This is a genomic window from Bifidobacterium callitrichidarum, from assembly GCF_003129905.1.
Classification (GTDB): Bacteria; Actinomycetota; Actinomycetes; order Actinomycetales; family Bifidobacteriaceae; genus Bifidobacterium; species Bifidobacterium callitrichidarum.
Window position 1 is genome coordinate 1 of sequence record NZ_QFFM01000011.1, and the last position, 105,337, is coordinate 105,337.

At 61.3% G+C, this 105,337-nt stretch carries 61 protein-coding genes, 1 tRNA gene and 2 pseudogenes; 24 read left to right on the forward strand and 40 right to left on the reverse strand.

All coding sequences use genetic code 11. The features are described from left to right. Nucleotides 1-200 precede the first annotated feature (200 nt). The 5 genes from DF196_RS06010 to DF196_RS06030 all read left to right on the forward strand — a co-directional run bounded on the left by DF196_RS06010 (nucleotide 201) and on the right by DF196_RS06030 (nucleotide 10,368). A complete protein-coding gene (locus DF196_RS06010) occupies nucleotides 201-1,445 on the forward strand; it encodes an ATP-binding protein (protein ID WP_109056974.1) in 1,245 nt (414 codons plus the stop codon). A 438-nt stretch (nucleotides 1,446-1,883) separates the two neighbouring features. After that, nucleotides 1,884-4,502, forward strand: coding sequence for an S-layer homology domain-containing protein (locus DF196_RS06015; RefSeq protein WP_109056975.1), 2,619 nt, complete (start codon nucleotides 1,884-1,886; stop codon nucleotides 4,500-4,502). Nucleotides 4,503-4,632: 130 nt separating this feature from the next. Beyond that, nucleotides 4,633-6,792, forward strand: a complete 2,160-nt coding sequence (locus DF196_RS06020; RefSeq protein ID WP_109056976.1) for a glycosyltransferase family protein — start codon at nucleotides 4,633-4,635, stop codon at nucleotides 6,790-6,792. A 146-nt stretch (nucleotides 6,793-6,938) separates the two neighbouring features. After that, nucleotides 6,939-8,315, forward strand: a complete 1,377-nt coding sequence (locus DF196_RS06025; RefSeq protein WP_109056977.1) for an S-layer homology domain-containing protein — start codon at nucleotides 6,939-6,941, stop codon at nucleotides 8,313-8,315. A gap of 328 nt (nucleotides 8,316-8,643) precedes the next feature. Further along, the gene (locus tag DF196_RS06030) at nucleotides 8,644-10,368 is read left to right on the forward strand and encodes an S-layer homology domain-containing protein (RefSeq protein WP_146194711.1); all 1,725 of its coding nucleotides are present in this window, start codon (nucleotides 8,644-8,646) and stop codon (nucleotides 10,366-10,368) included. Between the two features lie 54 nt (nucleotides 10,369-10,422). Here DF196_RS06030 and DF196_RS06035 read toward each other — a convergent pair whose 3' ends face one another. The 8 genes and pseudogenes from DF196_RS06035 to DF196_RS06070 form a co-directional block, all read right to left on the reverse strand. Continuing rightward, complete coding sequence (locus DF196_RS06035; protein ID WP_158276277.1) at nucleotides 10,423-11,967, reverse strand: sialate O-acetylesterase; 1,545 nt, start codon at nucleotides 11,965-11,967, stop codon at nucleotides 10,423-10,425. A 77-nt stretch (nucleotides 11,968-12,044) separates the two neighbouring features. Beyond that, complete coding sequence (locus DF196_RS06040; protein WP_109056980.1) at nucleotides 12,045-13,313, reverse strand: ABC transporter ATP-binding protein; 1,269 nt, start codon at nucleotides 13,311-13,313, stop codon at nucleotides 12,045-12,047. Further along, nucleotides 13,313-14,149: an ABC transporter permease gene (locus DF196_RS06045; protein ID WP_170114999.1), complete on the reverse strand. Its 837-nt coding sequence runs from the start codon at nucleotides 14,147-14,149 to the stop codon at nucleotides 13,313-13,315. The genes DF196_RS06040 and DF196_RS06045 overlap by 1 nt, the downstream gene beginning before the upstream one ends. A gap of 24 nt (nucleotides 14,150-14,173) precedes the next feature. Beyond that, entirely contained in the window at nucleotides 14,174-16,042 is a 1,869-nt protein-coding gene (locus DF196_RS06050) for a glycosyltransferase family 2 protein (protein ID WP_109056981.1), read from the reverse strand. 729 nt (nucleotides 16,043-16,771) lie between these two features. Continuing rightward, nucleotides 16,772-18,706, reverse strand: a pseudogene (phoA, locus tag DF196_RS06055) (alkaline phosphatase); the annotation flags it as partial. Between the two features lie 126 nt (nucleotides 18,707-18,832). After that, a complete protein-coding gene (locus DF196_RS06060) occupies nucleotides 18,833-20,596 on the reverse strand; it encodes a hypothetical protein (protein ID WP_146194713.1) in 1,764 nt (587 codons plus the stop codon). A 5-nt stretch (nucleotides 20,597-20,601) separates the two neighbouring features. Next, nucleotides 20,602-21,834 (reverse strand): polysaccharide pyruvyl transferase family protein, encoded by a 1,233-nt coding sequence (locus tag DF196_RS06065; protein ID WP_109056984.1) that lies wholly within the window; start codon nucleotides 21,832-21,834, stop codon nucleotides 20,602-20,604. Between the two features lie 2 nt (nucleotides 21,835-21,836). Next, nucleotides 21,837-23,768 carry a glycosyltransferase gene (locus DF196_RS06070; protein ID WP_109056985.1) on the reverse strand — a complete coding sequence of 644 codons (1,932 nt, stop codon included), beginning with the start codon at nucleotides 23,766-23,768 and terminating at the stop codon, nucleotides 21,837-21,839. Between the two features lie 153 nt (nucleotides 23,769-23,921). Here DF196_RS06070 and DF196_RS06075 point away from each other — a divergent pair, with 153 nt between their 5' ends. Beyond that, on the forward strand, nucleotides 23,922-25,313 hold the full coding sequence (locus DF196_RS06075) for a DUF2142 domain-containing protein (protein ID WP_158276278.1): 1,392 nt from the start codon (nucleotides 23,922-23,924) through the stop codon (nucleotides 25,311-25,313). Nucleotides 25,314-25,397: 84 nt separating this feature from the next. Here DF196_RS06075 and DF196_RS13570 read toward each other — a convergent pair whose 3' ends face one another. Then, entirely contained in the window at nucleotides 25,398-26,324 is a 927-nt protein-coding gene (locus DF196_RS13570; protein ID WP_421728451.1) for an excalibur calcium-binding domain-containing protein, read from the reverse strand. 120 nt (nucleotides 26,325-26,444) lie between these two features. On the opposite strand from DF196_RS13570, the gene DF196_RS06085 reads away from it, so the two are divergent. Then, entirely contained in the window at nucleotides 26,445-29,015 is a 2,571-nt protein-coding gene (locus DF196_RS06085; RefSeq protein WP_109056987.1) for an S-layer homology domain-containing protein, read from the forward strand. 390 nt (nucleotides 29,016-29,405) lie between these two features. On the opposite strand, the gene DF196_RS06090 is transcribed toward DF196_RS06085, so the two are convergent. Next, complete coding sequence (locus DF196_RS06090; RefSeq protein ID WP_109056988.1) at nucleotides 29,406-31,946, reverse strand: S-layer homology domain-containing protein; 2,541 nt, start codon at nucleotides 31,944-31,946, stop codon at nucleotides 29,406-29,408. A 777-nt stretch (nucleotides 31,947-32,723) separates the two neighbouring features. Here DF196_RS06090 and DF196_RS06095 point away from each other — a divergent pair. Then, the gene (locus tag DF196_RS06095; protein ID WP_109056989.1) at nucleotides 32,724-34,655 is read left to right on the forward strand and encodes an N-acetylmuramoyl-L-alanine amidase family protein; all 1,932 of its coding nucleotides are present in this window, start codon (nucleotides 32,724-32,726) and stop codon (nucleotides 34,653-34,655) included. 140 nt (nucleotides 34,656-34,795) lie between these two features. After that, a complete protein-coding gene (locus tag DF196_RS06100; RefSeq protein ID WP_109056990.1) occupies nucleotides 34,796-36,559 on the forward strand; it encodes a glycosyltransferase family 39 protein in 1,764 nt (587 codons plus the stop codon). Here DF196_RS06100 and DF196_RS06105 read toward each other — a convergent pair. The 6 genes from DF196_RS06105 to DF196_RS06130 form a co-directional block, all read right to left on the reverse strand. Next, on the reverse strand, nucleotides 36,468-37,553 hold the full coding sequence (locus tag DF196_RS06105) for an acyltransferase family protein (RefSeq protein WP_109056991.1): 1,086 nt from the start codon (nucleotides 37,551-37,553) through the stop codon (nucleotides 36,468-36,470). The genes DF196_RS06100 and DF196_RS06105 overlap by 92 nt on opposite strands. 66 nt (nucleotides 37,554-37,619) lie before the next feature. Further along, nucleotides 37,620-39,116 carry an SGNH/GDSL hydrolase family protein gene (locus DF196_RS06110; protein ID WP_146194714.1) on the reverse strand — a complete coding sequence of 499 codons (1,497 nt, stop codon included), beginning with the start codon at nucleotides 39,114-39,116 and terminating at the stop codon, nucleotides 37,620-37,622. Between the two features lie 144 nt (nucleotides 39,117-39,260). Further along, complete coding sequence (locus DF196_RS06115; protein ID WP_109056993.1) at nucleotides 39,261-40,217, reverse strand: glycosyltransferase family 2 protein; 957 nt, start codon at nucleotides 40,215-40,217, stop codon at nucleotides 39,261-39,263. Between the two features lie 243 nt (nucleotides 40,218-40,460). Then, complete coding sequence (locus tag DF196_RS06120) at nucleotides 40,461-42,584, reverse strand: GH25 family lysozyme (protein WP_421728449.1); 2,124 nt, start codon at nucleotides 42,582-42,584, stop codon at nucleotides 40,461-40,463. Nucleotides 42,585-42,908: 324 nt separating this feature from the next. Next, nucleotides 42,909-44,168 carry an acyltransferase gene (locus DF196_RS06125; protein WP_109056995.1) on the reverse strand — a complete coding sequence of 420 codons (1,260 nt, stop codon included), beginning with the start codon at nucleotides 44,166-44,168 and terminating at the stop codon, nucleotides 42,909-42,911. A gap of 158 nt (nucleotides 44,169-44,326) precedes the next feature. Then, nucleotides 44,327-46,963 (reverse strand): DUF4012 domain-containing protein, encoded by a 2,637-nt coding sequence (locus tag DF196_RS06130; protein ID WP_421728450.1) that lies wholly within the window; start codon nucleotides 46,961-46,963, stop codon nucleotides 44,327-44,329. Nucleotides 46,964-47,348: 385 nt separating this feature from the next. Between DF196_RS06130 and DF196_RS06135 the strand changes: the two genes are divergently transcribed. The 3 genes from DF196_RS06135 (at nucleotide 47,349) to DF196_RS06145 (ending at nucleotide 51,658) form a co-directional block, all read left to right on the forward strand. Further along, on the forward strand, nucleotides 47,349-48,836 hold the full coding sequence (locus DF196_RS06135) for an ABC transporter permease (protein ID WP_109056997.1): 1,488 nt from the start codon (nucleotides 47,349-47,351) through the stop codon (nucleotides 48,834-48,836). A gap of 128 nt (nucleotides 48,837-48,964) precedes the next feature. Further along, on the forward strand, nucleotides 48,965-50,395 hold the full coding sequence (locus tag DF196_RS06140) for an ATP-binding cassette domain-containing protein (protein ID WP_421728452.1): 1,431 nt from the start codon (nucleotides 48,965-48,967) through the stop codon (nucleotides 50,393-50,395). 393 nt (nucleotides 50,396-50,788) lie between these two features. Next, complete coding sequence (locus DF196_RS06145) at nucleotides 50,789-51,658, forward strand: HD domain-containing protein (protein WP_109056998.1); 870 nt, start codon at nucleotides 50,789-50,791, stop codon at nucleotides 51,656-51,658. Nucleotides 51,659-51,669: 11 nt separating this feature from the next. On the opposite strand, the gene DF196_RS06150 is transcribed toward DF196_RS06145, so the two are convergent. The 8 genes from DF196_RS06150 to DF196_RS14055 all read right to left on the reverse strand — a co-directional run bounded on the left by DF196_RS06150 (nucleotide 51,670) and on the right by DF196_RS14055 (nucleotide 65,439). Then, on the reverse strand, nucleotides 51,670-52,530 hold the full coding sequence (locus DF196_RS06150; RefSeq protein ID WP_109056999.1) for a class II glutamine amidotransferase: 861 nt from the start codon (nucleotides 52,528-52,530) through the stop codon (nucleotides 51,670-51,672). 68 nt (nucleotides 52,531-52,598) lie between these two features. Next, nucleotides 52,599-55,043: a KUP/HAK/KT family potassium transporter gene (locus DF196_RS06155; protein WP_170115000.1), complete on the reverse strand. Its 2,445-nt coding sequence runs from the start codon at nucleotides 55,041-55,043 to the stop codon at nucleotides 52,599-52,601. Nucleotides 55,044-55,236: 193 nt separating this feature from the next. Next, nucleotides 55,237-56,193 carry a TatD family hydrolase gene (locus DF196_RS06160; protein WP_109057000.1) on the reverse strand — a complete coding sequence of 319 codons (957 nt, stop codon included), beginning with the start codon at nucleotides 56,191-56,193 and terminating at the stop codon, nucleotides 55,237-55,239. A gap of 39 nt (nucleotides 56,194-56,232) precedes the next feature. Beyond that, nucleotides 56,233-57,786, reverse strand: a complete 1,554-nt coding sequence (locus DF196_RS06170; protein WP_170115001.1) for an MFS transporter — start codon at nucleotides 57,784-57,786, stop codon at nucleotides 56,233-56,235. 159 nt (nucleotides 57,787-57,945) lie between these two features. Continuing rightward, the gene (locus tag DF196_RS13445) at nucleotides 57,946-58,110 is read right to left on the reverse strand and encodes a hypothetical protein (protein WP_158276279.1); all 165 of its coding nucleotides are present in this window, start codon (nucleotides 58,108-58,110) and stop codon (nucleotides 57,946-57,948) included. 129 nt (nucleotides 58,111-58,239) lie between these two features. Then, complete coding sequence (locus DF196_RS06175) at nucleotides 58,240-59,502, reverse strand: LacI family DNA-binding transcriptional regulator (RefSeq protein WP_109057002.1); 1,263 nt, start codon at nucleotides 59,500-59,502, stop codon at nucleotides 58,240-58,242. 272 nt (nucleotides 59,503-59,774) lie between these two features. After that, nucleotides 59,775-61,190: an MFS transporter gene (locus DF196_RS06180; RefSeq protein ID WP_158276280.1), complete on the reverse strand. Its 1,416-nt coding sequence runs from the start codon at nucleotides 61,188-61,190 to the stop codon at nucleotides 59,775-59,777. Between the two features lie 187 nt (nucleotides 61,191-61,377). Further along, entirely contained in the window at nucleotides 61,378-65,439 is a 4,062-nt protein-coding gene (locus DF196_RS14055) for a fibronectin type III domain-containing protein (RefSeq protein WP_109057004.1), read from the reverse strand. A gap of 316 nt (nucleotides 65,440-65,755) precedes the next feature. Here DF196_RS14055 and DF196_RS06190 point away from each other — a divergent pair, with 316 nt between their 5' ends. After that, nucleotides 65,756-67,084, forward strand: a complete 1,329-nt coding sequence (locus DF196_RS06190) for an ABC transporter substrate-binding protein (protein WP_109057005.1) — start codon at nucleotides 65,756-65,758, stop codon at nucleotides 67,082-67,084. A 697-nt stretch (nucleotides 67,085-67,781) separates the two neighbouring features. Here the strand turns inward: DF196_RS06190 and metG are convergent. Next, a complete protein-coding gene (gene metG, locus DF196_RS06195) occupies nucleotides 67,782-69,656 on the reverse strand; it encodes a methionine--tRNA ligase (protein WP_109057006.1) in 1,875 nt (624 codons plus the stop codon). A 431-nt stretch (nucleotides 69,657-70,087) separates the two neighbouring features. On the opposite strand from metG, the pseudogene DF196_RS06200 reads away from it, so the two are divergent. Continuing rightward, a pseudogene (locus DF196_RS06200) lies at nucleotides 70,088-70,759 on the forward strand (hypothetical protein); the annotation flags it as partial. A gap of 134 nt (nucleotides 70,760-70,893) precedes the next feature. Next, a complete protein-coding gene (locus DF196_RS06205; RefSeq protein ID WP_109057007.1) occupies nucleotides 70,894-71,235 on the forward strand; it encodes a variant leucine-rich repeat-containing protein in 342 nt (113 codons plus the stop codon). On the opposite strand, the gene rsmI is transcribed toward DF196_RS06205, so the two are convergent. Continuing rightward, on the reverse strand, nucleotides 71,236-72,360 hold the full coding sequence (rsmI, locus tag DF196_RS06210) for a 16S rRNA (cytidine(1402)-2'-O)-methyltransferase (protein WP_109057031.1): 1,125 nt from the start codon (nucleotides 72,358-72,360) through the stop codon (nucleotides 71,236-71,238). It abuts the gene before it with no gap. A gap of 279 nt (nucleotides 72,361-72,639) precedes the next feature. Here rsmI and DF196_RS06215 point away from each other — a divergent pair, with 279 nt between their 5' ends. Together DF196_RS06215 and DF196_RS06220 are read left to right on the forward strand one after the other, a co-directional pair. Continuing rightward, nucleotides 72,640-72,912, forward strand: a complete 273-nt coding sequence (locus DF196_RS06215; RefSeq protein ID WP_109057032.1) for a type II toxin-antitoxin system TacA family antitoxin — start codon at nucleotides 72,640-72,642, stop codon at nucleotides 72,910-72,912. Next, nucleotides 72,903-73,400 (forward strand): GNAT family N-acetyltransferase, encoded by a 498-nt coding sequence (locus DF196_RS06220; RefSeq protein ID WP_109057008.1) that lies wholly within the window; start codon nucleotides 72,903-72,905, stop codon nucleotides 73,398-73,400. Before DF196_RS06215 ends, DF196_RS06220 begins: the two co-directional genes overlap by 10 nt. 173 nt (nucleotides 73,401-73,573) lie before the next feature. On the opposite strand, the gene DF196_RS06225 is transcribed toward DF196_RS06220, so the two are convergent. Continuing rightward, nucleotides 73,574-73,646: transfer RNA gene (locus DF196_RS06225), tRNA-Ala, on the reverse strand. 193 nt (nucleotides 73,647-73,839) lie between these two features. Beyond that, the gene (locus DF196_RS06230; protein WP_109057009.1) at nucleotides 73,840-75,258 is read right to left on the reverse strand and encodes an MFS transporter; all 1,419 of its coding nucleotides are present in this window, start codon (nucleotides 75,256-75,258) and stop codon (nucleotides 73,840-73,842) included. 280 nt (nucleotides 75,259-75,538) lie between these two features. Here DF196_RS06230 and DF196_RS06235 point away from each other — a divergent pair, with 280 nt between their 5' ends. Then, nucleotides 75,539-76,783: an FAD:protein FMN transferase gene (locus DF196_RS06235; protein WP_241519617.1), complete on the forward strand. Its 1,245-nt coding sequence runs from the start codon at nucleotides 75,539-75,541 to the stop codon at nucleotides 76,781-76,783. Between the two features lie 365 nt (nucleotides 76,784-77,148). Here the strand turns inward: DF196_RS06235 and DF196_RS06240 are convergent, their stop codons facing one another. The 6 genes from DF196_RS06240 to DF196_RS06265 form a co-directional block, all read right to left on the reverse strand. Continuing rightward, on the reverse strand, nucleotides 77,149-79,080 hold the full coding sequence (locus DF196_RS06240) for an ABC transporter ATP-binding protein (protein ID WP_109057010.1): 1,932 nt from the start codon (nucleotides 79,078-79,080) through the stop codon (nucleotides 77,149-77,151). 34 nt (nucleotides 79,081-79,114) lie between these two features. Beyond that, entirely contained in the window at nucleotides 79,115-80,986 is a 1,872-nt protein-coding gene (locus DF196_RS06245) for an ABC transporter ATP-binding protein (RefSeq protein ID WP_109057011.1), read from the reverse strand. Nucleotides 80,987-81,186: 200 nt separating this feature from the next. Beyond that, nucleotides 81,187-81,672 carry a MarR family winged helix-turn-helix transcriptional regulator gene (locus DF196_RS06250; protein ID WP_109057012.1) on the reverse strand — a complete coding sequence of 162 codons (486 nt, stop codon included), beginning with the start codon at nucleotides 81,670-81,672 and terminating at the stop codon, nucleotides 81,187-81,189. 718 nt (nucleotides 81,673-82,390) lie between these two features. Next, the gene (locus tag DF196_RS06255; RefSeq protein ID WP_109057013.1) at nucleotides 82,391-83,926 is read right to left on the reverse strand and encodes an amino acid permease; all 1,536 of its coding nucleotides are present in this window, start codon (nucleotides 83,924-83,926) and stop codon (nucleotides 82,391-82,393) included. Between the two features lie 416 nt (nucleotides 83,927-84,342). Further along, nucleotides 84,343-87,471, reverse strand: a complete 3,129-nt coding sequence (locus DF196_RS06260; RefSeq protein ID WP_241519622.1) for an FtsX-like permease family protein — start codon at nucleotides 87,469-87,471, stop codon at nucleotides 84,343-84,345. Nucleotides 87,472-87,637: 166 nt separating this feature from the next. Further along, complete coding sequence (locus tag DF196_RS06265) at nucleotides 87,638-88,339, reverse strand: ABC transporter ATP-binding protein (RefSeq protein ID WP_109057015.1); 702 nt, start codon at nucleotides 88,337-88,339, stop codon at nucleotides 87,638-87,640. A gap of 306 nt (nucleotides 88,340-88,645) precedes the next feature. Here DF196_RS06265 and DF196_RS06270 point away from each other — a divergent pair, with 306 nt between their 5' ends. Next, on the forward strand, nucleotides 88,646-90,118 hold the full coding sequence (locus DF196_RS06270) for an amino acid permease (RefSeq protein ID WP_109057016.1): 1,473 nt from the start codon (nucleotides 88,646-88,648) through the stop codon (nucleotides 90,116-90,118). Between the two features lie 438 nt (nucleotides 90,119-90,556). On the opposite strand, the gene DF196_RS06275 is transcribed toward DF196_RS06270, so the two are convergent. The 3 genes from DF196_RS06275 to DF196_RS06285 all read right to left on the reverse strand — a co-directional run bounded on the left by DF196_RS06275 (nucleotide 90,557) and on the right by DF196_RS06285 (nucleotide 93,153). Further along, the gene (locus tag DF196_RS06275) at nucleotides 90,557-91,159 is read right to left on the reverse strand and encodes a DUF624 domain-containing protein (RefSeq protein WP_109057017.1); all 603 of its coding nucleotides are present in this window, start codon (nucleotides 91,157-91,159) and stop codon (nucleotides 90,557-90,559) included. A gap of 297 nt (nucleotides 91,160-91,456) precedes the next feature. Beyond that, a complete protein-coding gene (locus DF196_RS06280) occupies nucleotides 91,457-92,299 on the reverse strand; it encodes a carbohydrate ABC transporter permease (RefSeq protein ID WP_109057018.1) in 843 nt (280 codons plus the stop codon). Beyond that, a complete protein-coding gene (locus DF196_RS06285) occupies nucleotides 92,299-93,153 on the reverse strand; it encodes a carbohydrate ABC transporter permease (protein ID WP_109057019.1) in 855 nt (284 codons plus the stop codon). The genes DF196_RS06280 and DF196_RS06285 overlap by 1 nt, the downstream gene beginning before the upstream one ends. Nucleotides 93,154-93,520: 367 nt before the next feature. Here DF196_RS06285 and DF196_RS06290 point away from each other — a divergent pair, with 367 nt between their 5' ends. Continuing rightward, nucleotides 93,521-94,537, forward strand: a complete 1,017-nt coding sequence (locus DF196_RS06290; RefSeq protein WP_109057020.1) for a LacI family DNA-binding transcriptional regulator — start codon at nucleotides 93,521-93,523, stop codon at nucleotides 94,535-94,537. A gap of 328 nt (nucleotides 94,538-94,865) precedes the next feature. Here DF196_RS06290 and DF196_RS06295 read toward each other — a convergent pair whose 3' ends face one another. Both DF196_RS06295 and DF196_RS06300 read right to left on the reverse strand, forming a co-directional pair. Further along, nucleotides 94,866-96,197, reverse strand: coding sequence for an ABC transporter substrate-binding protein (locus DF196_RS06295; protein ID WP_109057021.1), 1,332 nt, complete (start codon nucleotides 96,195-96,197; stop codon nucleotides 94,866-94,868). Nucleotides 96,198-96,708: 511 nt separating this feature from the next. After that, nucleotides 96,709-97,422, reverse strand: coding sequence for a histidine phosphatase family protein (locus DF196_RS06300; protein WP_170115002.1), 714 nt, complete (start codon nucleotides 97,420-97,422; stop codon nucleotides 96,709-96,711). Nucleotides 97,423-97,693: 271 nt separating this feature from the next. On the opposite strand from DF196_RS06300, the gene DF196_RS13870 reads away from it, so the two are divergent. The 4 genes from DF196_RS13870 to DF196_RS06320 all read left to right on the forward strand — a co-directional run bounded on the left by DF196_RS13870 (nucleotide 97,694) and on the right by DF196_RS06320 (nucleotide 104,198). Beyond that, a complete protein-coding gene (locus DF196_RS13870) occupies nucleotides 97,694-98,014 on the forward strand; it encodes a DUF4235 domain-containing protein (protein WP_241519623.1) in 321 nt (106 codons plus the stop codon). Between the two features lie 131 nt (nucleotides 98,015-98,145). Next, on the forward strand, nucleotides 98,146-98,919 hold the full coding sequence (locus tag DF196_RS06310; protein WP_109057023.1) for a nitroreductase family protein: 774 nt from the start codon (nucleotides 98,146-98,148) through the stop codon (nucleotides 98,917-98,919). Between the two features lie 180 nt (nucleotides 98,920-99,099). Next, on the forward strand, nucleotides 99,100-101,877 hold the full coding sequence (locus DF196_RS06315; protein WP_109057024.1) for a YhgE/Pip domain-containing protein: 2,778 nt from the start codon (nucleotides 99,100-99,102) through the stop codon (nucleotides 101,875-101,877). Further along, nucleotides 101,874-104,198, forward strand: coding sequence for a YhgE/Pip domain-containing protein (locus tag DF196_RS06320; protein WP_109057025.1), 2,325 nt, complete (start codon nucleotides 101,874-101,876; stop codon nucleotides 104,196-104,198). Before DF196_RS06315 ends, DF196_RS06320 begins: the two co-directional genes overlap by 4 nt. A gap of 447 nt (nucleotides 104,199-104,645) precedes the next feature. On the opposite strand, the gene DF196_RS06325 is transcribed toward DF196_RS06320, so the two are convergent. Beyond that, complete coding sequence (locus tag DF196_RS06325) at nucleotides 104,646-104,897, reverse strand: hypothetical protein (RefSeq protein WP_109057026.1); 252 nt, start codon at nucleotides 104,895-104,897, stop codon at nucleotides 104,646-104,648. Between the last annotated feature and the right edge of the window lie 440 nt (nucleotides 104,898-105,337).

The window sequence follows — 105,337 nt, forward strand, 5'->3', positions numbered from 1 at the left end:
GCGAGGCCCGCGAGCGGCGCGCGCCAAACCTTAGTGTTTCCAGTCATGTTCTGGAACCTTTCTTCTAGGGACACGGGGACGAGGAAGGGGCGGCCGCCGCTGTTTCGCGGACGGCGTCAGTTGTGGGGGCTATTGTCATTGTTTCCTGCGAGAATGACCCCCATAACCTGCGGTTTTATTGCTATGGAATGAGGGCGGTCATGGCTGGTCTGAAGACGTATCGGCGCGAGTACTACCTGTCGCAGTTGCGCCCGTTTTATGAAGCGGACGACTTGATCAAGGTGGTCACGGGCATCCGTCGTTGCGGCAAGTCGTGCCTGCTGTTGTCCGTCATGGACGAGCTGCGGGAACGTGGCGTACCGGAGTCGAACATCGTGTACCTGAACCTCGATCGCAGCGAGTACCGGAAGATACGAGACGCCGACCGGCTCGAACGGACCATCCATGAGGCCATGGCGGGCTGCGGCGCGGGCCTGAGGTACCTGTTCGTGGACGAGGTGCAGAACGTGCGGGATTTCGAGCCCGTGATCAACGCGGTCCGCGAGGACGGTGGCACGTCGATTTTCCTGACGGGTTCGAACTCGTATTTGCTGTCGGGCGATCTGGTCACGAAACTGACCGGCCGGTACGTGGAGGTGGAGATGTTCACGCTCTCCTACGCGGAATGGCTGGGCATGCGCCGTTTCCTGGGATTGCCCGGCGAGAGCGCGCCCGTGCTGTTCCGCGAGTATCTGACGCAGGGCGGGTTCCCTCGCGCCGTGTCCATCGGGGATGAGCGGGCGCGGGCCATGTACATCCGGGACGTGGTCGCCCAGATCTTCGACAAGGACGTGCGCACCCGCCGCAAGGTAAAGGACGTGGCCCTGTTCGACCGGGTGCAGTCCTATTTCGTCAACAACTACGCCGCGCCCACGAACCTGGCCAACGTGATCGAATACCTGGACCATACCGAGCACGTGCGCATCAAACGCGAGACCCTCTCCAAGTACCTGAGACTCCTGGAGGATGCGAAAATCCTGTACCGGTGCCCTCGCTTCGACCTGAAATCCAAGCGCATGCTGCGCGGCGGCGACAAGTTCTACCTCGCGGACACCGGCATCTACACCGCGCGCAACACCGACGCGCGCCTGGGCTACGGGCCCGCCCTGGAGAACGTGCTCTACACGCATCTGCGGGCCAAGGGCTATCAGGTCAGCGTGGGCAGGATCGGGCGTCTCGAATGCGATTTCATCGCCCGCAGGGACAGCATGTACTGGTACATCCAGGTGTCCATGAGCGTTCTGGACCCGGCCGTGGAGGAACGCGAGTACCGGCCGTTCCGCTACATCCGCGACAACTACCCGCGCTACCTGTTCACCCTCGATCCCCTGCCCGAGCAACGAGACGGCATACGGCACGTGAACCTCATGGAATTCCTCGCCGCCGACGGCGAGCTTAGGCCCTGAACCCATGAGGACCGGAACGCAACCGGATTCTCAGAGGACTCGGCTATGCTGTTCCGCCTAGCTGAACAGCGGGACGTCGTCGAGAAGAAACTCCTTTAATGGTGTCTCATGCGAGCTGGGACCTAGGGCGCAGAATGCGTCAAGCCCGTTGAGCCGGCGTATGCGCCCCTCTCGGCCTCGATGGCCGTGCGGCTCGCGCCGCTGCCGATGACGAAGTCGGCCTCACGGTTGTTCGTGCCGCGCCACCAGTCGGCATCGAACCTCTCGCGCGCCGATTGTGCTCGCTCCTACCCATCCAGATTCTTCCGCCTTATGCCCGACCGGCCTGCATTGAGTGTTTCCCAGTCATTGAGCAAAACGCTCACACCGTATAGCACTGTTTGAGCCGATGCCGTCGTCTCCGCGTTTCCCGTGTCCCTAGAAGAAAGGTTCCAGAACATGACTGGAAACACTAAGGTTTGGCGCGCGCCGCTCGCGGGCCTCGCCTCCGTCGCGATGATCGCGACCATGGGCGTCGCCGCCTCCACGGCCAACGCCGCGCCGGCCCCGGGCTATGACGGGGTCACCGTCACTCTTAACCCTAACGGCGGTAAGTTCACTTTCACTCCCGCTGCTTCGTCCGGCGCCTCTCTGCAGTCGGACGGCACGATGAAGGTCGAGGACAGCAAGACCTCTGACTATCAGTACGCCGATGGTGTGATTACAGGTCTGTACAGCACGTACGGCACTGACGCGAACCTCAAGTGGGGTGCGAACAGCACGTCCAACCGCTACTTCTCCGGCTGGTACACCAGCCCGGACGCCGGTGGTCAGGCCGTGGATCCGAACGAGCCGCTGCAGGACGGCACCACGCTGTACGCCCACTGGTCCACCGACGCAGTCGACACCGACGAGTCCGAGGCTGCCGTCACCCTCGACACCAAGGGTCTCGTACGTTATGGCAAGCAGGGAACTGTGGACCTTGATGCGACTGATGGTCCTGACGGTGGTTCCGGTGTCGTGTCGAAGACCGTTTACGTCAAGGGCGTGCCCGCATCCGCTCCGGCAAACACTTGGTTCGTGCGTCTGCAGGACGGCGATCAGCTCGCTTCTTGGCAGGTCCCGTCCGCGGATGTTCAGGATGGTCAGTACTTCACCGGTTCTTGGAGCTCTGACATCGCTTCTCTGCAGGGTGGCCAGTCCGCTACCCCGGTGACCGAAGAGGGTACAGTCGTCACCTTCGATACCGGCACGTACGCCCTGTTCAAGGATGGCGTGCAGACCTCCGAGAAGAAGTTCGACGTCAAGCGCGGCGACACCCTGACCTCCAATGAGTTCCAGGCCGTCACCCTCGGCGCCGACCACAACCTCGCCACCAAGTGGAGCGTTACCTACGGCACCGGTTCCCAGTCCGAGAACTTCGTGTTCGGCACCACCGCCCTGGATGCCACCTCGAACGCCGCGACCCTGAAGGTCCTCAACGGCGAGAAGTCCACTCAGTACGCCCTGCATGAGACTGGCAAGTCCACTGCGCCTACGCGTAGCTACTTCGTCAAGCGCGGTAGCTCCTTCAAGGACACTTTCGCCAAGGACGCGCCCGACGCGCCGACCCGCCACAACGCCACGTTCAAGGGTTGGTACGATCTTAACGCGACTGTCCAGAACGCCGGCTACATCGGCACCAATGACAAGTTCTTCGACTCGTCCATGATCTCCACTGAGAACGTCCCCGGTTCCGACTGGGAGAAGGCTGACGCCGTCGCCTACGACTTCTCCGAGAAGACGACCGAGTCCAGCCCGGCCGTGGTCGATATCTACGCCGGTTACACTGCGAATGCGAAGTATGTGACGATTGAGCTCGATCCGAACTACGCCGGTTCCCAGATTCAGACCGTGAAGATCTACGAGGGCAAGACCATCGGCTCCCAGCTGCCGTCCATCACCCGCGCCGGCTACACGCTCAAGGAGTGGAAGTCCAACCAGGGCTCTGTGCTCCCGCTGGACTGGACCGTCAACTTCGACGACCCGTCCTACACTACTAAGATTCACAACACCCGCTACGTGGCCCAGTGGACCGCCGACTCCAAGTACGGCGTCAACGGCCTGCTGTCCTACCTGTCCCGTGGTTACGCGACCGGTGAGACCTCCGGTAAGCTGGACTTCTCCACCCCGTACGGTGAGCCCGTGAAGGTTAGCGAGACCTCCACTCTGCGCAAGCACTCCGGTTACAAGAACCTGGTCAAGACGTCCGACGGCTTCACCGAGGACAACTCCAGCTCCCAGGTCTTCGTCCTCGCCCAGCCGGCTGGCTACAACGAGGCCTCCTGGAAGTCTTTCCTGACCACCCGTGAGAAGGTCGTCAAGGAGCTGATTTCCGAGCTCAAGCTTGCTAAGACTGCCAGCATTAAGGATGTGTACGACGCCGTGGCTAACCGTCTGTCTGCTGAGAAGGCTGACCAGTACGCTCAGGAGTTCGCGGGCAAGCTCGTGACCAACACTTCCTACCCGGATGTGAACTACGACGACTACGGCACCCACAGCCCTGAGATCACCTACCTGACCAACCTCGGCGTGGTCAAGGGTTACCCGGACGGCACGTTCGGTTACGGCGCCCCGCTGGCCCGTGTGGACTACATCGTGTGGCTGTACCGCGCCGCCGGCTCCCCGGCTGCCGACGAGTCCGCCGCCGGCTTCTCGGACGTGAACTCCACGACCGTGCCGAACGCGGAGTTCCGCAAGGCCATCGCCTGGGCCAAGAGCACGGGCGTGACCACTGGCTACCCGGATGGCACGTTCGCCCCGTACGCGACTCTGGCCCGCCAGGACGCCGCCGCGTTCCTGTACCGCGCCGCCGGCTCGCCGAAGTTCAACGAGTCCTACGCGGACGTGAAGTTCGCTGATGTGACCCCGGGCGACTCCGCGAACCACTCTCAGGCTGTCCTGTGGGCCGCCTCGAACGGCATCGCCAAGGGCTACTCCGGCACGGTGAACAAGTTCGCCGGCATGAGCACCTTGGTCCGTCAGGATGCGGCCGCCTTCCTGGCTCGCACCCTGCAGAAGGGCTACATCGCCAAGTGAGACCGGATGGCCAGTCTAAAACGGCCATAGGTTGATCTGATACATGGAGGGCCGTCCCCATCTAACGGTGGGACAGCCCTCTTTTCATATTCTTCTTCATCCACGGGAATCGAACGACAGGGATTATTACATGGCGAACGGTACAAGTGCCGTGCACAAGCACAGCCGGGCCTGGCTCCGCTACGTCATCGCCGTGGTGGTCGCGCTATTATGCGAGGTCGTTGTCTTCAATATGCCTCATTGGAAGTCCGTGCAGGCGTCCGAACCGTTCGCGCCCGCCGTGACGGCCGGCACGGGTCTGCGGAGAATGCCGGACACCGGCTTCGCGCGTTACGAGGTCCTTCATGCCGGTGCCCCAAACGCATCCGACGTCTCTCGCGGTGCGGACAACTACCTGCAATTGGATACGCGTGGGAGTCATGTGGATTTCCTTACGCTCAATCTGACGTTGTTGCAAGGAGGCTCGGGGTCCCGGGTCGGCGAGGTCAACGTAAGATTAATCGCGGCGGATTCGCGTTTTCGCGCGGGCATGGCATTGCCGTCCACAACGGTCTCCTCAGTGACGGCTCCCACTTCCAGATTGAGCGTTGAACTTACTGGCTCATCGCCATGGGTGAAGGTGCTTATCGAAGAGCCCGCCGGAACGGTGGTGCAGGTCAACCGAATCATCGTCAACGAAAGGGTGCCGTTCCGTGTCAGCATGGGTCGTCTGGCCGTGCTAACGGTCGTGGCGCTTGCCGTGGCGTTGGCGTTGCCGGGCTCGTGGATATGGCGTCGTCATATGGATGACATGTCGATGTCTACGTGGGCAGTCGTCGTCGGTATTGCCGGCATACAGGTCGCGGCGATTCTCGCGATCCTGTGGCTGCAAAGCCCCTGGCTCGTGCTCGACCAGTTGCAGGGCCCGCACGTCCTGACCATTTATCAGGACCAGTTCCAATCGCTGCTTAACGGACACGCTTGGTTGCAGGAGCAGCCTCCCGAAGAGCTCGTCGGCATACGGTATCCCTACGACACTTCGATGAGGATGGCGATGGGAGCCAACTCCTTGGAGAACAAGGCCGTGATTGTGGATTATGCATACCGGGACGGCAGGTACTGGTGTTATTTCGGGATTCTGCCCGTGGCCTTGTTCATGTATCCCTGTTACTGGCTGACCGGCATCGTGCCGGACACGTGGATGATGGTTCTGGCCTGCTCTTTGGCCATGGTTCCGGCGTCATACTGGTTGGTCCGCGCTCTGCTGAAACGTTACGCGTCCTATGCCTCGTTCGGTATGCTCGCGGCATGCTTCCTAGCATTTCCGGCGTTCACCTTCATGCCGCTGCTCATCGGCGATCCCGGCACGTACACGTTGCCCAACAGCCTCGGTCTGCTGCTGTGCGTGTGCGCCTTCGCGAGCTGGCTGTCCGCGTGCAAGAACGACCATGCATTGCGTACCCCGCTTCTCGCCGTGGGGTCTCTGCTGATGGGCATGACGCTGGGGACTCGCCCCACACTGTCCTGCAGCGCGCTTCTTGCGCTGCCACTGTTCTGGCCGTACCTGCGTCAAAGGAGAACGCGGCCGCGCCACTGGATCGCGATGATTATCCCGGCGGTGACGGCCGCAGCCCCGATACTCTGGTGGAACCAGATCCGTTTCGGTTCTCCTCTTGACTTCGGTTCGGCGTACAACATCACGGTCGTGAATATGACAAGCCATCCGTGGAACCCGGACATGCTGCCGATGATCATATTCGAGAACCTCTTGCGGCCGATATCCGCCAAATGGCGCTGGCCATTCATCTTCCCCGACACGGGGACGTACTATGCCTACCAAAGCAGAATCAGCGCCTACAGCATGGCCGGCGGCTATTTCTCGTTCGTGCCCCTGACGGTCATAGGCCTGGCCGCGGCATGGTGTTGCATGCGCGCCGACGGGCCTGACGACGAACGGCTGGGCGTGGAGGAAATCGGCGGCGCGTCCCCCGTTCCCATGATCGTCGCCTCGACCATGGGGGCCCTGCTACTATGTGTACTCGTGATGGTGGTGGGCGGATTCAATGCACGTTACATCACGGACTGGGCCTGGCTGTTCGCCATCGCATCCATCATCGGACTTGGGCTGCTGGATCAGAGTGTGCGTCATTTCGGCAATGGCATCCGAACCATGGCCCGGACGTCCATCGGCCTGATTGCAATCGTCTCCCTTCTTCTGGTGTACTGGCTTGCAGTCTGCGACTACGGTCCCTCAGTCGCCCACGGCGCCGAAACGTTGCTCCGCCTGCGCTCCTTAGCCCTACCTTCATGACGCCGCTTGACCGACGTTTACGGCAAAACCGCAATACGGCATGCCGGCTCCTCGTTTGTCAGATTGTCGCCCATGCCATGGCAAGAAAAGCCGAACAAGATTAGCATGGGAATTGCATGCACGACCAGTAGAGAAGAAGGTACATCATGGTCACACAGCATTCACAATCGGCATATTCCCTGTCAACAACGATGAAACGCTTATTCGCGTTTGCCACGACTGCGGCTATGGCTCTGGCATCTGGCGCGTTATTCGCCAATCAGGCAGTTGCGGATGACCCCGCCGAGGCTTTCCGAGCCAACACGCAACTTGCCTCCGCCGTGGATTACTACCGTGCCACGGCAGGCGATTATCAGAACGTGATTTATACGCCCAATATTGCGGAACGCCCGGTACGCACCGCTGTCAATGGCACCTCAGACAACCTGACGTTGGACGACGCCGGCGGGCCATACAACACCGACACCCGTTATTACGTGACCTATCAGTACACTTTGCAGCCGGGCAAGGCGCTTTCCGTCACTGTTTCGAATGCCGATGATGACGACATCTCACTCTGGCGCATGTTCACCCTTGCCGTGCATCAGAGCGGAGTTCCTGCGGATCAGGCTGATTCGCTGATTATTCACGACAAAAGCAACGGCGGCGTTGGCGGAGACGCGCCGGTCCACTCATTCTCCGGCGGATTCCGTTGGGATGCCAGTCACCACGGCCAGACCGCAGTCAATTGGATTCAAAACGGCAATGGCGGCACTGTCAACTCCATCTACAATCGTATCTGCGCGCTGACCGGGGCTCCGCAGAATGTGGGCGGCGTATACCCTGTGTACAACATTCCGCGTGGTTCCGATTTGGAAACGCTTGGGGTGCGCAATTCCACCAATAGCGCTCAGACCATCACAGTTTCCGTGCTGCCTGGAGCTTTGGACCGCCGTTCCGGCGGCAATGGCACGTGGAACGTGCGCTTCAGTGAAGGCACATTCACTGATGTCAGTGATTCCACCGCCCACGCCGAGGATATTGCGTGGCTGGCCTCGACCGGCATCTCCACCGGTTATAACGATGGTTCTTTCGGTGTCGGCCAGCCGGTGCAGCGTCAGGACATGGCCGCATTCCTCTATCGTCTGGCCGGCAGCCCGTCTTTCAACCCCTCCGACAAGGACAAGGCCCGCTTCACCGATGTGAACGATGGCACTTCGCACGCCAAGGAAATCTGGTGGCTGGCCTCGACCGGCATCTCCGCCGGTTATGAGGACGGCTCCTTCGGTGTCGGCAAGCTAGTGCAGCGTCAGGATATGGCCGCATTCCTGCACCGGTTCGCAGGCAAGTTCGGCGGCCCATCCGATGCAGGCGCAAACCTTGCCTTCACCGATGTGAACGGGTCAACGGCACATGCGGAGGATATTGTGTGGCTGGCGAAGGCTGGCGTGTCCAAAGGTTACACCGACGGTACGTTCGGTGTCGGCAAACCAGTGCAGCGTCAGGATATGGCCGCATTCCTGCACCGCATGAATGTCAGATAACCACGACGAGCCGCGCATACGGTCCTAGCGGCACTTGATGCACGGGCATGATGAAGTTCAGGAGAAACGTCTGTCTTCTTCATGCCCGTTTCTCATCTCTTCATGGCCTTCCGACCACAGAAGCCTCGTATGGGTGATGAGTAAGGGTGAACTACCGGTGAACAGTATGCTCAAATATGATTCATCACTTGCCATTCCGTCCTTTTCCGACATATTTTTCCGTTTGTTAGGCGGTTGTTTACGAGCAAGGCAGTAAGTCTACGGACATCCGCCTCAGGAAGGTTAGAGGATGATGGAACGATTCAGTCATTCTAAGGCACTGGCCGCCATGATGGCCACAATCGCGATGATGGGCACGGCGGCATTGGCCGCACCCGCAGCCAATGCCGCAGATGAGAACGCCAACCCCGATGTGGAGCTTGCGGCATTCTGGAGCAGCGATGACGACCTATCCGATACGGTGTATATGTCCACCAACGGATCCGACTTTAAGCGACTGTCCACCGCGTATCAAGCAGACGGCAACAAAAGCCAGCATGTGAGCGGCGCTCCGAGCTATGTCAACGCGTTGCATGATCCGGGCCTGTTCTACACCAACGGCAACTTCTGGATGATTTCCGGCTACGTGCAGAACCAGCCTGGTCTTGGAAACCGCTTCACCCCGATGCTGGGCTCCTCCAAGGATCTCATTCATTGGAGCTATCCGAATTCTGGCAGCCCGACCAACATCGCCATTCCGGCCGGAACGCCTCGCAACAGCTTCAATACTGCTGGCACCGACGCCATGGCCGACGGTGACGGAACCGCATGGATTGTGACCACGATTGGATACTACGGCACCAAGAATCATGACAGCGCCCAAAACGATGAAATGAAGCCATACATCGTCAAGGCCACCGGCCTGCAGCCGGGTGCCGATCAACAGTCCGACCCGGGCGCACAGCCCAAAGTGTCGTATGGCGAGCTTGTCCCGATTAATCTCCCGGACAGCAGCACGAACTGGCTCGACCCCTCCCTGTACAAGGAAGACGGCACCTACTATCTGAGCATCAAGAGGAACGGCATTACCAACCAGATCTACAGCATCAACGATCTGAACCGTGCCTCCGACGCTTCGGCATGGACCCCGGTCAACTCCGATGTGATCACCGGATATGAAGGACCGTCTCTGACCAAGTTCAAGGGCAAGTACTTCATGTACGCGGACAAGCTTAAGGATTACCCGCCACAGAATGCTGACGGCAAGGCCGGAGTACATGTCATCGAGTCCACCAGCCTCACCTCTGGCTGGAACAACACGCATGCGATTACCACTACGGATGAGAACGGCAACGCCATTCCGAACCGCCACGGCAGCGTGATCACCGTCACCGATGAGGCCGCCAAGTCCGTCATCTGGAACCTTGCCAAGAAGTATGGGTACAAGGACGACTCCAGCACGGACAACGGCAATAACGGTAATGGCAATAACGGTAGCGGCGACAACGGCGGCTTCATCGACGTGAATGCGGCCACCCCGCATGTCGACGACATCGCGTGGCTCAAGGAAAGCGGTATCACCGTAGGCTATTCCGACGGCACGTTCTCTCCGGCTGGCGTGGTGAACCGTCAGGATATGGCTGCCTTCCTGTACCGCTTGGCTGGCAGCCCCAAGTTCACCCCCGACTGGTCGCAGAACAAGTTTGCCGATGTGAACTCTTCATCGCCGCACGCCAAGGAAGTGCTGTGGCTTGCGCAGACGGGCATTTCCACCGGCTATGTTGCCGCTAATGGCACCGTCACGTTCCAAGGTACGGTTCCGGTCTTCCGTCAGGATATGGCTGCATTCCTTAAGCGCCTGGCCGATTATGAGGGGGCTGCCGCCCCCTCGGGCAATGGCCGGTCCTTCATTGACGTGAATGCAGACACCCCGCATGCCGATGACATCGCTTGGCTGTCGAAATCCGGTGTGGCCTCCGGCTATGGCAATGGCACTTTCGGCGTGGGCGGCACCGTGCTCCGTCAGGACATGGCCGCATTCCTGCACCGCATGAAGACCAATGTGTTGAGCTGAGTGCTTCACTGATCAATGTGCCCTCCGTATCGTGATACGGAGGGCACATTGATGCTAATCGTCATTCGGACCGAGTAGGTGACGTTCCACACTCAGGGTGAAGGGACTGGCGGGAAGCCCGAGATTGTTATAGAGGAACGGTTTCTCACTGGGAACGCCGGTCCACTGGTATCGCACCTGTCGAATATCGTCGATTCCCTCAGCGCTGATGGTCAAGGATTGCTCATCAGGATTGATGACCGCCTTGGCTTTGACGAATTTACCATCGGAACCAGCTGCCTCGAATCCCTGCAGGGAATCCTTCGTCATGGAAGCAACACTGTCCGAGTTCGCGTCTTTGCTGAAGTTTGGGTTCATCGCGATGAGGCCTTTGCCGGTATCGCCTGTGAATGACACGACTATTCGGCTTTTATCATCGTTCTTTGCCGCAGCTTTGATTGCTATCGGGCTTTCAGGTGTAGCCTCTCCCTGCTGCATCGCCTGCCATTGTTCGGCCATGCGCGCGGCGAGAATGTCCTTCCCAAGCGGGTGAATGACCTCGGACGTGCCTTTGTCCGTATCGATGGAGACCGTCATGGCTAGATTCTTGGTCGTTTCCGCCATAATCAGCGCATCCGATTGAGCCTGCCGTACCACTGGCGTGTACGGCGCCCCACCGTTCCGAGCCAGTTGCACATAGAGGAAAGGAAGATCCTTCTCATCGAAAACGGCACGATACTGAGTGATGAGCGCGGTGAATCGGGAAAGATAGGCCAATGCGCGGTCGTTCGTTTGGGCGTCGTCTTCGCCTTGATACCAGAGGATGCCGCCTATATGCAGTCCGGTCAAAGGTTTGATATGGTGCTCGAAAATCGCTCCGTCTTGCATGTGGGGCTGAATGTCCGTGCCGCCCCACGCGGTTTGGATGATGCCTATGGGCACGTTGGGAGACGCCTCTCGCAAGTGTTCGGCAAAGAGTTGTGGCAAATAGCCGAGATACTCTGAATCGGAGCCCGTCGCGGAAAGCCAGCCCGAAGATGAGTAGTTTCGCAACGGCAGATCCATGTCATTGGCAACGAGACTGTTGCTGGTGCGTGCTGCGGTAACGATGAAATGCACCTGGGTATCCGATATGGTGCGAGGCAAGTCCTTGCGGGTGAGCGCAGAGCCCATATTGGCTTTTGCATAGGCATCATCGCGGTAATACTTGTCGTAGCTGGCTTCCATATTGGATTGTCCAGCGGCAAGGAACACATCTCCCACATATACCTTGTCTATGTGGGAGATGGTTCTCCCGTTACTGGAGATTTTCAGCGAATACGGTTGCAGCTGCGCCGGAAGAGCCTTCAACTCGGCGGCGAAGGACCCATCTCGTGCAGTGCGTACGGTCCGTGATGAAGTTCGCTTGCCGTCGGAGATGGCAATGGTGAGCGAACTCTGTTCCGATGCCTTTCCTTTGACTGCCAGCGGTTTGCCACGCTGCAGGACCATGCCCGGAGTGTAGTAGTTGGGCAAGGTGACAGCGATGTTGTCGCTATTCGGTTTAATCTGCGGAACCGAAGTCCGCACCATATCCGACTGGCTCCAGGGGATATAGAACAGCATGGTGACAACGGCCATGGCACACGCCGCAAGCATACATATGCCCAGTAGCAGATATTTCAGACGATTCCGCACGAATATGAATCCAGTTCGTGTCAGTCGTTCAACTGCGTGATCTGCATGGCACGATCGCTCAGCAACGCGTAGTTCTTCGTATTGCGCGGATCGCGGATTACGAACTCGCAAGCGTTATCATCCAATGCCACGGCCACTGCATCGGTGATTTCGTCATTGTTCGGATTCGGTGTGCGCAGGGAGGTCAGCAACCTGAACTCGCCGTTGTTGAACAGGTCCAGCGGCAGTTCGAAATGCGCCACCTGATGCCCGCGCTTGGTCATTTTGAAGGTCTTGGAGCCCGTATCGTACGGAATGCCGCCGCGGCGGATGTCGTGCACGGCCACGGCCAGATAGAAGTCCGTGTCCTCGTCGAACTGGTACTCCACGTCGAACTTGAACGGCTCGGAGGAGACGCACACCTGCGGGGAGACCGCGATGGTCTTGAGGATCGGACAACGCTCATTGAGACCGTTCGGGTACTTCTGCTCGGCCTTCTTGGCCAGACGCTCGCGTTCCCGTTCGGCGTCCTTCTTCTCCTGGGCCAGGTTGTCGAGCGTGTACTGCTCGGAGACGGTGCCGCTGTCGCCGCTGGCGGCGATTTCGCCGTCGCGGATGAGGATGGCGCGGTTGCAGTACTTCTTCACGGCAGCCATGTCATGGGTCACCAGAATCACGGTCTTGGTGGGATCCTCGCGCACTTCGGAGAAGTACGCATCGCACTTGCGCTGGAACGCCTCGTCGCCCACGGCCAGTACCTCGTCGAGCACCAGGATGTCGCCTTGGGCCTTGATGGCCACGGAGAACGCCAGACGCACCTGCATGCCGGAGGAGTAGTTCTTGAGCTTCTGATCCATGAACTCCTCAAGCTCGGCGAATGCGACGATATCGTCGTACATCGCCTCCACTTCCTCATGGGTGAAGCCCAGCAGCGCGCCGTTGAGGTACACGTTCTCACGGCCGGTGAGCTCCGGGTTGAACCCCACGCCAAGCTCGATGAACGGCACAAGCTTGCCGTTGGTGGCGATGGAGCCCTTGTCCGGCACGTAGATGCCGGAGATAAGCTTCAGCAGCGTGGATTTTCCACCGCCGTTACGGCCCACGATGCCGAAGAACTCGCCCTGGTGGACCTCGAAGGAGATATCGCGCAGCACGCGCTGTTCCTTATATCCCTTGATGCCTTTGGTCCAGTTGATGAAGGCCTGCTTGAGGCCGGTGGCCTGTTCGGTGGGCAGTTTGAAGGATTTGGCGACATGCTCCACCGAGAGCACCACGGGAGCCTGATCGAAACTGTTGGTTTTGGTGTTCATCACATGACCTCCGCGAACTTACGGCTGTTGCGGCGGAAGAAGTGCACGCCGAGCCAAAGCAGGATAACGGTCAGCAGCAGCGGGATGGCCTTGACCCACCACTGGTCGAACTGGTTCCAGATGGTCGGCTGGGTTTCGGGGGCGATGAGGTTGTGCCGGATGTCCTGAATCGCCTGGGCGATGGGGTTGATGAGTTCCAGCCGGGCCAGCACGGCCAGGATGCCGCCTCGGCTCGTCACATAGGACAGTGGGTAGATGATCGGCATGCCGTAGAACAGCACCTGCTGCAGCACGTCCCAGATATGCGCCACGTCACGGAAGTACACGTACATGGTGGCGAACAGGAGCGTGACTCCCAGCGCCAATGCGTACAGCTGGATGATGCTCAACGGCACCAGCAGCACGCGCCAAGTGAACTGCACGCGGGCGAACAGCGCGAAAATCAGCACGACCACCAGATTGATGGCGTAGCTGATCATCGAACCGACCGTGGCGGAGACCACCACGATGTAATTCGGGAAGTGGATCTTGCGCAGCAGATCGCCGCGGTCCACCACTGAACGCAGGCCCACGGACGTGGCTTCCTGGAAGAACTGCCAGGAGCTGATGCCGAGCAGCAGCACCACCGGGTAGGTGGGGGTGCCGTCGGACATGCGCAGGAACTTGCCGAACACCACGTACATCACGCAGAACAGCATCAGCGGCTTCAGGACCGACCAGGCCACGCCAAGGAACGAACCCTGATAGCGCAGCTTGAAATCGGTCTTCACCAGTCCACGAAGCACCACCAGCGAGTAGCCATAGCGCTCACGAATCGATTCGATGAGTTTGTTCACGGGACCAATACCTTACCGTATGCCTCAGTCCATCTTCAGGTAGTGCTTCCAGTACGCCACAGATGTAAGAGTGGCGCGCGCCGCCGCATATTCCTTGCGAAGACGTTCGATATTGGACTTGTAGTACCGCAGATCCTTGGCATAGCGTGCCTTGATTTCGGCGTAACGCTTGACATCCTTGGTGCGGATGGTGCCTTTGCGGTTGTACCAGTCGATGACCACAAGCTTCTTCTTGCCATGGATGGCGCCGGCCGGGTACGCCCAACCCACCAGCGGGATGACGGCATAGCCGCTACCCGGCTTCTTGAGGTATCGCTGGCCGTTGTCCGTGGCCAAATCCTCAAGGCGCTGGGTAATGGAGCGGGGCTTGTCTCCCTCGATGAGCTGTCGGTCGATGTCATGCAGGTTGAAGCCTTTGAGATCGGGGTCGGCATCCGCCTGACGCTGCAGCTCGTCGAAGTTCACCAGCTGTTCCTTGTTGCGGTTGGCCTGCATGAAACAGCCCTCTGCGACCGGCTTGCTGATGAAGCCGGGACCCTTGAGGAAGTCCTCGAACGCATCCAGGCACAGCTCGGCGTTTTCGTAACCGAACTTCTTGAGCTCAAGGCGGATGTTGTTATGCAGCTCCTTGAGGAAGTCGGACTTGGGAGCCATGCCGGTGGTGGCCTGGGCGATCATGGTGTTGCGGGTGGTCTGGTAGCGTTCCACGGCCGCGTTGTAGCGCTCGTGGAAGGACATGTGCCACACGCACAGGCTGTTCATGGTGATGAACGTCGGATGGCAGCGGATACCGTATTCGGCGTCATCGCAGCGCACGAACACCGGCAGGGGCAGGCCGTTGCGCTTGATCGCGGAGATCGGGATGCAGCAGTACCACCAGGCGGCGTACATCTGCTCGCGCTGCACGCCGCTGGGCTTGAACTCCTCGTTGTAGATGAGGTCGGCGTACTGGGTCATGCGCAGCATCGGCTTGCACGGGGCGAACGTGCCCTGCGGAGTCATGTAGCCGACATCCTCCCACTGGTCCTCGCCGATCTCGTAGTTGAGCATGGCGCCGCTGATGAAGGCCTCGCGATGCTCGTCCTTGAGGATACGCAGCAGGTTGTAGGTGCGCTTGATGCTCTCGGGGGAGACGGCCACGTCATCGTCCATGAGCAGGATATGGCTGGCTTCGGGGGTCTGCTCCATGGCTTCGATCATGCCGCGGGTGAAGCCGCCGGCACCGCCCACGTTGTCGTTCGGACGAACGATGATGCGCTCGGAGGACAGGGCCTTGGCGTCCAGCGTGCGGCCGTTGTCCATCACGTACATGTGGAAGTGGGAGGCGATGTCCTCGCCGGACTCGACGATCTGGTCGCGTACGAGGCCGATGTTGCGCTCGATGAACGCTTCCTTCTTGAAGGTGGTGGTGGCCACCACGAGTTCGATGTCGCGTGGTTCCTGAGCCAAGTCAAGCGAATAGTAACTGTTGCGAATCGCCAGTCGGCCTTCGGATTCAATCTTGAAGCCGACCAGCACCATGGTGTCGTCCACGTCGAGCTCGAAGTCCACAGTCTGCCAGTCGTCGGATTGGGACAGCACTGCCTTGGGAGCGGAAACGACCTGCGGGTGCGCGTCGAAGGAACCGCCGAAGGTCTGGTACACCTTGCAGGCGGCGCCCTTGAGCTCGAGGTGCAGGAAGAAACGCCGGGCCGTGGTGAACTTCAGCAACTTGGCTACGGACAGACCGTTGAAATAGGTGCTGAAATCGTAGGTGCCGTGGTTGAACATCAGCCATTCACCGCTCGGCTCGTCATACACGACAGGGCTGTCGGCCACGCAGTACAAGGAGGGATAACTCAAAGACCTCGGATTCGTTTCCAGCAGAATGTTGGCGAATTTGAACATCGACATGTGTGTAATACCTCAAGCATCGTACGGAAATATAAAGAGAGTATATGCCATCACAATGATAAGCGTCTGGACATGTGACGATTCGGAATACGACAATCCCCACCTGATATTCGCATTCCGAACGAATATCAGGTGGGGATTGGACAAATCAGGTTAGGACTGGCTTCACTTCTTCAGCGTTGCGTAGCGGTGGAGGAAGGCTGCCATATCCTGACGGATGATGTTGGTTCCGACGCCGAAGACGCCGTCGGTGCCGGTGGAGATCTTGGAGGCCTTGGCCCACTTCAGGGCATCCTGGAAGTCGGTTCCAGCCAGCGAGGCATCCGTAAAGGTGTCCTGGGCGGTGGGGGCCGGCTTGCCGGCCACACGCCAGAGCATGAGCATGGCGTCCTGACGCTGGATGTTGGCGGCGCCATCGAAGGTCACCGTGCCGTCAGCCGCCGTGTAACCGTTGATGTAACCGTTCTTGGCCGCCCACAGAATCTCCTTGTAGTGCGGGGTCTGCTCGTTGACGTCCGCGAACTTGTTGTCCGCGGAGGCTGGAGCGTAGTCGGGACTGCCGGCCACGCGGTAAAGGAACGCGGCGTAATCCTGACGGTTCACGTTCGCCGCCGGAGCGTAGGTGCGTACGCCGGAGACAGGGTCGGTGTAGCCTTCGGAGATTTTGTTCTCGTAGGTCCACAGAATGTCCTCATAGTGCGGGGTCTGCTCGTTAACGTCCGCGAACGGGCCGGCGGACGGATTCGTCGGGGTCGTGGAGGTCTTGTCGACGGTCACGGTCACGGTCTTACCGGACTGACGGCCGGTGATGGTGAGCTTGTCGCCTTCCTTTGCGTTCTTCAGTTCGATTTCGGTGGTGCCGGCGGTCTGCACGCGAACGCCGGAGAGCGGGGTGCTGGAGACGGACTGGTCGACAATCTTGCCGCTGGCGTTGGTCAGCTGGTAGGCGAGAACCGCATCGCCATTGAAACCGGTGGCCTGCGCAACGATCTTGCCATCCTTGGAGGCGGTGGCGACTTGTGCGTTGTTGGAAAGCTGCTTTTGTGCGTCGGTGCTGGTCGCAAGGCCAAGCGCGTTGCCGATGGTGTAGAAGTTATCGGTCTGGTCCGTCAGGCCATCGACGCGGGAGGCGTTCGGTCCGGAGGCGGCGATGCGCAGCTGGGTACCGGTGTGGCTCATGTTGCCCTGGGCCTTGCTCGGATCGGCCTTGCCTTCGACGTCGGCGCTGGTGTCCTTGCCGTTGCCATACAGGTCGTCCTCGGAGGTGCCGTAGGAGATGACGGTCTTGGAACCGTCACGGTTCTTCAGCACTGTGCTCAGCGCGTAAATCGGCTGGGATTCGACGATCTGGGAGGTATGGGCGTGGTCGGCGGTGACGATGACGAGCGTGTTGCTCAGGTCGACCTTGGCGAGGGCCGCGGAGATGGCCTTGTCGAGGTCATCGGTCTCGCCGATTTGGCCGCAGGCGTTACCGTTGTGGTCCTGCTTGTCGATCGAGGCGCCCTCGACCTGCAGGAAGTAGCCGTTCTGCTGGCCGTTCTTGTTGTTCTGCAGCAGATCGATGGCCTTGTTGGTGAAATCGGCAAGCGATGCGCCGCTGTTGCCGAGCCACTTCGGGTTCACACTGCAGGTGGTCGGGTTGGCGTCCTTGGCCGGATCCTGCTTGGTGGCGACGGACGGGTTGAACTCTGTCGGCAGATTGCCGTCGCCAAGCAGGGCAAGAACCGGCTTGGTCTGGTCGGCGGAGGACAGGCTCTTGAAGCCGTTCACGTCACCGGACTTGACGGTCTGGAAGCCACGGGCCGCGGCCTGATCCCACAGGGTCTTGCCGTCGAGTCCGAGCTGGTTGAAGTACTTGGCGCCGCCGCCGATGGTTACATCGGCGCGGGTGTCGAGCAACTGCTCGGAGATGGAGCCGATGCCGCCATTGACCTTGAGCTGGTCGGCGAGGCAGTTCTTGGCCTGATTGCCGTCGGCAGCGTCGAGCTTGCCGTCCTTGTTGGTATCGGTCTTGCCGTCCCACTTGCCCTGCGGTCCGTAGCAGGCACGCTCGGAAGAGTGGGATTCGAGGACGGCCGGGGTGGCGTCCTGGATTTCGGCGGTGGTCACGTTGCCAGTGGCCTTGCCGGCGGCCTTCGCAAGCTCGATGAGGTTGAGCTGCGGGTTACCCTTGACGTCGATGTCGACGGCATTGTTGTAGGTCTTGGTGCCCGTAGCCCAGCTGGAGCCGGACGCGGAGGAATCGGTGACCGGAGTGAGCACGCCTGCCGTCCTGGAGCCGGCAAGCTTGCCGTTCTTGTCCTTGGCCATCAGGCTGTCGTTAGAGCTGTTGCCCAGCGAGAAGGTGGTGTACTGGCCCACGCCAGTCTCGACACCCTGTGTGGGCTGACCGAGGCGATCGATGCCCTCGAACTTGCCGTTCAGGCCATGCAGGTAGTTGCGGGCCACGGTGATTTCGGAATCACCCATGCCGTCGCCGATAAACAGAATCACGTTCTTGGCGTTTCTGGAGCCGACCGCGGCGATGCGCTGCGCGCCACCATGAACGGACAGAGCGGAGACATCCTTGCCATCTGCGGCATACGCGGTGCCCGCGACAGATGCAAGCGTGGCCACCGCAGCCAAAGCGGCCACTACCGCTTTGAACCCATTACTCTTCTCCATTGCTAATCCTTTCGTACCTCTGATGCAGTACGAAATTCAACGTAGAATCCGCAATCGTCTCATCGGCGACACCTGCATGCTTCCTGGGAGACATTTAGGTGAATTCTGGGAATGCGGCAAATCTGGTCAATCTGTCGCATTTGTTCGGTGTCGATTCAGACATCGCGCTACCGGCTTACGCATACAATCGAAAAGCATCGAAAACCCCTGCGCAGCGAATGGCAACAGGAGCGCATAGAACGGCAACGTGTAGATGCTTTTCGCCTCCCAAAGCAGGTAACAGCAGAATCCGCCAAGGAATCCGACCGCGAGGAACAGCATCGTCGCTTTTCGTGCGAGGATTTCACCGTTTACCGAATCCCGTTCTTTGCTCGTATGCAGGACGGATACAGCAACCATCGCAACGACGGCAATCAAGGCGCACAGATATACGGCGGATTGCATGACATCGCCATACGCGTTCACCACGCTGCGTCCCGGTTCGGAGAGCAGCCAGTGGGCCAAACCGTTACCGGCATGCATACGGATACCGAGGCCGGAATACAACACGGTTTCAAAGGTCGGTTCGGCCCATTCCGTGGATAGTTTTTGGCCGAAAAACACCAACGCAGATAAGGGGTCGTTGACGGACGAAGACCAAGCGGCGCGAATCGTGTCGACAGCGTGCCGGTACTGTGCCGCATAATCCCCGCCGGTGCTGAGATACACGTTCAATGCATCGCTTTGCCACCATCCCGGCAGGACACCGGTTTTATGCTGCACTCCCATCGCAATCCACGACAATGCGGGCATCCCTGGCCCGAATGACTGCCCGGTGACGTGCTCCATCACAAGAACCGGCACGACTGTAGACTTAAGCACCAACGAGTAGCCGACGATTCCGCCGGCCAGCAGCCACCAGCGACGTGATTGGAAAGTCGCCAACACCAACACGATAAGCATCGCCAGCACGAGGATGTTGAACGTGTTTTTAACCATCACCCCAAGTGCGGCTGCCACGCATGACCCGACAAGCAGGAAGATCCGCGCATGGACGTGCTCAACGCGCAGACACTCTATGAGCAGCAAAGCGGCCAACAGCGTCAGCAGTAGACCTACCGCGTTGGTATAGACGAACGCGGAGAACATGAGCAGTGGAAAGCACAGCGCGATAAGCAGCTCCAAGATGACCTTGGCCTTGCGCCCCAATCCCAGAAGCTGCGCAAACCGGCAGAGCACGACGACCACACCAGTGACCGATAATGCGTTGATGAACTGGAAAGCCATGAAGTTCTGTGTGCCGAATAGCCGGTATATCAGCGCGAACCACAACATGGCGCCGGACTGGAACGGATACCAAGCCAGATAGTTGAACAGATTGCCCTTCATCAGTTGATCTTGGCCGGCACATGTGGCCTGATAGCCGAGAGCACCTTCAGGGGCGCAATAATCAGGACTGAATGCCGCAATGTTCCCCCTGACGAGCTCCGTCGCCCCGCGAGACAGCATGACCGAATCCGGATATTGCGGATTCGCGAAATTCAGTGCGCCAATCCACGTCACCTGCATAATAAGCACGTAGGCAATCAGAACGACAAACCGGCCCCGATCGCTGAAACGGGCCATAAGCCGACTGGCATAGGCGATTGCCGCCACGAATATCGGCACTCCGGCAATCAGCAATGCCGATGATCCCCTAAAAGTCATCTGCTCGGCAAGCACGGTATCGGATGAAGCACCTTGCGCAGGCTGGAAGATTGAGGTGGTGAACAATGACACAAGCGCGATAACGGTGAGAGCGATAACGGTGAGAGCATAGGCAATTGTTTCAGCTAGCGCGGATATCTTCGTCCTCACGTCATCCTCCCAACCCGGCGGGTTTGCCGACAATCCAGACCCGCCGGTAGACAAGGCTTTCAGTATAATATGTCGGCAATCCGGCGAATCTGCTTTGAGTATCGTTCCGGCAAGTTCGGGTCGGCGAACCCCTCTCCCGGCAAAGGCGCGGGTTGCCCCAATGCGGCTTTGGTCCAATGCGACCCCATCCGTAGCACAGCCGCATGTTTGACATCGTAATACCCGGCATCCACGGAGATGAACGAACCGGTGCAGCCTTTGGCGGCAGCAAGAATATGCGGATGATACCGCGTGGACACCCACCGTTGCCCCTCGCGGGCCGGGAATCCGCGTTCCAGAATCTCCGCCAAGGGGAAGAACCTCACATGGTCGTAGCCATAAGCAATCAGATAATCATAAATCGGGCGGTCAATCAGCGGATTGCACTCCACAACGCCAATAGGATCGTGCAGGCCGATGCCCCACGTTTCCAGTATCGATACGGCATAGGTATGAAGGCGCTCGCTGTCTGCCACGAAATCGGACTGCACGCATAACATCACCGCCGGAAGGGATTCATCCTCCATATAGCATCCCTTCAAGGCGTTCACAAAGCAGTCGTCCGGCGCAAGTTCGGCGATGGCTTTCCCCGATCCGCCATTGTTCAACGTTTCCAGTGTACGTTCGTCACGCACGGTAAAACCATCGAACGCCGCAGCGGAGTGCCGGGCGAATGCCAACGATTCACCGTCCAACGGCATCAGGCCAAGCCCTGTAGCGATTACCGGAATGCCATGCTGCCGCGCGAATGGACCTATGGCAAGACGGGACAGATTGCATGTCCAATCACCCCGCATGTAACCTCCGCCGAGTATATGAATGCTTCGTGTTCTATGCTGCAGCAGGCGGATGCCCATGGCGTAGCGTGGTGAGAGGCCGTCGTTTTCCAAAGCCTCCCCAACGAATCCTGCGATATCCTTGATGGGGCCGTCATAGGGGAAGGGATTCTCCGTTCCCAACCGGCGCAACGTATCCGTGAACGATGCGCGCGGGTGAATACCCTGCAGAATCGCCGCCGCCGGCCCGGGCCGGGCACAATCCATGACGACCGGGGATTCCGGATGTCGCTGTGCCAGATATTTGAGCCATTCAGCGGCGATAAGCTCATCCCCGTAGTTCGGGTAGCCGGGTTCGGCAATCAGATAGAGCACATCGCGACCAGGCTGTTCAACCGGCCTGCGGCCGCGTTCACCGGGCTTGTCGCCTCGTACGATTCTGTCCGCCACGGATCGCAGGGAATTACGGATGCCCATGGTTACCTTTTCGCTTCGTCGAGATACTGCTTCCAAAACGCCAATGACGTCATGTCATCACGCTGCTCGCGGTACCGGCGGGCAACCGAATCGTCACGCATCAGTTGTTCCGCGAGCGCCTCGAATCGTATCATTATTCCATCTCGTTTACTGTCATCGCGCACTCGCATCACGCCACGCTGGCCGGACGGCTCCACCGCCAGAGCGCGGTTGGCGTCGTACAGCACTCGCCATGGCCTGCATAGACCATCCACCGGAATGATGGCCAGACCGCCTTTGGGCTTATGTGTTGAGGTGGGATGATTCTTGCGTTCATCCTCATTCCCATGAGGCAGAATGCCGCGTACGAGTCGTCCTAGAATACGTGCCGCTCTTCTGGACAAACGCGCATCCGGGCGAGGAGCAGGTGGAACCGGTACGTTCTCATCGTTAGCGGTTTCCTCCACGCGCCACATGTTGACAACGTCCGGCGCCCCCTCGATTTCGGAAATCGGTCGGAGTTTTTCGGCTTTGGCGGCTGCCTGCTTCAGCAGGCGCTCGCCCACTGGGTGACGGTAGTATTCCGGACCACGCAGGTAGTCGGTGATCGCATCGCATACCAGTTCCATCGACGGATAATCGAAATGCTTCCCCGCGTTGACAATGGTCTCCCTTAGACGTGCCACGTTAGCCGTCATGTCGTTGTTGGGATCGGGGGTGAACGCCTCCTGAATGAGCAGGTTACGGGCCGCCAAATATATTTCCACAGCCGGATTCCAGCGCAAATCGAACGGATCGTGCCATACGCACACACCGTTCAGCGTAATAAACTTCAACTGCTCCTTTTCCTGGATGCGAGTGGAATATTCCACGTCGTCACGCCGGTAGAACAGCGGAATCGGCAACCCATGCTCACGGATGCGACTCACAGGGAAGCACGAGTACCACCATGCCGAATACAGGCCCTGCTCCTTCGAAGAAGGAATCAGCTCCTCATTGAACGTAATGTCATATTCACGATCCATGATGAGCCGCGGCTTGAACGGCTGCAAATGCCGTTGGGCCTGAATCTGACCGATGTCCTCCTGCTGCAGCTCGAAATTGGCGGTTGACAACATAGCTCCAGCCACCGTAGCGGAGGCGTATTCGTCGCTCGCGCATTCCAACAGACGCAATGTTCGTTTGAACGACTCGGGACATACCGTCACATCGTCATCCATAAGCAGCACATGAGTGGCCCAACCCTCTTCCACGGCATGAATCATGCCAGCTGCGAAACCACCGGCGCCGCCCACATTGCCGTTCGGAATCACGGTAATAGACGAATTACCCGAAGTGACATCATCGGGGAGAGACCGGCCGTTGTCCACCACGGTCAAATGGAAGTATTGCCCCCAGAGGGAATCCTCGAGTAGCGATGTGCGAATCAAATCGATATTGCCCGTCACCTGCCGTTCCTTGCGGAACGTGGTGGTGATGATTTCGATGCGCACGTCGCGACGTCGCTTGACATTTGCGCCATAGTAGACAGAGCGCAATGTGGCAGGCTGATCACCTGTCGTCACGGTGAAGGCCACCAACTGTGCATCCACATCGGCCGGATACGGTATTACGTATCGGAACCATCCATCCGACGTGAGCGAAGTCGGATCCGTCACGTCTACGATGGGGCGTTTCTCCAAACGACGATACACCATCTGGGTCAGCGTCACGTGCACAGGTGCGTTCGTCTCCAGCACCAGCGTAGGAGCCAAATCGCTGTCGCCTGTGTACAGCCGCCACTTCTTCATTGAAAACGAGCCAAAATACGTCATGAAATCGGCATAGGAATGCGCGCCTATGGTCAGTTCCTTAGGACCTACTCCACTGTAGGACGGTGATTTCACATACAACGGCAGAATCGAACACGAGGAAAGCGATGGCGTCCAAATCGGTCGACTCAAATCAATGAACATGGGACTTTGGAACCTTTCACTGCTTCTCACCCAGTTATTCTCTTAGGCTATCACCTAGCTCATTCACGGCCCAATATCTGTGGACTGTTTCGTAGCTGTTTATCATCGTGATGTCCTATACTGCATATGCCCAGCGCGCGGAGAGGACTTGACATGCGGGAACAGTCGCAGGCGATGCATAGAAAACGAGATAAGCTCAGTGCCGGCCACGATCTTGGAGGGACGGCTAACGGTCGGTTCCTGATCAGGAAGGTATTCCGCTATCTTCAAGGCTGGAAACTTGAGGGGCTGTATGCCTCGGTAACCATAATATGCGGACTGATTTTAATCTATTGGGACCGTCGTCCCGCCCGTAACGATGACCGCGCACATTTGGGACGTCTTCGCCAGTTGGCGTCAGGCACCCTGCTGCCCGTACAGAGTCCCGATGGCAGCGACCTGTATGGATACTGGAGAGATGGCATTTTCCGGCCCTTTAACAATACGGCCGTGAATTCGCCGGTTGCATATTATCCATCGATTCTGGCATTCAGGATTCATTGGAACGACTATCTGCTCGCGTGCATCTTCACGCTTGTCTGCTCCACGCTGACGGCGACCATCGCGATTCACGTGGCTATGCGGTATCGATACGTTATTTGCGCAGCGGCATTGTTGCCGGCTGTGTTTTTCTCGTTCCTGTATGTGACCACGGATGCCGTGATTAATTCGTTGTCCTTGCTGTTCGTAGCAATCGCGCTTCGATTGCATCAGCGAGCTGAAGTTACATGGCCGCAAACCATACTGATTACGGTGCTCGCCCCATTGGTGGCACTGACGAAAACAACATCCGTGGTATTGCTCGCCATGCTCTTCCTGCCTGTGATTGCCGTGTGGAGGGAACGTCATATCATCCGCTGGCGCATGCTGCTTCCTCTTGCCTCAGGTTCGGCCGCCTGTCTGGTCTGGCAGCGTATGACCAGTCATATTCCGCCCATTCTTGGCACTGATTTCACGTTGGAACGTTATCAGGATGCGCAGCAGCTACTGGTATCCCATCCGCTGGAGTTTCTGCAGAGCCTACTGATTACGCTCGTGCAACCGCTCGATTTCAACAAGAAATTCGATAAATACAACTCCGTGCGTAATCTCCAGTTCTTTGCGGGCAGTGAAAAAGCACAGTTGCCCACCGGGATAATGTTGCTGATTTTTGTGGCTATCGTGCTGCTGTTGGTGAAGAACAATATCAATCAGCATGAAATCCACTGGCAGGAACGAACCATCATGGGTTTTATGATTGCGGGATTCTATGTGCTGACATGCGCCGCTATGCTGCTTGTCGGCAGTGGTCTGCTGACTACCGATAAGTTGGGGGCATACGCGGACGGTATGCAGAACCGGTACTTCATCCCGGTGCTCGCTCCAATGGCGCTGATGCTGCCAGACTTTGGTCTTACCGTCAAGAGAAGCCATGTCATCAATGCGACCATCGCGTCATGTCTGGTGCTGGGATATGCCGGTATCGTGTGTGCACACGTCATTGCGTTCCCAAAAGTGGTTGCATGACCGTGCCGCAGCAGCGCCACACAACCACTTTGCGAGTGAGATGAATGGGGGCTTCCATAAATATTATGGAAGCCCCCATTCATCTCACTCGCAAGCTATGCCATCATTATCCCTATCAAGTTCAGGTCGATAACCGGGCTGCCCTCGGTACAGAGGCGCTTTCCCCGCGGCGCGTACGGCGGCGCAATTCTTGTAATACACGCCCCCGTTATTATTTCCGCTATCTGGCTGACTCGGTTCTGGATTCGGTGCTGGAGACGGCTGCGAAGCATCGCCGGTATAGCGCCCAGTCACCTCATCGAAGTGTGCCCACTTGTTCCATTCGGGAACCCAAGCATTTCCGTGTGCCATAGCACCAGTAGCCTGATCAAAGTAGTACCAAGCGCCATCCTGCGCTTGAAGGCCTTTGACCATCTTGCCGGTGTATCGGTCGTACCTCACCCATTTGCCACCGCTCGACGGCACATAGGTATCACCATGGAACATGGCTCCGGTATTCACGTCAAATAGATACCACCCGGTATGTTCGGCGTCGTAATCGACGTATTGCTCGCCATGAGCCATTTTGCCGGTGATCCAGTCGTAGTACACCCATTTGCCGTCATTGGAAGGCACGAACCGCATGCCCTTGGCCATGGCTCCTGTGATGGGGTCGAAGTAGTACCATCCGCCGTAACGATAGTCCTCGCCCTTGCGCATGTGGCCGTTCTCGTCATAGCGGACCCACTTGCCGCCACTGGAGGGGAGATACACGTCCTTGTTTCTGGCCATAGTGCCATCGGCATCCAGCCAATACCACGCGTTGGAACCGGGATCGTAAATTTCCTTGGAACGCGCCGGTGAACCGTGCTCATACCAGTAATTTTGCCCATTCATCTGGTACCAGCCAGTGTAATCGGCGGATGGCCCGGATTCGGAATCAGCGTAGGCGCTTGAGACGGACATGCCCAACAACGACACGATGCTTAAACCTGCTGCAATGACTGTTCGCACTATATGACGATGATTCATCGTTTCTTCTCTCCTCTCTGAAAGCAATCGGATTCTCATCCACTCAGTTTCATCATAGAACCGTATCGTCGCAAAAATCGTGCCCATCCCCCATGTCCCTAGAAGAAAGGTTCCTGAATCATGACAGGAAACACCAAGGTTTGGCGCGCGCCGCTCGCGGGCCTCGCCTCCGTCGCGATGATCGCGACCATGGGCGTCGCCGCCTCCACGGCCAACGCCGCGCCTTCGTATCAGTACCCTGATGTGAAGGTCACTCTTGATCCGAATGGCGGCGAGTTCGCTCCTTCCGTTAGCGGCTTGCAGTCCGACGGCACGGTCAAGTTGACCGATGCCCGTGACAATGTCACCGACGGCTACTACTACGCCGACGGTGTTTTCGAGGATCTGTACTCCACGTACGGTTTCGATGGCACTAACGGCAGCACTTCCGACGCGAACATCCTGTGGGATGGTCAGGGCGCTCGTCGCTTCTCCGGTTGGTATACGGAGAAGACCGGCGGCCAGGCCGTCGACCCGACTGCCGCGCTCACGGATGGTACTACCCTGTACGCTCACTGGAGCCAGGGCGCCTCCAGCACGGACGAATCCGAAGATGCTGTGCACTTCGACACTGATGGCAAGGTCACTTCAACCAATCCTGACGGTATTTCCAATGTCGTGACCGTCGACAATACCGGCCGTAACGTGTATGTGTTCTTGGCTGATGGTGATACCCTCGCTGACTGGGAGGTCCCGTCCACCGATGTGACCGACTATCAGGTGTTCGATCACTGGGATGGCGGCACTGTCGCGACCGCCAAGGCCGGTGATACTCTGAAGGCTGTGACTGTGGCCGGCACGAAGCTGACTATCAATCGTACTGCGTCCAACGATCCTTCTGTCCAGTTTGATCTGTACAAGGATGGCGTGAAGGCCACCACCGCCGGTTCTATCAGCTTCGATGTGCCCCGTCAGAGCACGCTGGCTGGCTGGCAGGCTATCACCCCGTCCAGCAAGAAGCTGGCCACCGGTTGGTCCGTCGACGCTGGCGACGGCTTCAAGGACTACGCCGTCACCGATCAGCTTCCCGACGTGAATGATGTGACCGTCGCCCCGAAGGGCCCGGGTATCCAGGCCACCGTCGTGCGTGTCCACAAGTGGAACAAGACTGACGTTAACGAGCGCTACTTCATCGCCAGCGGCCAGACCTTCACCCAGTCCGTGGGCAAGGCCCTCGACGACGTGAAGCGCGCGAACACCACGTTCCTTGGCTGGTACGATAAGGCGCAGCCTGTCACTTACAACGACGTCTCCGGTCAGGTCACTGTCTACAACGATGACTTCTTCGAGGGTAACCTGATTCGCGTTTACCTTCTCGACAAGGCCGATCCGGTCCAGTTCAGCTTCGACAAGGCCATCAACCAGGACAACGCTGGCATCGACCTGTATGCGGGCTACGATACCGAAGCTCCGTTCACCACGATCACCTTCGACCCGAACTACTCCGGCGCCGACAAGATTTCCCAGAAGATCTACTGGGGCAAGAAGCTCGCCGATCAGGTTCCGTCCGTGACCCGTTCCGGCTACACGCTCGTGGGCTGGTACGAGGTTCCGAACCCGGCTGATCTGACCAAGCAGAAGCTTGACACGTCCGTCGCCGCGGACGCCACCACGCCCGCTGCTACCACTTACTACGCCGTCTGGTCTGCTGATTCGAAGTATGGTGTGAATGGCCTGCTGTTCAACCTGGCCCGTGGCTACGCGACCGGTATCTCCGACAACAAGGTTGAGGGCAAGGGCTACTACGCGTCCTTCACGAACTCCCCGTCCAAGCCGGTCGCCCTCGAGGCCAACGGCCGCAAGGACGACAACGGCGTCGCGCTGTACACCAACGCGACCAAGGAGCACGAGACCTCCACCTTCAAGTTCGTGGTCAGGAACCCGGGCTACGTGCAGACCACGTGGAACGCGTTCGTCAAGTCCCGTGACGAGGTCGTGGTCCCGGCCCTGATCAAGGAGCTCAAGCTCGCCAAGGACGCCGACATCGCCACCGTGTACGAGGCCGTCGCCACGAAGCTTTCCGCCGAGAAGGCCGACGAGATCAACCAGCAGTTCGCCAAGGTCGCTTCTGACAAGGCATCGTTCCCGGATGTGAACTACGACGACTACGGCACCCACTCCGACGAGATCACCTCCCTGTACAAGAAGGGTATTGTCAAGGGCTACGCCGACGGCACGTTCGGCTACGGCGCGAAGCTGGCCCGTGTGGACTACATCGTGTGGCTGTACCGCGCCGCCGGCTCCCCGGCCGTGTCCTCCGAGGCTTCCTTCTCCGACGTGAACGCCACGACCGTCCCGAACAAGGACTTCCGTGACGCCATCGCCTGGGCCGCTTCCGAGGGCATCACCAAGGGCTACGCCGATGGCACGTTCGCCCCGTACGCAACCCTGAACCGCCAGGACGCGATGGCGTTCCTGTACCGCGCTGCCGGCAGCCCGAAGTTCAACGAGTCCTACGCGGACGTGAAGTTCTCCGACGTGACCCCGGGCGATACCGCGAACCACTCTCAGGCTGTCCTGTGGGCCGCCTCGAACGACATCGCCAAGGGCTACTCCGGCACGGTGAACTACTTCGGTGGCTACAACACTCTGGTCCGTCAGGATGCGGCCGCCTTCCTGGCCCGCACCCTGGATCATGGCTACATCGACTGAGCCATGCCGATGATTCGGGTCGCAAGGCCTAGATAACGGAAGAAGGCCGGAACCCTTTACGGGGTTCCGGCCTTCCTACATGCTGATGCCGGGTATTGCGGCGCGGTCGGTCGTGTGGCAACGGCCAATCCGTGTGCGAGGGCTGCATGCCAAAAAGACGTGGAAGGGTCCTTCACCCAGTCGGGTGGAGGACCCTTCGTCGTTCGGCCGATCCGTCAGGCCAAAACCCGGCGAATGAACGTCACTTAATCTTGCCAGCCCGGGCATTGTCCGCCGCCTTGACGATCCCCGCCGGCAGAAGCGCGGAAGGGGCCGGCTTCCATCCGAATCAAGGATGGAAGCCGGCCCCTGTATCGTTCGGGCGAACGTGTCTAGCCTAGGCTAGTCGGTTCACTTGGCGATGTAACCGGCCTTGAGGGTGCGGGCCAGGAAGGCGGCCGCGTCCTGACGGACCAGGGTGTTGTAGCCACCGAAGTAGGTGACGGTGCCGTAGTAGCCCTTGGCGATGCCCTCGGAAGCGGCCCACAGGACCTCCTTCGCGTGGTTCGCGGTGTCACCCGGGGTCACGTCGGAGAACTTGGCGTTCACGCCGTTCTCCTGGAACTTCGGGGAACCGGCAGCGCGGTACAGGAACGCGGCGGCGTCCTGGCGGTTCAGGGTCGCGTACGGGGCGAACGTGCCGTCCGGGTAGCCGGTGGTCACGCCCTCGGCCTTGGCCCAGGCGATGGCCTTGCGGAACTCCTCGTTCGGGACCGTGGTCGCGGTCACGTCGGAGAAGCCGGCCGCGTCGGCGTCAACCGACGGGCTGCCGGCGGCGCGGTACAGCCACACGATGTAGTCCACACGGGCCAGCGGGGCGCCGTAGCCGAACGTGCCGTCGGCGTAGCCCTTGACGATGCCCTTGGTGGTCAGGTACTGGATGTCGTCGGAGTGGGTGCCGTAGTCGTCGTAGTTCACATCCGGGTAGTCGGTCTCCGGGGCGAGCACGCCACCGAACGCGGCGTTGAACTCGTTGGCCTTCTCCTCGGACAGGCGGGCGGCGACCGCGTTGTACACGGTCTCGATGCTGGAGTCCTTGGCGAGCTTCAGGTAGGAGATGATCTCGGCCTTCACGTTGTCACGCGTGGTCTGGAACTGCTTCCAGGAAGCGTCCGTGAAGCCCTCCGGCTTGGCCAGCTGCAGCTTGTAGCCGCTGGTGGCGGTGTACACGTCCCACTTGCCGTCGTTGTCCTTGTCGACGTCGACGGAGGAGACCTTGCCGTGGGTCTTCTTCACGAAGGAGTAGCCGCGCTTGAGGTTGAACAGCAGGCCGTACTTGCCGTACTTGGAATCGGCCGTGTAGTTCACGTACAGGACGTTACCATCCGTGGCCTCCGGGTGGGTGTCATCGACCTTGGAGTCGAGGTTCACCTTGAAGCCGGCCAGGGCCTTGCCGCCGGAGATGCGGGTGTAGTAGCCCTCGATGGAGTAGCCGGAACGCTCCCACTGGGACTCAACGGCCTTCAGCTGCTCGCCGATGGTCTTGTCCTCGTAGAGCTTGACGGTCACGGACTTGGCCTGATCGTACAGCGGCTTAACGGTGAAGGTACGGTAACGGGCGGCGATGTCGAACAAGGCCCACACGTTGACCTGGCCCTGGCCGTAGGCCACGGAGAAGTCGAACTTGACCGGGTCGGCGTTGTCCCAAGCGCCGGTGACGTTGGAGGCGGTCAGGTTGTAGAAGTTGAAGAACGCGCTGTTCTTGACGGTCTTCTTGTTGCCGGCGGCATCGTAGTAGGTGACGGTCGCTTCCGGATCGTACCAGCCATCGAAGGCCTTCGTGTTCACGCGGGTGACGTCCTCGAGGGTCTTGCCGTAGGCCTCCTCGAACGTGGACGTAGACGGGGTGAAGTAGGACTTCTTGTTGTACGCGTCGGACACGCTCACGTTGTACTGGGTGGCGGGCTGGAAGTTGTAGGCCAGCAGCCAAATCTCGCTCAGGCCAGCGGGGATGTTCAGGGTGTTGCCCTCGATGGCGGTCGGGTGGGAGCTGTCGCTGCCCACGTAGTACTGCCAACCGTTGGCGAGCTGCACGGAGGAGGTGTCGGCGCCCTTGACGGCCTGGTACGGGGTCAGGGTAGCGCCGCGCAGGACATCGGACTTGCCGCCGGTGACCTTCTCGCCGTCCTTGTAGTAATCGTAGCCGGAGGTCGCCGGGAAGTTCACGATGACGCCCTTGTCGGCCTTGGCGTTCAGCATGGTGCCGCGCTTGGCGGAGTCGACGCCGTCGAAGCCGCCGAACACGAAGCCGTCGCCAGCGACATCCTCGGACGGGACCTGCCAGTCGGCGACCTGGTCGCCGTCGGCGAGACGCACGAACACGGAGTTGCCGTCGTAGGACGGGTTCACGACCTTGGCCGTACCGTCGGGGTTGATGGCCTCGGCGACCTTGGTGGTGTGGCCGGCCTGGCCGTACAGCAGGTTGAAGGTCACGCCCTCCTCGGACTCGTCCGAGTAGTCCACGGCCCAGTGGGCGTACAGCGTGGTGCCGTCCTCGAGGGCGGCCTCCGGGTCGACGGCCTGGCCGCCGGCGTCCGGGCTCGTGTACCAGCCGGTGAACACGTAGCCGGAGTTCTTGACGAAGCCGTCGGTGCCGTACCAGTCGTAAAGGTGCTCGAACACGCCGTCGGCGTAGTTCACGCCCTGCGCGTCGGTCTGCTTGCTGTCGGTCAGCTGCAGCTTGGTCTTGGCGGTATCGACGAACTTGGCGGCGCTCGGGTCGGACGGGGAGCCAACGAACTTGCCACCGTTGGTATCCAGCGTGACCTGCACATCAGGCGTCTGCAGCGGCGCGGCGTTGGCCGTGGAGGCGGCGACGCCCATGGTCGCGATCATCGCGACGGAGGCGAGGCCCGCGAGCGGCGCGCGCCAAACCTTGGTGTTTCCTGTCATGATTCAGGAACCTTTCTTCTAGGGACATCGGGTTTTTCTTATATGGGGACTTTCCCCATCCCGACTGACATTATTTCTACCTCTCACCCCTAGACATTGTCAAATCTCTATTTGCCTAGAGTGAGCATCTAGAGGTCTTCGTATTACCTATGATTCTGCTGGCCACACTGCTCGTCTCATAGGCCGCCCGCATTGTGGATTATTGTGGATATCCCGAATCATCGTTGATATTCCAATCATACGGAGCTTCAAAACAACGCCGAAACCTAGGTAACTACAAGCATGTAATTTACAGCATATGTTAAGACTTCATTACAGCTCCCCATAGAAAAGACTTATGACACACCTCCGGCATTTCGGAAAATCCGAATGGCTTCGGCGTTTCGCCCCCCCCCGATTCGACATTGTCAATAAATAACGCTATTGTCTTTCGGTAGGCGTGGAGTTTGTGTGGACACAAATTGTGCACCTACTTTCAGTAATACTTTATTCGCATAAAGTGTTGCATCGGGACATCGCGGTGTTGTGAGCCCGCCGGAAGACCTCTCTTCCGGCGGGCTCACAACATCTTGTAGGCCTGTCTTGGCAGAAGTACAGGCGGCAAGCCCCTTATATACCGCAACATCACGATGTTCGTTCCCTCACCGATTCCGAACGCCCCATCTCCCGGGACATGCGCCCGTATTATGCTGTTCCCGTCTAGAAGTTTGCGAAAGAGGGATTATGCATAATCACGCTTACCGACGTCTGCCTATACCTGTCGCCGTAATGACCGTGATGCTGTTCATTATGGGATTGTTCGCGCCGGCAGCCCAAGCGGTCGTATACCCGGATATCATGCTTGCGGCATTCTGGAACAGTGACGAAGATCTTTCGGATACGGTCTACATGTCATATAACGGCAAGGACTTCCAGAAGCTTTCCACTGCATACCAAGCCGTGGGACACGGAGACGACACCGTGGCAGGCGTGCCTAGCTATGTTCACGCACTACACGATCCTGGTCTGTTCTACCGGAACGGTACGTTCTGGATGCTTTCCGGCTTCGTTCAGAAGCAGGCCGGTATCGGCTGGCGCTATACGCCGATGTTCGGTTCATCCAAGGATCTTGTGCACTGGAGCTACCCGAACAGCGGTAGCGCCACGAATCTCAAGCCCACGGTCATGCCTGCAGGAGCGAGCAAGCTCACGGACGGGCAGTACGACACCGCAGGCACCGATGGTTTCGTTGATGACAATGGCGACGTGTATGTAGTCACCACACTGGGGTACTTCGGTTCCAAACATGGACATCCACAGAAGGACCAGATGTCGCCGTATATCGTCAAGGTCAAGAACCTCGAGCCCGGCGCCGACCCGGCCGTGGACCCCGGCAAACAGCCAAACCTCACTTACGGCGATCTGGTACCCATCAACCTCCCAATCAAGGCGAATGACTGGCTGGATCCTTCTTTATATAAGGAAAACGGACGCTACTACCTCAGCATCAAGAAAGAGGGCGTGACCAATCAGATCTTCTCCATTCGCAATCTCAAGGATGCGCAGAACCCTAGCGCATGGACCGTTGTCAACACCGATGTAATCACCGGCTATGAAGGCCCCTATCTGGCCAAGTACAAGGGCTCCTATTACTACTATGTGGATAAACTCAAGGACTGGCCGCCTCACAACTACGACGGCACAGCAGGCGTGTTCGTCATGCAGTCGGACAAGCTTTCCTCCGGTTGGAGCACTCCTCAGCGAATCACCACCGTGGATGTGAACGGCAATATCATTCCCAATCGTCACGGCAGCGTGTTCACGGTGACCAGTCCTAATGCGAAAAACGTCATTTGGAACCTGCGTGAGCAGCTCGGGTACGGGCAATATCGGCCGGGAGTCAAGGGTTGGGTCACCGAAGACGGCGAGAAGTACTGGTACGACGACGGTATCCGCGCCGTCTCCAAGGAAGTGTACGACCCCACCTCCAATGCTTGGTATTGGATTGACGCCAACGGCACGATGGCTCACGATAAGGACGTATACATCGCCACCGCAGGCAAGTGGGTGCGTTATGATTCCAACGGCCACATGGTCAAGGGAGAGGACTACCGATATGGCGGTTGGTACTATTTCGACCCCGCCACCGGCGCCATGCGCAAAGGCATCATGACCATCCCCTCGAACACCCCTGTCAACGATCCCGCCGATGATGGTACCGGCAAATACAAGCCGGCCAAGCCCGTCAGCGGCAAGACCTACACCAAGACGGTCTACTACGACCGTAACACCGGACAGATGGTCCACGGCGAAGCGTTCATTACGGACCCCGGATACTTCGGATGGCATTTGTTCGACTACAGCACAGGGGCCATGCGCACCGGACTGCAGTACATCGCCGGAGCGAACAAGTGGGTGTATTACGACCCGCAGGACGGCGGTGCCATGCACTACGGCGAGCAGTACATCGATGATGGAGTGCATAAGGCAGGCTGGTACCTATTCGCCATGAACACTGGCGCCATGTTCCACGGCGACATTCACCTTTCGGTCGGCAACAAATGGGTGCGTTATGACCGCGAAACCGGCGTCATGGTCAAGGGCCTGCAACGTCAGGATGGCGCCTGGTTCTACTTCGATCCGGACACCGGAGCTATGGCCCATGGCAAGACATGGGTTCCCGAATGGAAGGATTGGCACGAGTTCGATAAGGTGACCGGACGAGGCTGATTCCACCTCCGAATATCACCGACGATTGGATTGCCCTAGTGCTGCCTGCCTTCTGCCGTGGAAGGCAGGCAGTACTGTAATGTGATGCGTGGTATTACAAGACTGTTTGCGCGGTTTTGAGGGCAGGGAGAAGGACTTTCATGACGCATCAACGTCCTTACAGTGGTGGAGCAGTTCGCAACAAAAAGACAAACTGGCCAATGCGGCTGTCCGTATGGCTTGAAATCCTGGCAATCTCCGGTCAGTGCGCCATTCTATTCCTCCTTTTGCTCCTCTCTCTGGTATTCACACCGACCTTCATTTCCCGTACTGCGCATCCGGGACCGGACTCAATTACCGAAGTGATGAATTTCAATACAGGGGTACCTTCCATCGCCTTTCTTGGTGGTCTGCTGGTATTTTTGGCGCTTTTGCTGGTCATCTCGTCGTTGCTGACACGTATACCCCAACATGGGGCATTGCTGTTCCTGCTGGCATTCGTGACCATAGTGCAATTCGGTTGGATCTTCGCACTGTCACTCACTGATTATCAATACCCCGATTCGGCCAGTCTCATGGACGCTGCGGCATCCGTACTTCAAAACCATCCCGAAAAATTCGACCCGACTTATTGCACGCCAGACAACATGCCTGACGGCTGTACTGCATTGCCGGCCCCTTATGCTTATTTTTCGTGGTACCCCTTCCAGAGCGGTCCTTTATTCTGGTTCATCGGCGTATTCGCCATTTTCGGCATTGGCAACATCACCGCATTCCAAATCATCAATGCATTGATGATTACCGCGCTCACCGCCATCCTGTGGCGCTTCGGCACATTCATGGGACTGACCCGGCAAGGGCATGCAGCATTCACAGCACTTTGCTGCACCTGCATGCCACTGCTCATGTACTGCGCATTCGTGTATACGAACATCGTGGGGTTGTGCTTCATGCTCGCTGGCGCACTGTTGGTAGCCAAATCACTATCCGCTCGCAACACCCTGACAAGTGCTCTATTACTGACGGCCGCCTTTGTGGTATTCGGCCTGGGCATACTGTTCAAAACGACATATATTATCGTACTTCTCGCGGCAATCATCGCCATTATATTGGCAACATTGCGCAGCGGCGCACGCTATTGGCAAATCCTCGTATCTCTTCCCCTGGCATGGCTGGCTAAGACCATCTCCGGACTGCCCATACGCTTTCTGGAATCCTGGTCAGGACAATCATTCAGCAAGACCATGCCGATGTTGTCTTGGATCGCCATCGGCCTGAACCAGCCTAAGGGCGGCGTTCCCGGATGGTGGGGACCGGATGCCGTCAACATTTGGACCGCGTCGAACGGTGACTACCAGGTCCAGCTGGATGCTGCTCGCAACACCATTCACTCCACCCTATCAGGGTTCGCCGTCTCTCCCCTGAGCGGTCTGAAGTTTTTCCAAGCCAAACTCACCTCGGAATGGAGCGAGCCCACTTTCATGACCTCCCTTTATTCCCAGATGGGGCATTCAACGCACAATTTCTCCGGTATCTCGGGCATGGTATTGAATCCGCGGGGAGGGCTGGCTATGTCATATCAGAACGTTGCGATGAGCGGCCTGTATCTTTTCGCGTTCATCGGAGTACTGGCCATGATTCATGGCCTCGTTACAGGCCGCCATACCGTTTGCGATGCCGCTACGGTATACGCACGGTCGTTGCTGAGTATCGCCTTCCTGGGTGGCTTCCTATGCTATGTGGTATGGGAAGCCAAAGGCATCTATACCCTGCCCTTCTATCTCATGCTCATTCCGATATCAGCGTACGGCATCCAGACAATGCTTACCGGCATCATTCATTTGCGTGAGAAGTCTGCGCAACGGACAAAGCATGCTGCTTGGCCTTCATTGGGTAGAACCAGAGGCTCGCATAGGGCAGCTTAGACAGACACCATGCCAGGAAGAAGTCCAATGGCAGTCTGACTACGAACAGGACGATCCATAGCGGCATATGAGGCAGAACCGTCTGTATTTTCGTGAGGAAGAGCGCCCAAGGCAGAACGTCGTCCTCGATGAGATGAGCGCAGAGCAGGGCCAACGAAGTCTGTCCAATCCAAGCCAAGATGCCGCCGATGCGCTGGACTCGATCCACCAGTACTGAGATGCCGATAATGCACACCGTTCCGGCTACACCGCCCAATGCGGCCAGCACCGGTGTCTTGCCATAATCGTTCAGGGCAAGGCTGAAGCCGGAGAACAAAACAATATCAGCAAGCCATACCACGGCCATCAATACCCATACGGCCGGATACTTCTTGAGCCAAGCCAATACATCATATTGCTTCATGAGATATCCGACGTATACGAATGCCAACGTACACATGCCAGACTGGATATCCCAAGGCAACCAAATCCAGCGGGCAGAGGCATACCCAATCACAAATGAAACAACCACCCACACCGGGGTACAGGGGAGCTTGGCAAAAACATGCATCAGCAGATGCGCCCAAAACAGGGACAGTAGGAACCAAATAGCACCGATACGCGCGGACTGCGGCCACAACGCATGCTGTGATATGTCGCCAGCGGCATATACCGCAGCTGATCCCCAAATCTTCAGTGATTCTCGTACGCTTACACGTAGCCCCTTGGCAGCGATCGCGATACCTGCCAGAACAATGCATGCAGTCACGGCGTATGTTCCCACCAATTCGCGCAGTTCCTTGCCCCACCGGAATTTACGTTCCGGGTGCATGAAATATCCGGACAGGATGAAGAACAACGGCATATGGAACGAAAAACACGCGGCATAAATCGTATGGGACAACGTATGCAAAGGTGTAACCGTGCCTGCCATCAGTACACTGTGGGACAAGATCACACACAGGATGGCAATGCCACGAGCGATGTCGAAGAAACGGATTCTGGTCTGCGTCACTTGAGACAGTGTAGGGATGCAAGCCGACGAATACCGCGACTCACCCCATGAGGACCGATGTGGGCGCTAAAGGCCAAGCAGCTGACGCAACGCATCCCACATGGCTTCCTGACCAAGATGATTCGGATGGACTCCATCTTGCATCAGTCCCTCAATCGGCACGCCATATGCCACACTCATCTGGTTGAAGGCTTCGTACATCGATGCGAACTGCCAACCATGGCGCGTGCATATATCACGCAGCACCGCATTGACGTCCGACATGGAGAACGCTTCATGTTCATCGACAACCGGAGGTCCGGCCACGACTACCATATTGCCGTGGTAACGGTCCGCAACCGACTGCAAGTAGGCTTCCGCATTGGTTTGGAATTCAGACAACGTGGAAACCAGTCGATCATTGGTGCCGAGCATCACGATGGCCGCATCCTCATTGCCTAGCGTTTCTTGGCCCAAACTTAGGTAGGCCTTCATACTGCCTTTACGAGGAACGCTGGCGTTGAACATCGTGGCGCCGTTTTTCGAGAGCTCGGCACGCAATTGGTTGAACGCGGAATCAATGTCATGCGCTGGCTCGTAATACTGCACACCTTCATATGAGAAGAGCGGCGTGGTTGTGGTCCAGTAATCAGCCTGAGCCCCCATACCGGCAGCGAGACTGTCGCCGAGCACACGTACCGAACGATATGACCTCGCACGTAGATGCTGCCCGAACTCCGCGGCGCTGGACGGCACCACGCTCGACGGTCGCGGGTTTGCGGAGCGGGATGAGTCAAATGCTCCTGTCACCGGATCGAAGTAGTAGAATTGACCCGTTACAATCTGATTGCCATAGAGCATACGGCCGGTTGGCCAATCGTATACCACCCATTTCTTACCGTGCTGAAGGTATTGCCATCCATAATGTACGGCCCCCGTCACCGGATCAAGGTAATACCAACCACCGTTGATATGCTGTTCACCATACTGCATACGACCTGTCGTAGTGTTGTAATACACCCACTTACGTGAAGGTAAGTAGACAAAGCCGTATTGCATGGCACCAGTAATTGGGTCAAAGTAGTACCAGCCGCCGTATCTGTGATCTTCACCTTTGATCATATGGCCGGAGGAATCATAACGAACCCATTTACGACTTGATGAAAGGTACACGTCCTTGTCATGAGCCATGACTCCATCCGCATCGAACCAGTACCAAGCATCGCTTGCCGGATCGTAGACTTCCTTGGACCGTGCCATCACTCCGTTGTCATACCAGTATGATTGCCCATTCCGCCTAATCCAGCCGTTGCTGATGGGACTCTTCGACCGTACAGACTGATTGTCTTGAGCATCCTGCGGATTCCCTTGGGAGAGGGGCTCGGACTGGCTTTGACTTGACTGCGGAGACCGGGCGGAATCTTCCGAATCCGATACACCATTCCGCTCGGAAGAGTGTGCCTGAGAGGTCGAATCCTCCGGCTGATAAGGATTTACTTCAACCGCTCCGGCAGGCATCGTCTGCATGAACAGAGCCACGGCCAGGCAAATACCAATCCAAACAGATAAACGATTCTTTTTCATCTCATCATCATCCCTCTCGGCACACATCATAAGCAGGACAATTCCCGCGTCACGCTTCGGGCATTAACAGGTTGAAAAGCCTGACGCATCAGCAGACTCCGATACATAGGCAATCGCAAATGGACCCAAATAACACGGTACGGCTCACACCGTCTTTTCGATGATGAAGCGCGGACGGTGCTTGACCTCCATGTAGATCTTGCCGATGTACTCACCGACCACGCCCAACGCTACGAGAATCATACCGCCGAGCAGCCACAGCGAGCACATCACCGAGCCCCAACCGGCCACAGCATGGCCCGAGAACACCGAAACGAACGTGTAGATCAGCATGGCGATGCCCACGATGACCGAAAGCACACCCAAGCCGGTGATCATGGACAGGGGTTTCACGGAAAACGACGTGATGCCCTCGATGGCGAAAGAAATCATCTTCTTCAGCGGGTACTTGGATTCGCCGGCGACTCGGACACCGCGCTTGTAATACACCTTGTCCGTGTTGAAGCCCAGGGAAGGCACTATGCCACGCAGGAACAGATTCGTTTCGCCGTACTCTGCGAGGGCCTGCAGCGCAGAGGCACCCATCAGACGGTAATCCGCGTGATCCGGAATGGTTTCCGTGCCCATCCACCGCATGACCGAGTAGAACGCATGGGCGGTGTTGCGCTTGAACGCAGTATCCGTCTCACGGCTGTCACGCACGCCGTATACGATTTCGGCGCCTTGACGGAATCGCTCGATCATCTCGTCCGCAGCATTGGGGTCGTCCTGCAAATCGGCGTCCATGGAGATGGCCGCATCCACATGGATATCCAGCGCATGCATCAGTCCGGCGAACAGGGCGTTCTGATGGCCCCGGTTGTGGGCGAGCTTGACACCGTGGAACAGACCAGGTTCCCGCTGATGCAACTGTTCGATTTCACGCCAAGTGGCATCCGCGGATCCATCATCCACGAAGATGACCGAGCTTTCCTCGCTGATGGTTTTTTTGGCAACCAGCGTCTGCACTTTCTCACGCAATACGCCGGCGGTCACATGAAGTGCCTCCTCCTCGTTGTAACAAGGAATCACAAACGCAATACGCGGTGCTGATGTGCTCATTCGAGATTCACTTTCATTGAGGATGATAGGCTGATTCATCGTCACGAGGTTAGAACTAGTCCTCTACATCAGGAGTGGGAGGTGGTGGTGGCTCAAACCGAGGTGGCCGCCCCCCCCCACAGTCGCCTTTGGCGACAGCTCCCCTCAGAGAGGGGAGCCGAGACCGACATCGCCAGGTCTTTGTCACGCCCCCGTCAGCACATTGTTCCTTCAACAAGGACCAACGGAGCCGGGCCAATGGATTCAGGCGATATGCACCGGAGTGTTGGCAGGCAGCTGCTCGAACAGCCACTGGGCATCCGGCACGGTCAAGTAGACGGAGCCGGAGGTCACGGCCTGGCCGAGCTGCTTGGCTTCAGATTCGATGTAGTTGCCCTTGCTGTCCGTAGGCACGGTCTGGAACCGGTAATCGCCCTTGAACTGCAGCCAGTAGTTGCCTCCGCGCTTGGCGGTCTTGTCGTAGAACGACTTGCCGCGAGTGCCGATGGTAAAATCGCCCTTGGGCGTGCTGCTGTTCTTGCCGGTGGATGCGGTCATCGCGTAGATCACCTTGCTGCCGCTACGGACCAGCACCACCTGATCATTGAGGCGAATCTGAAGATTCAGATTCGAGTAGCTGGACAGCTTCGGATACGTGCCACTGGAAGCGGACTTCCAGTCCTGGTATTCGCCGGTGCCGGCGTGACGGCCGGTGATCGGGCCGAAGTAAATCCAAGCGTCCTGGTCGGCCACCCAGGCCACTCCATGGGCCATCTTGCCGGTGGTCTTATCGAAGTAATACCAAGCTCCGTTCACCTTCACATAGCCTTTGGCCATGATGCCGGTGGTGGCATCATAGTAGACCCATTTATCGCCCTTGGCGAAGTAGGTGAAGCCGTGGAACATCGCGCCAGTCACGGAATCGAAGAGGTACCAGCCGGTGTGTTCCTTATCGTAATTAACATACGTTTCCCCGTGGTGCATCTGACCGGTAGTCCAGTCATAGTAGACCCACTTGCCGCCGCTGGACTTCACATACCGCATGCCCTTGGCCATCGCACCGGTAATCGGGTCAAAGTAGTACCAGCCGCCATAACGGTAGTCCTCGCCCTTGATCATGTGGCCGTCCGAATCGTAACGAACCCACTTCTTGCCAGCGGTCATGTAGACGTCTTTGTTACGGGCCATGGTGCCATCGGCATCCAGCCAGTACCAAGCGCCGCTTTCGGGATCGTAGATTTCCTTGGAGCGGACCATGGCACCGTTCTCATACCAGTACTTCTTGCCGTTTTTCTCCACCCACTTGCCGTTCACGGTGCTGGTACCCGTGGTACCCGTACCGAAGGCGTTCAAATCCACAGTTCCATCGATACCGTTGATTGAACCGCTGGCCGTATACTGCCAACCACGGTCAGCGGCAGGCCAGTCGGCATAGCTCATGTAGCCGGAGTACTGGGCCACCCAACGGGTCTTCGCATGAATGTTGCCGCTATTCAACGGACCGTTGAGATAGGTCGTATACGAGTACACAGAAAGATTGGTGTATCCAGCGTTGCGGAGCTGCCTATACCAGGCATTGACGATATCGTCATAGACAGAGGGGTCAGTGGGCGGTACATGTCCAGTCCAGGACCACTGCTCAAGGTCGTAGTAAACCGGGTAGGAAAGGTCGTTAGGGCTCACGCCGGCCTGGCGCAAGAGATCAACCGTTCCCTGGCCTTCACCGGCAGCACCATCGGCATCGTAGGCATACGAATACAGATATACGCCAAACGGGATGCCTAAACGCTTGCATTCACTGATGTTGCGCAACGCCTGCTTATCGAATCCATTGCCCCAGCCATAGCTTAAGCGAATGATGGCGCCTTCCACGCCAGCTGCTTTCGCTGCAGCCCAATCGATAGTGTGCTGCCACTCCGAAACGTCGATGACACCCTTCGCGTTGCTGACGAAGACATTATTGCTTGCATCGAAGAACGCCGCAGAACCCTTGTACGTACCCCAATGAGCGCCGTATTCATTGTTGCCGAGGGCAACAGTACGTACCGTACCAGTAGCGTTGACACTGTTGGACTCAGTTTTTGCAACGTTTTCGGCATCAGCGTTTGAGTCGCGTTCCTTGACCTTCTCCTTCACCTCTTCAGCTTGAACGGGGATGAATGATGAGCCATCCGTCTTGGCCAGCGGATCGGGCTGCTCATCCTTGGTGCCGACCAATTCGGGGTCGGTGACCGTCTTACCGGTGGTGAGGTCCTTCAGTTTGCCGTTGGCGGTAATGGCGTGGTTCTCAGATACCACGGTGGCATCATCGGGGATGCTGCTGGCGACTTTGTCCGGAAGGGCGGCGTCCGGGTTGCCCGGCATGGTGTCGGATTCATCGGCTGACACCTGTTGCGTCTGCAGAAGGGTCTGGGACGTTTCGGAAGATTGGATCTCCGCGTCAAGATTGGTATCTACAAGAGGTTCCGCGAATGCCGGAGTGACAAATACGAACGATAATGCGACAGCAGACGCGGCGGCGGCAAGCTTGAACGGTCTGGACATGGTATCCCCTTAGCGGATTGAACAGAACTGGAACTTCGACAGCTTTCTTCTGCGAACCACTCTAAGTGATGAACCTTATATTGCACGGTCCGTTTCATATTTCTCTGCCCAAAACGTGAACAAATAGGGTGTGGCGCTGTCTTTTGCTCGCCGACAAGGAATCTCAAATCAAATACGAACCTTGCGCAGGAAGCGCTGGAGGGGCTTGAGGAGGAGGTTGTCGGCGATTATGGCGAAGAGGAGGGCAGCGAGGAAGGTGGCGGCGAACATGGCTACGCTGATGACGGCGTACTGGATGCCGTTCGTGGGCGTGGGCAGGAAACGGCCGATCGCCACTTTGGAGAGGGGCGAGTGGACCAGATAGATGGTGTAGGAGTAGCCGGCGAGCCAGATGATGGCCTTGCGGGCGCGGTCCGAGCGGACATGCACGTCGTAGCGGAAGAACAGGAAAATCGCGGCGACCACTACGGCGTAGGCCACGGTGAGGGTGCGGTTGACCTGGGCGGGATGACCGGGGAACAGGACCGGCGTGGCGACCGTCCAGGCGAGCGCGAACGGGGCGATTATGTACGTCGCACGGCGGGCTCGTACGGATGGCGGGTAGAACTCCAGCACATAGCCCAGCAGGTAGTAGAACAGCAGACCGCGCCACGGGAACGAGCTCAGGAAGGTGAGCGGGTAGCCGAACAGGCTGCAGATCTGCTCGGCGGCGGCCACCGCGGCGGCGAGGCCGATGAGCAGCCATGCGCCGGCGCGGCCGATCGCGCGCAGCATCGGGGCCATGAACGGGGTGGCCAGCACGAAACCGGCAAGCATGAAGACGAACCAGTAGACGGAATCGTCGTAGCCGGAGAAGAGGTCGTAGAGGGTACCGGTTGCGGCGCTGGCGAGCGAGCGGTGGTCCATCACGAGGTATGCAGTGAAACCAAGGGCGCCGGCGTAGAAGAGGTACGGGAAGATCAGGGAGACGAAACGCTTGTAGTAGTAGCGGAGATACGGTCTGAAGGATGCGAACGAAGACGCCGTGGCGGAGTCCATAGACACGCTGGAATCTGAAATCGCGGCGCTGTCCGACTGGTTCGGCTGCCGTGATCCATCCGATGCTTTCGAATTTGTATCGGATGCGGACGTCTCGCTCCGGAGAGGAAGCATCTTCTGATGAGTCCGACCAGTTCCTGCGTCAAACGTCAGGTTGAAGCGGCCGGAGACCATGATGAACAGCGGGTTGCATGTCATGAAGATGACGAACAGCGTGAACCGCACGGTTTCAGCCGAGCCGGTGAGGGTCATTTTGACCGGCATGTAGTTGTTGACCACGTGGACGCCGATGACCAGGCACATCGCCACGCAGCGCAAGAGGTCGTAGTTGACGTTGCGGGGTGGCTTGAGTTGGGGGGATTGCTGATGGGGATTGGAGGTCTCTGTCATAAGCATCTCCTTTCACCCATTTACATTACATTCCGTAAGGCCGATTCGTCCCCGCGGCTCCCCTCAGTCGGCTTCGCCGACAGCTCCCCTCAGGGAGGGGAGCCTAATAGGGAGCCACCCTCGCTAGGTCTATGCCGTCAAGCCACGACTCTATCGCATCACACGGCACCAGCGAGGGACTTGATGTCGACCGGGCAGGAGAGCTGGCTCTTGATCTTGTCCAACGCGCTCAGGCCGGAGGACGGGTCCTTCTTGGTGTTACCGGTGTTGCTACCAGTGCCGCTGCCGCTGGCGTTCTGCGAGCCGTTCGTCTGACCGTTTGCGGTCGCGTCCGAACCGTTGGTCGAACCGTTCACGTCCGAACCTTCAGTAGAGCCATTCGCGGAACCATCGGCCGAACCATTGCCAGACGTATCGGTCGACCCATCGGAACCGGTACCCGCTGCGTCGCCGGAGTCGGCAGTGCCGGCCTTCACCTCGCCGGGCGAGAGCTCGGCCGGGCACTCGTCGGTGACCTTGCCGTTCGAGCCGGTTTCGATGCCGTCCGCGTTGACCACCGGGGTGGTCACCACGTCGAGCGGCTGGGTGGCGGTGTTCTTCACGCGCACGGTGAACGCGATCGTACGCTCCTCCCCCGGCTCGATCCACTGCTGGTCGAACGTGACGTACTGACGGTCGTACATGGTGGCCGTGTTCGCGCCCCACTTGACGGTGTCCGCCTGAACCACGTTGATCTCGCCGCCGTAGGGCGCGGTGAGCACCACGCGGTACAGCAGGCCGCCCGGCACCTCGGTCTCGGTGCCGCCGGTGATGAACTCGGGCAGGGTCTTGGCCTCCGCCTTGGTCATCGTATTCTTCATAGTGAAGGTCACAGTGTACTCGGCACCCGCCTGATCCGCCGGAACCAGTCCAAGCTGTGTGCCGGCCGCGGCGGAGGTGATGCGGCCATCCAGCGAGCCGGTCACACCGGCCGTATCCGTGGCGGAGACGTCTCCGCAGGTCTTGGTCACGGTGGTGGTGGTCCGCAGGTACCAGTCCTGCTTGCCCTGCTGCAGCTCGGACAGGTAGATGCCGGCCTGCGGCACGGTCTCGTCCGCGGACAGCTCGCCGCCGGCCTTGTCGTCGATGAGACCTGTGGAAATCAGCGCGGTCTGCTCCAGCTCATTGGCCATCCACAGCTTCAGGTGGCCGCCGGCCGAAGTCTGGCGAACCGCCTTGAGGAGGCCGGAGGCCGAGGAACCGTTGATGTTGCCGAGCACGTGCGTCATGATCTCCTGCGCGGCCTCGGACACATATTTGTTCTGCTCCTCGAACTTCGGATGCTCGAGGTACAGGTCATGCAGCAAGAACGGAACGGTGGTCGAGCCGTCGAGCACCTTGCCGTCGGAAAGCTTCACCTGGCCGGTGGCGTCCAGCAGGGATTCGAGGAACACCGGGTCGAGGCCGATCACACCGGCCACGTTCTTGTCCTTATTATCCTTCTGGTTAAGCCACAGGTACTTGTTGTACTGGGCCACGCGCTGGAATTCCGGGTTGATGGTGGTGGTGGCCGGGTACTCGTCAAACGTGTCGCCGAACGCCGGGCGCTCCTCCAGCACCTTGTCGTCCAACGGCTGCTCCGGGATGTCCCATCCGGAGGTGGAGCTGAAGTCGCCGATGGTCACCTTGCCCTTGTTCGCGGTTACGGCGGCGATCGTACCAACCATGCCACCGGATGAACGAAGCTCGGCCGGATTCTGCACCAGTACCAGATACGTGCGTTCACCGTCTTCGCCGAGCAGCTGCGGCATAAGGTTGATCAGGTCGTCATACTCGGAAAGCATCGAATCGACGGTCTGCAACGCGGTCTTCTCCATATTGAGCATGGAGGCCATCTTGGCGATGCTGGGCGTGGGGATCGAGTCGAGCTTGGCGATCTGCGTCTTCAGGTCCTTGTGCGTCTCGGACACGATTTCGGGCATGTCCATGAGCGCGCTCACGTCCACGGTGCCGTTCTTCATCGAGAAGCCCTGAAGATTCTGGGCGAGCCCCAGCAGATCCGTAAAGGGACCGTTGACAAGCGTGTCCACGGAGGAGAGCATCTCACGGGCCGCGGTGATGTCGCTGCTGAATCGGGTGTGGTCGCGGATGAGGTCCCACTGCGGACCGTTGAGTTCCTTGTTGAGGTCGTTGGTGGATTTGACGAGGTTCTGCGCGACCTCGGACAAGCTTTCGTCGCTGCCGCAGCCGAGTGCGGTGTTGGCCAGGCTCTCGGCGGAGGACAGCACGCGCTGAGCGTTGGTGACCATGCGGGTCACGGACGCGGCGTATAGCGCGGCCACGCATGTGACGGCGGCGAACATCGTCACCAGCACCACCACGACTGCGCGAACCCAGCCCGGTGCGATGGCGAGCAGCGAGCGCCCCTTGCGGCCGCCCACGTGCTGCGGTGTGTTGAGTTTCAGGTCGTCCTTGTTGCGCGCGGCGGCACGGATGGAGCGGTGGACGCGATGGGAATGGCGGTGCGTGTCGCGGTGCGGTGTGTGGCGGGCGACGTGGGAATCGGCGGAATCCGAGTGCTTGGCGCCGGACTCGTCGCCCTGCTTGTCGTAGTCGGCGACGGCTGCGGAACCAGCGTAATCGTAATCATTGCGGACGTTACCGGCAGCGGCGTAATCGTCGTGATCGTTACCGTTGATGCCGGCGACGTCGCCGTTCGAATCGGCACCCGACGTTCCGGACAGGCCGTCCATCTGGCTGTCGTCTGCGCGGAAGCTGCTGGCGCGACGCCCGTGACGTCCTGAACTGGAACGCATACTCACCTGCCTCAAGTCAAACGGAGCATAGTCTCATGGTGCTGCGGCCGGAGTCGGCGTGAATCCCATAAGGATCACTAAGGACTACCCCTCAGTCTCGCTTCGCGAGCCAGCTCCCCTCACAAGGGGAGCCAAGAGAGGAGACCACGCCGACCTAGCCACAACAGAGTTGTCTAACTTGCCAGTGTACCCAGCACGGGAAACAGACGGGAAAAATCCCGCGGAAACTCGCGTAAATCCGTGCATGACCGCCACATCGCGTTCAGCATCTTCTCAGGGTTCGTTGAGGGGTATAACAGTAATGCGCAAGAAAACGGTCACGATGCGCAGCAATAGTAAGAGCCGTATTGATTTGTTCGGCTTAGGAGAACGGGAGAAGTAACGCATGTTCGTCCTCGGCAACGCCTGGCGGGCCCTGACGCGCTCGAAGGGGCGCACGGCTCTCACCGCGTTCATCACTCTGGCGGTAACGTTCGGCACGGTTGCCGGACTCGCCATCGTTCAGGAAAACACCACGGCACACACCACCACCTACGATTCGCAGAAGGCCACGATGGCCATCCGTCCGAGCGCGGCGGCATGGAAGAAGGTCTCGGCCACCGACTCGTCCACCACCAAGCAGTACATGACGTGGACCGCCTACACCGAGTACGCCACGGCCATCCAGTCGGCCACCAACACGCTTGACTTCACGGTGACCGAAACCGTGCCGGCCCGCGTCTCCGGCAATCTGAAGGCCCTCGACGGCGATTCGCTGAACGGCGCCTCCGACGACAAAACCGGCGGCCAGCTCCTGTGGCGCGCGTTCTGGACCCGTGACGCCGCCAAGGCCAACAACCTGGGCACCTACACCATCGTGGACGGCAAGGGCCTGAGCTTCAACAACCAGTCCTCCAACCCGGACACCACGGGCGCGCTGGTCTCCTCCGCGTTCGCCAAGGCCAACAACCTCAAGGTGGGCGACACGTTCAAGGTGGCCACCGCGGCCGACAAGTCCAAGACCGCCGAACTCAAGGTGCGCGGCATCTACGAGTACACCTCCGAGGCCGACGCCGACAACCCGGTGGTGACCGCCCGCAACCGCGAGAACGCCATCTACACGAACTATCAGACCTTCGCCTCGGCCGATCTGGACCCGCAGTCTTCCGACTCCTCCGCCAAGGGCTGGCAGGTGCCGGACCTCGACATCGTGTTCAACCTGTCCGACGCCGCCACGTACAAGTCCGTGGTTGCCTCGCTCAAGAAGTCCAAGCTGCCGGCCAAGGGCTACACCATCTCCTCCCCCTCGCTCGATGAATACACCAAGTCGCTGGCCCCGCTGGAGACCCTGGCCTCCCGCGCCCAGACCGGCGTGATTCTGCTGCTTTCGGTGGGCGGCGTGCTGCTGCTCGCCCTGGTGCTGCTTGGCGTGTGGGCGCCGAAGCGCGATGACGAGATCGGCATGGCGCTGGTTTCCGGCGTGACCCGTGGCCGTCTGGGCTGGCAGTTCATGCTGGAGGTCTTCATCGTGACGCTACCGTTCTACGCGATCGGCCTGGTGGGTGGCGCGTTCGCCGCCAAGCCCATCGGTGCGGCGCTGGCTTCCGGCCATGCCACGGCCGTGACTTCTGATTTGGTGTGGAAGATGGTCTGGTATGGTCTCGGCACGATTCTGGTGCTGGCGATTCTGGCCGCCCTGCGTCTCGCCTTCTACGGCTCGGACAAGCTGTTCGCAGCCGACGGCGATTGGGGCACGGTCAGCGAGACCGAGGTAATCGAGGCCGAGTCCGGTGCCGTCGATGGCGCCGGCGACGATGCGGCTGCGACCGCGGCTGTTGCGACCACTACCACGACGACCGGCAAGTCCGGCAATGATGCGGAGGCGAAGGCATGAGCGACAAGGACATCGAGAAGAACGAGCAGGCCGCGGACGTGACTGCGGACGCCGTCAAGGAGACGGCCGGCAGCGCGGATACCGCCACCGAGCAGCGCGACGCGGACGCGAAGGGTGCAACTGCCGCCGTGTCCGGCGAGGCCACTACGGATAAGTCCGCTGAGACCGCGGATTCCGGCAACGCCGAGGCCGACACGGCGACCGACGCGGACGATGGCACCGAGGAATCCCCCGCCGACTCCGTGCAGTTCAGCGTGGTGTTCGACGAGGATGACGACGATACCGACATTGACGCAGCCTCCGAAAGCGCATCCGGGAGCATCTACGACAGCCTGGCCGCCGCGGAGCAGTCGGCTGGCGCATCCGCCACTGACGTCGCGGACGAATCGGACGATTCCGGTGACGCCGTCATCGACAAGGACGACGTGACTGCAGCGCTCATCGCCTCCGCCACCGGTGCCGACCCGACCCGTGTCAAGGAGGCGGCCGGACTGAAGAAGGCCGCCGATAATGGCGCGAAGAACGCCGACGCATCGGCCGAGAACAAGACGGACGAGACTACGGCCGACGCAACGACGGACGCAGTAGCCCCGGCAGACGCCGCATCGGTGCCGAGCCCGGCGCTTCCGCCGCGGCCGACTGCCACCGTCGGCGACGAGCCGAGCGAGGCCGAAGCGGACGCCCTGGCCTCCGCCAACGCCTCCGCCGAAGTCACCGCACGTAATGCGCAGAAGGTCAACGAGACACTGGCCCTCGCCAAGTCGGACGAGAAGAACCCGCTGGCGGGCCACAAGGAGGCCAGAGCCAAGTCCGAGCCGACCATGACCCTGGCCTCGCGCATCGATCGCGTGCTGGTGGGCGGCGGTGCTGATGACGTGCTGCTCAAGACCTACCCCACGTACGCGCTCAACAAGGTCACCATGCATGGCCCCAAGGGCAAGCTGCTGCTGGATAACGTGGGATTCTCCTGCTACGCCGGCCATTCCTACGCGCTGCTCATCCAGGACGACCCTGATTCCGGTCTGACCGCCGATGCGAAGCGCCGCACGCTGATGGGTGTGATGACTGGCCTGATTCATCCGGGCGCGGGCGCGGTGATGAACAAGAGTGCGAACATCGCGGAATTGGACCCGATTGAACTGCGAGGCCATCGTCTGGGCATCGTGCCGCAGCGCCACGCCCTGCAGCCGTATCTGGACGCCGAGAAGAACGTGCTGTACGCGATGAACGCCTCGAACCGCAACTTCCTCAAGCCCAAGCCGGTAATCGCACGCGAGCTGTTGGCCAAGGTGGGCTTCACGGAGGCCACGAGCGGCGTGGCTGTCGGCAAGCTGCCCGAGGTGCAGCAACGTCTGGTGGCCATCGCGCGCGCCATCAGCACCGAGGCCGAGGTGCTCATCCTTGACGAGCCGACGCACGGGTTGAACGAGGACGACACGGTGACGGTGTTCGCCGCGCTGGCCAAGCTGGCCCATAGCGGCGATCCGAAGCGCTGCGTGATCGTGCTCACCGCGTCCCGCGAGATCGCCGAGGCGGCGGATACGCTGTTCGAGATCTGAGGTTTCGCGCGCGGCCGCACGTTTCCAGATGGCCGGGAGGGTCGGATTCCACCGATTCTCCCGGCCATCTGCGTTATCTGCGTCATACGGGGACGATTCCCATCGTTCCCGTATGGCTATCTCCGTTACAAGGGGCTAATCCCCGGTTCCAGGAAGACCTATCTGCGTTACAAGGGGCTTTACCTGAAGTAGGGATGTGCGAAAACTGGCGAAATGCCGGTTCCATAAAGCCGTCTATACATCAGGCCTCATGCTCCGGCAGCCCCTCGTAACGCAGATAGACCTCCCAAAAGTCGGGAATCAGCCCCTCGTAACGGAGATAGCCGCCGCCCCGCGCTAACCTAGCGGTGGAGATGCTGAAACCAGCGGCACGATTACGGAAAGTGGGCGGCAATGAGCGGATATATCCCAACGGTCCAGCAGATCGACGAGCTGCATAGGAAGATCGCGCCGTCCGAGGAGGCCTATGAGCTGGTGCACACGCATTGCGTGATCGTGGCCACCATCGCATGCCAGATCGTACGCCGGCAGAACGCGCTGTTCACGCGCCGCTGCACGTTGCCGAAGGACGCGCCGGAGTGGGGCGATCGGGCGGTCACGGCAGCCGGAACGGCCGATGGCCACGCTGCCGGCGCCGATATGACGCATATCACAGCCGCAGTCGTCTCGGCCGGAGACGCAGCCGGCCAAAGTAGCACCGATACGGCTATATCCTTCTCCCCCAGCGCGCCCGCTTATCTGGTGCCACCCACCGCGGGCGTGACCGGCGGACATGTGCCGCCGCGGCTGCTGGACGAGCATCTGGTGCTCATCGGCGGACTGCTGCACGACATCGGCACCTACAAGGTCTTCAAGCACGATGGCACAGACGGCGAACCGCTGAAATTCAGCGGCAAGAAGTACATCCTGCATGGTCTCAAGGGCTATAAGTACCTGCTCAAGGAGGGCGTGGACGAGTCCATCGCGCAGTTCTGCCGCAACCACACCGGCGTGGGGCTCACGCGCGAGGACGTGATCCGGCAGGATTTGCCGCTGCCACCGGACGACTACGTGCCGATGAACCTGGAGCAGGAGGTGGTGATGTACGCCGACAAGTTCCATAGCAAGTCGGTGCCGCCGAAGTTCCTGACCGTGGACGCCTATACGAAGCGCGCCGAACAGTATGGCGAAGAGAATACGCAGCGTTGGCTGGATCTGGTGGCCAAGTATGGCGTGCCGGATATCCCGGCGCTGGCCGAAAAGTATCAGATGCGGCTTATCTGAGGCACTACCGATCAGATGGAACGCAGGCGGAAGGTGCCGTTGCGGTTGGAGGCCACGATCATCTGGTCGTTCTCCAGCACGTCCCAATCCTCCTGGTCGTAACCGGAGGAGGAGACCACCACGCCTGCGGGGTCGCCGTTCTCGTCCTGCAGGGCGCGGTAACGCATCACACGGTAGTCGGCGGCCTGCTCGCCACGGCCGTATTCGTCGTAGATCTCCACGATGCGCGGGCTGGTGACCTCGCGGCCGGAGGCGCGCAGGGCCACAAGCTGGTCCTCGGACTGGATCATGCAGTTGTAGCTGGACTTCGGGTAGGCCTGGCGCAGTTCGCGCACGGCCTGGGCCACGGCCTCGTCAAGCGGGAAGCCGAAGCCGATGTACTCGAGAATCACAGCGAAGAAGATGGCGGAATCGGAGCGGCCGCCGGTGGACAGAAGAATGCTGTGGTCGACCGGGTAGGAGCGGTTGGTCACGATGTTGCGACCGTTGGCATCCGAGATGTCGCCGTTGTGGATGAAGCTCAGGCCGTTGGCGTAGAACGGGTGCTGGTTCTCCATGATGAGCGGCAGGTTGGAGCTGGCCAGACGCAGGTGCCACAGGGCGCCGCGGGCAGGCTCGTTGGCGAGCGCGTCGAACGTGGAGTCGTAGCGGGCGGCGATGGTGGACTTGTAGATCTTGGTGCCGGTTTCCGGAGTGGGGGCACCGCCGTCGCGGATGTACGGGGCTTCGGCGGGGTCGGAGAGCTGCGCGACACCCCAACCGTCATTGTGGATCTCGGAGAGGTCGCGGAAGTCCGCTGCGTTCTCCGAGCCCAGAATGGCGTTGAGGCTCACGTTGAAGCCGGCCGTGGCGTATCCCAGTAATCTGCACATGGTATTTCAAGATACTGGAGTTCTTCGGGGACTTGCGGCGGACGTTATAGGTGTTGTTTATAGGCCGCTTATAAGCGGGATTTGCGGGCGGCGGGACGTGGCGGACGGACGGCGTTTTTGTCGCCTTTTCCGGCAACTGGCCGGCCCGTCGGCACCGAAGCCTCGGGCGCGTGGACCAGTCGGCCCAGACCGGATGTGGTGTCCATCGGGTCGGGCACGGCGGCCGGATCGGCCTTGTCGATGCGCATGGACTCCGCGGTCGGGCGCCCCGCCATGCTCGGCTCGATGCGCTTGAGTCGCGGCGGCCGGCGCGTGGACACGAACAGCGGCTGCACCTCCACCAGCGGGTTGTACGGCGCCAGACCGAACCATTTGACCGGCGAGCCGGCCACGCGGCGGATGGTGTACTTGGCCTGCAGCGAGAGCGCGCCCCACGCGGAGACCTTGGATTCGGGCATGAGGGCCTTGTGGATGAGCACGTAGCGGATGGTGCCGATGTCCGGATCAGCGTCGACCTTCGGGTAGATGGACTTCTGCTTGGGCAGCTCGCCGGACTTGGACAGGTCGTGCATGATCTGGTGGATGTAGGCCGGGATGGATTGCGAGACCTTGAATCCCAGCCGCATGCGCACGCGGTAGATGTAGTTGGTCTCGAAACGCTCCACCGAGTATTCGCGCGTGAACGGCTCGTCGGTCGTCTCCACGCTCACTGCCCACCAGGCGCGGGCACGCTTGGGATGGTCGGCGAAGATGGAGAAGAAGATGTCCGTGTCGAGACGTTTGGTCTCGGGATCGGAGGTCAAGTAGACGATGTTGTCCGCGAAATAAGGGATGCGGAAGTCGCCGTGCAGCTTATCGAGCGCGGGAAGGAAGTCCTTGGGCTGCATGTGGCTGCGTTGCGCACGCTCCAGTTTGGTGCCCTGGTCCCAGGTGACCATGACGAACAGGATGGCGCAGGTCAGCAGGCAGGTGAACCAGCCGCCGTGCAGGAACTTGGCCATGGACGCCACGAAGAACATGGTCTGGATGGCCAGGAACAGCACCACGAACACGGCCGCCCAGAACCGGCGCCCGGAGTACCAGATGTAGACGCCGAGCAGCACGGTGGTGGTGATCATCGTGACGGTGAGCGCCAGGCCGTATGCGGCGGAGATGTGTTCGGAGTCCTTGAAGATGGCGAGTACGAGCAGCGTGGAGACGCACAGCACGCCGTTGACCACCGGGATGTAGAGCTGGCCGCGCGTGCGGGCCGGGTAGCGTACCTGCAGGTGCGGCATCCAGTTGAGGCGCGTGGCTTCGGAGACCATGGTGAACGCGCCGGTGATGAGGGCCTGGGAGGCGATCACGCCGGCCGTGACCGAGAGGATCACGGCGAGGTAGCGCACGTTCGGGGTCATCATCTGGAAGAACGGGTTGAGCGTGCGCATGGTGGTGTAGTCAGGATTGCGATCGTTGGCAAGCATCCACGCGCCCTGACCGAAGTAGTTGAGCACCAGCGCCACCTTGATGAACGGCCAGGTGAAGTAGATGTTGCCGCGGCCCACGTGGCCCATGTCCGAGTACAGCGCCTCGGCGCCGGTGGTGGAGAGGAACACGGTGCCCATGAGCGCGATGCCGGCTGCGTTGTGCGGGCTGAACAGGAACTGGATGCCGTAGACCGGGTTCAGGGCCTCGAACACGGACCAGTCGTTGGAGAGATTCGTCAAGCCCACGATGGCCAGGAAACTGAACCAGATGAGCACGATGGAGCCGAACACGCGGCCGATGCTTTCAGTGCCGCGCGACTGCACGGCGAAGAGGACGACGATGATCACCACGGTAATCATGAGGGTCAGGCTCGGATTGTCGTCGAAGAGCTGTTCCAGCGGCGGCAACGTTTGCAGGCCCTCGACGGCGGAGCTGATGGAGACGGCCGGGGTGAGCACCGAATCGGCCAGGAACGCCGCACCGCCAAGCATGGCGGGGATGGCAAGCCACGCGCCATGGCGGCGAATCAGGGAGTAGAGCGCGAAGATGCCGCCCTCGCCATTGTTGTCGATGCGCATGGCGATGAGCACGTATTTGACGGTGGTGATCAGCGTGATGGACCAGAACACCAGCGAGAGCATGCCGAGCACGGCCTCGCGGTCCACGCTGCCGATGCCACCCTGGCCGGACAGGAACGTCTGCGCGGTGTACAGGGGCGAGGTGCCGATGTCGCCGTAGACCACGCCGAGCGCCACGATGGCCATGCCCCATGTGATCTTGTCCGGCCCGGACTGCAGGCGGGCCCACCACCGGCCGAGACGGCCCTTGGATGATGCGGAGGCGAGTTTTTCGGCCTCCTTGTTCCTGGCTTCCTTGAGTTTGGCGAGCGCCTCGCGCTCCTCGCGGGTCAGTGTGCGGCGGGAGACCTTGGGCGCGTTGGTGAAGGTGTCCGCCCTGAGCAGGGCCTCTTCCTCCTGTTTGGCTTTGCTGATTGCCTTGGTCGCGGCTTTCGGGGCGCGCGAGGTTCGTTTATTCGACTCGGCCATACGTTCAGTCCTTTGCGCGGGACCAACCCCCACCCGCGACTTCCTCTGTCTAACTCAACACATCCTGTCACGCTTGTTGCCGAATGTCATGGTAGCGCCGTAACGAAACCGTCACAACTTACAGAAATGAGGCGGACTGTCTGGTTATCTTCTTTTTGGTTCCCCCACTCAGAGAGGGGAGCCAAGATAAAAGCTAAATCCCGTACACCGTGCGGGTGGTGCGGCGGGTGCCGCGCGCGACCTCGGCTACGGGCAGGTCGAGCGTATCGGCCATGGCGCGCAGCGTGTAGGGGATCATGTAGGGCGCGTTGGTGCGGCCGCGGTAGGGCATGGGCGTCAGGTACGGCGCGTCGGTCTCCACCATCGCATGGTCGAGACCCACGATGCGCAGGGATTCGCGGATGCCGTCGTTGCCCTTGTAGCTCACCGTGCCGGAGAAGCTCAGGTACCAGCCCTGTTCGCGCGCGATTTCGGCCATTTCGCGGTCGCCGGAGTAGGAGTGGAACACCGTGCGTTCGGGGGCGCCATCCGCCAGCAGGGTCTCGATGACCTCCTTGTGCGAGTCGCGGTCGTGGATCTGCATGGGCAGGTTCAGTTCCTTGGCGAGCGCGATGTGCGCGCGGAAGGCCTCGCGCTGCAGCTCCATGGCTCCAGCGCCGGTGCGGAACAGGTCCATGCCGGTCTCGCCGATGGCCACCACCTGGTCGGGGTATTGCGTGGCGAGGCGGTGCACTTCGGCGAGCGCGTCCTCGAAGCTCACGTCGTGGTAGGGCTTGTATTTGATATCCAGACCGTCCGGACCGGGCACGCCGCGGTGTCCGTGGAGCACGGCCTCATTGGGATGAATTGCGAGCGCCGCGTGCACATTACCTGGATGATCGAGGGCCATCTGCACGGCGGTCATCAGGTGCGGCAACTCGCAACCGCAGTCGATGATACCCCCAATGCCGACACTTCGCGCCTGGGAGAGCAGTTGGTCCACGTCATACACCGGCACGGCGGGCTGGCCTTTGGCCTGCGCCTCATGGTCCATCGCCCGGGCGAAGGGGATCACGGAGGCCACGTGGGTGTGGTTGTCGATGGTGTGGGCGTCTTCGGGCAGCGGCTCGGGGGCCGGCGCCCAGCTACGGTCGCGATGGTGCTTGCTCATGGCTTCCCAGTGTATGCCGCCGGGTGCCGCGGGTGGTTTTTATCGCCAGCACTGGTCGTAGGACAGGCCGGTGAGGCGTTCGACGACGTGACGCACTTCGGGATCCACGTCCGCCTTGGCGCCGCCGTTGCGCAGTCGCGTGATTTCGGCCAGCACGATGGAGTCGGTGCGTTTGTTGATCACCAGATGGGCAGATACTATCCAGCAGATGACCATCGCGAAGGCGAACCAGCCGAGCAGCACCGCGCCCAAGCCGACGCGGGCGCCGAACGACTGCTCAGGCAGCGTGGCATCGAATCCCACGGCCCCCAGAATCACGCCGACGGCGATGGTGCCGAGACCCGAGCCGAGCTGACGGAAGGACGCCTGGATGCCGGAGAACGTGGCCGACCGGTAGCGGCGTGTGACGATCTGGTCGATGTCCGCGATGTACGGGAACACGGCCCACGGCAAGTAGCCGCACAGCGATTTGAACGCGAAGAACCACAGCGCGCCGGCCACCGCGAACGCGGTCCAGACCACACCCGGCAGCACACCGACGAGCAGCCACGCGGCGAACAGCCAGCCCACGCCCACCAGACAGCCAAAGAAGTTGATGGCATACAGGCGTTTGGGGCCGATTTTCGTCATGGCCCAGCCGAACACGGGCATGAGCGGCAGGGAGACCACCGCGCAGCCGAGCAGCAGCGAGGCGAACGCGGCCGTGTGGTTCCAGTTGTAGATCACGAAGAACACGAAGGTCTGGCCGAACACGTCCATCGAGACCTGCACGAGCAGGTAGATGGACAGGTGCTTGCGGAATTCCTTGATCCGCAGGGTGCTGGCATACTCGCGCAACACCTTGCCGGCCCGTCTGAGCCAGCCGGCCGCGCCGATATGGCCCTCGCGCACCTCGCCGCGCGCGTAGGCCCCGAATCCCGCGGCCTCCGGGGTCATCTCCCATGTGCTGCGCCAGCAGGCGAACACGGCGAGCGCGAACAGCACGGTGGTGGTGATGGTGAACGTCATGTATCCGGTGGGCGTGGTTTCGCCGAACGTGGCGAGCACCGCGCTGCCGATCACGGGAATGGCCGTGCCCGCGCAGGTGGAAATGAACAATCGCACGGTGGAGAGTTTGGTGCGACTGTTGAAATCGGGCGTCATCTCGCCGGGCAGCGGGTTGTAGGCGGTCTGGAAGGCCTGCGCGACCACCACCCAGAACACGTAGGCGGCCGCGTATCCGGCCACCGGCAGGCCCGGAACCCACAGGAAGATACCGAGGAGGATGAGCGGCCCGATAAGCATGAGCAGGAAACGGCGGCGGCCGAACCTGCGGCCGATGTCGTAGCGGTAGAGATTGTCGTCCAGCACGCCGAACAGGAGGGCGGCCACGGCACTGATGAGCGCGCTCAGGCCAATCACGGTCTGGGCGGTGGCGATGGACATGCCGCAGAACCGCGTCCAGAACAGGGACAGGTAGGTGGCGACGATGGTGAGCTGGCCACCACCGTAGAAGTCGCCGATGCCGAAGCCGATGGCCTGGCGCAGGGTGACCTTGCGCGGCTGGTCGCCGGTCAGCGCCTCGCGCAGCGCCCGACTGGTGTCGTCTGACATGATTGCCTCCCGGCCCTGCGTGCGGGCTTGATAACGCCTCGGTCCCGTTGCTTCAAGTGTAGTGAGCCGGTATGTCCTTGCGCCGGCCGTGTCAGCCATGTCAGCCGAGTCGGTTGCGGCGATTGCGGCGATTGCAACGGCCGGGCAACGGTCGCGCGGTCACTTCATGCGCGTGCCGATGAACTTGGCCACGGTGTCGATGAGGAAGCCACCGATGGCGACGACGACCATCACCACCACCGCCTTGCCGAAGGCACCGCCAAGCGACTGCAGGGCGCCTGTCCAGTCGGCCGCGAGCGTTGTGGCAGCCACGATGTGTTCCATGATGATGCTCCTTTGCTTTGCTGAGCAATTTTCTGGCTCCCCTGACCGAGAAGCCGTCAACAAAATCGACTGAGTGGTAGTCCGATGAAGCTGATCGGGCCACCGCAAAACATTCCCGAAGAATCTCCGCTAATCGACGACGGCGCGCCGCTCCCCTACCGACCGCCGCACGATGATGGAGGTGTCCACCAGCGTGACCGTGTCCGACTGTTCGTCTTCGTTGCGCACGCCGAGTTCCATCAGCTTTTCCATGAGCTGGGCGTCCGCGGGGTTGCGCAACGCGCCCGAATCACGGCCGAGCAACAGACGGACCGCCGTCTGGCCGAGTTGCGCGCGCGGGATGCGGATGGAGGTGATGGGTGGGGTGACGACCGGTGCGATGAGTGTGTTGTCGAAACCGATCACGGAGACGTCCTCCGGTACCCGCACGCCGTCGGCGGTCAGTCGCAGCACGATGCCGGCCGCGATGAGGTCGTTGTACGTGATCACCGCGGTGGGTTGGGAACCTTCCAGCGCCAGAGCCGCCTGGTAGCCGCCCTCCACGGTGGCGTGCACCGGGCCGATCTGGTTCATGCGGAAGCCCATGCGCTGGCCGATGTCGTGCAGGCATGACCAGCGCGACTGGTTGGCCCAGGACGCGCCCGGACCGGCCACGTAGGTCACGGCCGTGTGATGGTTGCGTCGCAGCAGGCTCAGCGCACGCACCACGCCGATACGCGGATCCGGCACCACGCTGGGCACGCCGTCCACGGGCCGGTTGAGCACCACGAGCGGCACCTGCTTGGCGTAGTTGCGGATGAAGTCGATGCCGGGCGCGTCCGAGGCGAGGATGATGCCGTTCACCTTGCCTTTGAGATGGTTGAGCATCTGCTGGGTGCGCGGCTGGGATTGGCCGGTTTCGATGATGCCGACGGCGCTGTCCGATTCCATGGCCGTGACCTGCGCGCCCTTCAGGATCTGCGAGGAGACGCCGTCGGCGGTGTCCTTGACCACGAGCGCGATGATGCCGCCGCCCGCGGCCGCACGTTTGCCGTTGCCCTGCGGGGTTGCAGTAGCGTGCGATTGCTGAGGCTGGGACGATTGGATTGCGGTGGAATCGTTGGCGGAGAGGGTTTCGCCGGCGGTGCCCGATCCGGGCCGTTGCGAGGAACCGCCGCCGTTGGCCTCGAGGTTGGCAACGTTTGCGGCTTCGGCCTCGCCGGCGCCGGCGTTCCGATGCCGGGGGTTGGGACGGTAGCCGAGCTCGGCGGCCACGGCGCGCACATGTTCCACGGTCTGGAAGTTCACGCGGCCGGGATTGCTGAATACGCGGGAGACGGTGGAGATGGCCACGCCGGCCGCATCCGCCACGTCGCTCAGACGCACCCGGTCCGTAGCCTTGCGCTGTACCATCGCCACCTCTTTCCCCCTACATGCGCTCGGATTCCATACTATAGCGGTCTGAAAAGGCTCCCCTCTCTGAGGGGACATTGCCGTGAAGCGAACAGCAGAGCTGTTCGTAGGCAATGTGCGAGACGACAGTCGAGCCAACAAAACGCGAACGACAGTTCGTCCTTAATTGCAGGACGAGCTGTCAGCGAAGCTGACTGAGGGGAGTTTCGTCCGGAATACTCCCCTCAGCCGCCTACGGCGACAGCTCCCCTCAGGGAGGGGAGCCAGAATAATCAGGCCTGCTGAGCTTCGGCGGCGGAGCGACGCTCGGCAAGTTCGGCCTTGATCTGCTTGAACTTCGCCTCGGTGACCGGGTAGAAGAACATGATCGCGGCGGAGATCACGAAGCCGATCAGCGGCACGAGGCCGGCGGCCAGGCGCAGGTTCTCGGCGACGGTCGGATCCTGGGCCACATTCATGCCGGACTTGTAACCGGTGAAGGCGAGGATGGCCGGGCCAAGCCAGGAGGTCAGGGCGCCGAACATCTGGCGGAAGAAGCTCAGGCCAGCCATGGCGGCACCATCGGTGCGCTTGCCGGTCTTCCACTCGTAGTACTCGACGGTGTCGCCTTCCATGCCCCAGACGTAGTTGCCGCAGAACTGGGCGCCGATGGCGTTGAGGGCGAGGCCCACGAGGGACAGCCACACGTTGGTGACGAAGATGAACATCACACCACCGATGATGCCGAGCGCGCAGCCGAGGTACCAGCCGCCCTTCTTGCCGAGGTGACGGGCGATGACCGGGCCGAACGGGGAGGCGATCACGCCGATGGAGGCGTTGATCAGGGTGACGAGGGTGGTGATGAGGGCCAGGGTGCCGGCATCGGCGCCGTTGGCGAGGACTTCCTTGGCGATGATCGGTCCGATGGAGCCCACGCAGGTGGCGATCAGGTAGAAGCCGGTGGCGAAGCACAGGATGAGCAGGGCCGGGTTGGTGAAGATGGCCTTCAGGGTATCGACGAAGGAGACCTTCGGCTGGGTCGGCACGTCGATCTGCTCGATGGTGGTCTTGTACAGGAAGACGTAGATCAGGGCGCCGACGAGGCAGAAGATGCACACGATCGGCAGCATGAGCTTGGCGAGGGCGGCCTGGTCCTTGACGTTGTTGATGGCCGGAGCCAGGGTGAAGGTGACGATCAGGCCGAACAGGGCGCCGCCGACCATACGGGCGGAGGACAGGCGCTGACGCTCGTTCTGGTCCTGGGTCATGGCGCCGAGCAGTGCGCCGTACGGCACGCCGCCGAGGGCACCGAGCAGCTGGTACAGCAGGTAGGTGACGATGGCCCATGCCACCTTGATGCCCATCTCGGCGTCGGCCGGAATGGTGTACATCAGGCAGATGGCGACCATCATCGGCACGCCGAAGGCGACGACCAGACGACGGAACTTGCCGTTCTTGTTCGGCTTGACGCGGTCGGCGTAGTTACCGGCGAGCAGGTAGACGACAGCCTGGAAGAAGCGGGCGAACAGGAAGATGTTGGCGGTGGTCACCGGGTCGATGCCCATGTAGATGTAATAGGTGGCCAGGAACATCGACATCATTCGCCAGCCGATGTTGTTGGCCAAATCGCCGGAACCATAGCCGACGATGTTCAGCCAGGTCAGCTTCTGCGGCGTCTTCTTCGCCGGCTGCGCTGTTGCAGTGCTCATGCTTGAGAACTCCTTTGATTTCTCTTGTGTTCCACGGTGTGGTGCAGGTCCTCTCCTGCACCACACCGCTCGCCGTTGCCGGGGCAGCGGCAAATCTTTTGTTTTTCGGCGCGCGTCGTGCGCGATCTCTCCCCCAGTCAGCATCCGCTGACAGCCCCCTCGTCAGAGGGGCCGAAGTGCGGTGCCTTTACTTGATGAGGCAGGGCAGGGACGGGCTGGACTCGGCGGACATGCCGATCGCGTTGACCGCGATCACGGACGCCGTGTAGTTGCCGGCAGTCAGACCGGACACGCTCTTGGCTTCCTCGCCGGCCTCGGCCTTGACCACCTTGACGGTGTTCTCGGTGAGGTTGCGCAGGGTGAGCACGTAGGAGGTGACCGGGGTGCCGCCGTCGGCCGGGGCCTGCCAGGTCACGTTCATCGTGTCGCCGGAGGAGGTGACGCCGGGCTTGTTCGGCTTGGCGGGCACGGCGGCCACGATGATCGGCTCGCTCGGCTCGGATGCCGGGGAGACCTTGTCCTCACCGGTGGTGGCCTCGATGGTCACCTGGTAGGTGCCGCGGGCCACGTTGGCGAACGTGTAGGCGGTGGTGCCGATCGGGGCCCAGGCGGTGCGCTTGGGCAGGTCGGAGGCCGGGTCGACCGGGGTCAGGTGGATGTTGGTGCCGCCCTTGCCGAAGCCGGAGCGGGTGTCCACGTCGTTCCAGGAGACGGCCACGGAGCCGGACTCCACGAGCAGTTCGGCCACCGGGGCCTTCGGGGCGGGCAGCAGGTCGTCCACGGTGTTGGCGCCGGCGCGGCCCACCTTGAAGGCGGTGGAGGTGGCGCTTTCGCCCTCGCCGATCTCGTTGCGGCCCTGGACGGTCACGGTCCATTCGCCGGCCGGCACGTCCGCGATGAGCGCGTGGGTATCGGTGCCCTCCACCGCGGCGGGGATCACCTCGCCGGCGGCGTTGGTCAGCGTGAGCGTGGTGCCCAGGATCGGAGAGCGGCCGTCGGAAGCGAATGCCCAGCCGACCTGCACGTCGTGGGCCTGCACGGAGACGGTCACGTCCGTGGGTTCGGACGGGATGGCCGGCATGTGGTGGTCGGCGTACACGGCGATCTCCACAAGCTGCAGGGCGTATTCGTCGTGCTCGTTCGGGTTGGCGCGCAGCTTGGAGGCCTCGACCTTGACGAAGCGGATGTCGTCGACCGGGGCGAAGTCGAAGGCGCGGGCCTTGCCGTTGTCCGGCAGGGCGTAGCCGCGCTTGTCCACGACCTTGGTCCAGGCGTTGCCGTCGGCGGAGACGGAGATGGTGAAGTCGACCGGGAAGCCTTGGCCCTGGTTCGGGTCGAAGGCGCGATGGCCGGCTGCGAACTCCTGCACGCCGCCGACGCCCTCGCCCTCGCCATGGAAGGCCTCGGCCACGGTGCCGCCGGGGTTCTCGCCGCGCGGGGCGAGCACCACCTGGGACACGGTGGTCGGATGGGCGAGCTTCAGAACCACCCATTCGTCGTGGTTCTCGGCGCTCGGCTCGCTGGACCAGCCGAAGTGGTTGTAGTCGGCGTTGAACTCGCCGTCCACCAAGGAGGCGGCGGTCCAGCCGTTGCGCTCGGAGGAGGAGCTCACGCGCACGGTGGCGCCCAGGGCCTTGTTGGCGGCCTGGCATGCGCACGGCATCTTGCCGGCCGTGAACTTCACGGTGATGGTCACGGTATCGCCGTTCTCGCCGGTGTATTCGATCTGGCCGGTGTATTCCTTGCCGGATTCGAGGCCGGCCACGTTCACCGTGTAGAACAGCTCCTGCTCGTGGCGCAGGTTGCCGGCGAGACGTTCGAAGCTGATGGAGCCGTTGGCGTCATCCACCACGCGGGCGGTCCACTTCTCGCTCAGGGCGCCGCCCTCCTGCTTGAGGTGCAGGCAGTGCTTGACGTTACGGGACACCCAGTCCACGGTGCCGAGGTCGATGACCGGCCTGTTGGAGCCGATCTTGGCGGGCGCCGGGCGGCCGATCCAGCCAAGGAAGTTGTCCTCGGTGAACTTGAGCTTGCCGTTCTTGACCACGCTCAGCGTTTCGATGAGCTTGGACTCGTAGGTCTCCACCTCGCCGGGCACGTGGATGGTGATGGGCAGTTCGGTGAACTCGCCGTGCTCCACCTCGATGGTCTTGGAGCCGGATTCCACCTCGCGCACGGTGCCGTCCTGCGTGTTAAGCGCGGAGACGGTCCAGCGGACCTCGAGTTCGGTGCCGTCGATCTCCTCGTCGTTGTAAACGAGCAGCGTGCGCTGAGAGGCGGTGCCGAGCTGGTAGATGCGGTGCGGCAGGCCGAGGCGCGGTTCCTTGTCGAATTCCTTGTCGAACGCGGCCACGTCCGAGTAGGAGTTGGCGAAGTAACGGTAGCCGTCGCCTTCGATCCAGCGGGCGTCGCCCTCGGCGGTCGGGTCGAACTGCGGGCGCAGCAGGGCCTTCGGGTTCAGGCCGTGCTTGGTGTGCTCCTGGTCGAGTTCGATGACCTTCTCGATGTTGTCGTAGATGAACATGGACAGGCAGAACGGCTTCCAGTTGGCCATGCGCGTGGTGCGCACGCCGCGGGTCACGCGGCCCACCTCGCGGCCGAAGTCGGCGCGGGAGATGGTGTCCGGATTGCCGTTGAGGCGACCGTGGTAGATGTCCTTGATGGTGCCGTCCTCGGCGTACTGCGGGATGCCGGCGGTGGACACGGAGAACTCCTCGCCCGCGCCGAGCGGCAGGTCGCCGTCGATCTGGTAGAGGTCGTAGATGTCCGGGGCGCTGGTCATGCCGGAGGGGTAGCCGCCGAAGTAGTGGCGGGAGTCCTCGTTGGTGATCGGCTTGTTGAAGCCGTCGTTGATGACCATGCGGGTCGGGTCCTCGCGGTTGGCGGCAGCTTCCAGCGGCGGGATGAGGATCTCGGCGTCGTTCGGGTTCCAGGCCTCGTTCGTGGTGGACCACAGCACGATGGACGGGTGGTTGCGGTACTCGCGCACCCAGCGCTCGACCCATTCGGTGTAGTAGCCGATGGCCTCGTCGGAGTAGTTGAGGTAGTACGGCGGGTCGAGGGACACGTTGGAGGTGGAGCCCGGGTTCCAGAAGGCGGTCTCCTCCTCGAGGAGCATGCCGGTCTCGTCCGCGTGGTCCATGAGCACGTGCGAGGGCACGGAGCGGATGTGGTTGCGGATGATGTTGCAGTTGGCGTGGCGGTAGGCGTCCAGCCAGACCTTGGCCATCTCGTCCATGGCGTGGTTGTCGTCCAGGATCACGCCGTAGGCGTCGCCGATCTCGTTGATGAGGTCGCGGTCGCCCTGGTTGAGCAGGCACAGGGAGTCGCCGCGCAGGCGGATCTTGACGCCGTTGATGATGTACTTGTCGCCTTCGCGCCAGAACTGGCGGAAGCCGAAGCGGTCGGACAGCTCGTGGATCGGGGCGGCGTCGGCCGGCGCGGAAGCGGGGGTGATGGCGGCGTCCACGGTGTACAGGAACGGGTCGGTGCGGGACCAGTAGTGGGCGGTCGGCCAGCCCTTGGCCAGCTTGACCACGGTCTCCTCGCCGGCCGGGGCGTGCACGGTGGCAGGCTCGAAGGTGAGCGCGGCGGTTTCGGCGTCGCCCTTGACCGGGTGGACGGCGGCGGCGAGCGTCAGATCGGCGTCCTGACCAGTGTGGTTCACGATGGTGACGTTGACGGCGAGCTCGTCGTCGGACGGGTCGGCGTTCTTCTTGAGGTCGGGCATGATCTGCAGGTCGTCGATGCGCAGCTTCGGCTTGGTGACGATCTCCACGTCCTCGCCGATGCCCACGCGGCCCACGATGTTCTCCACGCCGAACGGGAAGAGCAGACGGTCCGGGCCGCCCTCGGTGGCCAGCGCGTCCTCCGGCAGGGCCTTGACGGACCACACCTCGATGCGGATCTCGTTGGCGCCGGGCTTGACCGCATCGTTGATGTCGAGGTCGTACGGCAGCAGGGTCATGAGGTAGCCCTTGGTGGTCAGCGGGCCGACGGACTGGCCGTTGACGAACACCTTGCCGAGCGTGGCGAGCGCGCCCACGTGCAGGAACACGTCCTCGTCCGTGATGTTCTCCGGCAGGTCCACGGTCTTGACGTACACGCCGTGGTGCAGGCCCTTCTCCCACTCGGCCGGGTAACCGGTGGTGCGGCTCAGCGAATCCCACCAAGTCGGCACGACGATGTCATAGCGTTCTTCCCCGCCGTTCGGGTAGAAGTCCCACACGCCATTGAGGTTGAGCCTCATTGTAGTCCCTTTCTTGCAACACCTTTGCCATATCCGGGCCGAAACCTTCTTCGGTCCGCCGGGTCATCCCGGATCACGACTCACAAGATAGGACCATGCGCACGTTTGCCGTTTTTTGCCATGCTGGTTTTGCTGTTGTTTGCCGTTATTTGCCATTTCTTGCCGTTGTCTCCGCGGTCGATTCGGCGCGGTATTGCCGCTCTTTGCCAATTCCGGCGAATATGGCATCATTCATGGCCCTCGCGCGCGGAGCGAAGGTAGACTCTCCAGACAGAGATCCGCCCTATTGTCCAGTTCAACATCGGAGTGTCTGCACATGTCTCGTCTGTCTCGCGCGCTGAAGATTCGTACGGTTATGGCCGCGGCCGTCGCCGTCGGCCTGGTCGGCACGGCTGCCGGATGCGGCGGCACGTCCGGCAGCGGTGCGGCGAACGGCAACGGCGTCACCGAAATCACGCTGTGGACCTGGCAGTCCACCATCAGCGACTTCGTCACCGCGTTCGAGAAGACCCACCCGAACATCAAGGTGAAGGTGACCAACGCCGGCGCCAACGAAGACGAATACATGCAGCTGACCAACGCGCTCAACGCGGGTCGCGGCATCCCAGACCTCGTCTACCTCGACTTCAACGCCGTGCACCAGTTCGCCATCTCCGACCAGCTGCGCAGCGTGAACGATTACGGCTTCAAGAGCATCCGCGGCGACTTCACCAAGGCCGCGCAGAACAACGTGACCGTGAACGGCCAGCCGTACGGCCTGCCGATCTCCTCGGGCCCGATGGTGATGTTCTACAACCAGGACGTGCTCGCCAAGGCGGGAGTGAACGAGGCGCCGACCACATGGGACGAGTACCGCGAGGCCGCCGAGAAGATCGCGGCCATGCCCGGCAGCGCGCACATCACCAACGACACGGGCGACGGTGGCTTCATCAGCTCCATGCTCTGGCAGGCTGGCGCCAAGCCGTTCAGCGTGGACGGCACCACCGTGGGCGTGGATTTCGGCGGCAGGAACGTGAAGAAGTTCACCGGCATGTGGCAGTCGATGCTGGACAGCAAGCTCATCGATACCTCCACCACCGGCTGGACCGACGACTGGTGGCGCAAGCTGGACGACGGCTCCATCGCCACTATGCTGACCGGCGCGTGGATGGTCTCTTCCATGCAGAAGAATCTGACGCGCACCAAAGGCTCGTGGCGCGTGACCACGATGCCGCAGTACTCGACCGGCGAACATGCAAACGGTGAGAACGGCGGCGGCGCTCTGGCACTGCCCAAGGGCTCGGACAACGCCAAGGCTCAGGCGGCCTACGAGTTCGCGGAATGGTTCGCGCACGGCGACGGCGTGCAGGTGAACCTTGAGCAGGGTGGTCTGCCGCCGCTCAATTCGGTGCTCTCCGACTCCGATTGGCTGAATGAGAAGGACCCGTTCTTCGGCGGCCAGGCCACGCATCAGGTGATCGCCGAGGCCTCCAAGGACGTGACCACGGACTTCGAATACCTGCCGTACATGGCGTACGCGAACTCGATCGCGGTCGATTCCATCGGCCAGGTCTACCATGGCAAGACCACGCTGCAGAAGGCGTTGGTGCAATGGGGCGACGCCTTGAAGACCTACGGCCAGCAGGAAGGCTTCACGGTCAAGTAGGTTCGTCGTGATGGCGAGGACGGGGCGCCTTGCCGGCTGCGGGACGGCCGACTTCCCCGGTTACGCAGTTTCCTCCGGTTCGGCGTCTTTGGCGCGCAAAAAGAAGGCTCTGTTAAATCAAGATTGACATGCCCCTTATTCTTGGCTCCCCTTGTCAGGGGAGCTGTCGGCGAAGCCGACTGAGGGGTAGTCCAGTGGAATTCATGTCAATCTTGGTTTAACAGAGCCAAAAAGAAACCCGGCGGAGGGAGCCGCCGGGTGAGAGAGAAGAGAGAAGAAGGGTTCAGTTATGGGGTTAAAACCTCGCCATCGGAATGGATTTCGTTGGTGAACTCCATCCGCTGACATGTATTAGTTAACCGCCCCTTACTGAGCGATTCGATGCGCTTGTCTGAAAATATTCTGGGCAAACTGTGTCGGGTTTGTGACGCTGCCCGACATCGGCTGCGCCGTTGCCCGATAGACGCACAGTTGACCGGCCAACGCACGGCCCTCCAAGAACCGCGCGTTACTTTTCACGAAATGAGGCCTGATCGCGTGAAAAAGTCACACTGAGTGTCAGTCAGCGTGACTTTCTTTCGCAACAATCCCATACTTCGTGAAAAAGGCACGCTGAGCGCATGTCAGCGTGCCTTTTTCACGAAACCGGGAGATTAGGACCCGCATCAGGAGTCCCGATCTACGGGGGGCTTCCGACCTATTCGGCCTTTTCGGCGGCGAGCTTGGCCTTCTCGGCGGCCAGACGCTCGGCTTCGGCGGCGCGACGGGCGGCCAGCGCCTCGTCGAATCGCGCCAGCTCCTCGGCCACGGCCTCGGTGGGGATCTTGGCGAAGATCGGCGTGGGCTTCGGCACCACAGCGCCCACCTCGATCGGCTCGCTCTTCCACGGATGCACGTTCACACCCAGCTGGTAGTCGCCGGTGATGATCGGGTAGGTGAAGCCGGGCTTGTCGAGATCCTCGACCTCACGCAGCTCGGGCAGCGGCGAGAAGGTGCCAGTGCCGCCGAGCGCCTCCCACACCTTCTGCGCGGAATGCGGCAGGAACGGCGCGAGCAGGTGGTTCGCGTCGGACACGGCCTGGGCGGCCACGTGCAGCACGGTGCCGAGGCGGGCCGGGTCGTCCTTGATCTTCCATGGTTCGGTGGCGGAGATGTACTTGTTGATGTCGCCGACCACACGCATCGCCTCGGCGAGGGCGTGCTTCTGGTGATGGGTCTCGATGGAGGAGCCGACCACGTCGAACGCGGCGGCAGTCTCCTCAAGCAGGCCACGGTCCTCGTCGGTCATGGAGTCCTCGTCCAGGGCCGGGATCTGGCCGAAGTTCTTGTTGATGAGGTTGGCCACGCGGTTGACGAGGTTGCCCCAGGAGGAGGCCAGCTCCTCGTTGTTGTGGCGCACGAACTCGGCCCAGGTGAAGTCGGAGTCGGAGGATTCCGGGCCGGCCACGGAGATGTAGTAGCGCACGGCGTCCACCGGATAGCGGGACAGGATGTCCTTGACGTAGATCACGATGCCGCGGGAGGAGCTGAACTTCTTGCCTTCCATGGTCATGAACTCGGAGGCCACCACCTGCTCGGGCATGTTGAGCGGGCCCATCGGGCCGGTCTCGCCGCCCTTGGAACCCTGGCCGTTGTAGGCCAGCATCTCGGAGGGCCAGATCTGGGAGTGGAAGGTGATGTTGTCCTTGCCCATGAAGTAGTAGGCCGGGCAGGTCGGGTCGTTCCACCATTCGCGCCACTTCTCCGGGTCGCCCTGGCGGCGGGCCCATTCGATGGAGGCGGACAGGTAGCCGATCACGGCGTCGAACCACACGTACAGCTTCTTGTTCGGGTTGTCAATCCAGCCCTTGACCGGAACCGGGATGCCCCAGTCGATGTCGCGGGTGATGGCGCGCGGCTTGACCTCCTTGAACAGGCCGAGCGAGAAGTTGATGACGTTGGTGCGCCAGCCCTTGCGGGTCTCCAGCCACGCCTTGTTGGCCTCGGCGAGCGCCGGCAGGTCGAGGAAGTAGTGCTCGGTCTGCTCGAAGCGCGGGGTCTCGCCATTGATCTTGGAGACGGGGTTGATGAGCTCGTCCGGGTCCAGCTCGTTGCCGCAGGCGTCGCACTGGTCGCCGCGGGCGCCCTCGGCACCGCAGATCGGGCAGGTGCCTTCGATGTAGCGGTCGGGCAGGGTACGGCCGGTGGACGGGGAGATGGCCACCTGCTGGGTGCCCTTGTAGATGTAGCCGTTCTCCAGGCACTGCTTGAACATCTCCTGCACCACGTGCTCGTGGTTGCCGGTGGTGGTGCGGGTGAACAGGTTGTAGCTCAGGCCGAGATCGCACAGGTCCTTGGCGATCACGCGGTTGTAGCGGTTCGCCAGCTCCTGGGCGGTCACGCCCTCCTTCTCGGCCTCCACCAGGATCGGGGTGCCGTGTTCGTCCGTGCCGGAGACCATGAGGACATCATTGCCCTTCATGCGCTCGTAGCGCGCGTAGACATCGGAGGGCACGCCGAATCCAGCGACGTGGCCGATATGACGGGGGCCGTTCGCGTACGGCCAAGCAACATTCACCAAAACATGACTCATAAGGTCAAAGTTTATGCCTGCCCTTGGGCAGAACGACGCCGAGCCATGGGAGCGGTCGTAAAACGGCTCTGCTGGGCCATTTTGCGACCGCCATCCAAATCAGCACGGCACAGCCAATCGTTCAGCGGTCTTTCCAGCCCAGAAGTACCGACTTTCTGTATCCCAAAGACCGCAAATCTCCTTTCCAGCGGTCCTTTCGGTACAGAAACGCACGACTTCTGTACTCAAACGACCGCAAATCACCATTTCAGCGGTCTTTCCAGCCTAGAAGCCACTGTCTTCTGTACCGAAAAGACCGCCCCCTCCTCTCCGACATCACTTATCCACCGACTTATCCACACTTCCTGACCAAGACGGGCAAGTTATCCACTTATCCACCGTTTCGCGTCAGGCGGTGGCGCGGCACCAGTCGCTCCGTTTATGGTCGGGGCATGAGCAACACATCACGAAACCCCAGAGCCCCGGCCAAGCCGCCGGCCGGCAGCATCTCCTCCGCCACCAGGGTGTCCATCTCCTCGCGAATCCCGGCCCGCCAGGAAACGGCCACGATTCCGCCGGTCCTGTTCACCAAGGACCTGCCCGGACCGCTCAGTCTCAATCGTCTGGCCGCGTTCGGCACGGTCACCAAGCTCGACGAAACCGCCGGATACTGGTCCGACCACGCCACCACGCTGTACGGTCGGGCCACCATCATCTCCAGCATCGCGCCGTTCGGCACCGTGGCCTGTATGTTCACGGCCGCATGGGTGTGGCTGGGAGGCGACCGCTTCCCAGCCACCATCGACGTGATCTCCACCTCGCACTTCCGTTCCACGTCCGCGGGCCGCCGCATCCGCGTCTTCCGGCGGCTCACGCTGCCCGAGCAGATCATCAAACTGGGCCGTCTGCCCATCACCACGCCGGCCCGCACGGCCTGCGATCTGGCGATGATGCCGGAGGGCGCGGCCCCGCCCACGCTTATCAACGACGTGGTCTGCCAGCTGATGAGCGCGTACCGGTTCCGGGCGAATGACTGCCTGAGCATCATCAAGGAGCATCGTCATCACAAATACGCCGGCCGGGCGCGCGCGTTTTTCGAGGCGATTCAGCGGGAGATGGACGACGTGCCGGTTGATTCGATGGTTCGGCCCTCCCGGCCCGATGCCCGGCCCGGCACTAAGAAACCGCAGGCGACATCGGACGCGGATACTGAGGCACGGCCGAGTCGGGAACCGGATTCGGAACCGGAGACGGGCGCATGATCGGGCGGCATCGCGCGAAAACCGGACGGTTGGGGTCGTTGCGGCAACGGCAGCGGCTGCCGGGAGAAACCGCGGGCGACGAATCGGCCGCCGATGCGATTCCCGACATGACCGCGCCGCCTGAGCCGCCGATCGTTCTGACGCCGGCCGTGGCCTGCTCGTCGGATACCGACCCGGATGTGCTGTGGCACATCGCGCGCAACGTGCCCGAACTGCGTCGCTGGCTGGTGGCCAACCCGCAGGCCGACGCCGGACTGCTCGAATACGTCTCCCAGGCCGGCGGGCCGGGTGTCAGACGAGCGCTGGAAATCCTGCTGGAATCAATGGAGGAGGAGTGATCAGCCCTTGATTTCCAGGACGGCCGCGTAGACCTGCTTGCGGTTGGCCAACGAACCGTCCGCCTGCGGATGTTCCTGCACCACCTGCGCGATGGCGTCCTTGATACGGATGCCGTCCTCCAGTGCGCGGTCGATGGCGAGCACGGCCATGTCCTCGATGCTCAGGCTGCTGGGCGCGGCGGCCTCGGCCTCCTCGTCGGAGGCGCCGCCGATCACCAGCACCATCTCGCCTCGCGGCGGGTTGTCGATCACGCCCTGGCGAATCTCGCCGATCGGCCCACGACGGATTTCCTCGTAATCCTTGGTGAGCTCGCGGCACAGGGCCATCGGACGGTTCGGGCCGAAGGCGTCGAGCAGGTCGTCCATGGAATCGGCGATGCGGTGGGGCGTCTCGTAGAACACGATGGTGCGGCGTTCGCCAAGCAACGTACGCAGGTATTGCACGCGCTCGGCATGTTTGCGCGGCAGGAAGCCCTCGTAGCAGAAACGGTCGGTGGGCAGACCGGAAAGGGCGAGCGCGTCGAGCACGGCGGAGGGGCCAGGCGCGCAGGTGACGGGCAGGCCGCGTTCGATGGCGCGGCGCACGATGGCCAAACCGGGGTCGTTGATGGTGGGCATGCCGGCGTCCGAGACCACGAGCACGGTGGCTCCGGTCTCGACCTGGTCGAGCAGACCATCCGCCTTACCACGTTCGTTGTGGTCGTGGTAGGCCACGACGCGGCCGTTCACATGCACACCGAGGCGGCGGGCGAGGTCGTAGAGACGGCGGGTGTCCTCGGCGGCCACGATGTCCGCGCGTTCGAGCAGCGCGACCAGACGGGCGGAGGCGTCACCGGTATTGCCGATCGGGGTGGCGGCAAGCACCACGGTTCCGGCGGGGATGGTCACGGTCGCGGCGCTGACCGCCGTGGTGACGCTGGTTTCGGTTTCCTCCGCGCTGTCGCCGTTCACCTCTTGTGTGGCGTCGAAATCTTCGAGGTCTTCGGAGCCGCCAGCGTTCACAACGTCGCCGGCGTTGTTTTCAACGTTTTCGATGCCCTCGACACCATCGGCACTGGCGGCGTCTTCGAGGCTGGACTGTTCGGTGAAATCGGCTGCATTCGTCATACCCCCAGTATTCCCCAAGCCACGGAGCAACAGCGACAGGGGATCCGTATGGAACGGAGGTTGCAGAGGTCCGTCACCAATCAATGTGGCTGACCCGGCAAGCTGGAACCACATAAGCCGATTCCAGTAGCAATCGCTTTCCGCGTGCGATACGTTCGCCCGTATCGGGTCAACACGCCCCGTCCTATCCCATCCGTAATCCCACAAATCACGAGGAGAAACATGCCTGACACCACAACCGCACGCCTGCCCGCCCCACCACCTCCATTGTCCGTACATTCGCCGTACAATTTCATTATGGCAGCGGAAAACACGAATAAGAACACTCGCTTCGAGATGCGACTGACGCAGGAGCAACGCGACCGCATTGACCAGGCAGCCGAGACCAAAGGCATGACCACATCGCAGTGGGCCTTGTCAAATCTGCTCACCGCCGCAGATCGGGACATAAGGGAGGCTCATATCATCCGTCTCAACGACCAGGCTTGGGCAGATTTCACCGCCGCCCTAGATGAACCAATGCCCGACCGTCTGGTCGAACTACTGAATCGTGAGCCGATATGGACATGACACGATTCTCTCCGCCACGCCGGCTCACCGCTACCGACGATATCTCCGGATTCGATTGCGGGCTACCGCTTGTGAACGATTGGCTTGCGCATCACCTGCATACAGCGGACCGGCAAGGCACCGCCGTGGCCTACGCCACGTTTGCCAACGATGACACCCTTGCCGGCTTTTATACGTTGAGCGCCTACAGCATGGAGCGCACGGAAGCCAGCGGCTGGCTGAAACGCAACAGCCCAAATCCGATTCCCGTGATCCTGCTGGGCATGCTCGGCGTAGACATGCGGTTCCAAACCAAACATGTCGGCTCGCAGTTACTTCGGGACGCCACGTTGCGGGCCCTGAACGCAGCCGGCATCATCGGCGCCCGCGCATTGGTGGTACAACCCGCAACCGATTCGGCAGCACAGTTCTATGAACACTATGGATTCCGTCACATCGACAGTTCAGCAATGATGTTCGCACCACTGAACGCCATTGAACGCCGGTAGGGCCGCGTACCCATAGATGTACATATATTTTCTCAAGGCCCGCAGTGATTCGGACTCCGGAGGAATCTTGGAACTCGCAGAACCGCGCAATTCCCAAACGGCGGAACCGTGCGGTTTTGCGGGTGAAAAAGAAAATGGGCCGCTCGCGGTGGAATGAATGCAAGCGACCCAAGTGGAGCTGACGGTAGTCGAAACCGCGACCTCTTCGATGCGAACGAAGCGCTCTACCAACTGAGCTACAGCCCCTTGGATTGTTGCTCTGCTCCGCAAAGCAACTCGCATAAATATAGTACGAGGGGCGGTCAAACGCAATTCGGGCCGTCAGTGTGTCGAAAGCACAGGCTCGGCCAGGATGGCACGAGGCTCGTAGACCACCCCTCGGTCGGCTCCTCCGCCAGCTTCCTTGGCAGAAGGAGCCGAAACTACAGACTCACGGCACTCAGCCTTCCAGCACGCGCAACACCTTCTTCTCGTTGTAGAACGCGAACACGATGCCACCGATGCCGCACAGCACGGCCGCGCACACCGCCGCGATGCGGTAGCCCGCGCCGGACGCCATGCCAATCGTGGAGACGCCAGTGAACAGCAGCATCGCCACGGACTGGCCCATCTTCATCGCGAACGTACGGGCGGCGTAGAACATGCCCTGACGATCCTGACCAGTCACGCGCGAGCTGGCGTCGGCGATGTTCGCCACGATGGCCTGCGGCAGGATGCCGAACGCGGCCATCGGGATCGCGCCCACCACCGAAAGCACCAGACCCTGAGCCATCGCCGGCATGAAGGCGAGCGCACCGGATCCGAGCGCACCGGCGAACGCGAACGCGCAGGTGAAGATCACGAACGCCACGAGCAGCAGACGCTTCTTACCCACGCGGTTGGCAAGCAGGTTCACGGGTAGGTAGAACAGCACGGACACGCCGGTCATGAGCACGAAGTAGATGGTCGTGGTGGTTTCCGGCAGCTTGAGCAGGGAGGTCACGAAGAACGGCAGGCCGGTCTGGAAGGTGGTGATGGCCACCCAGTAGACCACGTCGGAGCAGACGAACTTGCGGAATTCGCCGTCGCCGAAGGTCTGCTTGAGGGATTCTATGGTCGATTCGGAGGTGGGTTGCGAGTTGACGTAGTCCTTCTCGCGGATGGCCAGCGGCGGGATCAGCATGCACACGAACGCCACGGCGGCCATGATGGTGAAGGTCACGCGGATGGCGGTGATGCGACCCAATGCGGGCACCAGTCCGCCCCAGATCACGGGTGCCACGTACGCGATCGCCGTGCCGAACACCCAGGTGAACGAGATGGCGGTGGAGATGGTCAGCTGCTGCTTGGAGTCGTGGCCGAGCTCGGCGATGAGCGCGTTGTACGGCGTGCAATAGAACGTGAGGGCGATGTAGTAGCCGATCACGGTGACGAACAGGAACGCGGCGTTGACCCAGCTCGTGCCGTTGATCGGGCTCCAGAACACGAGCACGGTGACGATGGCGAGCGGCGCGGCGGCGAACTTGAGGAACGGCATGCGGCGGCCGGCCTTGGCGTTGCAGCGGTCGGAGAGCGAGGCCACGGCCGGGTCCACGAAGGCGTCGAAGAAGCGTGCGAAGGCGGTGATGCCGCCCACCACGGTCACGATGCTGAGCACCACGAGACCCTGCGGCACGAAGACGGTCTGGCCTTGGCTGATGGTCTCCTGGTCGGGTTGGTAGAAGTAGACGAGCCAGTTCGAGATGATGCCGGAAAGCAGCGCCCAGCCGAACTGACCGATGGCGAAGGCCCACACCTTGGCGATTGGCAGGTCTTTGATCGCGTGGATCGCACGTCCGTCCGATGCCGCGCCTGCGGATTGCGTGATGGAATCAGCCATTGTCGAACCTCCTTGTTGACACCATGTCAATAGCAGTGTATCACCGTTGTCCCAGCGAACACCAACGCCATTCCGCCATTTTCCCACCTCGGATACTCGGCTTCCAGCCTTCTCTCGCAAGTGAGCAAGACGGAAAATCCCAATCCGGTCCAGCAAAACCCTATTGAGCTAAGATCGGCATAGGCATCCCACGCCCCGGCCGCCTCTGGAAAGGATCGACCGCCGACCGCGGATCGTCAGAGCGAGCCCGTCGACCGGGACCGGCATCTATGATGGCGTCATGACCGGTCTCGATGAGCAGCTTCCGCATACGATGGCATTCCCGCACGCCTTGGGCACGGGGTTGATTGTCCAGTCTGCGCTTGACGAGAACACGACGATTGGCGTTCCGCCTGTGCTGCGGGACGACGACGCCAACGTTGGCAGCCGCGCCAATACCAATGTCAGCAACCCGGTCGCCCCCGGCAACAGCGCCTTCTTCGGAACCAACGATGCCGATGACCGTATCCTGTTGTACGACGCCATCGACATCCTCATCGACACGTACGAATCCGCACTCTCCCGCTTCCGCCCGGATTCGCTGGTATCGCGGATGCGCCGGGCCAAGCATGGCGGCACGTTCGTGTTCCCCGATTGGTGCGGCCCGCTGTTTGATTTGTACGATCGCCTGTTCACGGCAACCGGTGGCGCGATCGACCCGTGCGTAGGCGAGGATCTGATTCGACTGGGATACGATTCGTCCTACTCGTTCACCGTTTCGCCTGATTCCATTGAACCCGGCAAAGACGGCGATTCCAACAAACTCGGCACGTCCGACGCTTCCGGCGATCCGGCCGCACCGAGCGCCGGCACGCACGGCCAGTCCGTCACATGGCATTTAGGGGCGATTCATGGGCGGGCGACCTGGAAAACCGACGTGGAGCGTCATGGCACGACGCTGGTGATCCGCCGTCCGGTCGCGCTTGATTTCGGCGCGTGCGGCAAGGGCTATCTGGTCGATCTGATTGCGAGGATGCTGCGGGAACAAACCGATGCATACGTTATCGATGCGGGGGGTGATCTGCTGATTCGCACGGTCGGCTGCGCATCGAACGGCCGCACGACGGCCCACGACGATGAGGGCACGCCCTCGGCCCACGATGAACCGGCCGAGACAACCGTCACCATCGCGCTTGAGGATCCCGCGGACCCAAGTCGTGCGGTAGGCACCGCAACGATGAGTAATGGTGCGTTCTGCGCCAGCGCGCCCAGCCGCCGCCACTGGGGCGAGGCGGCCGGGCACCAGCTGCATCACCTGCTCAACGCCATCGACGGACTGCCGGTTGATAGCGTGGCCGCCACGTGGGTTGCGGTGCACCCCGACCACGACTTCCCGACCGCCACGGCAGACGGCCTGGCAACCGCCCTGTTCACCACGCCAGCAGCGCAATTACGCCGTCATTTCGACTTCCAGTGCGCCATCCTCAACGCCGACCGCACCGCCGCCCAATCCCCCGATTTTCCGGGTGGGTTTTTCATCTTCTGACTCGCCTTTTAATCAAAATCTCGGAATAGAACCCATGAAAAATCGGAATAGGAAGCGCAAATTCTCGGAATAGCCTTGCCAAAAGCTTTGTCAGGCAAAAGCTAATTCTGTTGAACTACCCCTCAGTCTCGCTACGCGAGCCAGCTCCCCTGACAAGGGGAGCCAAGAAATATGGACGCGCCGTCAATCAGTGAGCGTAGCGAGCCAGCTGATGCGCGCGGCTTCTAGGCGCGCCCGCAAAGGCGCTGAGCCGTATAGAGGGCAACCCCGTGGGTTGCCCTCAGGCGAGGGGAGCGGCTTGCCGCGACGGTTGCGCTGCGCGCAACAGGTACGTCGCAGCGGGCAGCAACGACGAAGACGCGCCATCAGCTGGTGAGCGTGAATTGGGAGTTGTAGAGGTCGGCGTAGAAGCCGCCTGCCGCCAGCAGCTCCTCGTGGGTGCCGCGCTCAATCACGTCACCGTGGTTCATGACGAGGATCATGTCGGCGTCGCGGATGGTGGAGAGGCGGTGCGCGATCACGAACGAGGTGCGTCCCACGGTCAGCGCGTCCATGGCCTTCTGGATGAGCTCCTCAGTGCGGGTATCGACCGAGGAGGTGGCCTCGTCGAGAATGAGAATCGGCGCGTCCTGCACCATCGCGCGGGCGATGGTCAGCAGCTGCTTCTGGCCGGCGGACAGCGTGGACTTGTCGTCCAGCACGGTGTCATACCCGTCCGGCAGCGACTGGATGTAATGGTCGAGGCCCACCGCGCGGCAGGCGGCGACGATCTGCTCGTCGGTCACGCCGGGCTTGGAGTACGCGATGTTCTCGCGCACGGTGCCGCGGAACACCCACGTATCCTGCAACACCATCGAGAACTGGTCGTGCACGTTCCAGCGCGGCACGGACTTGGTGTCCACGCCGTCGATGGAAATCGAACCGCCGGAGATCTCGTAGAAGCGCATCAGGAGGTTCACCATCGTGGTCTTGCCGGCACCGGTCGGCCCCACGATCGCCACCTTCTGACCGGCCTTCACGGACGCGGAGAAGTCGTGGATGACCGGCTTGTCGGGCTCGTAGCCGAACCGGACGTGGCTGAATTCCACATCACCTCGGACGGGCTGCGGACGACCCTGGGCGTCGTACCCCAGCAGTCGCGCACGCTGGGCAGCCGGCATCGACGCGGCGGCGCCCCGCTCAGCACCTTCCGAACCGGCACCTCCCAGCCCGAACTCGGCCTTGGCCGGCTCCTCGGCCATCTCCGGCTCCTCCAGGAAGCCGAACACGCGCTCGGCGGCGGCCGCACAGCGCTGCAGGTTCTGGAAGGCCTGCGCGAACTGGGAAAGCGGCTGGGTGAACAGGCGGATGTACATCATGAACGCCACGATCACGCCGAATTCGATCTGCCCGTCCATGGCGAGCGCCGCGCCCACCACGCACACCACCACGTAGCCGAGGTTGCCCACGAAGTTCATGAGCGGCATCATCAGGCCGGACAGGAACTGCGATTTCCAGCCGGATTCGTACAGGTCGGCGTTGTACTTCTCGAAGCGGCGGATCGAATCGGCCTCGCCGTTGTACGCCTTCACGATCAGATGCCCGGCGTACATCTCCTCCACATGGCCGTTCACGTCGCCGAGCGCGGCCTGCTGGCGCACGAAGTACTTCTGGGAGGCCTTCATGATGCCCATCATGAGCACCAAACCCAACAGGCTCGCGCCGATCGCGCACAGCGTCATGATCACGTTGTTGTAGAACATCATGACCAGCGCGCCCACGAACAACGTCACCGAGGTGATGAGCGAGCCGAGCGACTGGCCCAGCGTCTGGCCGATGGCGTCCACGTCGTTGGTGATGCGGGACAGCACGTCGCCGTAGCTGACCTTGTCGAAGTACTTGAGCGGCAGCTTGTTGATCTTGACCGAAATCGACTCGCGCAGGCGCTGGGCCGTGCGCTGGGTGACGTTCGCCATCATCCAGCTCTGCACGTAGCTGAGCACCGCGTACCCCACGTACAGCGCGACCAGCATCCAGGCGATGCGCCCGACCGCCGTCAAGTCGACCGAGTTCATCACCGGACGGCCGTTCACGATGGCCGGCAGTCCCTTGACGATCTCGTTGGTCATGTCCTTGAGCTTGTCCGGGCCGATGATCTGGCAGACGGTGCCAGCCGCGCCCAGGACGAGCGCGACGATGATGACGGGAATGTAGTTGCGGCAGTAGTCCACGAGCTTGCCCATGGTCTTGCCGAAATCGGCGGGCTTCTCGACCGTGCGTCCCGCGCCCGGCCCGTGCCCCATTGGTCCTCTTGGCATTGGTAAGTCCTTATTTATTGTTCGTCGGAATGATTCAGGCCATCAGCTCGGCTTTGCTGAGCTGGGATTCGGCGATCTGGCGGTAGACCTCGCAGGTGTCCAGCAGCTCCTTATGGGTGCCCTGGCCCACCACCTTGCCGTCGTCCAGCACGACGATGAGGTCGGCGTTCATGATGGTGCCGATGCGCTGGGCCACGATGAGTTTGGTGGAGTCCTTGGCCTCGCGGGCGAGCGCCTCGCGCACCTCACGGTCGGTCTTGAAGTCGAGCGCGGAGAACGAGTCGTCGAAGATCAGGATTTCCGGGTGACGGTAGACCGCGCGGGCGATGGACAGGCGCTGCTTCTGACCGCCGGACACGTTCGAGCCGCTCTGTGCGATGGCGGCCTCGAATCCGCCGTCCATGCGGTTCACGAACTCGCTGGCCTGGGCCACGTCGGCCGCGGTCTTGATGCGGTCCATCTGATCGGCCGGCATCGCGGCGTTTTCCGCGGCCCGTCCGGCGGCGATCAGTTCGGTTTCGCGCCTGCGGCCGGCGACGGTGGAGGTGTCAGCGAGCTCGACGTTCGCCGATTCGCCCGGCTTGTCGCCGTAGCTCACGTTGGACGCCACCGTGCCCTTGAACAGCACTGAGGTCTGCGGCACGTAGCCGATCTTGTCACGCAGGGTCTTCAGGTCGTAGTCGCGCACGTCCACGCCGTCGACCAGCACCTGGCCTTGCGTGGCGTCGTAGAAGCGCGGCACGAGGTTGATGAGGGACGACTTGCCGGAGCCGGTCGAGCCGATGAACGCCACGGTCTGGCCCGCCCGGGCCGAGAAGTTGACGCCCTCCAGAATCGCCTCACGCGAATCCGGGTAGGCGAAGCTGACGTTGCGGAACTCCACGGTGCCCTTCTGGCCGGTCTTGGCCACGTCGGCGGCGGTTTTGGTGCCGTTCTCGATCATCGGCTCGGTGTCGAGCACTTCAAGTACGCGCTGGGCGGAGACGTCGGCGCGCGGCCAGAGCACGAACACCATGCTCATCAGCAGGAAGCTCATGATGACCTGCACGGAGTAGTTGGAGAACACCACCATGTTGGAAAAGACGGTGAGCTTGTCCGTGAGCTCGGCCGCCTCGATGAGGTAGGCGCCGATCCAGTAGACGGCGAGCATCAGGCCGTTCATGATGGTGTTCATCAGCGGCATCATGAACGCCATGACGCGGTTGGTGAACAGCTGGGTTTCGGTCAGATCGGTGTTGGCCTTGGTGAACTTGGCCTCCTGGTAGTCCTCGGCATTGTAGGCGCGCACCACCTTGAGACCGGTGAGGTTCTCGCGGGCCACGAGGTTGATGTTGTCCGTGAGGGTCTGCATGGCCTTGAACTTGGGCATGACCATGGCCATCATCACCACGATCGCCGCCAGCAGGACCACCACGGCGATGCCGGTGGCGAGCGTCCATTCGAAGCCCTCGCCGGCGATCTTGGCCACGGCCCAGACGGCCATAATCGGCGATTTGACGATGAGCTGCAGGCCGATGGTGATGAACATCTGGATCTGCGTGATGTCGTTGGTGGAGCGGGTGATGAGGCTTGCGGTGGAGAACCGGTTCATTTCGGCGGGGCCGAACGATTCGACCCGGCGGAACTCCAGCGAGCGCAGACGCTGGGTGAACGACGAGCCCACGCGCGCGGCGATGTAGCCGGTCACGACGGCGCAGGCCACGGAGCCCAGCGAGATGAGCAGCATCTTGCCGCCGGCGATCCAGATGTCCGCCATCGCGCTGCCCGGCGTTTCGACCAGCGTGGTGATGTCGGACATGTAGTCAGGCAGTTTCAGGTCGAAGAAGACCTGTCCCACGATGGTCACCAGGGCGATGAGCATCTGGCCTATCTCCGCTTTGGAGAGGTATTTCATGATGCGAAGCATTACGTCCCCTTGTGTTGTTGGTTGTTGAGACTGGACGATTTCCTTTGGCCTTGCTCCGGCGGAGCGGCCTACCGGTCAAAATTGTTTTCAGTAGTTATTTCTTACACTGTAAGATATTATGCAGAGCTAAACGACATTCAAAGATTCACTCTGAGCGGAACCGAATGCGACGAACCGTCAATCGGCGAAGCCACGCGGCCTTACGAATCCCGTGAATCACCCTCGAACGCCTTGCGCACCTCCTCAGGTGTGGGCCGCGGCTCCCCTGGCTTGCACAGCGTCATATAAATGGAGAATTCACGCACCAAATCGACGAATTCGCGGGTGCGCCGCTCCCCCATCTGCGAGAAGATCCAGCAGACGGCGTCGCGCATCTCCTGCATATCCTTGCGACCGCGATCCCGCCCTGCCTCAGTGAGCTCCACACGCACGGCACGACGGTCGGAAGGATCCACGGACCGCACGATCTGGCCCTTCTTCTCCAACGCCGAAAGCACGGCGGAGATGCGACCGGTGGTGACATGCATGGCGTCGGCCAGCTGCGAGGGCGACATCGTGCCCTGATGCGCCAGTGCGCGAATCACGAACGTTTCGCCGGCGCCATGATTGAGATCGCGCTGCATCTGAGATCGGTGGCACCATACGTCACGCCACAGCTCATCCACCGCCTCTTCCTCATATCCCACGGCACGCCTCCTTCATGTTCCCGACCGCACGGCACTCCGCGCAGACGTCGTCAATAATATCTCACACTGTAAACAATTACACCTCAGAAGAATCGGGGGCATTGCCGCAACCTTATCTTTCGCCCGAATCCACCCGAAGCAGCCGATGCCGTCCCGCAAAAATCGGGGGTACACGCCGAAGGGGTGTGACACGACTCACAGAAACGCCCTATTTTCTTTACTTCCGTAGCACCTTTGTGCCTATACTGCAAGCAGTGATGGCACGGCAGCCATCCCAAAGAAGGGGGAAACAATGGAACGGGGACTTTGCCTCTGCAGCATCGCAGGGTGCACTCATGAAGCTCAAGAAGCAGGAATGTGCACGATGCACTTCACGTCGGCGCTGGTTCACGGGGCATTCCAGCCAACTCCGGGCGGTCGCCCGCAGCATAGCTGAATTATTTATCAATCGTCAATAACAAATCTGGCTCCCCTCGCTGAGGACATTGCCGTGAAGCAAACAGCAGAGCTGTTTGTAGGCAATGTGCGAGACGACAGTCGAGCCAACAGGATGCGAACGAAGTTCGTCCATAATTGCAGGACGAGCTGTCACCGTAGGTGACTGAGGGGAGTATTAGGAGCCGTAATCCCTAGTGCTCCCCTCAGTCACCTACGGTGGCAGCTCCCCTCGGAGAGGGGAGCCGGTTTTTTTACATCAATCAGCAGCGGGCCAGAGAGCCTACTTACGAGCCTGCTCCTCCTTGGCGAGCGCCTCCTTGAGGTCGCGGTTGGTGTAGCGGTCGCGCAGCAGGCAGTAGCCGCCGAACACCGCAAGCCAGATCAGGCCGGCGATGGCGGAGCCGCGCGTATCGTCCGCGAGGAACAACGTGCAGTACACGAACACGAAGAACACGATCGCCAGGGTGTTGAGCACCTTCCACGCCGGCATCACGAATCCATCGGCGATGAAATCGGCGGAACGACGGTACTTGCGGTGCGCGATCATCGTGAGCGTGTAGATGAAGATGATGACGGCGCTGGAGGCGGATGCGAACAGCACGAAGGCGCTGGAGATACCCGGAATGGAGTTGACCACCGGGGACAGCAGGATCAGCGCGGCGGACACCAGGATCGCGCGCGCCGGCACCTGGCGCTTGGAGACCACGCCGATCTTGCGGAAGGCGGGCGAGTTCGACTCGCTGGCCAGCTGGTAGAGGTGACGGCCGGCGGAGTAGAGCAGCGAGTTCAGCGCGGAGGACGCGGCGGTGATCACCACGAAGAACACCAGCGCGGCCGCCCAGTTCAGGCCGGCGTACTGGAACACCATGATGAACGGGGAGGCGAAGGAGCCGTCCTTGTTCGGCTTGAACGTGGTCCACGGCACGATGGCCATGATGGCCAGCAGCGCGCCCACGTAGAAGATGAGCACGCGCACGATGATCTCGTTGACGGCCTTCGGCAGCACCTTGCGCGGGTTCTGCGTCTCGGAGACGGTCACGCCCACGAACTCGATCATCTCGTAGGCGTAGAAGACCATCTGGAAGCTCATGAGGAAGCTCAGCCAGCCGTTCGGCGCGATCTGGAAGTTGTTGGTGATGTTGTCGAGTCCGGCGTGGCCCGCGGGAGAGATGCCGTCCTGGCCGGTGATCTGCACGGCGTCGTAGTGGTAGCCGATCACCACCATGACCACGGCGGTGGCGATCATGGCGCAGATCAGCGTGATCTTGATCATCGAGAACCAGAATTCGGCCTCGCCGAAGGCCTTGACGGCGATGAGGTTGATGGTCACCAACGCCGCGAGGAAGCACAGCTCGATGAGCCATTTCCAATGCGAGAGGTCCATGCCGAACGTGTCGAAGAACGTGATGAAGTAGGTGGAGACGGCCGTGATCTCGCTCATGCCGATGAGCACGAGCACGATCCAGTACGACCAGCCCGCGAACTTGCCCCAGCCGTTGCCGAGGTAGCGGGTGATGAAGTTGATGAACGTGTGCTGGCTCGGGTCACGGTACATGAGCTCGCCGATGGCGCGCATGAGCAGGAACATGATGATGCCCACGCCAATGTACACGAAGACGATGCTCGGGCCGGTCAGCGCGATGGACTTGCCGGAACCGAGGAACAGGCCAGTGCCGATGGTGCCGCCGATGGCGATGAACTGGACGTGCCTGTTGTTCAGGCCACGGGCCATCTCGTTGTCCTGATCCAGGCTTTCGACGGACTTCAGCTCGTTTGAGCCGGCACTGCCGCCAGCCGGTGCTTTCGTTTCGACCATGCCGTACGTTCTCTTCCTCATCGCCCGGCCCACAGCCGCGCTCAATCGTTCAAATTCAGGTTCAAACTTTATCACCACGCCTCTTACCGGAACCAGCCTCCAGTTCAACCCGATTGTGGCGATATTGCAGAAATTCGCCCAAAAAGTTCAATTTCGTTCGGCAAAATTGAACTTTTCTGGTATTGAGCGGTCGGAATCGGCCTTTGGCCGACGCTGGTTTCCCGCGGCCGTTGGCCGCTCCTCTTCTCTCCCTCAGTCTCACTTCGTTCGACAGCTCCCTCGTCAGAGGGAGCCAAGGTTTGCACACGTATAGATCTCGGCTCCCCTTGTCAGGGGAGCTGGCGGCGTAGCCGACTGAAGGGTAGTGGAGGAGCGGCCAACGGCCGCGGGAAACAGCATCGGCAAAGCCGATTCCATCACTCCACGCTTTTCAGTGAGGACACCGGGTCGATGCGGTCGAGCACGGGGTTGGTGAACAATTGGACGAGCAGCGCGAACGCCAGCGTCACGGCGGCCGCTATCGCGTAACTCGTCCACCGTACGGTCACGGCGAAGTACAGCCCCGGCATGTTGAGCGCGGCCGTGAGCAGTCCGCCGATCCAACGACCGAGCGGCAGGCCCACCGCGATGCCCATCAGCGTCAGGATCAGCATCTCGCGGTTCACGTACCGGTGCACCTCGCGGTCGAAGAAGCCGAGCACCTTGAGCGTGGCCATCTCGCGCACGCGCTCGGAAACGTTCGTATTGGCCAGCGTGAACAGCACCACCAACGCCAACGCTCCGGCGAGCGCGACGATCAGCGCCACCACCGCGCCCATGAGATCGAAGCTGAAACGCCGCTGCATATCCGCCGTGCTCACCACGCTCAGCACGTCCGATTCCTTGGCGAGCTTGTCCGCGTAGGCGATCTGGTCGTCATCCGAGCCGGTGTACCGCGCGAATATCGCGTTCATCTCCACGCCGTCGGCTTCGGTGGCGGTGTCGCCCTGCGAGCCACCATCACCCGAACTACCCCCGCCGAACACCTCCCGGTAGTACCCGGCCGTCAGATACACATCCGCACCGATCACGGACTCGCTGACGGCATACACACGGGCGGTTTCGCGCGCGGCGTCGCCGTTTTCGAGCGTCACCTCGTCGCCGGCCTTGACGCCCAGCGCATTGGCCGCGGATTGCGAGACGATGACGCCGTCCCCGGCGAAAACCGGCCCATCATTTGCGTTCGCAACGCTGGCCGAACCATCCGCGCTCTTCCCGGCGGCGGATGATTCGGCTCCGGCAGCGGCCAGCCCGATCGCCGTACCATCCCGATACTGCTCCATCGTCCCGCCAGCCACCAACCTGAGCGAGACGATATCCGCCAAATCCGCCGCCGCGGGCACGGTGATGAGCTGCACGGTTTCGGATTCGTCGGCTCCGGTGGTGATTTCGCCGCTTTCCACGCGCGCGAGGGTCATCGTGCCGGCTGAGGACGTGGTCGAATCAGCGATCTTCCCGTCGGACACCAGCCGAGAGCGCACGGCGTCCAGATCGTCATGATCGGTCACGACCATCAGGTCATACCGGTACACGTCCTGGTACTGCGTGACCGGCAGCGCGTCCACCGTGTCGTTGATGGCCAGACCACACACGATGAGTGCGGTGCAGCCGGCCACGCCTCCGACCGTCATGAACAGACGGCCCTTGAAACGGAACAGGTTGCGCGCGGTGACCTTGTTGAGGAACTTCATGCGCCGCCACAGCGGTCCGATGCGTTCCAGCAGCACGCGCGAGCCGGCCTTGGGCGATTTCGGGCGCATGAGCTCGGCGGGCATCCGCCGCATCTCGCCGCGGCACGCCACCACGGTGGCCGCGCCCACGCCCACCACGAACAGCAGCACGCCGGCCGAACCGTACAGCCAGTCGTACAGCAGCGTGGTGCCGGGCACCACGTACATGCCTTCCAGCACGATGAGCAGGAACGCGGGGATGCCGAGGAAGCCGATGAGGTCGCCCAGGCCGCCGCCGATCAGGCAGGCGAGCAGCGCGAACAGCACATACCGGGAGGCGATGAGTGCGCTGCCGTACCCCAGTCCCATGTACGTGCCGATGAGCCCGCGGTCCTCCTCGACCATGCGGGTCATGGCAGTCAGGCTCATGAGCACGGCCACGAGCAGGAACACCACGGGGAACGCGCGGCCGATGGATTCGATGGAGCTCAGGTCGGATTTGAGCGAGGAGAACGTGCCGGCCGCCGAGCGCGTGTTCACGTACCAGCGTGCCTGCGGGATGGTGGTTTCGACCGAGGACTCCTGCTTGTCCAGTTCGGCGGTGGTGTTCGCTTTCTGCTGGTCGAGCTGCGTCTGCGCGTTGTCCAGCTGCTGTTTGGCTTGCGTCAGTTCGCCGCTTTGGGCAATGACGGCGTTGCGTTGGGCGTCCAGTGCAGTTGCGGCCGCCTGGTCCGTGCCGTCCTGTGCGGCTTGGGCGACCGTGCCGCCGGTGGCTGTAATAATCCGGTCGATCTGCGCGTTGAATTGGCTGCGCTGGTCGTCCAACGTGGCTTGGGCGTCGGCGAACCGTTGGTCGGCTTCGGCGCGGGCATCCGCGATCTTCTGTTTCGCCTCGTCGATGAGCTGCTGGCGACGGGCCTTCTGCCGTTTGGTCTGGACGTTGTTTTCGATGCGGTCGCGCACCTCGCGCACGGCGTCGTCGTACTGGTCGGAGAAGGTGTCGAGTGCCGCGGAACCGCTGATTTCCAGCGAAATCGCCGTATAGACGCTGCCGGCGACGCCGTCCGAGGGCAGGAAGAACGTGTAGTCGGCGGTGGCGGAGCTGCGGAACGCACCGGTCGAGTAGCCTTCCGGATTCTGCAGATCAAGCGGGTCCAGCACGATGCCGGTGATGGTGAGGTCCGTGGGGAACGCCGGGGTCTCGTTCGACGTATCGGCGGAAGCGGCATCGGAACCGGACGAATCAGTCATACCGCCGGACGAATCGCCCGGGATGTCCGAATCGGGCGAAGCGTCGGCTGACGTACCTCCGTCGACCGTACTGGCCGACGCATCACCTGATGCATTGCCCGTCGTGCCTGACGTATCCGGCACGGACGATCCGGACGACGTGCCCGAACCAAGCGTCACGCTGAGCTTGTCCCCCACCTTAAGCCCGCTGTCACGCATGAACTTCCTGGTGACGGCCACTTCGCCGGACTTGACCGGGAGCTTGCCCTCCTGCAGATACGGCTGGTTCATGCCGTTCGTGCCGATTTCGGTGAGCGTGACCGATTCGCCGCTGCCGTCCACGGTGACGGTCGCGGCGGCCGAACGTTCGGCCTGCACACGCTCGACGCCGCGGACGGCCTTGAGCGCGGCGACGTCGTCCTCGGTCAGGCCGAGCGTGGAGATGACCTGGATGTCGTACAGGCGCTGGTTGTCGAGGAACCGGTCGGCGCCGCGGAACATGTCCCGGCAGCCGGCGTAGATGCCGGTGAGCACCGCCACGCCCAGCATGGAGATGATGGCGATGGAGACGAACCGTTTCCAGTTGCGCGCCCACATGCGCAGCATGTCCTTGGCGAACGCGCCGGAGATGCCGGCCCCACGATGTTTCACAGGATGTTCCACGCCGCGTTTCACGGATTGTTTCACAGTACCGTTCACTGTGGCTACGGTCGAGGACCGGGGAGCGCCCGTACGCCGGGCATGCCTGCCGCGCGCCATCGCACTCACCGCCTTACCATTCGATGTCCGCGATCGGTGTGGGCGCGGGGTTGGTCTCCTCGCTCACCACCTTGCCGGAGCGGAATCGGATCACCTTGTGCGCCATCGGCGCGAGCGCGGAATTGTGCGTGATGATCATCACCGTCATGCCCTGGGTATGGCAGATGTCCTGCAGCAGTTGCAGGACCTCCTTGCCGGTCTCGTAGTCGAGCGCGCCGGTCGGCTCGTCGCACAGCAACAGCTTCGGTTTCTTGGCGATCGCGCGGGCGATGGAGACGCGCTGCTGCTCGCCGCCGCTCAATTGCGCCGGGAAATTGCCCATGCGCTCCCCCAGCCCCACCTTGCGCAGCGTCTCGGCCGGGTCGAAATGGTCCGGGCAGATCTGCGAGGCGAGCTCCACGTTCTCCAGCGCGGTCAGGTTGGGCACCAGATTGTAGAACTGGAACACGAAGCCGATGTCCGAACGTCGGTACGCCACCAGTTCGCGCTTGTTAAGGCCGGTGATATCCCGGCCGCCCACCACCACGCGACCGGACGTGGCGGTGTCCATGCCGCCCAGGATGTTCAGGGCCGTGGTCTTGCCCGCGCCCGACTGGCCGAGGATCACGGTCAGTTCGCCTTGGTCGGCGGTGAAGCTCGCGCCATCCAGCGCGCGGATCGCCGCCCCGCCGGACGGGTACTCCTTGACCACGTTGTCAAACTCGATATACGCCATCGCACACCCCGCTTCCGCCAACGGCCATGCCCCACACCGCAACCGTTCCATGCCCGGAACCGGCGGCGGGCAACGTCCTTCTTCCATTAAACCGCACCAACCTGAGTGCAATCGCTCGCAAAAACGCCATGGAAACGTCACGGGAACGCCGCGCACCCGTCCATAACCGCCTTCCGAAACCTCCTGTTCGTAACAAATCGGCCTACAATGGCGGACATTGCGCACGGCCTCGGCCGCCATCATCATCGGCGGGCTCGGCGGCACGTGCGGCAACGGAGAAAGAATCCCGAGAGGAAGTACTCATCCATGAGCAATACTGACGCGACCAAGAAGCCGCGCGAAACCGATGACGTGCCGGTGCCGGCCACGTTGCGCAAATCCCTGAAGAACCGCCACATCCAGCTGATCGCCCTCGGCGGCGCCATCGGCACGGGCCTGTTCTACGGCTCCAGCGAATCCATCGCCCTGGCCGGCCCGTCCATTCTGCTGGCCTACCTGATCGGTGGCCTCGCGATCTTCATGATCGTGCGCGCACTGTCCGAAATGTCCGTGGAGGACCCGAAGGCCGGCGCCTTCAGCTACTACGCCACCCGCTACTGGTCCAAGCGCGCCGGCTTCATCTCCGGCTGGAACTACTGGTTCAACTACATCCTGGTCTCCATGGTGGAGCTGGCCGTGGTGGGCAGCTTCGTGAACTACTGGTTCCCGGCCATTCCGACGTGGGTCTCCGCCGCCGTGTTCTTGGTGCTCATCACCGCCGCGAACCTGCTGGGCGTCTCCAAGTTCGGTGAGTTCGAGTTCTGGTTCGCCATCATCAAGATCGTGGCCGTGATCGCCATGATCATCGGCGGCCTTGCGGTCATCGTGTTCGCGCTGCCCACCGCCTCCGGTATCAAGGCGAGCTTCGCCAACTGGTTCACCGTGGGTGACGGCTTCTTCCCGAACGGCCTCATGACTCATACCGATAAGGGCTGGACCGGCCTGCTCATGGCTCTGGTCGTGGTGATGTTCAGCTTCGGCGGCACCGAGCTCATCGGCATCACCGCCGGCGAGACCGAAAGCCCGAAGACCACCATCCCGCGCGCCACCAACGACATCATCTGGCGTATCCTCGTCTTCTACATCGGCGCCCTCGGCGTGATCATGGCCGTGGTGCCGTGGAACACCATCGACGGCCAATCCAGCCCGTTCGTGCAGATCTTCGATTCCGTGGGCATCCACGCGGCCGCCGGCATCCTCAACTTCGTGTGCCTGACCGCCGTGATGAGCGTGTACAACTCCGGTCTGTACGCCAACTCCCGCATGCTGTACTCGCTGGCCAAGCAGGGCAACGCCCCCGCCTATCTCGGCAAGCTCAACTCCAAGGGCGTGCCGGTGGCCGGCGTGCTGACCTCCGCCGTGATCACCGCCATCGCCGTGGTGGTGGTGTTCGTGTGGCCCGAGTTCGCGTTCAACTACCTGATGTCCATCGCCACGATCGCCGGCATCATCAACTGGACGATGATCATGTTCACCGAGATGAAGTTCCGCAAGGTGGTCGCCGCGGGCGGCGCTCCGGCAGACACCGAGCTGGCCGGCCTTTCGGGCCAGAAGGCGCTCGACGCCATCCACTTCAAGCTGCCGTTCGCCAAGGTGACGCCGTGGGTGGTGCTCGCCTTCCTGGCCTTGGTGGTGGTGCTGATGTGCTTCTCTTCCAGCTACCGCGTGGCCGTGATCGCCGGCGTGATCTGGCTGGCCATCCTGTTCGTCGCCTACCAGGTGACGCAGGGCCGCAAGTAGCGGCTTTCGTGTCGCTGTTCCGCCGCCATTGCGCCCGCTGATCCGCTCGGCATCCGATGGCGATGGCGGCGGGGCGGACTACGGCGCGTTACTTCTTTCGCGATAAGGCCATACTTCGTGAAAAAGGCACACTGACTCGCAGTAAGCGTTCCTTTTTCACGAGGTATGGCCTTATTTCGTGAAAAGGTAACGCTGAGCGGCACTCAGTGTGACTTTTTCACGAAGCATCGGTTTTCCGCGAAAAAAGTAACGGCAACGGAGGAACGGCACCGTCCCGACATCTCGATTCTGGGGCATATAAGGACCATAAAGCCGCACCGAATTTGATTCTGGGCATATAGGTACCAGTTACGAGGCCAAAACGCCTGTTCCGTGGTACCTATATGCCCAGAATAATTGGTCGGGATATGCCCAGAACAGTGCCGTTCGCGGGCAAGATTACCGCAGATAGGGCTTGAAGACGCGCTCGGTGACGGGCACATGGAGCATGAGCATGGTGCCGTAACCCAAAATGATGAGCAGGAACAGGCCACCGGGCATCAGGAACCAGCAAGCCACCAGCAGTGCGACGAATACCGCATCCACTGCCACCAGCACCACGGTCATGGCGATGTGGGAGACGCCGAAGATGAAGGCGTTGGCGAGGGTGCGTCCCACGCTGTTCTCGAAGCGCGCCTGCAGCGCGAACACCCATTCGAAGCCGATGAGCCACAGAATGCTCACCGCGAATTTGGGAATGAGCAGCGGCGTGATCTGCAGGACCACCCACGAGTAGATGAGTCCGATCAGTACCACGAGGAACGGCAGCCACAACAGCGTGGCCTTGACGAAGTTAGCCTTGAAGGAGCTGAAGTAATTGGCCGCGACGCCTTTGCCCTCGCCGTTTTCGGACTTGCGGCAGGCGTCCTGTCCGGCGGTGAGCGCTGCGCCGACGGTGACGATGGGCAACGAGGTGACCAGCATCAGAAGGTTGACGAGCACGCCGTCCACCAGATTGCCCCAGGCGCGCATGAATTTGGAGTCGGGTGCTAGCCAGTGCATCTTGTGTTCTCCTTCGACGGCATACAGCGGCTCCCCTCGCTGAGGGGAGCTGTCATCGTAGATGACTGAGGGGAGCTCTGATGATGCTCAGGGTACTCCCCTCAGTCGGCTATCGCCGACAGCTCCCCTCAGCGAGGGGAGCCGGATTTGTTGGTCTCAGCTTTTGACGGCTCCAGTCCTGCAACTAAGGACCGGCCTACGGCCGGACTCATCGTTAGCTTCGCCGCTGTCGCGGCTCAGCCTGGAGCCTGCTGGAAGCCCACCGGGCTTCCAGCCAAGGGTTAACGGCGCCAGCCGTTAACCCTTGACGGCCCCAGCCATAACACCGCTCACGATGTACTTCTGGCAGACGAGGTAGAAGACGATGATGGGGATGATGGCCAGGACAAGGCAGGCCATCATGGCGCCCATGTCCACGGAGCCGTAGCCGCCCTTGAGGTATTGCACGGCCACGGAGATGGTCTTGTACTTGCCCAGGTCGAGGGTAAGGTACGGCAGCAGGTAGTCGTTCCAAATCCACATGGCTTCGAGGATGGCCACGGAGACGATGGACGGCTTCATGATCGGCACCACGATCTGGAAGAAGATGCGCGGCACGGACGCGCCGTCGATCATGGCGGCCTCCTCCAGCTCGGCCGGGATGCCCTTGATCACACCGGTGAAGATGAACACCGCCAGACCGGCACCAAAGCCGAGATACACGATGCACAGGCCCCACGGGGTGTTGAGCTTCAGCATGTCGGCGATCTTGGAGAGGGTGAACATCACCATCTGGAACGGCACGATCATGTTGAACAGGAACAGCGTATACAGCAGCTTGGCCGCCCAGTTGTTCACGCGCACGATCCACCATGCGCACATCGAGGTGCAGACCAGGATCAGTACCACCGACCCCACGGTGATGAGCAGCGTCCAGCCGAAGGACGCGAAGAACTGCGTGGTCTCGACGCCTCGGGCGTAGTTCTCAAGCCCCACGAACGCCTTGCCGGCGGGCAGCGAGAAGGCGTTCTTGGAGATGTACGCCTTCTGCTTGAAGGAGTTGATGAGCACCAGGACGATCGGGAAGATCCACAGCAGGGAAATGACGGAGAAAAGTACGGTCCACAGGGCGCCGTGCTTGACGGGCTTGTTCTCGTTCATCAGGCTGCCACCTCCTTGCTCGTGGTGAGCTTGTTCTGAATCAGGGCGATCACGGCCACCAGGATGAAGAACAGCACGGCCTTGGCCTGGCCGACGCCCTCCCAGCCCATGCGGCCGTAGAAGGTACGGGTGATGTTCAGCGCCAGACCCTCGGACATGTTGCTCGGTGCGCCGTTGGTCAGCGCGAGGTTCTGATCGTAGAGCTTGAAACCGTTGGTCACGGTCAGGAAGGAGCAGACGGTGATGGACGGCATCATGAGCGGGATGATGATGCGGAACATGGTCTGGGTGCCGTTGGCGCCGTCCACGGCGGCCGCCTCAAGCACGTCGGTGGGCAGGGCCTGCAGGCCGGCGATGTAAATGATCATCATGTAGCCAATCTGCTGCCAGCACACCAGGATGACCAAGCCCCAGAAGCCGTATGTGGCCTTGTAGGTCAGGGCACGGCCCCAGTGGGCGAGCACGCCGTTCAGGAGCAGCAGCCAGATGTAGCCCAGGATGATGCCGCCGATGAGGTTCGGCATGAAGAACACCGAGCGGAACAGCGTGGAGCCCTTGATGGCCTTGGTGAGCATGTAGGCGATGAAGAACGCCACCACGTTGATCACGATGGTGGTCACGATGGTGAATGCCGTGGAGAATCCGAGCGCGTGCAGGAACTCCTTGTCCTTCAGGGCCTTGCCGTAGTTCTTGAGACCCACGAATTCACCGTCGGTCACGGTGGTGAACTCGCAGAAGCTCAGGTAGACGCCCATGATGAACGGCACCAGGAATCCGATGATGAACGCGGCGAACGTCGGCAGCGCGAACAGCGCCCACCATCTGCGTATCGCCTTACCAGCCATGCTGATCATGACTACTTTCCTCCTCCTTGAGTCCGCGGCACTGCATCGTGCGTCGGCGCGGAGTTCAACTCAATGCCAGCCTGCCGGTCCGGACCGCTCCCGCGGTTCCCCCGACCAAGCCTACGTTTATGGTACGTGCTTGCAACATATATGTCAAACGTTGTCATTTATCGCGTTTCCACCCCACGCCAACGCCAGCGCATTCAATTGTCTTTCACTTGTTATATTGGCTAAATTACGCCAATTCACCTATGCAAAACCACTACTGCAAACGTTTGTAATACAATCGTTGTCATCTTCATCGGTCCGTCGTCCGGCATGTACACTGGAACCAATCGAGCAATTCTGCAACCTTCCCACCAGCCAGGGGGCTCTCATGACCACGAGCATTCAGGACGTCGCCCAGAAGGCGGGCGTCTCCATCTCCACCGTCTCCCGTTCGTTCACCAGACCGGATCTGGTCTCCGCCAAGACCCGCGAGCGCGTGCTGGCCATCGCCGACGAGCTCAACTTCTCGCTTTCGCGGTCGGCCGCGGCCCTGAAATCCGGCCGATCGCTACGCATCGCCGTGCTGATGAGCGGCCACATCCGCCTATGGTTCACCGCCTCGGTGATCGAGGGGCTCAACGAGGTGCTGCACGCCGAGGGGTACGACATCTCCATCTTCCAGATCTCCAGCATCGAGGAGCGCCGCGCGTTCTTCGAGATGCTGCCGGTACGCCGCAACGCGGACGCGGTGATCGTGGTCTCCTTCGACATCGACAGCAGGGAGATCGCACAGCTGGCTTCGGTGGATGTGCCGATCATCGGCATCAACACCGCGGAATCCGAGCAGCATGGCTTCGCCGCGGCCGTCAACATCAACGACCGTCAGGGCTCCACGCTCGCCGCCCGGCACCTGATGAACCTCGGCCACCGTCGCATCGCCTACATCAGCACCGACCGCGACGTCTCGCTGAGCTTCTCGGTGCGCGGCCGTTTCGACGTGTTCATGGAGACCTGCCGCAAGGAAGGCGTCGAACCGCAGGTGGTGGTGTGCAAGGTGGACGGCGACGGCCGCTATCAGATCAGCGACGTGGTCACCCAGCTCATGAGTCTGGACGAGATGCCCACCGCCATCGCCTGCCAGGAGGACGGCATCGCACTGCCGCTCATGTTCCAGCTGGAGCGCAACGGCTTCTCCGTGCCCGGCGACGTCTCGCTCATCGGCTATGACGACAGCTTCTACACCAACGACATCGGCCTGACCACGATTCGCCAGGACCCGGTGGAGATGGCGCACATCGCCGCGCGCATGACGCTCGACCTCATCGAGGAGAAGCCTGTGGACGAGCCGTTCGTGACCTTCCCCGCGAACCTCGTGGTCCGCTCCTCGACCTCCCGCGTCCACTGACCCAGTCACCCCGCCAACCGGCGGCTCTATTGCACCGAGGCCGACATATTTCCTTGGCTCCCCTGACAAGGGGAGCCAAGAACACTCAAACCGGTCCTGCCGGCCACCTTCCCCGAAACCCCCAAAAACTGGTTGAGGCCACCGCCCGCAATGGACGGCGGCCTCAACCAGTTGGATTAAGGAGGGAACAAGAAAGAAACACAAGGAAGGTGCGGCGCCCCTGGAGGAAGAAGGATGCGCGAGGCGCCGCAGTTTTTCATTATTCGGGTAATGGAACCCGGCGAGTATCGGGGTCCGTCCGGAAGGAGGACGGACGGACCCGTCAGACTCAGTGCGAGGCAGCGTACTCGGAAGCCCAACCGTCCACGAAAGCGGTCTTGACGGCGTTCCAGTCACCGGTGCCCTGGGCGTACACCAGCAGGGCCTGGCCGACGCCGTTCTTCCATTCCTCGGACGGCATCATCGTGAAGTTCCAGGAGACGGCGGTCTTGCCGGACTTCTGGTCCTCGACGGCGGCCTGGGTGAGCGGGTTGTCGCTGGTCACGTCATCGAAGGTCTTGAACGGGGTGGTGAAGCCCATGTCCTGGGAGAGGGACTTCTTGCCGGCGTCGGAGGTGATGACCCACTTCAGGAACTCCTCGGTGGCCTTCTTGTCGGCGTCGGAGGCCTTGTCGTTGATGCACCAGTAATTCTCGGAACCGGTGGCGAGGCCCTGCTTCTCCTCGCCCTTGACGCCGATGTAGATCGGCATCATGCCCACGGAGTCGGCGGACATGCCGGCCTTCTGCAGGTCGGTCCAGGCCCAGGTGCCGTTCTGGTAGAAGGCGGCCTCGCCGAGCGCAAACTCGGAGTTGGCGTCGTCACCGGTCTTGGCGCTCAGCTGGGTGGGCTCGGTGGTGGAGTCGGTGATGTACAGGTCGAAGATCTTCTTGTAGTTCGGCAGGTAGGTGCCCTTGATGGTGGCCGGCTGTTCGGTCACGTTGTCCGCCTTGAACTCGTAGTAGAGCGGCAGGTTGGCCAGGTGGGTCTTGAAGCGCCAGTCGGAGCTGGAGTCGAAGCCGGCGGAGGTGAAGGCGCCCTTGATGCCGAGCTCGTCCTTGCGGGCCTGCATGTCGTCGGCCACGGCCTTGAAGGTGTCGAAGTTGTCGATCTCGTCCATGGAGGTGGCCTTGGCGCCATCCAGGGCGAAGTACTTGTTGAGGATGTCCTTGTTGTAGATGATGCCGTAGGTCTCCATCACGTACGGCACGCCGACGACCTTGTCGCCGTCCTTCAGAGCCACGTCCTGGTTGGTGAGCTCCTTGTACACGTCCGTGTTGGACATGTCGGCGGTGTACTTCTTCCAGTTCTGGTAGCCGACCGGGCCGTTGACCTGGAACAGGGTCGGGGCCTCGGTCTTGGCGATCTCGGACTTCAGGGTCTGCTCATAGGTGCCGGAGGCCGCGGTCTGGACCTTGACCTCGACGCCGGTCTCCTTGGTGTATTCCTTGGCCAGCGCGGTCCACTGATCGGCCGCTTCCGGCTTGAAGTTCAGGTAGTAGACCTTGCCCTTGGAGTCGTCGCCGGAGGAATCCGAGCTTCCGCACGCGGCGAGGGTGCCGAGGGACATTGCAGCAATGGCCGCCATCGCGACTGCCGACTTCACTGTACGATTCATCATCGAACCTTTCTCTTCATCGTCGATGCCGGTATTCCATCCGGCCCGGGTGCCGTTAGCGGCTCCCTTACGACTATCGACATGACCTATTGTGCAACGGTTTGCGAGATTTTGCAAACGATGGCATTTTTCGGCGCGTCACTTATGCGGACAGATATCCACAAACCGTCAATTAACCGGATAATTCCGATTATTCTGCATAGCGCCTCTAATGCAAGCGTTAGCAAACTGAGAGCGCTAACAGTACTTGCGACATATAGAAAACCACCCCATACTCCCCACGTTCAGCACCCGCATAGCCATCGTTTGCATAATCGCGGCGGCCACCGCCCCGGCAACGACGAAAAAGCCCGTTCGCGCACAGGCGAACGGGCCCAAAATCCGGTTCAGTCAAATCAATCGAACTACCCCTCAGTCGGCTTCGCCGACAGCTCCCCTGACAAGGGGAGCCGAGAGAGTGTAATCACACCATCAATCCCGGTTGAACGGAGCCAAGCTCAATTCCGTCAAGCCGTCAGGCGTTCCAGCGCTCGATGACGTTGTCCCCCTTGTACACGCTCAGCACCGAATAGTGCGCGGTGTCAAGCCGCAGCATGCGCGCGAAATGCGGGTCCACATCCAGCCACTGGGAGGTGAGGATGCGCAGGATATGCGCGTGCGCCACCATCAGCACGTTGTGGCCGCCGTTCAGCAACGGCATCACATGGTCGATGGCCCCGCGGGCACGGGCGGCGGCCTCCTCAAGCGTCTCACCGGGACCGGCATGCACCGGCACCTGCTCGCCGTCGGGCAGGGTCTCCACCCAGTCGCCTTCGAGCGCGGGCGTCAGCGAGCGCGGCCCGTCACGCCACACATCCCAATCGAAGCCGCTGGCCTCGCTCACCTGCTTGCGCGTGCGGCCTTCGGCGCGGCCGTAATCCCATTCGGCGATGCCGTCAAGCGTTTGCGGTTCGGCGAAACCGGCCAGTCGCGCGGTCTGCTGCGCACGGCGAAGCGGGCTGGAGAACACGCATCCTTCCTCGAATCCGCCGGGGAACGCCTCGCGCAGGCGCACGCCGGCGTCGCGGGCCTGCTGTTCGCCCACGGCGGTCAGGGGGATGTTCGTGCGGCCGGTATGCTGTCCGGATTCGCTCCATACGGTCTGTCCATGACGCAGCAACACCAGAAAGCCGGTACCGCCGCGGGAGGGGTCGACGGCCACGGTGCCGTCCACATGCTGTTCGTTCATGCCTCCACTCTAGTCCTGTTCGGGCGCGTCCGCCGCATGCCTCGCCAGATGCCCCGCTTTTGCTCTAGACTGGGGAGCCATGAGCAGCGCAAAGCACACCGCACGTCACTCCGGTTTCCATGGTTCCGCCCCCGACCTGTCCGCGGGATCCATCGCGCGACCCGACTCCCCCGCCGAGAACGGCGCGGCATTCCCGTCCGGCCGCTCCGGGTATGAGTCCGGATATGACGGAGGCGAGTTCTCGTCCGGCGCCGATCAGGCCGTCGAAAGCCTGCACCGCATCGACGAGAAGGTGAACGCCCTGCGCGCCGCCCGCGAGGCCGACCCCGATTCCCTGCTGGACAAGGCGTTCAAGGCCGCCGTCCCCGCGCTGGTCGGCATGGTGGCCGGCAAGGCGTTCCAGACGTTGTGGGACAAGGGCACGTCCCGCCGCAACCTGCGCAAGGGGCTGGCCGAGGATGCCCCGCAGGGCCTGCTGATGAGCCTGGCGTTCGCCGCCGCCTCGGCCGCATTCGGCGCGGTGGTCTCCCAGCTTTCCGACCGCGGCTCCAAGGCCATCGTGGCCCGTCGCCATCGCAAGGCCCGCCGCTAGGCCGAGTCCGAAGCCCGTCCACAACGCACCCCGGTCCGTTCACCGCCATCACCACGCCGCATCACGCCACACACGCACCGGTTTCACTGCCAGATAACCGGCCCGTCGACTGGCCAGCGGACGTGGAAGAATTGGCCGCATGGTTACCTGCGACTATCGAAACCCTGCTCAACCGCCGCTCCATCCGCAAGTTCAAGGATGAGGCCATCGACGCCGACACCATCGCCACGCTGGAAGCCGTGGCCCAGCGCGCCGCCTCCAGCCAGTTCCTCAACGACTGGTCCGCCATCCGCATCAACAACCCCGCTCTCAAGGCCAAGATCGCCGAGTACGGCGCCCAGGCGTACATCGCCGATGCGCCGCTGCTGTACATGTTCATCATCGACGAGCACCGCAACGCCCGCATCGCCCAGTCCAAGGGCATCGACCCGTCCTCCGACGAGTTCGGCCTCAAGACCAGCTACCGCTTCACCCAGGCGCAGAACGACGCCGTGCTGGCCCTGCACGCCATGGAGACGGCCGCGTTCTCGCTGGGCCTCGGCTGCGTGATCCTGGGCTCCCCGCTCAACAACATCAACGGACTCATCGACCTGCTCAACCTGCCGGAATACACGTACCCGGTGCTGGGCCTGGCCATCGGCAAGCCCGATCAGGAGCCCGCGCTGAAGCCCCGCATGCCGCGCGAGATGCAGTTCTTCGAGAACACGTACCCGGCCGACGCGGACGGCACGCTGGACGCGCTGCCCGCCTTCGACGCCGAGGTACACCAGTACTACGACCTGCGTCAGGCCGACCGTCCCGTGGACGCCTTCAGCGACCAGATCGCCAAGATCAGCCGTCAGGACGTCTCCAACAAGACGCTGCTGGACAAAGCGGCCGCCCAGGGTTTCACGCTCGACAAGTAACCGGCGCATCCACATCGTCCGCCCATCGAGACCATAATTCGGACACGCCCTGACCATTTTCCCGGTATCCCGCCTCCGTACGCCGATCGTCGCGGAGGCGGTGGGGATAGACTGCATGTGGCTTGCCGGTGGGGCACGGCAAGGCCGGCACAAAGAACCGGCGGCGAAACGAGGGGCTGCATGCGGACGATCTGGCGTATTTTCCGGCGTGATTTCCTGCGCATCCTGCGCAATCCCGTGGCGGTGGTGGTCACGCTCGGCGTGGCCGTGATCCCCTCGCTGTACGCCTGGTTCAACATCCTGGCCAACTGGGATCCGTATTCGGCCACCGGCAACATCCAGGTCGCGGTGGCCAATGCGGACCGGGGCACGTCCAACGATCTGGTCGGCAGGCTCAACGCCGGCAAGCAGGTGGTCGCCCAGCTGAAGAAGAACCATCAGCTCGGCTGGCGGTTCGTGGACAACGAGGACCAGGCCGTGCACGGCGTGGAGACCGGCGAGTACTACGCGGCCATCGTATTGCCGAAGGACTTCAGCGAATCGCTGGTGAATTCGGTCACCGGCACCACGGAACGCCCCAAGATCCGTTATTACGTCAACGAGAAGAAGAACGCCATCGCTCCGAAGATCACGGACACCGGCGCCTCCACCATCGACGAGCAGATCAACTCCACATTCGTGACCACTGTGGGAGATACCGTCGCCAAAGCCGTATCCAAGGCGGGCGGTGAACTGAGCAAGGCCGCCGGATCCACCCAGCAGGACGCCATCGCCGACCTCGACACGGTGCTGGACACCATCGGCAGCGTCCAGACCGCGCTCACCGACCTCACCGATACGCTCGACCAGGCGGATGGCACCATCGCCGATGCCAAGAACACCACCGGCACCCTGAAACGGGCGATCGCGAGCGCCCGCAAGGCCTCCCAACAGTCCGGCACGCTGCTCACCGAGGCGCAGAACGGCTCACAGGCCTTCTCCACCACGCTCACGGGCGCGTTGGACTCCAGCTCGGCCAAGCTGTCCGGACTTGCGGTGGACGTGAACACCGCCGCGGGCACGATCATCGGATCGTTCAACAGCGCGCAGGATTCCGTGGACTCCATCACCAACGCCCTGAACGCGCCGCTGGACCGCACGCAGACCGCCATCGACAACGTGCGCGACGCACTCAAGCAGGCCGGCATCGACGAGAACACTTCGGATCCGCTGGGACAGCGCATCTGGAACCAGCTGGACACATTGGACGGGGTCATCGGCCGTCAACAGTCGCAGATCAACGACTTCCACAAGAACGCCACCCAGTTCATCGACTCCGGCAAGGACGCCACCGGCCATCTCTCCGGCGCGATGGGCACCGCGGCCACCGGCGGGCTTGCGGCGCTGAGCCAAGCCCGACAGTCGCTCACCGGCACCGTCATGCCGAACCTTAACGCCTCCCTCAACAGCTTCGCCGCGCTCAACGGCACCCTTGACGGCACTTTGGTCTCCCTGAACGGCACCATCGAGCAGGCCGACGGTCTGTTCGACCAGCTTTCCGATACGATCGGCCAGACCCGGACCACCATTTCCGGCACGCAGCAGTCGATGGCGCAGCTCGCCGAGGACGTGCGCACCGTCCGCACCGACATCGGTGCGCTCGACAGTTCCGCCGCCTACCGCAAGATCATGGACGCCCTGCACCTGGACGACGAGGAATTCGGCAAGTTCATGGGCACGCCGGTCAATCTGGTCACCAAGGTGGTCTACCCGACCGACAACTACGGTTCGGCCGTCACCCCGTTCTACACGAACCTCGCGCTGTGGGTGGGCGGGTTCGTGCTCATCGCCATCTACAAACTTGAGGTGGACCGCGAGAACCTGCGGCACGTCACCGCCGCCCAGGCGTATCTGGGCCGCTGGCTGCTACTGGTCACGGTCGGGTTCCTGCAGGCGATCATCGCCACGATCGGCGACCTGGTGCTCGGCATCCAATGCGAGCATCCGCTGCTGTTCGTGCTGGCCGGCGTGTTCTGCTCGTTCGTCTACATCAACATCATCTACGCGCTGGCCGTGGCGTTCCGGCATATCGGCAAGGCCGTGGCCGTGATCCTGGTCATCGTGCAGATCCCCGGTGCCTCGGGCCTGTACCCCATCGAGATGATGCCGGAGTTCTTCCGCGACCTGCATCCCTGGCTGCCGTTCACCTACGGCATCAACGCCATGCGCGGGCCAATCGCCGGCACCTACGCGAACCACTACTGGCTGGACATGATGCATCTGGCCTACTATCTGCCGGTGGCGCTGTTCGTCGGCCTTGTGGTACGCCGGTACGCCATGAACCTCAACGCCCTGTTCGACCGCCGTCTGGGAGACACGGACCTCATGATCACCGAACACAACAGCATGGTCAACGAGCAGGTGAGCCTGAACGCGGTGTTCCGCACGGTGTCCGACAGCAAGGAGCTGCGGGCCATCATCACCCGCCGCGCGCACCGGTTCTTCGCACGGTATCCGATGATGATCGTCTCCGGTCTGGTCCTGCTGACGGTGCTGCCGTTCGTGTTCCTGATCCTGCTGTTCGTCATGAAGGCGAAGATCGCGATGCTCAGCGCGTGGATCCTGTCGATCATCATCATCGACGCCTATCTCATCGTCACCGAATATATGCGCGAAAGCTACGCGATGCAGCTGGGCGTGAGCGCGATGAGCGCCGACGAATTCCGCGACGTGATGCTCAACGGCTATGTCTGGCGTCGGTTCCGCGGCGCCGACGGCAAGCACGCGGCCGGGGCCGGGCATATGCCGGAGCACGCGGCCCGGTTCGGGGATGATGCGGGAGACGATGCCGATCCGGACATCGGCGAGACCACACGGCGATTCATGGCTATTCCGCCGAATGGCGATGATGACGGCGGCAGTGACGGCAAAGGCGGCACGGGCAGCACGGACAGCACAGACAAGGGAGGCGCGCGATGAAGCTCATCTGGAAGCTGTTCGTCCGCGATCTGCGCCAAGCCACGCGCAACGTGATCGCGGTGGTCGTAGCGGTGGGCCTAGTCATCGTGCCGTCCCTGTACGCCTGGTACAACATCGCGGCGAGCTGGGATCCGTACGGCAACACCAAGGCCCTCAAGGTGGCCGTGGCGAACACGGACAAGGGGTACAAGTCCGATCTCATCCCGCTGCCTATCAACGTGGGCGAGACCGTGACGAACACGCTCAGGGCCAACCATGACCTTGACTGGCAGTTCGTGGACCGCGACAAGGCCATCGACGGCGTGTATTCCGGCGAATACTACGCCGCGCTGGTGATCCCCAAGAGCTTCAGCGCGGACATGATGACGCTATTCACCCCGAAGATCAAGCACGCGAAGCTCGAATACTACCTCAACGAGAAAATCAACCCGATCGCCCCGCATATCACGGACGAGGGCGCCAGCACCGTGGCCACCACCATCGACCAGACCTTCGTGAAAACGTTGTCCAGCGTGGCCCTGAACCTCGCCTCGAATGTGGCCAAGTACGCGCAAAGCCCCGAAATGGAGCAGTACGTCAGCAATGCCACCAGCCATCTGACGGCCATGTCCTCGAAGCTCACCGGCGCGGCGTCGCAGATCGATGCCTATTCCGACCTGTTGGGCGCCGCGGACGGCATCATCGATTCGACCGACAAGCTGCTCGGCTCCACCGGTTCGGCCGCCGCGGACGCGAAAAAGGCCATGAAACAGGCGAAATCAGGCGCCACAAGCCTCGGCAACGCACTGTCCGGCGCCACGGCCGGCGTGAGTGCGGCTCTGAAACAGGCCGACGCTGCGTATACCTCGATTGACAAACAGATCGATGAGGCATTCAAGGACATCGACTCGCAATCCTCGCAAGTGGCGGACACGCTCACCGACATGCAGTCGAAAGTGCAGACCCAGGCCGACAAGTTCGGCGACTATGCGGCGGCTTTGCAATCGTTGGCGGAGCAGAGCCACCTGCAGGCGGTGAAGAACGCCCTGGCCAAGGCCGCGGCACAGGCCACACAGACCCAGCAGAAGCTGCAATCCGCGGCCGACGCGCTCGGCGAGGCCGCGCAGAAAATCACGGACGACACCGCGGACGCGAACGCCACCCGGCAGAAACTCAAGAACGAAATCGACGAGGCGCGCAAGTCCATCAGTGAGGCCTCCGATACGTACGAGCACACACTCAAGCCGCAGCTGGACAAGCTCGCCTCCTCGATGGACGACGTGGCGAGCCAGACGAGCGCCGTCATCGATGGGCTGACGTCCACGGTGGACAGCGTTTCGGGGCTTTCGGGCGATCTGTCCGGCAGCATCGCCGGCATCCGCACGGCATTGGGCAAAGCTTCGGGCGCGCTGAATCGCTCCGCCAAGAAACTCGACGATTTGGCGGACAAGTTCTCGTCATTGGCCAAAAGCGGCGGCACGGACCTGTCCAGCGTCATCTCGGCTGATCCGGACACCATCGCGTCGATGTTGTCCGCGCCGGTGGCGGTCGACCGCATTCCCCTGTATCCAATTGCGAACTACGGCTCGGCTATGGCGCCGTTCTACACGATTCTGGCCATCTGGGTGGGCGCGATCATCCTGGTGGCCATGCTCAAAGTCTCCATTTCCGACCATGAGAAGGCCAAGATTTTGGGGCTTGGTAACGAATTGCCGCTGGGCACCGAGGTGGGATTGCGCGAGGCCGTAATCGCCGGACGTGTGGCCGGTCCAGGAGCGGCGCTGGACGTGCTCAAGAAGCCGCGCCCGGAATCCCCCGGCAATGCCCGACAGTTCGGGCTTCGTCTGCATCACGAGTATTTCGGTCGATACATGATCTTCGGCTTCCTGGCGCTCCTGCAGGGCACCCTGGTGTGCCTTGGAGACATGTTCTATCTCGGCGTGCAGTGCGAGCATCCGGTGCAGTTCCTGATGGTCGGATGGCTGGCGGCCTTGGTGTTCTCGAACATCGTGTACACGCTGACCGTGTCGTTCGGCGACATCGGCAAGGCTATCGCCGTGGTGCTGCTGGTGATGCAGGTGGCCGGCTCGGGCGGCACCTTCCCGGTGGAGACGCTGCCGCCGTTCTTCCAGGCGGTATCCAAGTGGCTGCTGTTCCCGTATGCGGTGGACGCGATGCATTCGGCGATGGCCGGCTCCTTCGGCATGGAATACTGGGTGTCCATGGGCAAGCTGGCCCTGTTCCTGGTACCGTCTCTGCTGCTCGGCCTGATGCTGCGCAAGCCCGTGATTCGCTTCAACGACTGGGTGATTCGCAACCTCGAAAGCACCAAGGTGATGTAGCATTCTCGGTTTTCCCGAGAAATGTCTTATTCTTGGCTCCCCTTGTCGGGAATCGCCGTGGAGCAAACGGCGGAGCCGTTGGCTCTGTTAAACCAAGATTGGCATGCCCCTTATTCTTGGCTCCCCTTGAAGGACATTGCCGTAAGGCAAACAGTGAAGCTGTTTGTAGGCAATGTGTGAGACGACGGTCGAGCCGGCGGAGCGCGAACGAAGTTCGTCCTTGATTGCGGTAGAGCTGTCGGCAGAGCCGACTGAGGGGTAGTCCGGTGGAATTCATGTCGATCCTGGTTTAACAGAGCCGAGCCGTTTGTAGACGATGTGCGAGACGGCAGTTGAGCCAATACGATGCGGACGGGGTCCATCCTTGATTGCGGGACGAGCCGGCCGCGAAGCCGACTGAGGGGCAGTCCATCGAATTCATGTCAATCCTGGCTAACAGGACTTTCTTTATCGACGACGCGGCTTGTAGCCCTTTTTGCGGCTGTGCGGTTTAAGTTCCTGGTTGAGTGGCACATGCCGATAGCCCATCCTAGGATCGCGATGGGTCAGATGCCAGCAGTTGCAGTATTCGCAGCGATACACCCACAGCTCCGCCCCGCGCTCGATTAGGCTCTGATCGGCGGCGCGCTGGGCCTGCGCCTTGTCGTGATACATGATTTTGTTCGACGTGGCGCAACGTTTGGGTGTGAAGTAGTGCATAGCAGTGCCCAGTGTAGAGTGACCCGTCGCCCGTCGCCTTGGATCTTCAAGATACGTAGCTGTGGGTGATAGGGAAGAGTGAAAGAAAAGAGAGTGTTTATTGGGCCGGGTTTGTCGTGGCTCTTATTCTTGGTTTCCCTTGCCGGGACATCGCCGTGGAGCAAACGGCGGTGCCGTTTGCAGGCGATGTGCGAGACGACGGTCGAGCCGGCGAAACGCGAACGGAGTCCGTCCGTGATTGCGGGACGGGCTGGCCGCGGAGCGGACCGAGGGGCAGTCCCGGCGGATGTCGTCGTGTCGTTGCGGTGATATGTGAAAGGACCCCGGGAGCGTTGCCGCTCGACCGGGGTCCTTGTGAAATATAATGCGGCGGTGTGCTACTCTCCCACACCCTGTCGGGTGCAGTACCATCGCCGTGCCAGGCCTTAGCTTCCGGGTTC

Excerpts from the sequence above, each read along its gene's own strand:
- DF196_RS06010 (WP_109056974.1), top strand. The coding sequence starts at position 201 with ATGGCTGGTCTGAAGACGTATCGGCGCGAGTACTACCTGTCGCAGTTG.
- DF196_RS06015 (WP_109056975.1), top strand. The coding sequence starts at position 1,884 with ATGACTGGAAACACTAAGGTTTGGCGCGCGCCGCTCGCGGGCCTCGCC.
- DF196_RS06020 (WP_109056976.1), top strand. The coding sequence starts at position 4,633 with ATGGCGAACGGTACAAGTGCCGTGCACAAGCACAGCCGGGCCTGGCTC.
- DF196_RS06025 (WP_109056977.1), top strand. The coding sequence starts at position 6,939 with ATGGTCACACAGCATTCACAATCGGCATATTCCCTGTCAACAACGATG.
- DF196_RS06030 (WP_146194711.1), top strand. The coding sequence starts at position 8,644 with ATGATGGCCACAATCGCGATGATGGGCACGGCGGCATTGGCCGCACCC.
- DF196_RS06035 (WP_158276277.1), bottom strand. The coding sequence starts at position 11,967 with ATGGCCGTTGTCACCATGCTGTTCTATATCCCCTGGAGCCAGTCGGAT.
- DF196_RS06040 (WP_109056980.1), bottom strand. The coding sequence starts at position 13,313 with ATGAACACCAAAACCAACAGTTTCGATCAGGCTCCCGTGGTGCTCTCG.
- DF196_RS06050 (WP_109056981.1), bottom strand. The coding sequence starts at position 16,042 with ATGTCGATGTTCAAATTCGCCAACATTCTGCTGGAAACGAATCCGAGG.
- DF196_RS06065 (WP_109056984.1), bottom strand. The coding sequence starts at position 21,834 with ATGGGCATCCGTAATTCCCTGCGATCCGTGGCGGACAGAATCGTACGA.
- DF196_RS06070 (WP_109056985.1), bottom strand. The coding sequence starts at position 23,768 with ATGTTCATTGATTTGAGTCGACCGATTTGGACGCCATCGCTTTCCTCG.
- DF196_RS06075 (WP_158276278.1), top strand. The coding sequence starts at position 23,922 with ATGCGGGAACAGTCGCAGGCGATGCATAGAAAACGAGATAAGCTCAGT.
- DF196_RS13570 (WP_421728451.1), bottom strand. The coding sequence starts at position 26,324 with ATGAATCATCGTCATATAGTGCGAACAGTCATTGCAGCAGGTTTAAGC.
- DF196_RS06085 (WP_109056987.1), top strand. The coding sequence starts at position 26,445 with ATGACAGGAAACACCAAGGTTTGGCGCGCGCCGCTCGCGGGCCTCGCC.
- DF196_RS06090 (WP_109056988.1), bottom strand. The coding sequence starts at position 31,946 with ATGACAGGAAACACCAAGGTTTGGCGCGCGCCGCTCGCGGGCCTCGCC.
- DF196_RS06095 (WP_109056989.1), top strand. The coding sequence starts at position 32,724 with ATGCTGTTCATTATGGGATTGTTCGCGCCGGCAGCCCAAGCGGTCGTA.
- DF196_RS06100 (WP_109056990.1), top strand. The coding sequence starts at position 34,796 with ATGACGCATCAACGTCCTTACAGTGGTGGAGCAGTTCGCAACAAAAAG.
- DF196_RS06110 (WP_146194714.1), bottom strand. The coding sequence starts at position 39,116 with ATGAAAAAGAATCGTTTATCTGTTTGGATTGGTATTTGCCTGGCCGTG.
- DF196_RS06115 (WP_109056993.1), bottom strand. The coding sequence starts at position 40,217 with ATGAGCACATCAGCACCGCGTATTGCGTTTGTGATTCCTTGTTACAAC.
- DF196_RS06125 (WP_109056995.1), bottom strand. The coding sequence starts at position 44,168 with ATGACAGAGACCTCCAATCCCCATCAGCAATCCCCCCAACTCAAGCCA.
- DF196_RS06130 (WP_421728450.1), bottom strand. The coding sequence starts at position 46,963 with ATGCGTTCCAGTTCAGGACGTCACGGGCGTCGCGCCAGCAGCTTCCGC.
- DF196_RS06135 (WP_109056997.1), top strand. The coding sequence starts at position 47,349 with ATGTTCGTCCTCGGCAACGCCTGGCGGGCCCTGACGCGCTCGAAGGGG.
- DF196_RS06145 (WP_109056998.1), top strand. The coding sequence starts at position 50,789 with ATGAGCGGATATATCCCAACGGTCCAGCAGATCGACGAGCTGCATAGG.
- DF196_RS06150 (WP_109056999.1), bottom strand. The coding sequence starts at position 52,530 with ATGTGCAGATTACTGGGATACGCCACGGCCGGCTTCAACGTGAGCCTC.
- DF196_RS06155 (WP_170115000.1), bottom strand. The coding sequence starts at position 55,043 with ATGGCCGAGTCGAATAAACGAACCTCGCGCGCCCCGAAAGCCGCGACC.
- DF196_RS06160 (WP_109057000.1), bottom strand. The coding sequence starts at position 56,193 with ATGAGCAAGCACCATCGCGACCGTAGCTGGGCGCCGGCCCCCGAGCCG.
- DF196_RS06170 (WP_170115001.1), bottom strand. The coding sequence starts at position 57,786 with ATGTCAGACGACACCAGTCGGGCGCTGCGCGAGGCGCTGACCGGCGAC.
- DF196_RS13445 (WP_158276279.1), bottom strand. The coding sequence starts at position 58,110 with ATGGAACACATCGTGGCTGCCACAACGCTCGCGGCCGACTGGACAGGC.
- DF196_RS06175 (WP_109057002.1), bottom strand. The coding sequence starts at position 59,502 with ATGGTACAGCGCAAGGCTACGGACCGGGTGCGTCTGAGCGACGTGGCG.
- DF196_RS06180 (WP_158276280.1), bottom strand. The coding sequence starts at position 61,190 with ATGAGCACTGCAACAGCGCAGCCGGCGAAGAAGACGCCGCAGAAGCTG.
- DF196_RS14055 (WP_109057004.1), bottom strand. The coding sequence starts at position 65,439 with ATGAGGCTCAACCTCAATGGCGTGTGGGACTTCTACCCGAACGGCGGG.
- DF196_RS06190 (WP_109057005.1), top strand. The coding sequence starts at position 65,756 with ATGTCTCGTCTGTCTCGCGCGCTGAAGATTCGTACGGTTATGGCCGCG.
- metG (WP_109057006.1), bottom strand. The coding sequence starts at position 69,656 with ATGAGTCATGTTTTGGTGAATGTTGCTTGGCCGTACGCGAACGGCCCC.
- DF196_RS06205 (WP_109057007.1), top strand. The coding sequence starts at position 70,894 with ATGATCGGGCGGCATCGCGCGAAAACCGGACGGTTGGGGTCGTTGCGG.
- DF196_RS06215 (WP_109057032.1), top strand. The coding sequence starts at position 72,640 with ATGGCAGCGGAAAACACGAATAAGAACACTCGCTTCGAGATGCGACTG.
- DF196_RS06220 (WP_109057008.1), top strand. The coding sequence starts at position 72,903 with ATGGACATGACACGATTCTCTCCGCCACGCCGGCTCACCGCTACCGAC.
- DF196_RS06230 (WP_109057009.1), bottom strand. The coding sequence starts at position 75,258 with ATGGCTGATTCCATCACGCAATCCGCAGGCGCGGCATCGGACGGACGT.
- DF196_RS06235 (WP_241519617.1), top strand. The coding sequence starts at position 75,539 with ATGACCGGTCTCGATGAGCAGCTTCCGCATACGATGGCATTCCCGCAC.
- DF196_RS06240 (WP_109057010.1), bottom strand. The coding sequence starts at position 79,080 with ATGCCAAGAGGACCAATGGGGCACGGGCCGGGCGCGGGACGCACGGTC.
- DF196_RS06245 (WP_109057011.1), bottom strand. The coding sequence starts at position 80,986 with ATGCTTCGCATCATGAAATACCTCTCCAAAGCGGAGATAGGCCAGATG.
- DF196_RS06255 (WP_109057013.1), bottom strand. The coding sequence starts at position 83,926 with ATGGTCGAAACGAAAGCACCGGCTGGCGGCAGTGCCGGCTCAAACGAG.
- DF196_RS06260 (WP_241519622.1), bottom strand. The coding sequence starts at position 87,471 with ATGCTGCGCATGTGGGCGCGCAACTGGAAACGGTTCGTCTCCATCGCC.
- DF196_RS06265 (WP_109057015.1), bottom strand. The coding sequence starts at position 88,339 with ATGGCGTATATCGAGTTTGACAACGTGGTCAAGGAGTACCCGTCCGGC.
- DF196_RS06270 (WP_109057016.1), top strand. The coding sequence starts at position 88,646 with ATGAGCAATACTGACGCGACCAAGAAGCCGCGCGAAACCGATGACGTG.
- DF196_RS06275 (WP_109057017.1), bottom strand. The coding sequence starts at position 91,159 with ATGCACTGGCTAGCACCCGACTCCAAATTCATGCGCGCCTGGGGCAAT.
- DF196_RS06280 (WP_109057018.1), bottom strand. The coding sequence starts at position 92,299 with ATGAACGAGAACAAGCCCGTCAAGCACGGCGCCCTGTGGACCGTACTT.
- DF196_RS06285 (WP_109057019.1), bottom strand. The coding sequence starts at position 93,153 with ATGATCAGCATGGCTGGTAAGGCGATACGCAGATGGTGGGCGCTGTTC.
- DF196_RS06290 (WP_109057020.1), top strand. The coding sequence starts at position 93,521 with ATGACCACGAGCATTCAGGACGTCGCCCAGAAGGCGGGCGTCTCCATC.
- DF196_RS06295 (WP_109057021.1), bottom strand. The coding sequence starts at position 96,197 with ATGATGAATCGTACAGTGAAGTCGGCAGTCGCGATGGCGGCCATTGCT.
- DF196_RS06300 (WP_170115002.1), bottom strand. The coding sequence starts at position 97,422 with ATGAACGAACAGCATGTGGACGGCACCGTGGCCGTCGACCCCTCCCGC.
- DF196_RS06315 (WP_109057024.1), top strand. The coding sequence starts at position 99,100 with ATGCGGACGATCTGGCGTATTTTCCGGCGTGATTTCCTGCGCATCCTG.
- DF196_RS06320 (WP_109057025.1), top strand. The coding sequence starts at position 101,874 with ATGAAGCTCATCTGGAAGCTGTTCGTCCGCGATCTGCGCCAAGCCACG.
- DF196_RS06325 (WP_109057026.1), bottom strand. The coding sequence starts at position 104,897 with ATGCACTACTTCACACCCAAACGTTGCGCCACGTCGAACAAAATCATG.